At 45.6% G+C, this 115,343-nt stretch carries 108 protein-coding genes, 1 tRNA gene, 1 other RNA gene, 1 pseudogene and 1 other annotated feature (2 of these 112 cut by a window edge); of the genes and pseudogenes, 33 read left to right on the top strand and 78 right to left on the bottom strand.

The annotated features are described in order from the left end of the window. The 8 genes from NSQ58_RS23045 to NSQ58_RS23010 all read right to left on the bottom strand — a co-directional run. Positions 1–824: the 5' portion of a carbohydrate ABC transporter permease gene (locus NSQ58_RS23045; RefSeq protein WP_341058270.1), read on the bottom strand. 49 nt of this gene lie to the left of the window's left edge; 824 of the gene's 873 nt are visible here — the first part of the coding sequence; the start codon lies at positions 822–824; its stop codon lies beyond the left edge, outside the window. 21 nt (positions 825–845) lie between these two features. Beyond that, positions 846–1,748, bottom strand: coding sequence for an ABC transporter permease (locus tag NSQ58_RS23040; RefSeq protein WP_341058269.1), 903 nt, complete (start codon positions 1,746–1,748; stop codon positions 846–848). 30 nt (positions 1,749–1,778) lie between these two features. Next, the gene (locus NSQ58_RS23035) at positions 1,779–3,386 is read right to left on the bottom strand and encodes an extracellular solute-binding protein (protein ID WP_341058267.1); all 1,608 of its coding nucleotides are present in this window, start codon (positions 3,384–3,386) and stop codon (positions 1,779–1,781) included. 394 nt (positions 3,387–3,780) lie between these two features. Beyond that, the gene (locus NSQ58_RS23030; RefSeq protein WP_023988092.1) at positions 3,781–4,986 is read right to left on the bottom strand and encodes an MFS transporter; all 1,206 of its coding nucleotides are present in this window, start codon (positions 4,984–4,986) and stop codon (positions 3,781–3,783) included. Positions 4,987–5,005: 19 nt separating this feature from the next. After that, positions 5,006–6,067, bottom strand: coding sequence for an ROK family protein (locus tag NSQ58_RS23025; RefSeq protein WP_341058266.1), 1,062 nt, complete (start codon positions 6,065–6,067; stop codon positions 5,006–5,008). 187 nt (positions 6,068–6,254) lie between these two features. After that, a complete protein-coding gene (locus tag NSQ58_RS23020) occupies positions 6,255–8,561 on the bottom strand; it encodes a helix-turn-helix domain-containing protein (RefSeq protein WP_341058265.1) in 2,307 nt (768 codons plus the stop codon). A 299-nt stretch (positions 8,562–8,860) separates the two neighbouring features. Beyond that, entirely contained in the window at positions 8,861–11,413 is a 2,553-nt protein-coding gene (locus NSQ58_RS23015; protein WP_341058264.1) for a beta-mannosidase, read from the bottom strand. Between the two features lie 206 nt (positions 11,414–11,619). Further along, entirely contained in the window at positions 11,620–12,687 is a 1,068-nt protein-coding gene (locus NSQ58_RS23010) for a LacI family DNA-binding transcriptional regulator (RefSeq protein WP_250244598.1), read from the bottom strand. A 280-nt stretch (positions 12,688–12,967) separates the two neighbouring features. On the opposite strand from NSQ58_RS23010, the gene NSQ58_RS23005 reads away from it, so the two are divergent. Next, positions 12,968–14,659, top strand: coding sequence for an ABC transporter substrate-binding protein (locus NSQ58_RS23005; protein ID WP_160789687.1), 1,692 nt, complete (start codon positions 12,968–12,970; stop codon positions 14,657–14,659). 76 nt (positions 14,660–14,735) lie between these two features. Here the strand turns inward: NSQ58_RS23005 and NSQ58_RS23000 are convergent, their stop codons facing one another. Genes NSQ58_RS23000 through NSQ58_RS22990 form a run of 3 tightly spaced genes read right to left on the bottom strand, consistent with a single transcriptional unit; the run spans position 14,736 to position 16,945 of the window. Then, positions 14,736–15,959, bottom strand: a complete 1,224-nt coding sequence (locus tag NSQ58_RS23000; RefSeq protein ID WP_341058262.1) for an MFS transporter — start codon at positions 15,957–15,959, stop codon at positions 14,736–14,738. 2 nt (positions 15,960–15,961) lie between these two features. Further along, positions 15,962–16,522 carry a GNAT family N-acetyltransferase gene (locus NSQ58_RS22995; protein WP_341058261.1) on the bottom strand — a complete coding sequence of 187 codons (561 nt, stop codon included), beginning with the start codon at positions 16,520–16,522 and terminating at the stop codon, positions 15,962–15,964. A 60-nt stretch (positions 16,523–16,582) separates the two neighbouring features. Then, on the bottom strand, positions 16,583–16,945 hold the full coding sequence (locus NSQ58_RS22990; protein ID WP_341058568.1) for a DUF2500 domain-containing protein: 363 nt from the start codon (positions 16,943–16,945) through the stop codon (positions 16,583–16,585). Positions 16,946–17,350: 405 nt separating this feature from the next. Here NSQ58_RS22990 and nrdI point away from each other — a divergent pair, with 405 nt between their 5' ends. The 3 genes from nrdI (at position 17,351) to nrdF (ending at position 20,966) form a co-directional block, all read left to right on the top strand. Beyond that, positions 17,351–17,710 (top strand): class Ib ribonucleoside-diphosphate reductase assembly flavoprotein NrdI, encoded by a 360-nt coding sequence (gene nrdI, locus NSQ58_RS22985; protein ID WP_016819181.1) that lies wholly within the window; start codon positions 17,351–17,353, stop codon positions 17,708–17,710. After that, a complete protein-coding gene (nrdE, locus tag NSQ58_RS22980) occupies positions 17,697–19,781 on the top strand; it encodes a class 1b ribonucleoside-diphosphate reductase subunit alpha (RefSeq protein WP_341058258.1) in 2,085 nt (694 codons plus the stop codon). The genes nrdI and nrdE overlap by 14 nt, the downstream gene beginning before the upstream one ends. A gap of 219 nt (positions 19,782–20,000) precedes the next feature. Further along, positions 20,001–20,966, top strand: coding sequence for a class 1b ribonucleoside-diphosphate reductase subunit beta (gene nrdF, locus NSQ58_RS22975; RefSeq protein ID WP_029516760.1), 966 nt, complete (start codon positions 20,001–20,003; stop codon positions 20,964–20,966). A 193-nt stretch (positions 20,967–21,159) separates the two neighbouring features. On the opposite strand, the gene NSQ58_RS22970 is transcribed toward nrdF, so the two are convergent. From NSQ58_RS22970 to NSQ58_RS22910, 13 genes are all read right to left on the bottom strand, one after another. Next, positions 21,160–22,413 carry an MFS transporter gene (locus tag NSQ58_RS22970; protein WP_341058257.1) on the bottom strand — a complete coding sequence of 418 codons (1,254 nt, stop codon included), beginning with the start codon at positions 22,411–22,413 and terminating at the stop codon, positions 21,160–21,162. Positions 22,414–22,568: 155 nt separating this feature from the next. After that, the gene (locus tag NSQ58_RS22965) at positions 22,569–23,042 is read right to left on the bottom strand and encodes a MarR family transcriptional regulator (RefSeq protein WP_341058255.1); all 474 of its coding nucleotides are present in this window, start codon (positions 23,040–23,042) and stop codon (positions 22,569–22,571) included. Between the two features lie 160 nt (positions 23,043–23,202). Continuing rightward, positions 23,203–23,628 (bottom strand): VOC family protein, encoded by a 426-nt coding sequence (locus NSQ58_RS22960; protein ID WP_053325184.1) that lies wholly within the window; start codon positions 23,626–23,628, stop codon positions 23,203–23,205. A 91-nt stretch (positions 23,629–23,719) separates the two neighbouring features. Beyond that, complete coding sequence (locus NSQ58_RS22955; protein ID WP_341058254.1) at positions 23,720–24,373, bottom strand: hypothetical protein; 654 nt, start codon at positions 24,371–24,373, stop codon at positions 23,720–23,722. Between the two features lie 22 nt (positions 24,374–24,395). Beyond that, positions 24,396–24,935, bottom strand: a complete 540-nt coding sequence (locus NSQ58_RS22950; RefSeq protein WP_053325183.1) for a GrpB family protein — start codon at positions 24,933–24,935, stop codon at positions 24,396–24,398. A gap of 90 nt (positions 24,936–25,025) precedes the next feature. Continuing rightward, a complete protein-coding gene (locus tag NSQ58_RS22945) occupies positions 25,026–27,134 on the bottom strand; it encodes a class I SAM-dependent methyltransferase (RefSeq protein WP_028542794.1) in 2,109 nt (702 codons plus the stop codon). A 122-nt stretch (positions 27,135–27,256) separates the two neighbouring features. Beyond that, a complete protein-coding gene (locus NSQ58_RS22940) occupies positions 27,257–28,789 on the bottom strand; it encodes an NAD(P)H-binding protein (protein ID WP_341058252.1) in 1,533 nt (510 codons plus the stop codon). A gap of 237 nt (positions 28,790–29,026) precedes the next feature. Beyond that, complete coding sequence (locus NSQ58_RS22935; RefSeq protein WP_233903857.1) at positions 29,027–29,371, bottom strand: DUF3024 domain-containing protein; 345 nt, start codon at positions 29,369–29,371, stop codon at positions 29,027–29,029. A 235-nt stretch (positions 29,372–29,606) separates the two neighbouring features. Further along, positions 29,607–30,578: a glycoside hydrolase family 43 protein gene (locus NSQ58_RS22930; RefSeq protein ID WP_023988074.1), complete on the bottom strand. Its 972-nt coding sequence runs from the start codon at positions 30,576–30,578 to the stop codon at positions 29,607–29,609. 40 nt (positions 30,579–30,618) lie between these two features. Then, positions 30,619–32,004: an arabinan endo-1,5-alpha-L-arabinosidase gene (locus tag NSQ58_RS22925; RefSeq protein WP_023988073.1), complete on the bottom strand. Its 1,386-nt coding sequence runs from the start codon at positions 32,002–32,004 to the stop codon at positions 30,619–30,621. 80 nt (positions 32,005–32,084) lie between these two features. Continuing rightward, entirely contained in the window at positions 32,085–32,927 is an 843-nt protein-coding gene (locus NSQ58_RS22920) for a carbohydrate ABC transporter permease (protein WP_023988072.1), read from the bottom strand. Between the two features lie 27 nt (positions 32,928–32,954). After that, positions 32,955–33,845, bottom strand: a complete 891-nt coding sequence (locus NSQ58_RS22915) for a carbohydrate ABC transporter permease (RefSeq protein ID WP_023988071.1) — start codon at positions 33,843–33,845, stop codon at positions 32,955–32,957. 93 nt (positions 33,846–33,938) lie between these two features. Continuing rightward, a complete protein-coding gene (locus NSQ58_RS22910) occupies positions 33,939–35,282 on the bottom strand; it encodes an ABC transporter substrate-binding protein (protein ID WP_023988070.1) in 1,344 nt (447 codons plus the stop codon). 509 nt (positions 35,283–35,791) lie between these two features. On the opposite strand from NSQ58_RS22910, the gene NSQ58_RS22905 reads away from it, so the two are divergent. After that, positions 35,792–36,721, top strand: coding sequence for an ArsR/SmtB family transcription factor (locus NSQ58_RS22905; protein WP_023988069.1), 930 nt, complete (start codon positions 35,792–35,794; stop codon positions 36,719–36,721). A gap of 58 nt (positions 36,722–36,779) precedes the next feature. Here NSQ58_RS22905 and NSQ58_RS22900 read toward each other — a convergent pair whose 3' ends face one another. Both NSQ58_RS22900 and NSQ58_RS22895 read right to left on the bottom strand, forming a co-directional pair. Continuing rightward, positions 36,780–37,490 (bottom strand): DUF1361 domain-containing protein, encoded by a 711-nt coding sequence (locus NSQ58_RS22900; protein WP_339201844.1) that lies wholly within the window; start codon positions 37,488–37,490, stop codon positions 36,780–36,782. A 95-nt stretch (positions 37,491–37,585) separates the two neighbouring features. Beyond that, entirely contained in the window at positions 37,586–38,194 is a 609-nt protein-coding gene (locus NSQ58_RS22895; protein ID WP_075154043.1) for a DUF1349 domain-containing protein, read from the bottom strand. Between the two features lie 189 nt (positions 38,195–38,383). Continuing rightward, positions 38,384–38,622 (top strand) — a binding site (T-box leader). 43 nt (positions 38,623–38,665) lie between these two features. On the opposite strand from NSQ58_RS22895, the gene NSQ58_RS22890 reads away from it, so the two are divergent. Beyond that, positions 38,666–39,850, top strand: coding sequence for an aminotransferase class I/II-fold pyridoxal phosphate-dependent enzyme (locus NSQ58_RS22890; RefSeq protein ID WP_023988066.1), 1,185 nt, complete (start codon positions 38,666–38,668; stop codon positions 39,848–39,850). A gap of 176 nt (positions 39,851–40,026) precedes the next feature. Here the strand turns inward: NSQ58_RS22890 and NSQ58_RS22885 are convergent, their stop codons facing one another. The 4 genes and pseudogenes from NSQ58_RS22885 to NSQ58_RS22870 all read right to left on the bottom strand — a co-directional run bounded on the left by NSQ58_RS22885 (position 40,027) and on the right by NSQ58_RS22870 (position 41,844). After that, entirely contained in the window at positions 40,027–40,587 is a 561-nt protein-coding gene (locus NSQ58_RS22885; RefSeq protein ID WP_023988065.1) for a GrpB family protein, read from the bottom strand. A gap of 43 nt (positions 40,588–40,630) precedes the next feature. Beyond that, positions 40,631–40,780, bottom strand: a pseudogene (locus tag NSQ58_RS22880) (macro domain-containing protein); the annotation flags it as partial. A gap of 62 nt (positions 40,781–40,842) precedes the next feature. Beyond that, a complete protein-coding gene (locus NSQ58_RS22875; protein ID WP_023988064.1) occupies positions 40,843–41,235 on the bottom strand; it encodes a hypothetical protein in 393 nt (130 codons plus the stop codon). 21 nt (positions 41,236–41,256) lie between these two features. Then, positions 41,257–41,844 (bottom strand): TetR/AcrR family transcriptional regulator, encoded by a 588-nt coding sequence (locus NSQ58_RS22870; RefSeq protein ID WP_023988063.1) that lies wholly within the window; start codon positions 41,842–41,844, stop codon positions 41,257–41,259. 195 nt (positions 41,845–42,039) lie between these two features. Between NSQ58_RS22870 and NSQ58_RS22865 the strand changes: the two genes are divergently transcribed. Continuing rightward, entirely contained in the window at positions 42,040–43,275 is a 1,236-nt protein-coding gene (locus tag NSQ58_RS22865; protein WP_023988062.1) for an MFS transporter, read from the top strand. A gap of 86 nt (positions 43,276–43,361) precedes the next feature. Here the strand turns inward: NSQ58_RS22865 and NSQ58_RS22860 are convergent, their stop codons facing one another. The 4 genes from NSQ58_RS22860 to fabF all read right to left on the bottom strand — a co-directional run bounded on the left by NSQ58_RS22860 (position 43,362) and on the right by fabF (position 47,060). After that, on the bottom strand, positions 43,362–44,102 hold the full coding sequence (locus NSQ58_RS22860; protein ID WP_028542800.1) for a zinc ribbon domain-containing protein: 741 nt from the start codon (positions 44,100–44,102) through the stop codon (positions 43,362–43,364). A 94-nt stretch (positions 44,103–44,196) separates the two neighbouring features. Next, positions 44,197–45,153 carry a helix-turn-helix transcriptional regulator gene (locus tag NSQ58_RS22855; RefSeq protein ID WP_053326550.1) on the bottom strand — a complete coding sequence of 319 codons (957 nt, stop codon included), beginning with the start codon at positions 45,151–45,153 and terminating at the stop codon, positions 44,197–44,199. Between the two features lie 20 nt (positions 45,154–45,173). Next, entirely contained in the window at positions 45,174–45,698 is a 525-nt protein-coding gene (locus NSQ58_RS22850) for a GNAT family N-acetyltransferase (protein ID WP_237449170.1), read from the bottom strand. A gap of 123 nt (positions 45,699–45,821) precedes the next feature. After that, a complete protein-coding gene (gene fabF, locus NSQ58_RS22845) occupies positions 45,822–47,060 on the bottom strand; it encodes a beta-ketoacyl-ACP synthase II (RefSeq protein WP_023988058.1) in 1,239 nt (412 codons plus the stop codon). Positions 47,061–47,223: 163 nt separating this feature from the next. Here fabF and NSQ58_RS22840 point away from each other — a divergent pair, with 163 nt between their 5' ends. The 4 genes from NSQ58_RS22840 to NSQ58_RS22825 all read left to right on the top strand — a co-directional run bounded on the left by NSQ58_RS22840 (position 47,224) and on the right by NSQ58_RS22825 (position 52,280). Beyond that, complete coding sequence (locus NSQ58_RS22840; protein ID WP_023988057.1) at positions 47,224–48,063, top strand: helix-turn-helix transcriptional regulator; 840 nt, start codon at positions 47,224–47,226, stop codon at positions 48,061–48,063. Positions 48,064–48,198: 135 nt separating this feature from the next. Beyond that, complete coding sequence (locus tag NSQ58_RS22835) at positions 48,199–50,013, top strand: DEAD/DEAH box helicase (protein ID WP_053325175.1); 1,815 nt, start codon at positions 48,199–48,201, stop codon at positions 50,011–50,013. A gap of 1 nt (position 50,014) precedes the next feature. Next, the gene (locus tag NSQ58_RS22830; protein ID WP_341058247.1) at positions 50,015–50,965 is read left to right on the top strand and encodes a YqhG family protein; all 951 of its coding nucleotides are present in this window, start codon (positions 50,015–50,017) and stop codon (positions 50,963–50,965) included. A gap of 58 nt (positions 50,966–51,023) precedes the next feature. Next, on the top strand, positions 51,024–52,280 hold the full coding sequence (locus tag NSQ58_RS22825; protein ID WP_341058244.1) for a hypothetical protein: 1,257 nt from the start codon (positions 51,024–51,026) through the stop codon (positions 52,278–52,280). Positions 52,281–52,379: 99 nt separating this feature from the next. Here the strand turns inward: NSQ58_RS22825 and NSQ58_RS22820 are convergent, their stop codons facing one another. Next, entirely contained in the window at positions 52,380–52,571 is a 192-nt protein-coding gene (locus NSQ58_RS22820) for a YqzE family protein (protein ID WP_023988052.1), read from the bottom strand. 290 nt (positions 52,572–52,861) lie between these two features. Here NSQ58_RS22820 and NSQ58_RS22815 point away from each other — a divergent pair, with 290 nt between their 5' ends. Beyond that, a complete protein-coding gene (locus tag NSQ58_RS22815) occupies positions 52,862–53,623 on the top strand; it encodes an N-acetylmuramoyl-L-alanine amidase (protein ID WP_340958385.1) in 762 nt (253 codons plus the stop codon). On the opposite strand, the gene NSQ58_RS22810 is transcribed toward NSQ58_RS22815, so the two are convergent. From NSQ58_RS22810 to NSQ58_RS22800, 3 genes are all read right to left on the bottom strand, one after another. Beyond that, positions 53,598–54,533 carry a divergent polysaccharide deacetylase family protein gene (locus NSQ58_RS22810; RefSeq protein WP_341058242.1) on the bottom strand — a complete coding sequence of 312 codons (936 nt, stop codon included), beginning with the start codon at positions 54,531–54,533 and terminating at the stop codon, positions 53,598–53,600. The genes NSQ58_RS22815 and NSQ58_RS22810 overlap by 26 nt on opposite strands. A gap of 125 nt (positions 54,534–54,658) precedes the next feature. Next, positions 54,659–55,171, bottom strand: a complete 513-nt coding sequence (gene msrA, locus NSQ58_RS22805) for a peptide-methionine (S)-S-oxide reductase MsrA (protein ID WP_341058240.1) — start codon at positions 55,169–55,171, stop codon at positions 54,659–54,661. Positions 55,172–55,241: 70 nt separating this feature from the next. Further along, positions 55,242–56,081 (bottom strand): MerR family transcriptional regulator, encoded by an 840-nt coding sequence (locus NSQ58_RS22800; protein WP_341058238.1) that lies wholly within the window; start codon positions 56,079–56,081, stop codon positions 55,242–55,244. Positions 56,082–56,217: 136 nt separating this feature from the next. On the opposite strand from NSQ58_RS22800, the gene NSQ58_RS22795 reads away from it, so the two are divergent. Next, on the top strand, positions 56,218–57,717 hold the full coding sequence (locus NSQ58_RS22795) for an MFS transporter (protein ID WP_028542809.1): 1,500 nt from the start codon (positions 56,218–56,220) through the stop codon (positions 57,715–57,717). A 424-nt stretch (positions 57,718–58,141) separates the two neighbouring features. On the opposite strand, the gene NSQ58_RS22790 is transcribed toward NSQ58_RS22795, so the two are convergent. Beyond that, positions 58,142–58,225 (bottom strand) — tRNA-Leu (locus tag NSQ58_RS22790). Between the two features lie 220 nt (positions 58,226–58,445). Here NSQ58_RS22790 and NSQ58_RS22785 point away from each other — a divergent pair. Beyond that, positions 58,446–58,982: a hypothetical protein gene (locus tag NSQ58_RS22785; protein ID WP_023988046.1), complete on the top strand. Its 537-nt coding sequence runs from the start codon at positions 58,446–58,448 to the stop codon at positions 58,980–58,982. Positions 58,983–59,124: 142 nt separating this feature from the next. On the opposite strand, the gene NSQ58_RS22780 is transcribed toward NSQ58_RS22785, so the two are convergent. The 5 genes from NSQ58_RS22780 to NSQ58_RS22760 form a co-directional block, all read right to left on the bottom strand. Next, on the bottom strand, positions 59,125–59,454 hold the full coding sequence (locus NSQ58_RS22780; protein WP_013309744.1) for a carboxymuconolactone decarboxylase family protein: 330 nt from the start codon (positions 59,452–59,454) through the stop codon (positions 59,125–59,127). 117 nt (positions 59,455–59,571) lie between these two features. Further along, entirely contained in the window at positions 59,572–59,793 is a 222-nt protein-coding gene (locus NSQ58_RS22775) for a hypothetical protein (RefSeq protein WP_023988044.1), read from the bottom strand. Positions 59,794–59,932: 139 nt separating this feature from the next. Then, positions 59,933–60,277 (bottom strand): hypothetical protein, encoded by a 345-nt coding sequence (locus tag NSQ58_RS22770; protein ID WP_007429850.1) that lies wholly within the window; start codon positions 60,275–60,277, stop codon positions 59,933–59,935. 101 nt (positions 60,278–60,378) lie between these two features. Then, positions 60,379–60,951 carry a xanthine phosphoribosyltransferase gene (locus NSQ58_RS22765; RefSeq protein WP_023988043.1) on the bottom strand — a complete coding sequence of 191 codons (573 nt, stop codon included), beginning with the start codon at positions 60,949–60,951 and terminating at the stop codon, positions 60,379–60,381. An 84-nt stretch (positions 60,952–61,035) separates the two neighbouring features. Then, the gene (locus tag NSQ58_RS22760) at positions 61,036–61,641 is read right to left on the bottom strand and encodes a DedA family protein (RefSeq protein ID WP_023988042.1); all 606 of its coding nucleotides are present in this window, start codon (positions 61,639–61,641) and stop codon (positions 61,036–61,038) included. 141 nt (positions 61,642–61,782) lie between these two features. On the opposite strand from NSQ58_RS22760, the gene NSQ58_RS22755 reads away from it, so the two are divergent. Then, positions 61,783–62,889 carry a YkvI family membrane protein gene (locus NSQ58_RS22755; RefSeq protein WP_023988041.1) on the top strand — a complete coding sequence of 369 codons (1,107 nt, stop codon included), beginning with the start codon at positions 61,783–61,785 and terminating at the stop codon, positions 62,887–62,889. Here NSQ58_RS22755 and NSQ58_RS22750 read toward each other — a convergent pair. After that, positions 62,886–64,010 carry a glycosyltransferase family 4 protein gene (locus NSQ58_RS22750; protein ID WP_023988040.1) on the bottom strand — a complete coding sequence of 375 codons (1,125 nt, stop codon included), beginning with the start codon at positions 64,008–64,010 and terminating at the stop codon, positions 62,886–62,888. The genes NSQ58_RS22755 and NSQ58_RS22750 overlap by 4 nt on opposite strands. 206 nt (positions 64,011–64,216) lie before the next feature. On the opposite strand from NSQ58_RS22750, the gene NSQ58_RS22745 reads away from it, so the two are divergent. Then, on the top strand, positions 64,217–65,398 hold the full coding sequence (locus tag NSQ58_RS22745) for a GGDEF domain-containing protein (RefSeq protein WP_053325169.1): 1,182 nt from the start codon (positions 64,217–64,219) through the stop codon (positions 65,396–65,398). A gap of 125 nt (positions 65,399–65,523) precedes the next feature. Here NSQ58_RS22745 and NSQ58_RS22740 read toward each other — a convergent pair whose 3' ends face one another. Beyond that, positions 65,524–66,306 (bottom strand): pseudouridine synthase, encoded by a 783-nt coding sequence (locus NSQ58_RS22740; protein ID WP_023988038.1) that lies wholly within the window; start codon positions 66,304–66,306, stop codon positions 65,524–65,526. Continuing rightward, entirely contained in the window at positions 66,303–67,967 is a 1,665-nt protein-coding gene (locus tag NSQ58_RS22735; RefSeq protein WP_023988037.1) for an RsmB/NOP family class I SAM-dependent RNA methyltransferase, read from the bottom strand. The genes NSQ58_RS22740 and NSQ58_RS22735 overlap by 4 nt, the downstream gene beginning before the upstream one ends. 163 nt (positions 67,968–68,130) lie before the next feature. Here NSQ58_RS22735 and NSQ58_RS22730 point away from each other — a divergent pair, with 163 nt between their 5' ends. Next, positions 68,131–68,658, top strand: coding sequence for a thioredoxin family protein (locus NSQ58_RS22730; RefSeq protein WP_013309735.1), 528 nt, complete (start codon positions 68,131–68,133; stop codon positions 68,656–68,658). 90 nt (positions 68,659–68,748) lie between these two features. Here NSQ58_RS22730 and NSQ58_RS22725 read toward each other — a convergent pair whose 3' ends face one another. Genes NSQ58_RS22725 through NSQ58_RS22715 form a run of 3 tightly spaced genes read right to left on the bottom strand, consistent with a single transcriptional unit; the run spans position 68,749 to position 71,260 of the window. Continuing rightward, entirely contained in the window at positions 68,749–69,318 is a 570-nt protein-coding gene (locus tag NSQ58_RS22725; RefSeq protein ID WP_076294913.1) for a DUF309 domain-containing protein, read from the bottom strand. Beyond that, a complete protein-coding gene (locus tag NSQ58_RS22720) occupies positions 69,319–70,131 on the bottom strand; it encodes a GTP pyrophosphokinase (protein ID WP_023988035.1) in 813 nt (270 codons plus the stop codon). 34 nt (positions 70,132–70,165) lie between these two features. Next, positions 70,166–71,260 (bottom strand): quinone-dependent dihydroorotate dehydrogenase, encoded by a 1,095-nt coding sequence (locus NSQ58_RS22715; protein WP_025720086.1) that lies wholly within the window; start codon positions 71,258–71,260, stop codon positions 70,166–70,168. A 218-nt stretch (positions 71,261–71,478) separates the two neighbouring features. Here NSQ58_RS22715 and NSQ58_RS22710 point away from each other — a divergent pair, with 218 nt between their 5' ends. Continuing rightward, positions 71,479–71,625: a hypothetical protein gene (locus NSQ58_RS22710; RefSeq protein ID WP_023988033.1), complete on the top strand. Its 147-nt coding sequence runs from the start codon at positions 71,479–71,481 to the stop codon at positions 71,623–71,625. A 27-nt stretch (positions 71,626–71,652) separates the two neighbouring features. Here the strand turns inward: NSQ58_RS22710 and NSQ58_RS22705 are convergent, their stop codons facing one another. From NSQ58_RS22705 to NSQ58_RS22695, 3 genes are all read right to left on the bottom strand, one after another. Further along, positions 71,653–73,077 (bottom strand): L,D-transpeptidase, encoded by a 1,425-nt coding sequence (locus tag NSQ58_RS22705; RefSeq protein ID WP_028542816.1) that lies wholly within the window; start codon positions 73,075–73,077, stop codon positions 71,653–71,655. Between the two features lie 265 nt (positions 73,078–73,342). Then, the gene (locus tag NSQ58_RS22700) at positions 73,343–73,585 is read right to left on the bottom strand and encodes a ferredoxin (RefSeq protein WP_023988031.1); all 243 of its coding nucleotides are present in this window, start codon (positions 73,583–73,585) and stop codon (positions 73,343–73,345) included. A gap of 161 nt (positions 73,586–73,746) precedes the next feature. Then, positions 73,747–75,027 (bottom strand): DNA polymerase IV, encoded by a 1,281-nt coding sequence (locus NSQ58_RS22695; protein ID WP_023988030.1) that lies wholly within the window; start codon positions 75,025–75,027, stop codon positions 73,747–73,749. 292 nt (positions 75,028–75,319) lie between these two features. Between NSQ58_RS22695 and cimA the strand changes: the two genes are divergently transcribed. After that, complete coding sequence (gene cimA / locus NSQ58_RS22690; RefSeq protein WP_013309728.1) at positions 75,320–76,936, top strand: citramalate synthase; 1,617 nt, start codon at positions 75,320–75,322, stop codon at positions 76,934–76,936. A gap of 38 nt (positions 76,937–76,974) precedes the next feature. On the opposite strand, the gene NSQ58_RS22685 is transcribed toward cimA, so the two are convergent. The 4 genes from NSQ58_RS22685 to NSQ58_RS22670 form a co-directional block, all read right to left on the bottom strand. Beyond that, positions 76,975–77,619 carry a TlpA family protein disulfide reductase gene (locus NSQ58_RS22685; protein ID WP_068940265.1) on the bottom strand — a complete coding sequence of 215 codons (645 nt, stop codon included), beginning with the start codon at positions 77,617–77,619 and terminating at the stop codon, positions 76,975–76,977. A 171-nt stretch (positions 77,620–77,790) separates the two neighbouring features. After that, complete coding sequence (locus tag NSQ58_RS22680; protein ID WP_023988027.1) at positions 77,791–78,528, bottom strand: exonuclease domain-containing protein; 738 nt, start codon at positions 78,526–78,528, stop codon at positions 77,791–77,793. Then, positions 78,525–79,607 carry a DUF294 nucleotidyltransferase-like domain-containing protein gene (locus NSQ58_RS22675; protein ID WP_023988026.1) on the bottom strand — a complete coding sequence of 361 codons (1,083 nt, stop codon included), beginning with the start codon at positions 79,605–79,607 and terminating at the stop codon, positions 78,525–78,527. Before NSQ58_RS22675 ends, NSQ58_RS22680 begins: the two co-directional genes overlap by 4 nt. A gap of 48 nt (positions 79,608–79,655) precedes the next feature. Then, positions 79,656–81,059 carry an ammonium transporter gene (locus tag NSQ58_RS22670; RefSeq protein ID WP_013309724.1) on the bottom strand — a complete coding sequence of 468 codons (1,404 nt, stop codon included), beginning with the start codon at positions 81,057–81,059 and terminating at the stop codon, positions 79,656–79,658. A gap of 295 nt (positions 81,060–81,354) precedes the next feature. Between NSQ58_RS22670 and NSQ58_RS22665 the strand changes: the two genes are divergently transcribed. Both NSQ58_RS22665 and NSQ58_RS22660 read left to right on the top strand, forming a co-directional pair. Then, positions 81,355–81,786 (top strand): MerR family transcriptional regulator, encoded by a 432-nt coding sequence (locus NSQ58_RS22665; protein WP_339201817.1) that lies wholly within the window; start codon positions 81,355–81,357, stop codon positions 81,784–81,786. Positions 81,787–81,826: 40 nt separating this feature from the next. Further along, positions 81,827–82,498: a zinc metallopeptidase gene (locus tag NSQ58_RS22660; RefSeq protein ID WP_013309722.1), complete on the top strand. Its 672-nt coding sequence runs from the start codon at positions 81,827–81,829 to the stop codon at positions 82,496–82,498. Positions 82,499–82,577: 79 nt separating this feature from the next. Here the strand turns inward: NSQ58_RS22660 and NSQ58_RS22655 are convergent, their stop codons facing one another. Next, positions 82,578–83,516, bottom strand: coding sequence for a LysR family transcriptional regulator (locus NSQ58_RS22655; RefSeq protein ID WP_023988022.1), 939 nt, complete (start codon positions 83,514–83,516; stop codon positions 82,578–82,580). A gap of 98 nt (positions 83,517–83,614) precedes the next feature. Further along, positions 83,615–84,238 (bottom strand): rhomboid family intramembrane serine protease, encoded by a 624-nt coding sequence (locus NSQ58_RS22650; RefSeq protein WP_023988021.1) that lies wholly within the window; start codon positions 84,236–84,238, stop codon positions 83,615–83,617. A gap of 119 nt (positions 84,239–84,357) precedes the next feature. Between NSQ58_RS22650 and tpx the strand changes: the two genes are divergently transcribed. After that, on the top strand, positions 84,358–84,876 hold the full coding sequence (gene tpx, locus NSQ58_RS22645) for a thiol peroxidase (protein WP_023988020.1): 519 nt from the start codon (positions 84,358–84,360) through the stop codon (positions 84,874–84,876). A gap of 92 nt (positions 84,877–84,968) precedes the next feature. On the opposite strand, the gene NSQ58_RS22640 is transcribed toward tpx, so the two are convergent. The 4 genes from NSQ58_RS22640 to NSQ58_RS22625 form a co-directional block, all read right to left on the bottom strand. Next, positions 84,969–85,361 carry a DUF1499 domain-containing protein gene (locus NSQ58_RS22640; RefSeq protein ID WP_013309718.1) on the bottom strand — a complete coding sequence of 131 codons (393 nt, stop codon included), beginning with the start codon at positions 85,359–85,361 and terminating at the stop codon, positions 84,969–84,971. A gap of 211 nt (positions 85,362–85,572) precedes the next feature. Beyond that, positions 85,573–85,767, bottom strand: a non-coding RNA gene (gene ssrS, locus NSQ58_RS22635) — 6S RNA. Positions 85,768–85,825: 58 nt separating this feature from the next. Continuing rightward, the gene (locus NSQ58_RS22630; protein WP_023988019.1) at positions 85,826–86,587 is read right to left on the bottom strand and encodes a YesL family protein; all 762 of its coding nucleotides are present in this window, start codon (positions 86,585–86,587) and stop codon (positions 85,826–85,828) included. A gap of 222 nt (positions 86,588–86,809) precedes the next feature. Next, entirely contained in the window at positions 86,810–88,399 is a 1,590-nt protein-coding gene (locus NSQ58_RS22625) for a DEAD/DEAH box helicase (RefSeq protein ID WP_023988018.1), read from the bottom strand. A 325-nt stretch (positions 88,400–88,724) separates the two neighbouring features. Here NSQ58_RS22625 and NSQ58_RS22620 point away from each other — a divergent pair, with 325 nt between their 5' ends. From NSQ58_RS22620 to NSQ58_RS22605, 4 genes are all read left to right on the top strand, one after another. Further along, entirely contained in the window at positions 88,725–89,546 is an 822-nt protein-coding gene (locus tag NSQ58_RS22620) for a YitT family protein (protein ID WP_023988017.1), read from the top strand. A 172-nt stretch (positions 89,547–89,718) separates the two neighbouring features. Further along, positions 89,719–89,907 (top strand): hypothetical protein, encoded by a 189-nt coding sequence (locus NSQ58_RS22615; protein ID WP_080683009.1) that lies wholly within the window; start codon positions 89,719–89,721, stop codon positions 89,905–89,907. Between the two features lie 216 nt (positions 89,908–90,123). Continuing rightward, positions 90,124–91,302: a putative glycoside hydrolase gene (locus tag NSQ58_RS22610; RefSeq protein ID WP_341058235.1), complete on the top strand. Its 1,179-nt coding sequence runs from the start codon at positions 90,124–90,126 to the stop codon at positions 91,300–91,302. A 196-nt stretch (positions 91,303–91,498) separates the two neighbouring features. Then, positions 91,499–92,869, top strand: coding sequence for an MATE family efflux transporter (locus NSQ58_RS22605; RefSeq protein WP_341058234.1), 1,371 nt, complete (start codon positions 91,499–91,501; stop codon positions 92,867–92,869). Here the strand turns inward: NSQ58_RS22605 and NSQ58_RS22600 are convergent. The 5 genes from NSQ58_RS22600 to NSQ58_RS22580 all read right to left on the bottom strand — a co-directional run bounded on the left by NSQ58_RS22600 (position 92,866) and on the right by NSQ58_RS22580 (position 97,326). After that, positions 92,866–93,075: a DUF3906 family protein gene (locus NSQ58_RS22600; protein ID WP_023988014.1), complete on the bottom strand. Its 210-nt coding sequence runs from the start codon at positions 93,073–93,075 to the stop codon at positions 92,866–92,868. The genes NSQ58_RS22605 and NSQ58_RS22600 overlap by 4 nt on opposite strands. Before the next feature lie 117 nt (positions 93,076–93,192). Continuing rightward, positions 93,193–94,164, bottom strand: coding sequence for a 6-phosphofructokinase (pfkA, locus tag NSQ58_RS22595; protein ID WP_023988013.1), 972 nt, complete (start codon positions 94,162–94,164; stop codon positions 93,193–93,195). A 23-nt stretch (positions 94,165–94,187) separates the two neighbouring features. Then, complete coding sequence (locus NSQ58_RS22590) at positions 94,188–95,267, bottom strand: tetraprenyl-beta-curcumene synthase family protein (protein ID WP_013309708.1); 1,080 nt, start codon at positions 95,265–95,267, stop codon at positions 94,188–94,190. Between the two features lie 237 nt (positions 95,268–95,504). After that, positions 95,505–96,920, bottom strand: a complete 1,416-nt coding sequence (locus tag NSQ58_RS22585; protein ID WP_341058233.1) for an MATE family efflux transporter — start codon at positions 96,918–96,920, stop codon at positions 95,505–95,507. Positions 96,921–97,128: 208 nt separating this feature from the next. Next, positions 97,129–97,326, bottom strand: coding sequence for a cold shock domain-containing protein (locus NSQ58_RS22580; RefSeq protein ID WP_013309706.1), 198 nt, complete (start codon positions 97,324–97,326; stop codon positions 97,129–97,131). 173 nt (positions 97,327–97,499) lie between these two features. Here NSQ58_RS22580 and NSQ58_RS22575 point away from each other — a divergent pair, with 173 nt between their 5' ends. From NSQ58_RS22575 to NSQ58_RS22550, 6 genes are all read left to right on the top strand, one after another. Then, positions 97,500–97,733, top strand: a complete 234-nt coding sequence (locus NSQ58_RS22575; protein ID WP_013309704.1) for a hypothetical protein — start codon at positions 97,500–97,502, stop codon at positions 97,731–97,733. Between the two features lie 7 nt (positions 97,734–97,740). Next, positions 97,741–97,929, top strand: a complete 189-nt coding sequence (locus tag NSQ58_RS22570; RefSeq protein WP_025715827.1) for a hypothetical protein — start codon at positions 97,741–97,743, stop codon at positions 97,927–97,929. Between the two features lie 199 nt (positions 97,930–98,128). Beyond that, positions 98,129–99,925: an oligoendopeptidase F gene (gene pepF, locus NSQ58_RS22565; protein WP_069079864.1), complete on the top strand. Its 1,797-nt coding sequence runs from the start codon at positions 98,129–98,131 to the stop codon at positions 99,923–99,925. 56 nt (positions 99,926–99,981) lie between these two features. Continuing rightward, entirely contained in the window at positions 99,982–100,404 is a 423-nt protein-coding gene (locus NSQ58_RS22560; protein WP_034095010.1) for a LapA family protein, read from the top strand. Between the two features lie 13 nt (positions 100,405–100,417). Beyond that, on the top strand, positions 100,418–101,455 hold the full coding sequence (locus NSQ58_RS22555) for a M42 family metallopeptidase (protein ID WP_341058230.1): 1,038 nt from the start codon (positions 100,418–100,420) through the stop codon (positions 101,453–101,455). 73 nt (positions 101,456–101,528) lie between these two features. After that, complete coding sequence (locus NSQ58_RS22550; RefSeq protein ID WP_341058227.1) at positions 101,529–102,428, top strand: LysR substrate-binding domain-containing protein; 900 nt, start codon at positions 101,529–101,531, stop codon at positions 102,426–102,428. 19 nt (positions 102,429–102,447) lie between these two features. Here the strand turns inward: NSQ58_RS22550 and NSQ58_RS22545 are convergent, their stop codons facing one another. The 10 genes from NSQ58_RS22545 to hemE all read right to left on the bottom strand — a co-directional run bounded on the left by NSQ58_RS22545 (position 102,448) and on the right by hemE (position 113,948). Next, positions 102,448–103,437 (bottom strand): aldo/keto reductase family protein, encoded by a 990-nt coding sequence (locus NSQ58_RS22545; RefSeq protein ID WP_341058226.1) that lies wholly within the window; start codon positions 103,435–103,437, stop codon positions 102,448–102,450. Between the two features lie 153 nt (positions 103,438–103,590). Next, entirely contained in the window at positions 103,591–105,540 is a 1,950-nt protein-coding gene (locus NSQ58_RS22540; protein ID WP_341058225.1) for an ABC-F family ATP-binding cassette domain-containing protein, read from the bottom strand. Between the two features lie 123 nt (positions 105,541–105,663). Then, complete coding sequence (locus NSQ58_RS22535) at positions 105,664–106,242, bottom strand: TetR/AcrR family transcriptional regulator (RefSeq protein WP_341058224.1); 579 nt, start codon at positions 106,240–106,242, stop codon at positions 105,664–105,666. 82 nt (positions 106,243–106,324) lie between these two features. After that, positions 106,325–107,131: a DUF92 domain-containing protein gene (locus tag NSQ58_RS22530; protein WP_028542834.1), complete on the bottom strand. Its 807-nt coding sequence runs from the start codon at positions 107,129–107,131 to the stop codon at positions 106,325–106,327. A 212-nt stretch (positions 107,132–107,343) separates the two neighbouring features. Then, positions 107,344–107,967: a fumarylacetoacetate hydrolase family protein gene (locus tag NSQ58_RS22525; protein WP_028542835.1), complete on the bottom strand. Its 624-nt coding sequence runs from the start codon at positions 107,965–107,967 to the stop codon at positions 107,344–107,346. Positions 107,968–108,006: 39 nt separating this feature from the next. After that, on the bottom strand, positions 108,007–108,777 hold the full coding sequence (locus tag NSQ58_RS22520) for a glycerophosphodiester phosphodiesterase (RefSeq protein ID WP_075154025.1): 771 nt from the start codon (positions 108,775–108,777) through the stop codon (positions 108,007–108,009). Between the two features lie 82 nt (positions 108,778–108,859). Continuing rightward, on the bottom strand, positions 108,860–110,338 hold the full coding sequence (locus NSQ58_RS22515; RefSeq protein WP_069079869.1) for a CapA family protein: 1,479 nt from the start codon (positions 110,336–110,338) through the stop codon (positions 108,860–108,862). Positions 110,339–110,475: 137 nt separating this feature from the next. Further along, the gene (gene hemG / locus NSQ58_RS22510) at positions 110,476–111,921 is read right to left on the bottom strand and encodes a protoporphyrinogen oxidase (protein ID WP_023987999.1); all 1,446 of its coding nucleotides are present in this window, start codon (positions 111,919–111,921) and stop codon (positions 110,476–110,478) included. Positions 111,922–111,928: 7 nt separating this feature from the next. Continuing rightward, positions 111,929–112,870, bottom strand: coding sequence for a ferrochelatase (gene hemH, locus NSQ58_RS22505; RefSeq protein ID WP_316243530.1), 942 nt, complete (start codon positions 112,868–112,870; stop codon positions 111,929–111,931). A 7-nt stretch (positions 112,871–112,877) separates the two neighbouring features. Continuing rightward, a complete protein-coding gene (gene hemE / locus NSQ58_RS22500; RefSeq protein ID WP_023987997.1) occupies positions 112,878–113,948 on the bottom strand; it encodes a uroporphyrinogen decarboxylase in 1,071 nt (356 codons plus the stop codon). Positions 113,949–114,181: 233 nt separating this feature from the next. On the opposite strand from hemE, the gene NSQ58_RS22495 reads away from it, so the two are divergent. Beyond that, a protein-coding gene (locus tag NSQ58_RS22495; protein WP_023987996.1) for an MFS transporter crosses the window boundary here: on the top strand, positions 114,182–115,343 show its 5' portion. It continues 59 nt past the right edge of the window; only the first 1,162 of its 1,221 coding nucleotides appear in the window; the start codon lies at positions 114,182–114,184; its stop codon lies beyond the right edge, outside the window.

Genomic DNA, 115,343 nt, shown 5'->3' with positions numbered 1-115,343 from the left:
AGCCACGGATACACTAGCAGAATTGGAACCGTTGCAAAAATGACACTTGCTGCCTTCAACCCTTCGGGCGTAATTCTCGCGCCACTGGCTCCTTCCAGCCTGGTTAGCTCGGATACCATATTATTTTGAATCATTTGATACAGCTTGAGCTGTAACGGGAACAAATCGGGGTTTTGAATATACATCAGCGTATCCTGAAATCCGTTCCAACGGCCTACACCGTAAAACAGGCTTAATGTCGCCAGCACAGGCAAGGACAGCGGCAGTACAATCCGAAGCAAAGTGCCGAACTGGCTGCTGCCATCGATTTCTGCTGCTTCTTCCAAGCTTTCTGGAATCCCATTAAAAAAGGAAATCAAAATAATCAGATAAAACGGGCTGATCAGCCCTGGTAAAATAAGGGACCACATATTATTCAACAAATGTAAGTCGCGCACCAAAATGTATTCAGGAATGATGCCGCCGCTGAAAAACATCGTTACTACAATAATGAACATAATCGTTTTACGACCTCTTAGGTGTTTCTTTGTTAATGGATATGCTGCGATAATTGTCATTAACATACTCAGCACTGTCGTGATCAGCGTCAGCATAATCGTAAACCCAAGCGAACGGATCATGCTCATATCAGAAAAGACCTTTCCATATGCCTTCAAATTGAACTCAACTGGGAACAAAGTAACTTCCCCGGATGTAATGGCCCGGTTTGAGCTAAAGGAAATAGACAAAATGTGAATAAACGGGGCCAAGCACAGCAGTACAGCCACAGCCACCAGCACGGTGGTTACGATATCAAAGGTGCGATTTTCAGTACGTTCACTCATCAGATGTCAGCTCCTTTCCCCTTACATAATACTTTCATCTGTCAGTTTCTTGGAGGCATAGTTAGCTCCTAATACGAAGATGAGACCAACCACAGCCTGGAACAGGCCTACCACCGTTGCCAGCGTATATTGCCCGGATTCCATCCCGATGCGATACACGAACGTGCTAAGTACATCGGAATAATCTCGAACTGCCACATTTCCAATTACATAAGGACGATCAAAGCCAATGGTGATCATATTACCCAAATTAATGATAAGAAGCGTAGCAATAGTCGTTTTCATGCCAGGGATCGTAATGTACCAAATTCTTTTCATGCGTCCTGCACCATCTACCTCGGCAGCTTCGAACAATTCCCGGTTAATCCCGGTCAAGGCAGCGAGGTACAAAATCGTTCCCCAGCCTGCACTTTGCCACACCCCTGTCAGCAGGTAGGTGAGTACCCAGTCATTTTTATCTGTCAAAAATGGAATCGTCTGAAAGCCGAGCGAAGTAAGCACATTGTTGATCATGCCGGACTGCGTACCAAACACCTGGTACACAATCCCGCCAATAATCACCCACGAAATAAAATGAGGAACGTACAAAATCGTTTGTGACAGCTTTTTAAACCAGACTACTTTCATTTCATAGAGCAAAATCGCCAAGATTAAAGGTGCTGGAAAAGATACCAGCAAATCAAGCAGATTTAGCACGATGGTATTGCGCAGCGTTCGATAAAAATCGTCCATACGAAACACTTCTCTAAACGCATCGAACCCGATCCACTCACTCCCTGTAATTCCCTGAAAAAAGTTGAAATCCTTAAACGCGATCTGTACTCCCCACATCGGACCATATTTGAACACAATGAAGTAGGCCAGGGGCAGCACAAGCAACGCGTATAATTGCCAATATCTGCGGAAGTAAACGTTCCCTTTCATGCGCTGTCTCCTCCTTTACTTTCCGCCTTCTTACTTGCCTGTCATGGCCTTATAAGCTTCGGTACGCTCATCCAATATCGCTTGACCACCGCTCACCATATAATCCTTCAACGCCGCTTCGAATGTTGCATCAAACTGCGCCGGAGGCACCATCACGGATTTAACGACCATTTCGTCAAACTTATCCAGCAATGAGTTACTGTATTTGGACTCGGCTTTAATCGGATGGTCAAATTTCACTGGTGAAATTGTGTCCGTGTTGGAAATATCCATCGCCTTGCGAACATCCTCCTGGAATTGGGACGGCATGCCCAAAACAAAGGCTTCCTTGTTTTTGTTATCGTCTCCTGCAATCTTGCCATTCGCAATAATGACCACATCACCCTGATTATAGATACGATCCTGCGCTTCTTGTGTCGGTTTCTCCTTGGCAACTGGAATTCCGTCTTTCAAGGTATAGTTCTCGCCTTCCACACCATTTTGCATTTCAAGCAGCACCTTCTCGGAAGACATCCAGTCGAGATACTTGATCGCCTCAATCGCATGCTCACTGGATTTAGGTACCATAATGTAGAGTCCATTGGATGCAAATTCTGGCTTGGCGTGCTTACCCTCACTGTTGGTATAAGGGTCCATTGGAGTCAGCTTCGCTGCGGACTGGTTAGCCAACAGATTCGGATAGGCGGAGTCGTTATAATAGATGTTGTCGTAATCTTCACTGAAAAAACCGGTATTTCCGCTTTGAATATCCTGAGTCAGCTGTTTTTTGTCCTTATCCAGACCAAAGTCCTTGCTGATCAGATTCTCATTGTAAAGCTTGTTCATAAACTGAACTCCATCCTTGAATCCAGGTAGCAGGATTGGATAGTCACGGGAACCCAGCTCTTGGGTTAGCGTATATTTCTGCTCATCTGTCACTGGCTTAATAAAAGACCACAACAGCGGATCATATTGCCCCGGCTCCATCGTCATTCCCAGCGGAACGACCTTACCGCCGGTCTTGCCGGGGTCTTTTTCCTTGAACGCTTTTAGCGTGTTGTATAGTTCGTCTGTCGTTTTAGGAACAGGCATATTCAGCGTATCGAGCCAATCCTGACGAATAAAAGAGGAATATTTCCCTAAGATGGTACGTTTGCCGGGAATGGCGAACTGCTTGCCCCCCACCTGACCGTAGCTGAGCGTATCTTCACCGAGGAATTTTTTAAGATTTGGGCCGTACTCATTCAGCAGAGGGGTCAAGTCTGTCAGCCCCCCCTGCTCCGCATACCGTTCAAAGGTTCCGGAATCATAAGTGAACACGATATCAGGTACATCACCACCGCTAGCCATCAGAACATTCAGCTTGGTAACTTCTTCGGAGCGCTGAACGGGCACGTACGTCAGATCAATATCGTTGGGTTTGCCAAAGTTTTCTTTTGCATAACGGGTTAAATAGCTGTCAGTAATGGTATAGCCCTGAGGTGTATTGCCTCTGTCAAAAATTTCAACCTTCAATGAACCACCCTTGTTTCCGATAGCGGTCGAAGCCTTGTCCGCCTCACCCGACGAGCATCCACTCAATACAACCGACAGTGCAACCGTAGCTGCAAACAGCAGACGAAGCTTCTTCAATGTTCCTCCAGCCTTATTCCCACTCATTCCTGAACACCCCTTTGTCTGCTTTTCCCGTTCGTCGCCTCTTCTGAGGAGGAGGTTATGACATTTCATGCATCGGCATGAGTCTGTCCCTTTTGGTCCGGGATGTGCCTTAGTATGACATGACCGCAGGAAAACTGACAATAAACTAGTTTCCCAATCATAAACCGGTTGATTGAAAGCGATTACTGAACATGATGAAGCGCTTACTCTTATTAAAAATCACTATTTTCCTGTGAATAAACCATTTTCTTTGTTCGTTTTGTGTGAGCTATAGTTCCATATCACGTGATTTAAAAGTTTTTCGCACGAAAAAAAGAGCATCCTCACCCTCATCAGGGATTCGATGCTCACACTACATTTTGTTAATTTCAATGAAATACTAATGTCACTACTCCTACTGTGAAGTCTCTGAAGGGAGGCTCATGGATAGTTTGCGTACCTTCCCTGTTTTCCCATCCTTACGGCTACGTGATACATAAACCATCATTAATGCCCCCAAGGTTGCGCTGATCAGACACGCCAGGTTCATTAATTGCGGCCCTCCAGCGTGAAGAAGAAAGCCATTTAACAAATTACCTACAATCCCTGCCAGCCCGGCAAATACCATATTGAACACGCTTTGTCCGGTCGCTTGCATATCCTTTTCAGTTACATGTGAAACATACTCGACCGCTGCGATGTAGAAAAAACCAAATGACAATCCGTGCAGCACCTGCACAGCAATCATAACGGTAGGGTCGGGAAAAGCTAATTGAATTCCCCATCGAATCATATAAGCGACTGCCCCTAGCAAAAGAGTTCTCTCTAACCCAATCTTTCGAATCACTCGTGAAGCGAGTAGCATTGAGGGGACATTCGTAATGGACGCAATCAGCAGAGCAACCCCGACCAAACTCGTAAGTCCTCCCGACATCTTAAAGGCCAATACGAAATAGGTGTTGAATGCGGTTAACGTCTGATTTACTAAAAAACTGCCCCCCAAAAATATTAAAAATGTCCTGTTGCGTATCAATTGACCAATGCCGTCCGAAAACGATTTGCGCAGCACGAGATCTTCCTCCGTATTTTTCGGCAACGCCAGCGCCGTCAGGGCCGCAAGACTGTTCAGCACCAAAAAAGGTACCCACATCATAGTCACAGATAACAGCGATACAAATAGCCCCCCGGCGTAACCGCCCACCGCATTGCCTATACTCGCCATAAATCGTATACTGCCATAGGTCGTTCCTGCCTTCTTGGCCGCCACAATCGCATAGGAATCCGCAATCGGCGCCTGCGTTGCCGTAAATATTGCCATAGTGGAATACACAAGCGCCATCAGAACAAAACGCTCCGACTGATAACATACGGCCATAATTCCCGGAACCGCTACACTCAAAATGAGCACCAGCCGCATTTGACGATATTGATCCACAATAATTCCCCATATCGGCTGAACCAAAATGGATACCAGCGTACCAATCGCCATCAGAACACCGACACTGCTGCTCGTCAATCCATTCTGAACCAGCAGTAGTGTCAAATATGGATTAAACATGCCCCCTGCCAAGCCAATAAACAAATAGAAGCTTCGTAGCTTCAGCATTTGTGAGCCTACCATCTGGAAACCTCCCTGTTGTTTAGCGTACCGAGCTGCCCAGAATCGTAGCCAATGCTCCGATGGCCCCGGCTTCATTCCCCAGACCAGCAGGTACAATAGTACAAGGAATATCCGTCCATAAGGCTACTCTTTGCCGAATTTCATCCAAATAATACGTGTTACCTTCTGCTACACCGCCACCTACAACGATCATTTCCGGGTTCAGCAGGCTGATCACATTCGTCAAAGCCATCGCCATATGCACTAGTGCAGGCTCTAAAATCATCCGTGCTTCTACATCACCTTCGGACGCCGCTTGCAAAACATGTCTCGCCCCTACCTCGTCCCTGTTTCCTCCTGCCAGCTGGATCATGTGTGTTCCTGGTATGCCAGAGGCGAGTGCTGATTTTACACTGCGCGTTATCGCTGTACCCGATGTCAAAGATTCGAACACACCGAACTCGTCCGTCCCTTTCTGTTTTGCTGCTTGCCATGCCTGTTCCTCGCCTGCAATCCAGTAAGCCATCTCACCTGCTCCGCCTGCGGCTCCCTTATACATCTCTCCATTTAAAATAAGACCACAACCGATACCTGTTCCCACCGTTATCATCATCACATGCCGTAATCCCCGAGCTGCCCCTAACCATTGTTCTCCCAAAGCAGCCATATTCACATCATTATCCAGCACCAAGCGACCACTGTATCGGTGTGCAACGATAGATCGTATACTTTCATGCGCATTACCGCCATGCGTACTGTCGCCATGTATACGATCTTGAACACTCCATGGAATTGCCGGGGCGTGGGTAATCGTTCCGCTATCGTTATCTACCACACCGGGGAAACCGATACCTATGCCTTTTAACTGTGCCAGCGACAAGCCTTCCTGTTTTAGACAATGTTCCAGCTCCTCGAATAGACTCTCAAAGAAAAAATGGGCATCGTTCGTATGAACCGTCGGAAATTTATGCCTCACCACTACTTGCTGTTCCGCTGTGCCGATACAGATCAGCGTCTTCGTCCCGCCAACATCAATGCCTGCGGCCCAGCCGGAAGCCTTCGGCTCATTCCTGTGTTGCTTTTGTACATACATGTCCGCCATAGCCATCCTCCGTCATTCCGGTTCGCCATCATGCCTGCCAATACATCGGCTGTTGACGCCCTGTAGGTTCAAGATATGGACATAAGTATCGCATTTGAACACCTGTGCCGCAATAAACTAAATTCCGCCCCATAAACTGACGCGCTTTACTCCCCCTTTTAATGAAAAAAACAAAAAAGGCGAGCGCCTATAGCGCTCCCCCTGTTAATGAATCCTCCGGTTTTAATCTCAGCTTGCGATAATCTCCCGGCGTTACGCCGACTACCCGCTTAAATACCCGCCCAAAGGTAATCGAATTGGCATAACCAACCTGAGTCGCAATATGCTGAACCGTCTCGGTCGTGTTACACAGCATTTGCTGGGCATGATTCATACGGAGCCGGGTCAAAAAATCGACGAATTTCATATCAAATTCTGTTTTAAATAGATGACTAGCATATTTAGGTGACACATCAAAACGTTCACTCAAATGATTTAACGATAAATCCGGATTCGTATAGTGCTCTTCAATATATTGCTTCATTTCGCTAACCATAGCCCGGTAGCTTTTGGTTTCACTGGCGGCAACGTAAGTCCGATACACAGTGGTCATGTGCTCCAGCATTAGCGTATGCATCACAGCCAATGAAGAAGCAGACTCGACCTCAGATTTCCATCGTTCTACTTCCGGCCCGTTAAAATAACGATCCAGTGCCCCCGATACATCCTTCATCTCACGCATTTCTCGTTCCAATAGCTCTTGCAGCCACTGCATTACCGTTAAAATATCTCCATCCTTCAGCTTGTCTGTTTCCATTGCCCCAAATAGTCCTTCCAGCTGTACACGCCAATCGTGGCTCGCCAGCCGAAAAGAACGAATCGTCTCCGAAATCAGCGGCAAATAGGAGTATAATGGAATGTCATCAGCCTGCGGAACCTGTTCACTGGTTACAATATCACGCACTCCAAGCGTTAACCGGTACCGCAGAGCAGAAATGGCGGACCGATAGGAATCCTGAACATGCGCCAACTCATGAATCTGGCCGCCTATCCCAATCGTGAGCTGTACACCCAGATGCCCATGCAGCCACTCACAGCCTGTTTGTGCCATTTCTTGCAGCTTCACACCCAGTAAGCCTTCCCCATCATCTACCTCTTTCCGCAATAAAATGGAAATTCTTTTACGACTCATCCATTCTGCCCAGCCCTGCCATCCATAGGTAGCTGCTAGTTCCTCTACCACACCAAGCAACGACAGGCTTAAACGCTGATCTTCGCCCCCATGATCCTCTAAACGTCTGCTACCGTCTGCTGTCTGTGGCAGATCCAGATCGTGCAACTCTACCACCATGACAGCATAAACCAGAGTAACACCTCTCTTCCCGCCATCCGCAAAAGGAGAAAGATCATTCAGCCGAAGCTCTACCGTTTCGGTGCCTGTACCTTCCATAAGATCAAGGAACAGCTGCCGCCGCCGAATGAGTATATTCGCATGCTCCTGCTGTTCATAATCAATCGTTTGCCGAATCAGACTTTGCAACGCATGATCAATCATCCACAGCTCGTCCTTGTTGTTTTCCTCACCCGGACGGCTGGGCAGTTGTTGAATACGCTGCATCATCAGCTGAATTGGCCTGTAATTTCTGCGGGTCACATAAATAATGTAGATCACCGCTAATATAACAACAGCCAATCCAACTACAATCCAGACGTAAGAGATAACAGACACCCACTCGAACAACTGTCCGGCACGAATACCACTTTCAAAACTCCATCCCAGCCGGGGGGACATCAGATGAGTCAGTTGCTGCCCGTCCTCTGCTTTTACAGCATCTTTTGTACCGGATGCAGCTGGATAAATGGTTTGACCGCTAGCATCATTAATCACCAGATAGGAAACTGTCGGATTCGTCATTTGACCAATCATTTGCTGCAACGGATACACACCGATATTGATTACCAGCAGCCCTTGTCCTCCAAAAGGCAACGGGAGGCGCTTATGCATCGAAATCACACGTTCTGACGTATGTGTTCCCGGCTCCGTCCATTCCCGCACAGGTGACCACTGCCGATCCTCCGACCGAAGAGCCTGCTCAATATACGGATAATCACCGAATGTCGAAGCATCCTGAAGTCCACTTCTCGTTAACACCGTGTGATCCTTCGTTCGATAAATATAAACGGAATGTACCAGTTCATGATTATCCTTAAGCGCGCGTAGGCTTCCAACCAGCCCATACAGCATCGTGCTGCCACTTTGCGCCTGCCCATTCAGAAAAGAACTGTAGCTCTTGTTCGTCTCCGCCTCGCTTAATACGTCCATTTCTACCTTTGTCAGCGACTTCTCCACACTGTCCAGCACAAATCCGGTTGTAATCCGATTCGCCTTTCCAGTTTCATTGCGCGATATTTCGTTTACAATCAGGAAGGATAAAAAAATGAGGATCGACACCGTTAACATAAAAATCGGGAAATAGGAAAAAAGCAATCTCCTGTACCAGCTCTTTCGCATCATGTCCTCCCCCTGCCGCCTAATGCTTTCATGACCCTCTCTATAGGGCTTCGCTCAACACTAAGCATACTCGTGATGTCAGTTTTAATGCGGATTTGATTATACTTTGAACCTATTCTACCAAAATTAGATGCTAAATAGATAGATTTCTTACAAATGATCTGTTATCACTTAAGTCGAAAACCCTCTTTTGTTATGTATATTAACATTATGAAAACGCTCTACATATCATAAAATAAATTTATATTATAAAAAAAGCCTATCCATCATCTACTTAAAGACGGATAAGCTTTTACTGTTGTCTAACCTTGTATCCAATTGACCAATGAATGTACTGTCAATGTACCCGGCGCAGCTGTCACAAATGCTGATGAACCGTTGCGCAAGGCCAAGAATTCCACTGTTTTTGGAATACCGGGAGCCAGATCCAGATGGTTGTCACTGAAAATACCTTCCTGCTCTGCCGATAGCCACACATGTCTAGCAAGTACATCCGAACACAGCATGAATCTGCTGCCTCCACTTCCCTGAATCTCTGTCACTTCAATTTTTGCCTGCGGTAAATCCATCTCTTTTGTGTCTGCAAAATAAATTTCACCAGAGGCCACCTGTTCACCATTCTGCGTCAGACGCGCGACCAGCATATGCTCCGCCCGCTTCAGGCCACTCAGCCATTTGTCGATAGGCAGTATATGTACAATTCCTGCACCGCCTGCTGGTTGATTTACCTTAACGTTTTCTTCACGAATAGCCTGGCTGCTACGGATATGCAAAAGCGTCAGCCGCAGCGTTCCTGATATCGGCTCTAGTGTATCGTTGACCAGATGCAGGGCCTTATTCCCCTGTCCTGTATCTGTTACACTCAACAGCACATCGGCAAAGCTGCGCTTAGCCGTATATTGGAACGCCTTCCAACGACCAAAATAGTCCATACTCGACCAGGAGGCAACGGGCCAGCAGTCATTCATTTGCCAGTATAATGTTCCCATGCAATAGGGCTTGTGACGACGATGCGCCTCTATAGCTGCTTTCATTGCTTCTGCCTGTAAAATTTGGCTCATGGGAAGAAAACTTGTAAAATCCTTTGGCTCTCGCATGTATCGCTCCATATATTCTTTAATCAGACGATTGCCCGCATCGTTCTTCTGATGTGCCAGCATCACCGCAGATTCCAGCTCCAAATCCTTCTCTTCCGCATAAGTACGAACGGACTTGTATTCAGGAAAGGACTGAAAACCATATTCACTCATAAAACGGCCCACATGGACATGGTAATTCTCAAACGGCTCAGACGCGTGCCATACACCCCAATAATGAATATCACCTGCAGCTGAAGACCGATGGGCATGCTGGTTCCGATCTCTCGTCAGGTCAATCAGTGGGGAGGAGGGCCAATATGCCGTCTGCGCAGACCAGGTGTGTACCGCCTCCGGTAGAATCCGATGAAAGAGCGTTTCATAATCATCCCACAGGCGCTCCCGTTGCTCAGGTGTGTAGTCCTTTTTCCAGCCCCAGCCTCCATTCTCTTCATAATGCGCCCATGCAGAATCGATCTCATTGTTGCCGCACCATAAGGCAATGCAGGGGTGATGACGCAGCCGCTTGATATTGTCCTCGGCTTCCTGTGCCACATTGTCCATAAAATCCTCATCCCCTGGGTACATGCTGCAGGCGAACATAAAATCTTGCCACACGAGCAAACCGTATTCATCACAAAGCTCATAAAATACGTCTTGTTCATAAATACCGCCACCCCACACCCGCAACATATTCATATTCGAGGCTGCTGCACTGGCAATTTCATACCGATATCGTTCCATCGTAACTTCAGTGACAAAACTGTCATTCGGAATATGGTTAGCCCCTTTTGCAAACACTGGAATTCCGTTCAGCTCAAAATAAAAGCTCTCTCCTGCTGCATCCCGTTCACGTACAAGACGGATGGAACGCAGTCCCGTTTTTACTGATTTTTCCGCGATTACAGCTCCTTGTTCTTGTTCCACCAATTCGGCCACAAACGTATATAGATGCGGCTCCCCCAGCCCACGGCACCACCACAGCTTCGGCTTCTTCATCTCCAGCTCCAGCTCCACCGTCTGCTTCCCCTTCAGCAGCCGAACTGGCTTGGACCACACCTTCCCGTCAACGGAAATACGCAACTTGGCATCTCTAATCTCATCTGCATTTTCGATCTCTACCACTGCCATGAGTTTAGCCCCTACCGAATTCACCTCGTCCTGTCGAATAAACAAGTCTCTCACGATCAGACCGGACCACGCTTCGATCCGGACCTCTCTCCAGATACCGCTCGTCACCAGCCTCGGTCCCCAATCCCAACCATAGTGGTAGGGAGCCTTACGTGCGAAAACGCTTACCTTTTTGTCGGACAAACCACCTATCTCGGACTGATCATTGGGTGCAGGGAGTCCATAACCTAAGCTTTCCAGCTTGGGTACATCTTCAGCAATCGGAGAACGAAAACTGATTTCCAGCCGATTTTCCCCTTGCTGAACAAATGCCTTCACATCTTGTCTCCATACCCGAAACATATTATTGGCTGACAAGACAGATTGACCATTCACTTTTACATCCGCGTATGTGTCCAGACCTTCCAACACCAACTCTACACATTGACATTGAAGCTGATCTGCATTTATCTCAAAATGGGCTTCATATACCCAATCCTGCTTATCAATCCACTGTACCTCCATCTCGTTCATACCGATAAACGGATCAGGAATTTTGCCATGTCGTAAAAGATCGGTATGCACACAACCCGGCACTTTCGCGCTGAGCCACTCATCACTTTGTGCTTCCCTAAACCTCCAGCCATCCAACCCTATCACATTAACCATCGTCACAAGCCTCCCTATAAGCATGATTGGGAACATCTGGATTCTTCAGTAACATAACAAAAATAACATTAAGCAAACAAAGTAGTCAATTGTTTTTTAGAACAAATGACAAAATACAAAATAAAAGTCGCCCTCTGCCCCTAAACAGGCTAAAAGCGACCTCCTTCGTCTTCACGGTGTATGGTGTCATAACACGTATCTGGACATTAACTATATGTGATTGTGCTGATGGGACGCTCACGATCATCATTTTCCCGACTGATCCGGGGTGCATGAACTTCCCGTACGAATAGCTCAGCATGTAGCAACTTTTTCTCGACAGGCGAGTTCGGGTTCGTTATGCGCCATAACAACTGGTCCACTGCACGCATTCCCAGCAATTCCTTATCCACTCTTACCGTGGCATAAATCGGCATTTGTTCATTCGTATCGTCAAACCCGGTCACTCCGCAACGCCTCGGAACGTCAATCCCCTTTTCTTTCAGCACATCCACGACTTGCGCAGCAGTCACATCATTAGCACATACAAAAACCTCAGGCAGTTCGTCCTCGGACAACTTTTCCATTTCCTCAGCAAGCGCTTGCGCTCCCCTGTGAAGAAGAGCTTTAATCTGCCGCAATTCTACTCCGCTCATTTCCAGTGTGGAACGACATGCTTCCCAGCGTTCGTAGAAACTGTGAGCGTCATCAATATGACCTACAAACTGAAAGCGGGTATAGCCCCTGCACAGCAAGTCCTTCATTAATTCACTCATGCATGTGCGATTATCTGTAAACACCGTATCACTTAAAAATGCAGAATCCCAATGATCTACCATGACGACCGGAATACCCATCCGATAAATGTTCAGCAACAACGAAGTTGAAATCGTCCCTACTGTGATAATCCCTTTAATCGACTCTGGATTCAGTAAAGAAAACATGTCTTCAGTCGAGGGTTCCGTTAACGTGATCATATCCATACCCTTACGGTTCAGACGCTCGGAAATCCCTTCAAATACAGGCCCCCAGTATCTGGATTCCCTGTTCTGGTACCTAATATTCGGAAATAACACTAGCACGGTACCTGACCATTCTCTGGTATCTGTGTCCCGAGGCTCTACCCCTGTCATTTTGGGGTGACTGCGAAAATAGCCCATCTGGGCGGCAAGCTTGACCAGAACCGCCCTTGTCTCTTCACTTACACCGGGTTTGCCTGATAGTGCACGCGAAACAGCGAACTTTGAAACGCCCGCCGCATCCGCAATTTCTTGCAACGTTACTTTTCCACGCATCTTCTCACCCAACCCTATTCGGAGTCTTTTTCTATCTTAACCTTTCTAATACACGGGTGTACCTATAAACTGGTACCATCGTAGCATACTTTGTTTTAGATCATCAAATGATAGATTTGTACAAATCCACACCCTCCACCAAAATATGTTTGCTTAATAAAAAAACAAACCGCATAACAAGCAATTATAAATTACTTGACGTGAGGTTCTTTATTTCCTACAATTTACTATTGAAAGCACTTACATTGTGTAAATCATACTTATTAAGGGGGATTTGCAAATGTTCAAGAACAGGTTGGTACGACAGAGCTCCATTCTACTCCTGTCTTTGCTGCTGCTCGTTACAACGGGCTGCGCGAATGGAACAGACGGTAAGGCAGAAAAGGAAGATCCTAATGACACCAGTCCCATTACACTTACTTTCTTTGGCGGTGATTCCAGCTCTAACTGGAACAACATGAAGGATGCTGTCGGGCAGGAAATTATCAAGAAAACGGGCGTTACGCTAAATGCCGAACATGCTGTCAATGGTCGAGGCGAGGAAAAGTTTGCTTTAATGGCAGCGAGCGGAGAGTATCCAGATCTCGTGTACCCCAAATCAGACATTGGCAAGTTGGTCGATGCCGGAGCACTCATTGACTTAACAGATCTCATTGATAAATACGGCCCTAACATTAAGAAAGTGTATGGAGACTATTTTAATCGTATTAAATATAGTAGTGAAGATCCAGCCATTTACACGATCCCGACCAATTTGGGTGTGGATCACATCGCGTTTGATGCACAAGCTGGCTTCGAAATCCAGCATCAGGCACTTAAGAAGCTTGGATACCCTAAAATCCGCACCGTTCAAGATTTTGAAAAAGCACTTAAAGATTATGTCGCCAAATACCCTACCACCAATGGCCAGCCTACCATCCCCCTATCACTTGATGCCGAAGACTGGAAAATTCAAATTACAGTGACAAACCCGGCTGTTACTGCTACAGGTGGACCCGACGATGGCGAATATTATATTGATCCTAAAACACACAAAGCCATTCTTCACTACAAGCGCCCAGAAGAACGCGAATATTTCCGTTGGTTGAACCATATGTACAATGAAGGACTGTTGGATAAGGATACTTTTGTACAAAAAAGTGATCAGTACAAGTCCAAAATCGCCGCAGGCCGTGTCATCGGACTCATTGATCAGGAATGGAACTATCAAGATGCCGAAAATGCGCTCAAGGCAGCAGGTAAGGATGAATTCACTTACGCCCATTTTCCAGTCACTTTAAATGAGAAATACGAGGACCATTCCCTTCAGCCTATCGGCTTCGATACTGCATCCGGGATCGGAATTACAACCTCATGCGAAAATCCGGTGCGAGCTATCAAGTTTCTGGATTTTCTGGCCTCCGACGAAGGACAAATTTTACGCAATTGGGGAATTGAAGGCCAGCATTACAACGTAGAGAACGGCAAACGAGTCATTCCGGCGGATGTGCAACAACGTAAAAACACTGATAACGCTTCTTTTAGCAGAGAGTCAGGAATCGGTTTGTACTGGATATGGGGGCCACATTATGGCGATAGCGTGAAGGACCCTTCTGGCAACTATTACACAACCAATTATCCGGAGATGATTACCGAAAATTATAGTCAAGCCGAAAAAGAGTCCCTTCAGGCATACAAAGCCCAGACGTGGAAAGACCTGTTTCCGAACGAAAAGGATTTTCCGGTAAAAGAGTGGGGTGCTGCCTACAACATGCCTGTTCCGACCGATACGAATTACAATGTTATTTATCAAAAGTCGCAGGACATTGTACGCAAACGGATTCCTGAGGCTGTACTCGCCAAGCCAGATCAGTTCGACGCTGTGTATGACCGCATGCTCCAAGAGCTGGACCAGGCAGGTGTTCCAAAGGCTGAAGAAATCTATACTGGCCTAATCCAAAATCGGCTGAAACTGTGGTACGGTGAAAAATAAGGTTTGCTTGCTTTTTAATGAAATATTATAGGGCTGACAGACCATGCTGTTCAGCCCTTCTACATTAACTTTTACATTAAATATTCTGTTTGGTTTCTTTTTCTTTCCAATAATTACTTTTTCCTGAAACACGATGGACGTAAAACAATAAAATGATTGGAATCAACGCAATCCCGCCACACATCACCCAAGATATTTGAATAGGTGTTTGATCGGAAGACAAATCCGTAAAATTACGACTGATGATCCCTGTCACGATTAAACCTACGCACATGCCTAATTGTGAAATCGCAGAATCCAGAGATAGTAATGTGGAACGATACTCATTCGTGATTCTTTTGTTGAGAAAAATTTGTTTGGCAACCGGGTACATCCCGCGCCCAATCTCATAGATTAAAAAGGTAAGCAATACAGGATAAAATGTGTTGAACACACCGGCTAAAATGAGCCATATCCCAATCATCCCGCAAGCATACATGAGTATATGTACATCACTGTATCTGGCGCCTAGCTTTCGAACTAGATAACTTCCCAAAGTCATACATAGTGAATAGCCTGCCTTGATAAACCCCATAATCCAAATTCCTTGTTCGGAAAGGCCAACCAGACGTGGCTGTTGAAATGTATTCCCCGCTGAGTTCGAAAAGCTGATAAATAAACCAATCATAAACACAATCCAGATAGACTTATTTTCAAAACCAATACGCACACTTTCTCCGATAATCGTTTTAATGCGAGTAGTAGACGTCTTTCGATGAGCAACATTCTCCTCATCCATATAAAAGGAGCATAGAAAAATGCATACAATAATAGATAAAATGCTAGCCGCCCATGGAAGTGAATAGTTAAAAGTTGCGAGGAAGGCCCCCAACAGACCACAAATAAATCCCGAGATGTACTGTATACTGTTAGAGGTTGTAAAAAGAACTTCCACGGGCTTATCACTGTTTTCCACAACCCAGGATTCTAACGAACCTGATTGTAAACATATAGCCAGCCCCCCAAAGACTTGCGCAAACACAAGTACCCCGATATGATCTGTCCAAACGAACAATACACTGTAGACTAAAAAACAGCAAAGTCCCAAAATAACAGAAATTTTTCTTCCATACTTGTCTGCAATAGCCCCTGTGGGTATCTCAAACAAAAAAATACTTACAAAGAATACAACCAGTAAGAAGTTCGCACTCTGCAAAGAAAGTCCTTTAGCTAATAGAAATAGGATGAGCGTAGTCCCCGTGATTTCACTCATAAAAAATTGAAGGAAGCTGACGGAGTAAAATAGCTTATGAGGTTGCACTCTCAGGATTCCGTCGCTTGCTCTGCAGCCTCATATTCACTTCGCAAAATCCCCATCTGAATAATGTCATAGTATTGCCCTTCCCTGAATAGCTTTTCCCGTAGCCGCCCTTCTTCCTTGAAGCCGCAGGCCAGATAGCAACGGTGTGCACGTTCATTGAACGCATAGACCTCCAGCTCCAGCCGATGCAGGTTCAGTGAATGAAATGCAAATTTTTGTAACAGTCGGATCGCTTCCCGTCCATAACCTTTGCCCAGGTCACCGTCACGCCCGATCACAATACCAAGGGTAGCGTGCCGATTCACCCAGTTGATTTTAAATAAATCCAGTTGTCCGATATAGTCCAGTGTGTCTTTATGCGCAATGACAAAACCTTTGATCTCGGAGTTGCCGTCAATCATCATTTGTACAAAAGACTCACTATTAGTCTGTGAATGCGGATAGACAAACACGTCGCTTAACCCGTGTGTGATTTCCGGGTCATTGACCCATTTTCGGATATTCGGTATATCTTCTTGACGGTATTCTCTCAATACAATTCGTTTTCCAATGATATGTGGCATCGTCATTTTCCTCTCAGTATGTATTTTGTTCGGGTAGTACTCTAGTTTTCCGGTCAACCTTTATGCTTCCATTACTCTTACAAACTCCAGAAAACGTGTACCTTTATAATGAAGCTCCCCACGATCTCCGATCACAATCATACCAAAATCCGTATCCTTCACCTCCAGCTCCATACGCTCACCCCCGTCAAACTCAAAGGTGATATAATAATATGTCGAAGCTGAAAAATCGCCTGATCCCCCGCGCACTCTCGTCCGTTTATCCACAACCTTACATGAACGTTTTACCCGTTCGGCTGCTTGATTGGACAGGCCCGCTCCTATCGTTTTGACAATTCCCATAATGATTACAAAAACAATAAGTCCAAATACGATAAAAAAGATTGTATTAAACGATTGAAATTCCATAAAATCACTTCCCATTTGCTTCATCCTTTCTACAGTAAAATGTAAATTTTCCATTCTATTGCCCATTGACAAATCGTACATCTTCACCCTCAAAAACTCCAATACTTTTTTAACATACTTACGAAAAAAAAGTTCTTTCGCTCTTTTCCGCACCCCGCTTGGACTTATACCCGATCTGGGTCCTCTGATCCCTTCTAGACCGATTGACAAAACTATATATAGATATAAAATAGAGAATGTACTCTAAATATAGTGTAAAAAACGTATTTATGCCCGATATCTTGAAGATACAGGTATGAAAATACATGTAAATATAGAGTCAAAATCTTAAATGGCGCAGCCAGCAAGGGATTCCATCTATAATAGATCCTAGGCAATGCGTTTTCTTTTTTCGTTAATTGTTTAAGGAGGTTGCATACCATGCTGATTGCATATGATTCGAAGACCGGCAATGTAAAAAGATTTATAAACAAGCTCAAGCTTCCAGCGGTTCAGATCGAGGAGCAAATGACTATAGAAGAACCTTACGTACTTATTACATATACAACTGGGTTTGGGCAGATACCTGAGAGGGTGTCTTCCTTTTTAAAAAAGAATGCTCAAAACCTTGTTGGTGTAGCTGCAAGCGGCAACCGTAACTGGGGTGAGAAATTTGCCAAAAGTGCGGATTTGATTGCCGATCATTATAATGTCCCCGTGATTAGTAAATTTGAATTATCTGGAACGTTCGGAGATGTAGAGCGTTTTAAACAGGAGGTGAGCCGAGTTGCGGCATATTGAATTGAACAACATGTTGATGAAACGCGATACAGACGGCTTTTTCCAATTGGAAAAAGACCAAGAGGCTGTAGCAGAGTTTATGAAGGAAGTTCAGGAACGGAGTTTGAAGTTTGCTGACACAGCCGCTCAAGTGCTGTATATGATTGAGAATGATTATTACGAAAATTTCTATAACAGCTACACGGCTGACGAAATTAATGATATTTTCCATATCACTCATAGCTATAATTTTAAATTTCCTTCCTATATGGCAGCATCCAAGTTTTACACCGACTATGCAATGAAGAGTAACGACCGGAAAGTCTATCTGGAACATTACCCTGACCGGGTTGCTGCTGTCGCGCTGCATTTAGGACGCGGTAACGCCGATAAGGCACGCCTGTTGTCCCGCTCGATGATGGAGCAACGCCTCCAGCCAGCAACACCAACCTTCCTGAATGCAGGCAAAAGCCGCCGTGGGGAATTGGTATCCTGCTTCCTGCTCGAAATGGACGACTCCCTGAACTCAATCAACTATGTGCTGAACACCTGCATGCAGTTGTCCAAAATCGGGGGCGGTGTTGCGGTCAACCTGTCGAAGCTGCGAGCACGCGGCGAAGCGATTAAAGGCGTAGAAGGCGCAGCAAAAGGCATTATGCCTGTGCTGAAGCTGATGGAAGACGGCTTCTCCTATGCGGATCAAATGGGGCAACGTAAAGGCTCTGGCGCAGCCTATTACAACATTTTCGGATGGGACGTGCTTGAGTTCCTGGATAGCAAAAAAATCAATGCTGACGAAAGAGTACGTCTCAAGACACTTTCTATTGGATTACTGGTGCCAAACCGCTTTTACAAGCTGGCTCAAGATAATGAACCGCTGCATGTATTTGCTCCTTACAGTGTGTTCAAAGCCTATGGAACGCATCTGGACGACATGGATTTGGATGAAATGTACGACACGCTGCTCGCTGACGAGCGGGTGAAGAAAAAAATAGCGATGAGCGCACGTGACATGCTGACGAAAATTGCCATGATTCAGTTGGAGTCTGGTTATCCATATATCATGAACAAAAGTAACGCGAACCAGGCACATGCTCTTAAAAACGTGGGTCAAGTCAAGATGTCGAACCTATGCACGGAAATCTTCCAGTTGCAGGAAACCTCCGAAATTACAGATTACGGACAACAGGATACTATCCGCCGGGACGTGAGCTGTAATCTGGCTTCTCTGAACATTGTAAATGTGATGGAACATGGTAAAATTCGCGAATCCGTTCATGAGGGTATGATTGCGCTCACCTCAGTCAGCGATATGACCCAAGTAGCTAATGCACCAGGTGTTGCAAAAGCGAACCGGGAAATGCACTCCGTCGGTCTGGGTGTTATGAATCTGCACGGCTACTTTGCCAAAAACAAAATTGCGTATGAAAGCAATGAAGCAAAAGACTTTGTCCGTACCTTCTTCATGACGATGAACTATCATTCCATCGAAAAGAGTATGGAAATCGCAAAAGCAGCTGGACAAAGCTTTTATGGATTTGAGGAATCGGATTATGCGACAGGCGTATATTTTGACCGATACCTGAACACAGATTATCGTCCGACAACTGCACGTGTGCAAGAGTTGTTCAAAGGCATCTATGTTCCGACTTCAGCGGACTGGGACAAATTAAAAGCAGATGTGATGAAAAATGGTCTGTACCACGCCTATCGTATGGCGATTGCGCCGACTGCTAGCATTTCGTACATTCAAAATGCAACATCCAGCGTCATGCCGATTGTTGAGCAGATTGAAACCCGTACCTATGCCAATTCGACGACCTACTATCCAATGCCTTATTTGCAAAAGGATAACGTGTTCTTCTATAAATCCGCTTATCAAATGGATCAGTTCAAAGTGCTTGATCTGATTGCAGAAATCCAGCCACACGTGGACCAAGGAATTTCGACCGTGCTTCATGTGAACAGTGACGTGACTACGCGTCAGTTAGCACGCTGCTATCTGTACGCCGCACACAAAGGACTTAAATCGTTATACTACACACGCACCAAAAAGCTGTCTGTGGAAGAGTGCCTCACCTGCTCCATCTAAAGCATACATGGTAACAAGCTGTAGTATAAAAATTAGATTTTGAATAAATATGGATGCTTTGCATTAGAAGCTGTATCCAGCGTGTGGTTCAGACCTTTACGGGACTGGACAAGACCCTCGCGGATACAGCTTCCGTATGTCAAGCATACGATGATTCGCCTGCACTATTTCAATATGTGTTTCCAGGGAATCTCGCAAGCTGAAGGGAGAATGCTAACAATGACAGGTATACAAGCTGTAAACTGGAATCGCTCGGACGATGATTTCACACTGATGTTCTGGAACCAGAACATTATGCAATTTTGGACGGATGATGAAATCCCGTTGTCTGACGATAAAATGTCCTGGGTAACCCTCAGTGATATCGAAAAAGAAGCCTACATGAAGGTGCTGGGCGGATTGACGCTACTGGACACCATTCAAGGCGGCGTGGGTATGCCGCAAATTATGGAGCATGTGGACGGACTGCAGCGCAAAGCCGTACTAAGCTTTATGGCGATGATGGAACAAATTCATGCCAAGTCGTACAGTAGCATCTTTACAACGCTAGCTTCCACGGAAGAAATTGACGGCGTATTCCGCTGGGTGGAAGAAAATCCCCATCTCCAAACCAAGGCAGAAACCATTCGTCAGTATTATATGAATATCCACACACCGAAAGACCTGTATCTCGCGATGGCAGCGTCGGTGCTGTTAGAAAGCTATTTATTTTATAGCGGCTTCTTCTACCCTCTTTATCTGGCGGGCCAGGGCAAGTTAACATGCAGTGGAGAAATTATCGATTTGATCCTACGGGACGAAAGTATTCACGGTGTGTACGTAGGTGTACTGGCACAGGAGATTTATGCAGAATTGGATGAGGAAGAACAACGTGATCTTTACCAGACGCTGGTAGGCTTGTTGCGCTACTTGCATAATAACGAGGAACAATACACCGAGCAAATTTACACTCCTATTGGACTCGTAGACGATGTGAAAGTCTTTTTGCGCTACAACGCCAACAAGGCCATGATGAACTTGGGCTTTGATCCACTGTTTGAAGAAGAGGAAGTTAATCCCATTGTATTCAACGGCATCAGCACTCACACTAAGCAGCATGATTTCTTTTCTAAAAAAGGAAACGGCTATGTGCGGGCGATGAATGTAGAGCCGCTGACAGATGATGATTTTAATTTTGGCGTATAAGTACAAATACGTGAAATTAGTTTAGCAAGGTGATACTATGAAGAGCCATCCGCATACGGATGGCTCAGACTGTAAACAAAGTAGATAGTTTACATATTTCAGGATTTTGCAAAATTCGATTCCAGTCGCTCCGAAGTGCAAGATATAGACGAACTAAACCATTTCGATCTATATCTTGTTCATTGGAAGTCGCTTATGGGATTTTTGCAAAATCCTCATTTACTTGCGTTCGCTTATATAAAACTGGTATTGCCGCTGCTATAAGGATCATACCCATAAAAGCGGGTGCGGCATGACCAAGTGACACATAGATTTGACCTCCAATGATAGGCCCAATCATTCTTGCTAAAGCCTGAATAGATTGACTACCTCCTTGAATCCTTCCTTGTTCACTAGAATCGACAGACTTGGAGAGCATCCCATTGAATGAAGGCCCAAAGATCGAATCACCAAAACCAAATATAAACATTCCAGCGATAAAAAGAGGATAGAATGAGAACAAAGTAGATAGCGCAATAAGACTATAGCCTATAATCTCCGAAACCATTCCAAGAATGGCTATCTGTTTATCACTAAGTTTTCTCAAAAGCTTTGGCATGATGAAACCTTGTGAGATAATGTCTTGGACACCCATAATTGAGAACATAAGTCCGATTAGTGTAGGCTTCCAACTAAAAGTATCCATTGTAAATTGTGAAAAAACGGCCTGTAAAGATCCGTTGGGTATCCAAAGTAAGAACGCTGAGATAAGTAGCCTGTTTAAGTTTTTCATGGAAAGCAGGTTTGCAAGCTGTATGAATGGATTAAGTCTTACAAAAGTAATTTCTTTCAGTCTATGTTTCTTGTCAAGGCTCTCAGGCATAAAAAAGAATCCATATATAACATTCACTAAAGTTATAATTGCTCCAAAATACATGGGTACAGAATAACCAAACTTGGCAAGTAATCCGCCTACAGTTGGGCCAATGACGGTACCTACACCTACAACCGCACTCACCCATCCAAAGTATTTAGTTCTCTGTTCTGGAGGAATGATGTCTGCAAAATAGGCGAAGATCGTGCTTATGCTCCCACCTGTTATACCCTCTATTATGCGTCCCGCAAATAGTACCCATAGAGCTCCTCCTATGCCAAAAACCAAGTACCCGATTGCGGAACCCAAAAGGCATACTAAGAGCAATGGACGACGGCCATATTTGTCACTCAGAGCTCCAAGCACGGGGGCCGCAAAAAACACGCAGAAGGCATAAACAGAAGTCAGCAGCGTGACAACGATAGCTTGTTGTCCCGGATTGCTTATATAAGGCTGTACTAAGAATGGGACGACAGGTGCTATGATACTGAAGCCTATTCCGCAAAGAAACACAGAGATAAGACCGAATATTAAAGCGTGTTTATCTACGGTTTGTTCTGTGTTCTGTTCATGGTGTGATCTAAATTTGAACATTAAATTCTCCCCTTAAAAATTGTTATTTTGCTTCCTCGGAAGCAAAAATATCGTATCACAGTTTTGCTTCCTCGGCAACAAAACAGTAGCAAAAAAAATGCAGCCCGTTCTCAATAGAACCCAGCTGCCTGTGGTTTGATTTTCATTATTCAAATTTATTCCGACTTAATATCTACACCCTGTTTCTTTATTTCTGCATCCAAATGCCTACTATACTTTTCCAGGAAGCTAATCATACTGTCAAATTGCTCCTCAGTTACCTGCTCAAATACAGCTTTATCCCGCTCTTGAAACTCTTTGTGCAGTTCCTCATGGATTTTATAGATTACTTTCCCTTGCTCCGTAAGCCTAAAATAGATTTCTTTCTTGTTATCCGGCTTCTGGTAGCTTTCGATAATGCCTCTTTTTATGAGCTTCTTAGTTATTTTACTTATGGCACCGCTAGTCATATAAAGGGACTCCGCAAGTTTTGTCACGTTGGAATCTACATTTCTTTCAATGTATTCGATGCAATGTACTTCAGAAGACTTATAACCCTTAAGACTGTCTTCCATCTTATCCTTATTAAGCCAAACTATCTTGTTATATAAGTCCCTGAAGCCCATTATGACCTGTTCTTCTTTGTTCATGGCCTGTCCTCCCACCCGTTGGTGCATTAACAACATAATATAATATATTTTTGTTTCTATTTCAACAATATTAAAATCATTATTTATTCTAGGAATTGAACTATACGTAAAAAAAACGGCCAGATCGCTAAAGTAGCGGAATCGAGCCGTTTTCCATTTCTTAAGACCGAGCCTCTGTGAACATTTGAAAGGTGACACCAAACTTGTCTGTTACATTCCCATAAGCGGGACTAAAATGGGTTTCCTGCAAAGGCATTCCCACCTGTCCTCCTTGCTGTAGAGCATCAAACATTTTTTGAGCTTGCTCCACACTATCGGTTGTAATACAGATACTCACCTGATTCCCGCTGCTAAACGGTGATCCGGGAAAGGTATCAGAAAACATGAGCTCTGTCTCACCCACTTTAAGGGTAGCATGTCCCACACGTTCCTTGACCTCTGCGGGAATGGGAAAATCGGGGTTTTCCGGCATTTCCCCAAAGGTTTGAATAAAAAGCAGTTGAGCATCCAATGCCTCTTCATAAAATTCGATTGCTTCTTTTGCATTTCCATCCATCGTGATGTAAGGAATCAAACGTTTGGACATCTTCAACACAGCTCCTTTAATTCGAGGTGATTACCCAGCCATTTCTCCTGTATTATATACAAAACTTGTCAAGAAAAACAAATCTGTATTCTTAGCTTTCATGCACCTGAACGCCAAGCTGCTTTAGCTCCTTTATCGCTTCCGTAACGTTACGCTGTGGATGAAGCGCAGAGATCATCTGTGCAGTGATCGGAACGCCGTTGAAAATCTGGCTTACCACCCCTAGAGAAATCGGCAACTCATAGTAACTTTCAGCCCAATCCTGATATTCCTCCGGTGTAACTATAATTTTCCCCAGCAAAAAGGATGAGCCATCGTCATACGCCTCGGGAATGTTCGCATTGCCCATACGCCACTCCTTATCTTCCGCTTCCCTCCACATACAAAAGGTAACGTCCTCCTTCTCCAGCGCTTCGTCTTCCAAGAGCTCCATCATATCATCAGGCACACCGTCGTACATGCCCGGCCAGACCTCATATTCGTCTCTCGCATGAGGACTTACAGGGGATTCGTGGTCAAAACCCTTCAACAGCACACCTCCACGCGTCCATAGCATATGAATCGTATCTCCAGCGCCGTTGTTCACCTCACCCAGGCATACATCACCAGACCATTCAGATTGCATACGATACGTGCGTAACCAATCTTCTGGGGACAATATAATGTCCAGCGCTGACAGCAGCATCATTCTGTCTTTTAAACCATTCGGCGTTACCTGTGCATCAAGCATCATATTCTTCATCATTCCTCCACCTTGTCCATGCGTACTAAGAATTCATCTGTCCCTGCCTATATCTTTCAAGCTTCGCCCGCTCAATCACCTTCCGAATGAATGGTCCTTTGGCTTCGGTATACGCTGCACGGTCATATTTGAATTGGTACGCCAAATCTTTTTTTAAAGTATCATACGCTCGCAGGCTATCAGGATGCGCTTTTAAGTAATCTCTGAACAATAGATGGTTTTCCCAATGCTCACCTTTATACTTGTAAATATGCAAGTGATGAGTCCCAGCTCCCCATTCTCCACGGCGAAAGAAAGCTCTCTCTGGAAAATCAGGCTTATGTACATATTCATATTGAAACCCTTGTAGACGCTCTCGATGTTCGGATTGAAGACTTGCCAACTCTTCTACTCCAACCATAATATCAATAATAGGCTTGGCTCCCAGATTAGGAACGGACGTACTACCGATATGCTCTATGCCGACACATACATCTTTGAGAGCCTCTACAATTTTCCTTTGCTCTCGCATATACTCTTCAGCCCACTGCGGGTCATACCCGGATATTTCCACCTGCGAGGACATACATGAACACACCTCCACTAGCTTTCTAAAAAATGCCTTCCAATCGTGCTTGGCACAAATCAGAAGGCATTCTCTTGTTCAAATTAAAAATCATTCAGCAATTCCAGCCCTATTATTCGGCTTCTCAATCACGATCAGACAGGTACTGTCTGGCAAAGGAACCCGCTGGCCCTGCTCATCCATGAACTCAACACGGCTGGACAGCGCCTCGGCATAGCCCTCCTGTAAATAATGGCGGCTCACCCGGATAATCGCTTGTGATCCAAGTGTGTTATGGATACACTCTTCATACTGTGACGGGGTAAAATAACCAAACTGCTCCTGCACTTCATGCACATAGGCTTCCGCCCCCCATGTATAGGTATATAGAAATTCCATCGCATCGTTCACTGGCAAAACAGCCTCATGCTCACCCACACGCTCTATTTCAATGTGGCGGCCTGCAAAATCTTGCGCATACCGCATCAGCCATTCCATTCCGTCCGGCTCCAAGAATCGAATTCGTCTGCGCTGCTCTACTGGTTCGGTCATAATACCGTCACGAATGATGATACGCCCGCCGGGTGCAAGCACACGATAGGCACTCTGCAAAGCAGCCTCCACCGTTTGTGGATTGAACCGAATTCCATCTCGTTCGATGTAGGAATAGAGCTCGTGAAGAATCGAAGAGAAGATGACCGTGTCCATGCTCCCCGTTTCCACATATTCCTCCAACCGAAGCGCATCTCCTTTGATGACATCCCAACGATGGCGCTCCAATTGCTTTTTACGTTTAAGTGCCTCAATGACATTCACAGAAATATCAAGACCTAATGGCTTCGCATCTGGTCTTTCCTGTTCGATCAGATCCAGCAGCACGCCCCCGCCGGGTCCAATATCCAGTATGCGGGTTCCCGTCACGTAATCCAAAATGACCCTTTTGTAATCTACGGTCTGGTTCATATCTGTAAGATACGTTTCCTCATTGTGAAAGCGATCATAAGCATCACGCCGTAATCCGAACAGATCGAACAGCAGCAGGACTGCTTTGTCATACAGAGGCGTTTTTTCTGCTTCAATACAAAAATCGATTAGTTTCTCAGCCGCAGATGAAAATACAAAATTAAAAAATACAGTACTCGGCAGCTCCTCTTTATGCTCCACGATCACACTCAAATGAGGATTATGCTTCCGTTTCCCTTTTGAGATGTCCTGCCAGGACAGTGCACTTAAATATTTTTCTATCATTCGTTTTTTATATACGTTAATTTTCTTGACACCACGATAGTCATAATACATCGTATTCATAAGCGATTCGAAGCTGATATGGCGAACGGTCGCAGGCTGTTCCTGCCCCGTCCCATCCCTTAATGTGAGTAAGAATACCTTTACCAGTTCTTGAAGTGAAAAATCCTGCAAAGCTGATTCTACATACCAAAGTGTCCGATTCTCCAACGGAGCCAGCGCCTTCTCTACATTCAACTCCTGCTCTAGTTCTGTGTAAGCCTGCTCGAACGGCTCTCCTTCATGAATCGAAACCGACCGTAATCTCTCCAGTCGCTCCTTTACACTCCAGACTACAGGAGCGTTATCCCATGCAATCCAGCCGATCAGCTGCTCTACTTCACTGCGTACTTGGTCCCATAATGCAGGTTCTACCCCGGCGATAATACACTCGTTCAGGGCCCGTAAAACAAGCTCCAGTTCCTCAGAGCTCAGCCAGCCCTTACGAGTAATTTCAAGCAGCAGTCGATTTTCCGCAAAAGGAATTTCTCCCCGTATATATTGCCCGATCAATCCATGCGTCTCAATCAGAATTCGGGTCATGCTATTGCGCGGGTACGCAGGGGACTCCGCTTGGGCCTGTCTGACATACAGTTGGGAGGAGCCGATGTTATGTACAAATAAATTAATGCCCTCATGCTGCCAGCGTAGCCGTTCGCGGACTGTACCTCCTTTGGCTGTCTCAGACCACACCAATACATCCTCCAGCAGCTCTTTAACCCAGAATGACAATGGAAGTCCGTCCAAAATAAGCAACGTACGCTCCACGTAATCCAGTACAGGATTGGCATCCTTTAACTCACCTATAGATCGAATGCGTTCCAAATTTACAATACGCTCCTCAGCCGAAACAAGCAGCTTTAACCAAGTCGGTGTATCCCAGGCCAGATCATTTTCTTTCCTGTAATTAGCAATGGCTTTTAACGATTGCAGCATTTTTCTCACCTCGTGTGATTCGGATTCGGTATGCACAGGAGACTTTGGATAGGACATTTGGATAAAACCTTGTATATATTACACTTTACCATACATTTGTAGCTTCCATCTCGTGGAAAATATTAAACATTTGTATCAATCAACCGCTTGACATACTTGCCAAACGCATACATAACCCCCAAATGTACTTTGGCCTGTGTATATTTATAAATAAACCAAGGCAGCGATGGCACATAATCATGAATGGCTACGACACAAATATTTGTACCGGGAATTTGCAGGAACTCAAGCCTGCCGCGATGGTCTTCCTTTACAGTGGCAAAAGTACCTCCTGTGATTCGATAGAGTGCAAACTCAGAGGTGCTCTGCGCACGGTCATAAATCATTTCTAACAACGGCTTTCGACTACCCAAGAGATACAACTGATAGGTATCCGGGCCCCGTGTCTCGACACGCACCCAAGGTTTTGCAAAGACCGGAAGCCAGGCCAAATAGCGTTCCCCGGCCCATGTTGCATCCTTACCAGGCGGGAGTTTGATCCGTTGCACCGAGCGTACATCAGATTTTAATGATCGAATTGCTGACTTTAACGGCTTTTTGGACTTGCTATGGGAATTCTTCTTATGCCGATATTCTTCTTCCTGCTCGAGTGAGGTTCGAGCTGCTTTGTCAAAGGAAATCTTCCCATCGCTGATGCCTTGAACCTTATGTTTCCGTTGCGCCACCATCGGATGAGCCAAGCTTTCAATCAGCGGATAAGCCATCTCTTTGGAGGCTCCAGTCACTAGGGTAACCCAAAGGCGGGACAGTTTGATCGTCAGCAACGGCACATTAAAAAAGCGACGCTTTTTATCCATTATTTCCGCTGTTCTTTGCATCATTTCTCTATATGTCATAACCTCCGGCCCGCCTACGTCTATAATTTGTTCATCAAGAGTACGGTTGCCGATGCTCCGATCCAGCGCATTCAAAATATCCTCCAATGCAATCGGGTGGGTCTTGGTTCGGGTCCAACGAGGCAGAATCATGACTGGTAATCTGCGAACGAGCTTGACCAAAATTGGAAACGATGAACCCTGTGGGCCGACGATCAAGCCTGCACGAATTGTGGTTACAGGTACTCCAAAAGACTTCAATACACGCTCAACCTCCAGACGGCTGCGTAAATGTCGGGATAGTTCATCCTCACTTGTATGCTCGGGAAGGATACCGCTCAAGTATACAATCTGCTTCACCCCGTTATTACGCGCTGCCCGGGCAAAATGCTCTGCCAAAATCACATCCATATCCTCAAATGTTCCTTGTGTCAGCTTCGCTGAGGGCAGCATGGAATGAATGAGATATACGGCATAATCCGCTCCATGTAATCCTTGATTTGCATCCTCCATGGAAAAAAAATCACACGAGCGCCATTCCACGTGCTCTGTATTTTTACGCTGATCTCCACTGCGGGATAAGGCAATGACATCTGCATGCTCAGTCAGCCTCTGCAGCAGATTATGCCCGATATAACCACTGGCGCCTGTCAGTGCAATTCGGGATCTGCCTTTTGGATACAATGCTTCACACTCCCGCTCTACTTGTCTTATCTCAGGTTCCGGTCGATACTGCTCATCTATACGCCTTTGTCTGTCATTACGTTGCTGCTCATTCACTACACACCGCTCCCCACTCGTTATCACGCTCTGTGTTTCACATACCCTGATTTACAGTACCCGTAACAAGCCCCATGACAAGACATGGAAACGTAAACTAGACAGTGCCACCCCAGACAAAACAAATGACCGTAACTTCCATATAAGGAGTTACGGTCAGCCTGTTTACTTCCATATATAGTTTAACGGGACGACTCCCACTACCTCCATCTTCCGAACTTATCATTCTGCACTTCGTTAACCTGTCCAAAAAATACCTGCTGGATCTATTTCTACCTGTTCGAGCTGTTCTTCAAAGCACGGATTAGGTGCAATCTCTTTTACGCGCTGCCAGCTTTCAGCCTCTTGCCGGGCATATACATGCCAATGATTTTCCTCCCAGCGAAATTGGACAATGTCCGTGCGATCCCACGACTCAGTTTCATTAGAAGGCCTTTCCTCCGTCAAGATCAAACAGTTATCCTCTATTTGATAAATGAGCCGCACGTCAGAACGCACGTAGCCTGGCACCTTTAGCGCAATATAGCCATTCAGCAGGTATTCAACCTTTTTAACGGTAAACGGATCAATCCGCTCGTTCACGAGATTTCCACCCCTTGATCAATTCGTAAATATTACGATTTAAATATAGCAGAAATCGAAGTTTTTGAAAAGAGTCCTCATTGCCGTCCCAAAAGCAAAAAGATATCCTCCAGCCTGAAGGCTCAGAAGATATCTTATTACTCTTGTTATACGCAGTCTAATCATAATTCCCTATGATTTCTAGAAAGTTACAGTACCGCTGTGCAACACGTCAACCATCTATAATAGATTTCGCTTATTTATCAACAGAAACGCCATCTGGTACTGGAATACCAAAATCAGGTGTTCCATCTTCCTTCCAGTTGAACGGCTGAACACGTGTATGACGATTCGGATCATACAGCGGGTCTCCAGTAATTTCCTTGTAGTTTCGGGCGTGATATACGATTACATCGCTACCGTCAGAAGCAACCGTAAAACTGTTATGACCTGGCCCGAATTGTCCTGTTTCCTCATTGGTGCAGAATACTGGCTCAGGTGATTTCGTCCATGATTTCGGATCAAGTAAATCCGCATTCTCATCTGCTGTCAACAGGCCCATGCAATAATTGTGGTCTGTGGCGCTAGCTGAATAACTGATAAAGATCCGCCCGTTCCGTTTCAGAACCGCTGCTCCTTCATTCACCTTAAAACCGATGATTTCCCAATCATATTCAGGAGTAGAGATCATGATCTGCTCACCGCGCAGCGTCCACGGATTGCTCATTTCAGAAATATACAGATTGGAATTACCGACGATGTCCGGGTCCTTCTGAGCCCACACATAATACAGAACTCCATTATGCTGGAAGGTTGTCGCATCGAGAGCGAACGTCTCCCAACGGGTTTTGATCTGTCCTTTTTCCACCCATTCCCCTTCTAGAGGATTAGCTGAATCATTTTCCAGCACGAACATCCGGTGGTCGAACAGGCCTTCCTTCGTTTCCGTTGTACGAGCTGCTGCAAAATAAATGTACCATTTGTCGTTAATATAATGAATTTCCGGTGCCCAAATGTTCGCACTTAACGGGCCCGTTTCATATTTGTGCCATACTGCGACAGGCTCTGCTGTACTCAAGCCTTGAATAGTACTTGCTCGTCGAACCTCAATGCGGTCATACTCTGGCACAGATCCGGTGAAATAATAGTATCCGTCACTATGCTTGTAAATCCAAGGGTCTGCCCGTTGCTCAATGACCGGATTATTAAAGGGTACAGATTGATTCATGGTTTTTCTCTCCTCTATGTGTAGTATGTAGTTCATACAATTAATCGCTGATACGTTTTCCCCAGATGGAAATTCCCTTTTCATTCATACCTGTGAAAATTAGAGTATGGCGACCGAGCTCCCAGTCCCATGAAGGAAGCAATAACAGTTCTTCCTTTGTTCCTTCGGATGTATTGCTCCAATCCATTGTTAGAGTACGCTTGCCATCAAAGCTCCAGTGACCTTCAAGAGAACCACTGGTTGCCCGCCCTCCATCTTCAAGACGGAGCGGTTCAGCTTCCACCTGACCATCTACTTCCTGCCTTATCACGATGCGCTCCCAGTTGCCGGATAATAGCCTTTTGGGTATATCCTGCTCCTTTTCCCCCGCATAGCGCTCCGGAGAGACGACCGGCCAGCCCTCTGCCGTCCATAATATTTTGCGTACATGCAGGTACGGCCAGCTCTTGTCCGTTTCTCCCCGCGCATGATGTACAATATAATAATCCGCACCGTCCTTCAGGACAGAATTGTGACCTGGCGCAACCCAGCCTTCTCCTTCGCTGAACCGATAACCGCCCAATACCTTGTTTCCAATCTCGTATTGAGGCAAATAGCTGGTATCTGCCATGTCATGTCCATTCATGTCCACATAAGGCCCTGTGATAGAATCTGAGCGAGCAACGCGAACATTGTAGTCCTCGAACAAAGAATCATACGAGACGAACAAGTAGTATTTACGGAACATTGGATTGTACACAATGTAAGGCCCTTCTACAGCACCGTCCTCAGTTGCCCGATCTCTGGCAGCGATATTTTTGCCATAGCCGGACTCTTTAAGCTTTCCAGTCAGGGGATCAAGCGGCGTAATGTAAATACCGCCGAAAAAAGAGCCGTATACCATCCATGGATTTCCCTCTGCATCCAGCACCGGATTGGCATCAATCGCATTCAGCTTGTCATGCTCTCTCGTTTTAACGACCAGCCCCTCATCCTTCCAAGGGCCTTCCGGGGAGCTGGATGTCTGCAATCCGATCGCAGACCGTGTGCTGCCAAAGGTAGAAGCGGAGTAATACATCCGATAGGTATCACCCATCTTGATGATGTCCGGTGCCCACAGATTGGTTGCTGATGACCACGCCTCCGCTTCCTTTGGAATGCCGGGGAGTGCATACTGAACCCAGTTCCAGTGAATCAGATCAGTCGATTTGCGTACCATAACACCAGGTCTCAATTCTCCACCTGTCTTTACATCCGTTGAGTAGACATAATAGCCTTGATCTGTTTTGATAATCGCCGGGTCATGTGCATTGTTAATGGTCCAGCGCTGTTCATCGTTAATCGTACTTTGATCATACAAGTGATCGGGAGGCGGAGCCTGCGGATACACAGGGTCCGGAGTGTTATCCCCACAGCCGGATAGACCCAGCATGAGCAGCATAACCATAACTGTTATTCTCCTCCTTCCTTTACCCATTACATATTGTGACTGCCTTACATCATTCATCCATACCCTCCAAGTGTCAATTAGCCTTTGACACCCGAAATGGCAACCGATTCAATAATTTGTTTCTGGAAGATCAAGAATATAATCAGTACAGGTAACAAGGCTATAATTGATGCTGCCATGATAAGCGGATAGTCCGTCTGAATGGCGTAAGTCGCATTAAAATTCGCGATAACCAGCTGCAGTGTCTGCGTTTCTGGTGAGTTCAAGTAAATAATCGGTGCCAAATAATCGTTCCAAATCCCCATGAACCATAAAATAAGCTGTGCTGCAACTGCTGGCTTAATGAGCGGGAACGTAATCGACGAATAGAGTCGGAAATAAGAACTTCCGTCAATTTTAGCAGCTTCGATAATGGCATCTGGTACACTAAGCAAGTACTGCCGCAGGAAAAAGATCATAACTACATTTCCGAACAAACCTGGAACAATCAGAGGCAGCAGTGTATCCACCCAGCCCAGTTTGGAAAACATCATAAACTGTGGAATCATAACCGTTGGGTATGGAATCATCATAGATGCGATGAGTGCCAGAAACAGTTTATTTTTATGAGGGAATCTCAGCTTTGCAAATGCAAAAGCGGCTACACTGGATGTAAAGGTACCTATAACGGTAACACTTACAGCCACAATCACACTGTTCTTGATCCCGCTTAACAAAGGTCCTGCTTCCCAAATTTCCTTATACTTGCCAAACTGGAACACCTCTGGTATCCATACTGGCGGAAGAGCAAAGACATCCTGCTTTTCTTTCACCGAAGTGGACAGCATCCAAAGCAGCGGCGCGATCATCACAATCGCTCCAATCGCTAGTACAATAAAGATAATGGTATTGGTAACTTTCGTTTTTTGACTATGGGACATAATCAGACTCACTCCTTTCCGCGAAAATCAATCCCCATCAAAGGACGATTTTTCATTCATTTTGAATTGAATCAAAGTTACGATAAAAATGAAGATGCCGAGAATCATAGCCATCGCGGAGGCATATCCCATTTGCAGGTTTTTAAATGCCTTATCCCAAATATAAAAGACGATTGAGGCGGACGAGTATTCCGGACCCCCTGTAGGTGTCATAATGTTCATTTCAGTAAAGATTTGCGAACCACCAATGATATTAGTTACGACCAGGAAGAAGGTTACTGGTTTCACCATTGGCCATGTAATATTGCGGAACATCTGGAATCCGCTAGCTCCATCTAGCTCTGCTGCTTCATAATAAGAGCGAGACACGCTTTGCAGGGCTGCCAAATATAGCAGCATCGTATAGCCGAGACCCTTCCAGACGGTCATGAGAATCAAGGCCGGTTTGACCGTATCCTTATCCATCAGCCAGTTAGGACCCTTAATACCGAATATTTCGAGGAATTGGTTCACCAAACCATAGTCTCCGTTGTATGCCCAGTTCCACATAATAGAAACGGCAGCCAACGAAGAAATAACCGGGATATAGTAAATCACACGAAATGTTGTCGTACCTGGAATCTTGCGATTCAAACCTAGTGCCAGCAGTAAAGCTAGTACAAGACCGATTGGAATACCCAGCATTAAGAAAAGAGTATTGTACATCGATTTATAAAAGAGCTCATCGCTAAATAAATCTTTAAAATTGTCGAAACCAATAAAATTCATTTGTCCCAATCCGTCCCAGTCTGTAAAAGAGCCGTATAACGAATAGACAAACGGGAATAACGTAAAGATTAGCAGACCGAGAATAGGTGGAAGAATAAATAAGTATCCATATATCTTCTCTTTGCGGTAGAGATTAGATTTGGTTATCACAGGGCTCACCTCTGTTTCTAATTTGGAATGAAGATGATGTTAGCAGCATGATATTTAGCCACTAACATCATCCTTTTTTCCTCTATTTACGCATTATTTCTGTGATTTTTTCTCTTGCTCCACCGCTTTATCCAGCAGTTTCTGCATTTTCGGTTGTTCTTGCTTCAGATAATCTGCCGCCGTAATTTTGCCGTCCAGTACAGGCTGAATATCCGTGAAGAAAATATCATACCATTCTGCATTATACGTATAGTTGCCTGGTAATGAGCGTCCATAGTCATTTACGATATCAATAAATTCCTGTTTATTGTTAGGCTTGGTTTTCGTATCTTTGGACCATTCATCAGCCATGTCCAGCAGATTCGGAATTTGTACCTTGGCATCTACCAGCTGCTTCATTCCTTCTTTGGAAGTGGTCAGGTAATTAACCAGTTCTACAGCTTCATCTGGATATTTTGTTTTAGAGGAAACACCGATACCCAGGGAACCAATCCATGTTGCCGATTTTCCAGTCGATCCGGCTGGGAACGGCAGCAAATCATATTCGAATGGCAGTTTTTCAAATGTACTCATATCCCAAGGACCTACCGGGAAGAATGCCATTTCGCCCTTCATCCAACGTTGGTATGTGTCCAATGTTTGCGATTGTTCAATACCAGGTGTGATTTTATATTTGTTTTGCATGTCAGCAAAGTACTGAAGCGCTTCCGCAAATTTCGGATCATCAACCGTTACTTTGGTTTTGCTCTCATCCAGCCAATCCGCCCCATTGCTCCATACAAAGGCTTGTAATGCCCACTGAACGTTAAAGCCTGTACCGTACTGATCTGGCTTGCCGTCACCATTCGTATCTTTGGTTAACTCTTGGTTGACCTTGATGAACTCATCCCATGTATACGGTTTGTCTTTATCAGGCAAAGGCACGCCCGCTTTTTCGAACATCGTTTTGTTGTAGCCAAGTGCGAATGGACCCAAGTCCTTCGGCATACCGTAAATATCTCCTTGACCGGCCATTTTACCGTCATAGCGATATAAATCCACACCGTATTTCCAAATGTTATCTAGGTTTATATCCTTATTCTTCTCAATGTAAGGGGTGAGGTTCTTCAGTACCCCACTGTTTACATAAGCTTTCACATCTCCAGGGTTAAAATAAAAAACATCTGGAAGATTATTTCCTGTGATCGCAGCTCTAAGCTTTGTAGCATATTGGTCCGCTGCTGTCACGACCATTTTAACCTTTACGCCAGGATGTTCCGCTTCAAATTTCTTAATTACTTCCTTATAAGCCTTTTGCTCATCTGTTCCACCACGGAACATGAATGTCAGTTCCTTGCTTCCATCACTACTGGAACTTCCCCCGCCACAACCAGTCAATGCAGCCATCATTAACAACAGAACAACCATTGCTATTGCAAAACCTTTTTTCTTTATCAACGCGACCCCTCCTAAATTTAAATGAAACCGCATACATTTGGTGTTAAAATAACTTCATACCACTCGGCCTAATCTTTAACTGTGCGGTACACAACCCGTTGTTGATTGCCGCTGTGATTATCATCCCTCTCATGTACCATATAATTAACATTTTACTTTATCAATAATGAATTCGTTTACAAACAAAATATAGCATGCCCTTCCTCAGTTCGTCAATGTATTTTTCAATCTTTTTAAATAATTATAAAACATAGATTAGAGTAATATGAAAAGCAAAATTAAATCGTATTTAAGTTAATTTTTATCTAAAAAACTAGAAATAAAACTTAAATACGATTCATTTATGAAATAATCTCTAATTTGGAGTCTAATTCACTCCCCTCTTTATTTAGTAAAAAAAATTTACAAAAAAGCAGTTTACTTCTTTTTGATTTTATTTTAACATAAATCAAAGTAAAAAATATAAGCGCTTACATCACAATTTTTATAGATAAGGATGGTCTATAGATATGATTTATATTAAGGACTTAATGTCAGGGTTAGATATTTTTAAAGCACTGGGGTCAGAAATCCGCATTCAAATTCTCGAGCTACTTGCTTATCAGGGCCAAAGTATGAATGACATTGCCAACAAACTTAATTTGAGCAACGGTACCATTACAATGCATATTCGAAAGTTGGAAGAATGCGGCCTTGTGGAGATCAATACCGTGAGCGGCAAGCACGGTACCCGAAAAATGTGTTATTTGAACAAGGATAAGCTGATGGTAGATTTGCGCAGCAGAGAACAAAAAAATGTGTATGAGGTTGAGATTCGCGTAGGTCATTATAGTAACTACCAAGCGTCCCCCACTTGTGGATTGGTGACCCGAGACAGCATAATCGGTGATTTTGATGATCCACGCTATTTTGCAGATCCCGGGCGGCTGGAGTCGGAAATGATCTGGATGGCCGAAGGTTTTTTGGAATACCGCATCCCCAACTATCTGAAAGCGAATCAATCCTTTAAGGAAATTCAATTCTCCGCAGAACTGGGCTCAGAAGCACCCTGCTATTGTGAGGAATATCCCTCTGACATTTGTTTTCATATTAACGGTATCCCTATTGGGCACTGGACCAGCGCCGGAGATTTTGGAGAAGTGCCGGGGGTTCTGAATCCAGATTGGTGGCCACCGCATTTGAATCAATATGGTATGCTCAAATTAATTCGCATCAATCAGCATGGCAGCTTCATTGACGGGTGCCGCATATCCGAAGTCACAATAGACGATATTAACCTTAACTATAAAAGCGACATTACACTCCGTTTATCCGTAACCGATCAATCGGAAAACAAAGGTGGGCTCACTATTTTTGGCAAAAGATTCGGGAATTTCAGTCAGGATCTGCTTGTACGCGTACTTTACGATGTGCACGGGGAGGACAACACTAACTCCTGACACTCTACATGTAAAAAAATAGGCCGAAGCCTGTATTCATTGAATACATGTCCTCGGCCTAAACATCCTGATTCTCACTTAAAGAGATATAGATCAATAAATAAAAAATGACTGCTATCCCAAACACCAGCCAGCAAAAGGACAGCAAATGAAGCCTTGGTCCTGCATGTACTCCCCATCTCCAAATATCCGCAAGGAGCACCAGTGGCTGCAATAATACATCCCAGCTATTCCAGCGAGCAAATCTGCCAATATATACGCCTATGCTGGCCAGCCACAACAACACAAAAACTACAGCCCATGCGAGTCCACCTGAACAAACCCTCCTCAGCATATGGTGGATCACCAATACACAAAGGGATGTAAGAAAAAGGCCCAGCCCTGCTGCTGAAAAAGACGTAAATAAGATAAACCAAAATTGTGTGTTCAACCAAAAACGTGTATCAGGATTCATATCGTAAAAACGAAACGCATGAAGTAACTCAGTCACCAAATAAAGAGCATTCGGCAGAAAAAACAACCATACAATTGAAGAAAAAAATAAAAGAATACTTCTCACTTTTGTACTTTGCAGTCTGGATAAAGCCATCATTCCCAGAGTGATAAAGACCGGAACCCAGGCCAGGAATATATCCCAGTACAGAAATTGATACATCCTCGTTCCGCTTGTGGACTGTAAATACATAATGAGTCCGAAACAGCCCAACGTAGCTACAAGCAGCACTCCCAACAAACTGGGCAGCTTGTAGCCCTTCCTTCTTAACAGCAAGTTTCCATCTACCTCCTGCCTGAGTATGCGTATATACGTCTTTTTAAGTCCTATTTTATAGCGCTTTCATACTTAGAGAGAAAGCCTTTGTCTATTTACTCCACATTTCGTATGTCCTCGGATACATGGTTTGTTATCGTCAAGGCATCAAAGGTAACAGCACAGCCCTCCCCCACCGGGGATTGAGCAACAACTCCAACTTTTAGCTGGTTAGGAACATTCATACCAAAATATCTCGCCAGCTTCCAATGCTGACCGTCTGATGAATAATGGAATGCAAAGCAATTTCCAGCTCGTGCCACTCGTAAATATGGATTGGACACGTCCATCGCCCCAGAGATACAATCATCGGATGTATCCCGAGTGACCACACTAAGAATAGATGGAGTGCTTTCAAAATATTCAAAACACAGCTTAGCCCAGTGGGTATCATCCGCCATCATCATCAAGCATCCTGAATCATAAGGCTGCTTCATATCAACACGGACCCTCGTCCATATTGTAAAATCACCTTGAAGCGTTGTATGCAAAAAGGGTGCGGACGATTTAGTCACTGCGCCAGACGGATCCCTAAAGAAATCTGCCTGTGAAGGTGCAGAAATTTGCAAAGACTTGGAATCATCGAATCTCCACTCAGCCGGCTCATTGATCCAGCTCCAATCCGCCGGCAAAACTTCACTGCTAAAGCGTTCAAATACGTTCATATGGATACCATTCCTCTCTGGCAATATAGTCATATAACACATTGAAATCTGGGGCACAATCCCCTTGATACCACTATATACGTTATTTTCCAGTCGTCAATGATGATGATGTGTCTTTAAAGTTTATAAAAAAAAGACTTGCCATCCTGAAATGTTGTGCTTATAATTACACCTAACTTGATACGGTAACAAATTTCAATGACGAGAACGAGTAAGCTATACAGCGGATTTGCAGAGAGTTGGGGCAGGTGAAAGCCAACATTCCGAGGGTAGCCGAACGCCATCTCTGAGAAGCGGGCTGAACCTGAAGTAAGCTCTGCCGCCTTTCCAGCGTTAACCGGAACACGTATTGATGGATACGTGAACAGAGTGTCATTTCCTATGGAATGAAACTAGGGTGGTAACACGGGTATAAACTCGTCCCTTTTACAGGGGCGGGTTTTTTTGTTTTTTAAAAAGGAGGAAATCATCATGACAAATGTATCGACAGCAGTATCAATAACCGATTTTTTGACTCCAGCTGTACGGGAAATGCCACCTTCAGGCATCCGTAAGTTTTTCGAATATAGTACAGGCAGAAAAGATATTGTATCGCTTGGTGTCGGTGAACCTGACTTTGTAACCCCTCAACATGTCAGAAAGGCCTGTATCACAGCACTGGAAAATGGTAAAACATCATACACACCGAATGCTGGTCTTCCCGAGCTTCGTGAGGAGATTGCCGGATATCTGGAGAGCAGCTTCAGCACATCCTACAACCCGACAGATGAAATCATGGTTACCATTGGCAGCAGTGAAGCACTGGATTTGGCACTACGCGCCCTGATCACCGCACACGATGAAATACTCATTCCGGCTCCATGTTATATTTCGTATTCACCCATCACGTTTCTGAACGGAGGACATACCGTAACGGTTGAAACCTCTGCGGATCAGCAGTTCAAGCTGACAGCTGAGGCACTCCAAGCCAAGCTGACTCCACGATCCAAAGTGCTTATTCTCTGTTATCCGAATAATCCGACGGGTGGGGTGATGACCTATGAGGATTGGCTACCGATTGCCCGCCTGGTTGAGGAGCATAATCTTGTCGTCATATCAGACGAAATTTATGCTGAACTGACCTATGGACAGAAGCATGTAAGCTTCGCTGCTCTGCCGGGAATGAAAGAGCGCACCCTGCTCATCAGCGGCTTTTCCAAAGCATTTGCGATGACAGGCTGGAGGGTCGGCTACGTGTGCGGCCCAAGAGAGTTGATTTCAGCTATGCTGAAGATTCATCAATATACCGCCATGTGCGCTCCTATTATCGGGCAAATTGCCGCAATTGAATCCCTGCGTAACGGGCTGGAGGAAAAAGATCGTATGATGGAATCCTACAATCTGCGTAGAAAATGGTTCGTTGAAGGCCTATGTCAGACAGGACTGCCATGTCACGAACCAAACGGTGCCTTCTATGCTTTTCCCTCCATTATGCACACAGGGTTAAGCTCAGAGCAGTTTGCCAAGCGGTTGCTGGAAGAAGAAGGAGTCATTACTGTACCTGGTTCCGCATTTGGCCCAGGCGGCGAGGGCTTTATCCGCTGCTCGTATGCATCATCACGAGAACAGTTGGAAATGGCTTTGGAACGCATCAGCGTATTCTTGAAACGTCTATAAATACGATTTTTCCTATCATGAAATAAACATGAGTACTGGATGAAAGTTACTTTAGCAGCTTCTGAATAAGCTTTTTCTGGTGTGCTGGCAAGCCTTCCGGCCATTCCCCTACACGGCAATCACAAATGTCGGAGATTTCGGCGCTTGGTCGGAAAGTATCCAGGAGTCCGGTCGTCCTAATCTTTAGGATGTCCGGTATTCAGAACATTTTGCACAAAATCAGTCTTGGCCTCCGTGTATGCTTCACGATCATGCTGATTTTCCATCGCCAGCCGTCTTTTTAATACATCATATTGCTGAATCAGCTCAGGCTGTTCACGAAGTCGATTCCGAAACAATAGCTGCTGATCCCAATGCTCATCAGATTTAAGCATGAGATGCAGATGTCCCTTTCTTTGATCCTGTTCCACTTTAACCAAAAATCTTCTCCATTCCCGACCGTCCAATTCAGGTGGAACATAGTTCCAGCCTGCTGGTTGTAAAGCAGATACGACCTGTTCCAGTTGATCCCAAGATTCTAATTTTGCCATAATATCAATAATGGGCTTAGCGGAAAGATTGGGAATTGCCGTGCTTCCTATATGTTCGATTTCCGTCACCTTAAACGGCAGTAATAACTCCCGCAACTGGTGAATGACCTTTAAGCCCTGCTCTGACCAGGCAGGATCAGCATTCACTATTTTTACAGGCTCCGTAGCCCACACCGGCCAATGTTCCTGGTTTTGCTCCTCATGCATTCATGATCCCCCCCTAATTTCCACGCATGTATTCTCTCATTCAGCTGATATTCGGAAAGGCAATGCTTCGTGCATTCAGTTCTAAAGCTAATTGGAGTGCATTATGGTAGCATTTCGCCAATAGCTCCTCTTCCCGATGGTCGCCACCATTCCACACAGGACCGACAGTATGAATAACATATTCAGCATACAGTCACGTTTAATAGTTCAATTTGGGTATCCATTGATCCTGCTCCTCTTCTAAAAATCAACCGTTTATATAGTCATCTTATAGTCTCCACAGGCAATTTCTACTATATCGTCATAGGTTTTCAGCATAAGGTGCTTTAGATTTTTCCCCCGTGCACTTGCTATTGTAGCCAATAACGGCGTATCTGTAAGCTCATCAAAGCTGCTGCCCTGCGTATATTCCCGATCAGACAGGTGCAAAGCAACGTCCAGTTCAATCATGTTGAAGTAGTAGACTTCTGTGAATATCAGTTCGTAGGGCACAAAACCATCTGTTGCTTCCGCTGCCAGCCCCCCATTAATCTCTCCCTTCAAAACTAGCTCCTTCTTCGAATAATTCATATGCACATGGTCCAAATAGATCGCATCTCGTCCATACAATGCTCCAATCGGGGTTTGAACAGCCTTTATCTGTGGCATCCCTGCTTCTTCCCTTCATCTCTATTTCCCATCCAGTAATATAAGTAAAGTCGCAACCGCCTGATCTACAAAAGAGCGCGCTGGACGTGATTTCATCATCACGGTAATCCCGATTAACAAAGAGACCATCGTATGGGCCAGAGCTCGTGCGTCCATGCTAGCCTCCAGCTCTCCTGATCGTATACCGCGCTCAAGGGTTTCCTGAAAGACGGCAGAAAGATACATCTGATGTTCTCTGGTTAAAATTTCAAATCTTTCATCATGAGGGGCTAATTCTACCATCGTATTGATACAAAAGCATCCCCTATTAGGCCCATCCTCGTACTCTTCTGCCACAATTCCTCCAAAAAAATTGTAAAACGCTTCTTTTACAGAAGAATTGCTTTGTAGTCTAGAGCGTACATAAGCAGCGTGGGATTGCGTATATTTGCGCAGCGCGGCTTCGAATAATTGCTTCTTGTCTCCAAAAGCAGCGTAAATGCTAGGGCGCTGAATTCCCATTTTGGAGGTTAAATCGCTTAAAGATGTAGCCTCGAATCCTTTTTCCCAAAAAATTTGCATCGCTGCATTCAACGCTTGATCTTCATCAAATTCCCGTGGTCGAACCATAAGCAGCTCCTTCTTTTCATATCGTTCAGTATATTAAGATTGTATGATCAGGAAAAGAAACTGTCAAATATGTACATGATAAACTCTTGACATTTTATATTTGCACGAGTTATATTGACCTAAATTCATTACATACCAATCGGTATATTATACTCAACGGTATGTAAATTACAGAAAGCGACGTGGTATGTGAAAATGAAGACGTCAGAAGAAAAAGCGGTACTCCTCCCTCATCAAAAGGTAGCAAATGCTGCCGAAACAGCCCCCATTCCCTCCTTGTCCCGATCTGTGGCACTCTTGTTTGCCATAGCCTGCGGGCTGGCTGTCGCTAACATTTACTATGCACAGCCATTGCTGGATGCGCTGGCAAACGAATTTGGCATTACGCACTCATCGGTAGGCATGGTCATTACCATCACGCAAATTTGTTATGCGTTGGGATTATTGCTGCTCGTCCCGCTTGGCGATCTTTTGAATCGACGACGACTGATTACAGGGCAAATGCTGCTATCCGTGCTGGCACTAATCGTGGTTAGCTTTGCTCCTACCCGTACAATACTGCTTATGGGAATGGCAATGATTGGACTGCTGGCTGTAGTCACTCAAACACTCGTGGCTTTCGCCTCTACCTTGGCTAATCCGACTGAACGTGGGCGTATCGTAGGTCTGGTGACCAGTGGAGTCGTTATCGGCATTCTGCTGGCACGAACCGTGGCCGGTGTATTAACTGATCTGGCAGGCTGGCGTTCAGTTTACCTTGTTTCTGCTATACTTACGCTGTTTATGGCTGTAGCTCTGTTGCGGGTGTTGCCAAAGAACGAACCCACAAGTGTGACACTTTCCTATCCGCAACTGCTCCGCTCGGTTATCGTACTGTTCGTGCAAGAACGAATTCTGCGTATTCGTGCTGTCCTTGCGCTGCTCATTTTTACGGCGTTCAGCATATTGTGGACTTCGCTTGTGTTACCTCTCAGTGCCCCGCCTCTATCTCTTTCACATACAGCCATCGGAGCCTTTGGCCTGGCTGGAGTCGCCGGGGCATTAGCAGCAGCACGAGCAGGGCGTCTTGCCGATCAGGGCTTGGGACAACGGACGACGGGTATCGCACTAGTTGTATTGCTGCTATCCTGGTTACCTATCCGCTACACCGAGCATTCTCTGTTCGCTTTAGTTCTTGGCGTAATACTTTTGGATTTGGCCGTACAGGCTGTACATGTCACCAACCAAAGCCTGATTTTCAATGTTCGCCCTGAGGCACGGAGCCGACTTACTGCAGGCTACATGATATTTTATTCCATCGGTAGCGCCACCGGGGCCATTGCTTCCACTCATATGTACATCTATGCCGGATGGAACGGGGTGTGTCTATTAGGAGCTGGTGTCAGTGCTCTGGCTCTCATCTTTTGGGCTGTAACTCGACGTTCAACTTGATGGGGAGACTGCTATTGATTGAATCAGAAAAAACCGCTTGGTCCACAATAATGGCCAGGCGGTTCTCTTCTGTCACGACAAAATCATCACTTGATTGCAATATAAATCAAAACAGGTTCATCTGGACTGCCATACACTTCAAAATCACCTGTGTATGTCCGCTCCCCTTGTCCCATGGCAGCCCACTCCCAAATCGTCTGCCATACACGGAAGACAGAAGAAGGTTCCTGAGTTGCCTGAAAAATAGCATAGCGTGCAGCCGGAATGACAAGTTCTTCAAGATCGTCAGGAGTCTGGAAATCAACAGCCACTTCCTTCCCGATAAAAAATGTATACTCGCCCAAAGCTCCATTTTCATAGTCAGTATAGCAACCATAGACAGAAGCATGTCCTGCTTTTTCCTTTATCCGACCAGGCACGTCCTCACTCCAAAAACGTTCCCACATGTTTGGAATGATCCCGTGAGATGTTTGTTCATTCTGATTACTTGTACGTGCTTTCAACCCAATCAAACGGATCTCACCTCGATATTCTTCCCGAATGGGTCCATCCAGTGTAAGCCCCGTATCCTCTGAGGACCGCCATCGTTTCAAAAACGGCAGGTAATTACGCAGCATCGAAGTCGCTTCTTCTTCCTGCATCCCCTTCTCTACCAGGAAAGGCACAGACTGCTGAATCATTCCCTCCATAGTCAATTCAGGCTGTACAAATTCGCCTTCCTTGTAACAATACTTGCAATACTCATCCGTTTTATGATGTTGTGCATCCGTTCCATATTGGTCCTCATGCTCCAACGGCATCCCGCAACTTTGACAAGCTTTATCCATCCTCGTAAATCCCCTTTCGCTAACTGATATCAGGTATGCCACCAGTATAACGAAACAAACCTGACAACTATGGGTCAGGTTTGTTTTACTTAATCTAAGATGATTCCCGAACTTCTTCATAATTAGACGCAATACTCAGCGCCATCTTATGAATCTTGTCTCGCAAATGGGCTGGTTCCTTGACAACCACATCCGGTCCCAGGCTTAAAATAAATCCGTACGCCCATGCATCCTCGGGAAACGGGACCGAAACCGTGTAGATCCCTTCCTCCTGCTCGGTCAATGCTTCTACGCCAAACCAGTCCTCCGCCAAATGCCTTGAATTACGGTTAAATTGTAGCGTAAATGGTTGTACGGCTCTGGATGCCTCCATCCGTCCCTCATTCCACGGCAGCACTTCATAAGAAAGGTCCCTGCGAGCAAAAACTGTCTCTGTAACCACAGGGTCACTCATGCGGGAGAGTTTGAATAGACGAAACTGCTCCCTATCGGGACAATACGCATATACAAACCATTGTTGTCCTTTCAGAACGAGCGTATGCGGTTCAACATTTCGTTCCGTTATGGCTCCTTCCGCATTTCGATAGGTAAAAGCGACAGTACGCGCTTGGCTCATTGCTTCTTTCACCTTTTTCAATTTGCCTTCCTGTGCAGCTTGATTTCCCCATCCCGAATGATCGACGATAAACTGTGTGGTACGGACACTAAATCGCTCTTTCCCGGACTCCGGCATAATACTTTCAAATTTATGAAGTAACCGCGACACATTTGGGCTGCCCAACGTCGAGGACAAACTCTGCAGCCCCATCACAATGTCCTTGACATCGTTATCCGTCAGCATACTGCGATCCAAACGGTATCCTTCCATCAGACCGATTCCCCCATTGGCTCCCTGATAAGTCACCACCGGAATACCTGCCATACTAATCGCTTCAATATCTCTATAGATCGTCCGGATCGAAACCTCATATAAATCAGCCAGTTCCTTCGCTTGTACTCTATTTTTCTTTAGCAGCAAAATGACGATAGAAAGCAATCGGTCAATTTTCATTTTTTCAAAACCTTTCACCCTTAGTAAAAATAAGCCATGAGTTCCTCATTATATTCCTGTCCGTGATATTCTAAAGCATTCTTTTCTATACCATAGGTTTCAAATCCCAACTTCCTATACAGCTTAACAGCAGCTTGATTGGTAGTTACCACACTCAGGTTAATTTGCTTCAAACCTTCCAATTTTCTACCTTGGCTGATGACTTCCAATAAAAGTTTTTTAGCGATCCCCTGACCTCGGTAGGTCGATGGTACATAAACTCCCCAAATCGTTCCTTTATGCTGCGTTTTTATTTTTTGTTCTCTTCTAAACCCAGTCATACCAGCTAGCTGATGATCCTTTGTAAATGCACCAAGTATGTAATGATCTCGTTTATTTTGTATCTGCTTCACCACATCAGATAATGGAACTCTTGCAGCTTCCTCATAGGAGGTTCCAAAAGCTTCAGGGTTCATTTGCAGGGCTTCCAGTCTCAAATTCCAATACGCTTCAGCGTCTGCTGATTGTATGTTCCTGATTAAAATCATGGTTTCACGTCCCTCCAAATGTTTTCCTTCATCTTACTCTATCTTTTATCTAAAATGAATCTGTTATTCTTCGATTAAAATAACCTCAGGTGCTCTATCCAGCCGGATAGAATGCCTGAGGTTTCAATAACTCCTTACAAATTATGACTCGTAGCGCTTCAGCACAATAACCGCATTATGACCACCGAAGCCGAAAGAATTAGATAGCCCAATATTTAGTGGAACCTTGCGCGCTTCGTGAGGCACATAATCCAGATCGCAAGCAGGGTCTGGATTATCCAGATGCATCGTTGGCGGAATGATACCTTCCCGCAGGGATTGTACAAGCGCAATCGCTTCGACACCGCCCGCAGCCCCCAGCATATGACCCAGCATGGACTTATTCGCAGTAACCGGAATCTGATAGGCATAATCACCAAAAAGCTTGTGGATTGCAAGGGTCTCAGCGACATCCCCGACAGACGTACTCGTCGCGTGGGCGCTAATCACGTCCACTTCCTCAGGGGAGATGTGAGCCGAACGAAGGGCCGCTTTCATCGCCAAGTAAGCTCCGGTTCCTTCGGGATGCGGTGCAACCATGTGATAAGCATCCGAACTGGCTCCATAACCGATGACCTCACCATAGATTTCCGCACCACGTCGGATAGCGTGTTCCAGTGACTCCAGTACCAGAATACCTGCACCTTCGCTCATGACAAAGCCGTCCCGATTCTGATCAAAAGGTCGACTTGCTATAGAAGGCTCCTCGTTACGTGTGGACAAGGCAGTCGCATTAGCGAAACTCGCCAAGGCCAATCTAGTCACCGCCGCTTCAGCCCCACCGGCAAAAATGACATCCGCATCTCCTGTACGAATCGTCCGAAACGCCTCTCCAATTGCTGTATTCCCAATAGAGCAAGCCGTCACGGGTGAAAGCGTAGGTCCCATCGCTCCAAACGCGATACTAATTTGAGCAGCAGCCATATTCGAGATCATCATAGGTACCAGCGTTGGGCTAACTCTACCCGGCCCACGATGTAGCAGCACATCTACATTGTCCACCAACGTATCCAAACCGCCGACTCCCGATCCCACATAAACACCGACACGCTCCAAATCGGTGTGATCCAGTTCCAGACCGGAATCCTTGAGTGCTTGCTCTGCCGCATATAATGCAAACTGAGTAAACCGATCCATTCGTCTAGCATCTTTACGTCCCCATTGCTTTTCTGCATCAAAATCCTGTACCAGTCCAGCAATTTGTGCTTTCAAATCGGACACATCGAATGTATCAATTTTACGTATACCTGAATTGCCTTCCAGCAAATTCTTCCACAACGTGTCCACTTCATTACCCAGTGGGGAAACGACACCCATACCTGTTATCACTACTCTTTGCATAAGCTATTCATTCCTCCTGCTCGGTGACTTACTTATAATCCTCATTTTAACCTCGTCTTATCCTATTACAAGTGTTTGTTTATCCTGGTATAATGAACACTACTATAGTAAACGCCTTATTTGCTCACTTCGGATATACCCATTGAATGGAGAGAAAATACCTATGAAAACGGAAGCACGTCTGGAAGCACTGTCTGTTTTTCTAAAAACAAAAAGAGCCCGCCTACACCCACATATGGTCGGTCTCCCCCAAGGATCACGTCGCAGAACACCAGGCTTGCGCAGAGAAGAAGTCGCTCAGCTGGCAGGTGTCAGTACGACTTGGTATACCTGGCTGGAGCAAGGACGAGATATTAAGGTGTCCGCCTCTGTGTTGGATGCTATTGCTGCCGCATTGCAGTTGAACACAGACGAGCGCAAATATTTGTATGATTTGGCGATCGAAGCCGGGTCTCACAGCCTTCCTGCTCCTGCAGAGCAAGCCGTCATTTCCCCCTCTCTGCAAAAGATCGTACAAGAGCTCCACTACTGCCCTGCTATTATTTCAGATCGGCGCTGTCATATTGTCGGCTGGAACGCCGCTGCTGCTCATGTTTTTATGGATTTTGCCGAGCTACCCCATGAGCAACGCAATATGATTGAACTGCTATTCACCAAAAAGGAGTTTAAAAGTCTAGCCGTGAACTGGGAACACTTTGTAAAGGGGTTCCTTGCTATTTTCCGCGCTTATTACGGGCAATACGTGACAGACCCCTGGTATGCACAATTTATACAAAATATGAGCCAGGCCTACCCAGAGTTTAACGAGCTTTGGAATCAGAGTGAAGTAAGCTCCGCACCGGAGGTGCTCATTGAATTTCGTCATGCCAAGGCTGGCAAAATGCTATTTGACCTGACTTCTCTTCAGGTACAAGGCAGTGTTGATCTCCGTTGTAGCATTTACACCCCCAATGCGCAAACCTCTACGGAAAGTAAACTCCAAAAGTTAATGGAAGGCAGCTAAAGGATTTCATCCCTCCTGTTATGAAGATATCTTTTTCCGTCCATACTACATCTACGATCTGTGCTAAATAGATGCCACATATGTGACAGAACCAAGAGCTTCAACTGTGCTACTACCAGGAGGGAGGGAATCATCATGAAAGCCAAATCGACAAGTTCCCCGCATATACACAATCAAGCGCCACTGCCTGTTCCGGTGCAATTTGATCGAAGCTGGCAGGATGAGCTGGACCAACGCCTACGCAAAGGTGGCCCTTGGGGAGATTGGAATCTGTATCAGCTGGCCATTGAGGCTGAAAAAGCCAAGCTGGTGCCGAGCTTCGATGAGCTTCAATGTCTACAGCATTTGCAAGACCTCACTCCACTACCCCATCAGCTGGATACCGCTCGGAAGGTACTGTTTCAAATGTCCGGACGTGCCATTCTTGCCGATGAAGTCGGCCTAGGCAAAACGATCGAAGCTGGAATGATCCTAAAAGAATATCTGGTTCGCGGGCTGGCTTCCAAAGTGCTTATTCTTGTACCCGCATCCCTGGTCCTACAATGGGTGCGTGAGCTGAACAGCAAATTCGGTATTCCCGCTGTCGCCCAGAAGAAAGCGTATTCTTGGTCTTCCGAGGTCGTCGTGGCCTCTATGGATACCGCCAAGCGGGAGCCCCATAGTAACATCCTGCTAGATACCGATTATGACCTGCTCATTATAGACGAGGCTCACAAGCTGAAAAATAAAAAGACATCCAACTACCAGTTTATTATGAAGCTGCGTAAAAAATATTGTTTGCTCCTGACAGCAACACCTGTACAAAACGATCTGTCTGAGCTGTTTAACCTGATTACACTGCTCAAGCCCGGTCAATTGGGAAGACATGGCGATTTTTCAGCCAACTTTGTTGTAGATAAGCGTCTGCCTAAAAATGAAGATCAGCTCAAGGATGAGCTGTCTAAAGTTATGATCCGCAATCGTCGCGGAGAAGGCCCGGTTCAATTCACCAAACGAAATGTTTCTAACATTCACTTGGAACTTTCGCCGGAAGAGCAAGCGCTGTACGATGGGGTGACCTCTTTTGTCAAAGAGCAATACCAGGCGAATGGCGGAAATTTAAGTAGCATGCTGTCTCTCGTCACCCTTCAACGGGAAGTGTGCAGCAGCCGGGACGCTGTGTTCGTGACGCTGGTCAATTTATCCAAAAAGATGGCCCCAGACTCTCCTCTACGCGATCGTGTCTGGGATTTGGTTGCACACATTAAAGCGATCAAGGCCAATTCCAAAGCAGAAAAAGCGCTTGAGCTTATCCGTCAGATGAACGAAAAAGTGATCATTTTTACAGAATACCGAGCCACACAGGAGTATTTGCTGAACTATTTCCGTGACCGTGGCCTATCTGCTGTTCCTTACCGAGGCGGCATGAACCGTGGACGCAAGGATTGGATGATGGATCTGTTCCGTGGGCGCATTCAGGTCATGATTGCCACCGAAGCGGGTGGTGAAGGCATTAACCTGCAATTTTGTCACCATATGATTAACTTCGATTTACCGTGGAATCCCATGCGCGTGGAGCAGCGGATCGGACGGGTACATCGACTTGGACAGACGCATGATGTTAATATTTTTAACTTGTCCACAACTGGAACGATTGAGGAGCATATCCTGCATCTGCTGCATGAAAAGATAAATATGTTTGAGATGGTCATTGGCGGATTGGACGTTATTCTGGAGAAGTTTGAGAAGAAAGAATCCATTGAAAAAAGTTTGTATAAAATTATGCTTGAATCCAGTAGCGATGATGAAATTCGCAAAAAAATGCAAAATCTGGGTCACTCGCTGGATTCCATCAAACAGGAAATGGAACAACTGCGCACAGACCAGCCAAACACCGAGGATTTATTAGGCTTAGCAGGCAATACGGTTCCTCCGGGCAAAGCTCGACGCAGTGTGAAGGGAGGTCGCTAGTTTGACCATGAATGCACAGCAAGTCCAGCGCTTTGTCCACACCTATCTGGAAGCTACCGGATGTAGTGTCATCGAGAGGTCGCCCCACCATGTAACCGTCAAGCTTTCTCCAGAAGCGGATAAAGCCCTAACAAACCGCCCCTACTATTGGGGATACGTAGAGCGTACTGGCGTTCCAGCGCAGACGATGTCCTTCACTTTCATCTTTGATGGGGAAGCCTATCGCACAGAACAGGAACGTTTAGCGGATCATACGCCACCAACTCCAGCATCAGGCAACGCAGCACAGGATCAGGTCATGGGGCGTTACTTCGGTCATGTACCGACGTTACCACAATTGGGACCTGGACGTATTTTGCAGGAGGAGCTTCGATATGGAAGCCGTCGGCTGCATCAAATTTTTGAAGCCGCACGGGATGGAGGGAAATATGTTTATTTGTTTGAGCAGCCTGATGCCCGTCAGCTGTCTGCCCGCTCTCCCGTAGTCTATGAAGCTTGGCTCAGCATTTGCTATAAGATTGAATTCGCCTGCGATTTGAAGCGTGAGGAACTTCAGTGGCTAGGTATTTCGCTCAAAAACGGCACCATTGTAACCGATTTTGGCGCCATGCTCGAAACCCGGCAGCTCAGCCCGCTGCTGGCGGGCAATATGCATGTACAGCCTGCCAAGCTGTCTGTCCCTGAAGCTTCCACCTCGCTTGAAAGCTATCTTACCGAACAGCTCCGTCAGCAAGATTATGATTGGGCTGAGCAGGCGAGGGAACGATTGCGTGAGGAATTGGAGGTTATTGACCATTACTACGATGATCTAATCAAGGAGCAGAAAGAGGAAGAGGATAAAAAAGAGGCCATTTCAGAGCAGTATCAAGCCCGCCGTAAAGAAATGGTATGGCAATATGAGCCAAAGGTACTCGTATCCGCCATTAACTGCGGGATATTTCATCTGCGGTAACCGATATCTCTCGCTCCTTCGCAGGAAAGTTGCAGAGGTATCGTCAGCTTGTAACATCTTGCTTCAGCCTACATCAGTTTCCGCTGCTGTAACCACAAGTTTGGTTAAACATGTCTCCTATGTATCGACAGCAAAAAACGAACCTGGATACGACATTTATGCCGACAAGGTGCAGCAGTCTTTTTATCGGACAGGCTGTATGCTGGATAAAAAAGAATGCCTCCGTCGGGCAATCAAGCCGACAGAAAGGTGGATTACATTGAATAAGAGTCATTCCGGGCACTATAGCATAGGTATGATCGCAGCTGTTCTGATCGGCCTGTCCGCAGTCTGTCCGTTCACTTCCATTCATGCGGCTCCCTCAGCCGCACAAGGCAACAATTTAAACTCGGTGTCTCTCTACAACGAAAGCTCGTGGGTTCCTCCATTGAATTCCACGAGTCCTATTCCCCCTTCCCCAGGTGACGTTTCAGCAAGTTTTCCTACTGAGGAGCAAGGCGTGCCCGCAGACGTAAAACAGACTGCGGACAACACGGTACAATCCCTATCATCGCAGCCCCCTTTTGCCTCGTGGAAAGATGCTGAGCTTAGCTATCATCCGCTCGGACCTGGAACCCATAGTTGGCTTGTTCAAGTAAACCGTGCGGGAGAATACATCGGCTACCTGATTATCGGCTCAGACTCCAATGGCGCATATCAACTCAACGAATACGGGAATGGTCCGGGCGGGCCTTATAGTATGGCTGTACTTCGTCAATCCCTGGTGTCGCTCACAGATACTGATCTTTCATCTATCGACAAGCTGCAAATCACACCTATGTATGAGGAACCGCTACTAGCCTACTGGCTGGTGCGTTCCTCTACAGGCAGCGAAATATGTATTGATGCTGTGACTGGCGATCCGTTACCTGTAGAAGTGGCAGATGGGAGTTGGAAACATAAGCTCCAGAACAACGCATTCTCTTCATCTGTACCCTTTTTGAAAACAAAGGCGCAAGCGGTTACGGTCTCGTCTGCTCCTTTTGATCCCTATGACGATCTGGGTTGGCTTCAACCCAAGCAAAAACTTTCTGTCCGTAACACAGCCCAATTTATGGATACACTGAGTATTTCACCGCGTATTATATTTTCTGCCACAGGTATCAATTTTGCCTTTGGAGGTCCCTTATCCATTAGTGGGTATCAGTCCTGGATATCCCCAGACCATCCGTCCCAACCCAATTTATATGCGTTAACCTACCATCATGGACTGTCCCGATTTGTACCCTTAAAACAGTTATTGTCAGCTGGTGAATTTTATCGTTTGGACTCTTAGTTATTAAGAAACACGCAAAATGATTCGGAATGATCCCTACAACACAAAAAGAGACCTCAAATGGCATCCCCTATGCCTCTTGTGGTCTCTTTGGCGAGTTTAATGTCGCTCTCTTCGTTCTCTGCGTGTGGATTTCATCCACATTTTCAGAGCCAGAGGCAACATACCAAACCATTTGCTCACCCACGGCTCTCTGGCTTGTTTTTGACTGCGTCGAACATCACGCGGCGTTTCCATATAGCGAACAATTCGCTGCGTAATATACGTCACCAGTTCGTCACTCTTCGCCATCCTCCATGACCTCCTCAATTCTGCCCCTATCATGTCCATTCACATTGCCTGAAAATATCGGATTTACACGTTAGGTGAAGATACAACTAGCTTGCTCATTTTCCAAAATGTCTAACCCCTGCGAGAATAACTATGCATGGTTTCCCTTAAATGGAACATACTATCTTCAACATAACAGTTGCCTCAAGGCTAATTGTTATGTTTGAAGGCAGCTAAGCTGCTTTAGGTTTGATGTCTGTTATGCATGGTTTTTCAGTAAACAATCAATTCGTCCACTGGAGGAATAGAACGTGCGGAATAAAAAGTTAAACAAGATATGGCTGACAGGGCTGGGGTTGAGTCTATGCATCCTTTGCAGTGCTGTATTTGCCCCATTTACCTATACAGCTGCTCAGCCCGACGAGAAAAGTAACGAACCGAACAAGTATAGAGAGGGTCCATCCAACGTACATTCGTCCTATCACGCTTTTGCCAAGCCCGTTGTCCTGATTGATGTAGGCCATGGCGGTGTGGATGGTGGAACAAGTCACAAAGGGCTTTTGGAAAAAGATATCAATCTCGCCATTGCTCAAAAGCTGTACTTGATCTTACGCTCCCAGGGTTACCCTGCTGTCCTAAACCGGGACAAGGACTACGCACTGAGTGACGATAACCGTTGGTTGCAGTCCAAATCCCGGCACCTTAAAGACCTGGCTCAACGTAAAAGTCTAACAGAACAACTGCCCACCGCTTTGGTTGTAAGCCTGCATGTCAATTGGACCAAACGTACCGAAAAACGTGGACCCATTGTGCTGTATCAGGATGAAGGCAGCAGCTATCTGTTGGCTGAACGGATTCAGCATTCATTAAACCGCTTATTTTGCATGAATAGAGAAACAGTGTACGGAAAACCCTTTTATCTTCTGAATAAAATCCAGCATCCCGCTGTAATTGTGGAAACCGGATTTATCAGTAACGAACAGGACAGAGCCATGCTTTCCGGGGATCGCGGTCAAAAAAGCATTGCTGAAGCTGTTGCCGAAGGCATTATTGCGCATCTGACGGCATGGTAGTGTTGGTGGCTGGGTCTCCAGTCCATCCCCATACAGCACGCACCAAATCGCTAATACCCACAAATTTGGCGTGCTCCTTTAGCTTGGGAACCGATGAATGAAGAGCCGAGGATGTATACATGCCAGACACGCCAACGTGCCCAATCGTTACGCATGTATCGTGCTCGTCCAGCCACTCAACCACTTTTGTAAGTTGCCGATTCACATGAGCGAGTGTATGGACATCATCCAGGAAAATATCATTGCGTACCGGTGGCATTCCCTTTTTAGCGGCAAGTTCAGGTACCACTGACCAATAATTAGTACGGCTGTCGACAAAAAATAGTCCATGCTCCTTACAAACATCAAGAACAATAGACATAATGCGTTTATCCGAAGTGACCTTGGAACCCATGTGGTTGTTCATTCCTATCGCATAAGGAACATCCTTTATGGCTGCTGTCACCTTAGCGCGTACTTCTTCATCCGTCATATTTGCCTTAATTGCTCCGGGTCCAAGCCATTCGGGCTTTCCCTGCTTTGGTTCCATTGGAAGATGGACGATGACATCATGACCACGCTTATGCGCTTCCATAGCGTCCTGCTTGGTTGTAGGCAGGAAAGGCATCACAGCAACGGTAATCTTAACGGGTAAATTTAAAATTTGCTCAGTCCCTTTCATATTATTTCCCAGATCGTCGATAATGACGGCAACCATCTTTTGCGGCACGTCCTGTTTGTCTAATGCTTTTGCAACACCAGTACTACAGACCATGAATAACATGCATACCGAAATACAGAGTACTACGGTTCTCCGTATTTTAGAGCTTGAATGGAATACAGGTACATAAGCTGGCTCTTTCCGGCCGCGAGATGCCTTTAAAGCCTTTTTTATTATGTTTCTGATGTGTAGCTTCCGTCGTGTACTCATTGCGGGTCAGCCTCCTTCTCTGTCCCTTCATTGTGTGAGTAACCTCGTCTAAATATGTATAAGGCAGATCCATGGAATACTCCCTGATCTGCCTTATCGTGCGTAGAAACGTATATTAAAGCCGCTTACCAGTTCTTATCAATAAATTCATCACGGCCTGATTGGGCCCGATCTTCCTTATAGTGCTTCACGTTTTTCTTGTGGTAATCCTGATGATAATCCTCTGCCGGATAAAAAATAGAAGAAGGAAGAATCTCCGTTACAATTGGCTTATCAAAACGTCCACTTTGTACCAACTGCTCCTTGGACTGTTGCGCAAGCTCACGTTGCTGCTCTGTATGATAAAAAATTGCGGGTCTATACTGTGTACCCCGGTCCTGGAATTGACCTTCCCCGTCGGTAGGATCTGTTTGCGGCCAATATAATTCGAGCAGCTTTTCATAAGGAAACAGCTCAGGCTCAAAAGTAATCTGCACCACCTCGTAGTGACCTGTAGTTCCTGTTTTAACCTGCTCGTAGGTCGGATCAGGAATCGTTCCTCCAGTGTATCCTGACACAATGCCATGAATGCCCGGCTGCTCCTCAAACGGAGTCACCATACACCAGAAGCATCCACCTGCAAAAGTTGCTTTCTCCATATTTCATCCAACCTTTCAATAGCTTCAATCATAAAGTGCGTTATTTTTTATCATATCTTAAAAGATAACCTTATAAAAGAAATTTTCTCCCTTTACAAACCTCAACCGATATCCGTATTACATAGTCGTCTGGATTTTTTTCTGCGAAATAGTTGAGCAAATCCACTGCGTACGCACTCCCGCACACAGTCATCCCTTTACTCGCTATATACTCTTTTATAACGGAGTACGCTTCAGACATTGTTTCATATGATCCTCTGTGATTTAAGACAGCATAGAGGCCTTTGGGTTTGGTAACTATTCTCTCTCCCACAGTCGGAGCCTTTAGCTTATTGGCAATATAATCGGAATAATAATCCCCTGACTCAAACCGATCCTTGGATAAAATGGTCCAGATCGGAAACTCATAATCAGTAAAGTGATTTTCGCAATAATCTCGATGTTCACTTAATTTGTGAGCAAATTCCTTATCACCATCACCCTGTTCCAGTTGAGTGGCAATGAAATATTCCTCTTCACATTCTTCTATCGACGGTCCATCGTGTAACTCTCCCTTGGCTTGCTCCGTCATTTCAATGGCACCTTTCAATAGGCTTTGCATCCGTTTTATTCTAATCCGTTCCACTTCAAGGTCATGCAGTTTCTGTTTGAATAGCTCTATGAGCAGAGGAGTATTCTGATTCTCAATAAATTCCTTGATTTCCTGTAGTGAGCTACCCGCCTTCTTTAGCACATTAATAATATCAAGCGCGTAGCATTGCTGAATGGAGTAAAAACGATAGCCTTTTGAGTTTGTGAATTCTGGTTTCAAGAGCCCGATCTCATCATAATGGAACAGGGTATGTTTGGTGACTCCGCAAGTCTTGGCCAGCTCACTGGTAGTAAAGTATAGGCTGTGACTTTTTGACATAACTCATTCCTCCGTTATGTTTTAGAAGTTTTGTATGTCTATTTTATCCCGAGAATCAACACTTGACTATAGGGTAACCCTATAGATTAAGGTTTTAAATTGTAATAACTTAAATTTGTATTCACGGAGGAACAACATGTCTAAATTCAAACGCTGGTTGGTTCTAGCTATCGTATCAAGCGCTCTTTTGCTTATTGTGATGGATATGACCATCCTGTATACCGCATTGCCGAGCTTAACCCATGACCTCGGTGCATCAGCGTCAGAAAAATTATGGATTCTCAATGGCTACTCGCTCGTTATGGCCGGTCTGCTGCCAGCAATGGGAACGCTTGGGGACCGCTTGGGTTATAAAAAAATCTTTACCCTCGGGTTGCTTGTATTTGCTGCTGCTTCGCTTACTGCCGCCTTTTCCCCCGTGCCCTTTGTATTGGTGGCGTCTCGAGTTCTTCTTGCAGTCGGAGCGTCTATGATGATGCCCGCTACCTTGTCAATCATTAGGGTTACATTTACAGATGAACGCGAGCGTGGATTCGCGATCGGTATTTGGGGCTCCGTTTCTGCAGGAGGAGCAGGACTAGGTCCTATCGTCGGCGGGCTTCTTTTAGAGCATTTTTGGTGGGGTTCTGTATTTTTGATTAATTTGCCGATTGCGATCATTGCTTTTGCATTAACTCTGATTTATGTTCCAAAACATGCGGGCAATACAGAGAAAAAATGGGATCTTACCGGCTCCATCCAAATCATGATCGCCATGGTGGGACTCATCTATTCCATCAAAGAGTTTACCCGTCGTGACGGGTCTCCAATATTAGCCGTAATAGGTGCGGTTATCGGCGTCTTGGCACTTATCATCTTTATCCGTCGTCAAAATAAAAGCGCTAGCCCTCTTATTGATCTTACTTTATTTAAAATTACAAGGTTCAGCACCGGATTTATAACAGCCTTGGTGGGTGCATTTACACAGATGGGGATTCAATATATTGTAACCCAGCGTCTTCAACTGGTGGAAGGTCTGTCGCCTCTCCAAGCAGGACTGTACACGATTAGCATACCAATTGCATCTCTCATTGCCGGCCCCTTAACCGGGTCCATATTGCATCGCTATGACGTTATCCATATTAAAAGCTTCTCTCTTCTGATTGCCGGTCTGGGAATGGGCATCTATCTCACGCAATTTAATTCAGGCATGGCCGGGCAGATTCTTGGATTGGCTTTACTTGGTGTGGGTTTGGGAGCAGGTATGACAGCAGCATCTCACTCCATTATGAACTATGCCCCGGCACACAAAGCAGGCATGGCTGCATCGATTGAAGAAGTTGCCTATGAAATGGGGGGAGCATCAGGGATTGCTATCATCGGAAGCATGTCAACTCTTGCGTATTCCCTAGCTATGAAAGTCCCTACGGGACTCCACGTTCCAGCGAATGTGAAAGACAGCCTGGATGAAGCGCTCATAGCTGCAGAGGGTTTGCCTGCCCAGGCTGCAGAAGCACTGAAAGATGCGGGCCGTTCTGCTTTTGATCAATCCTTTTTTGTTATCCTTGTGGGAGTAACTGCAATTTTGGTGGTAGCTTCGCTAGTTGTCCGTTTGGCAGGGGCGCGCTCCAAGAAAAAAAGAGATGTTGAGTTTTGATACAGTTAATTCCATGTAGTTAATTCTAAACAACTGCCGCTACATCTTACGAGCGGCAGCTGTTTTATTTGTTATTTTTGAGTGCCTCCAAAAGTCTCGTATTTAGTAGATTCAATTAGGAAAATTTCGACAGCCATTGGTAAGCATATTGAGTAGATTGAACTGAAATAAGATCAAGCATGGCAAGGCTGGAAAGAAAGAGATAGAAGAGGTGAAAATATCGACTTCATAATAGAAATGGGAAAAAATCCACCGGAATGCGCTTATAAGGTCATTCCAACAGTAGACTTATTATCCTGTTCTCATAGCTTCGGAGAGATTTCTTCGACACAGGTCTTGGGTAACAACTTAAATTTTTTAAGCATACAAAAAGGTCCGCAAACTGCTATAAAAGCAATTCACAAACCTGTATATTATAAGATGATGCGGTCGAGAGGACTCGAACCTCCACGGGGGTTAGCCCACACGGACCTGAACCGTGCGCGTCTGCCAATTCCGCCACGACCGCATATATGTTGTCATATACCTCGAAAGATCTATCTTTCTTAGCGACAAGATAGATCATACCATGCTCATATCAAGATGTCAAACCTTTTATGTTTGTTAATTTCCCCTTGATAAAAAAGGAATAATAAGCTAAAATAAGAACATAAGTTCTCAGGAACGAAGGTTCTTTTTTTCAATCGGTTATGAATTATCATCACATTTTCCTAAGGCGGTGAATGGTAATGACTTCTTTAGATACTACTCAGCATGAATGGTCTCTTGTGAAAAGTTATCTGCTCCTTACCTTTATTCAAAAAGTATTTGAGCGGGACAGCCTAATTCTTGAAGAAAGCGGTATGCTGAAAACCCCTGATCTTTATGTCGAAATGGTTAACGCAGGTGTAGATCGTACCGGAATCCTGCTATCTGAAATAAAACATGAATTTAATAAATATCACATTCATGTTCTAGACATACAACAAAACCACTCCGGCGTTCACGCCACCTATATAAGTAAAGGAAATAAAGAGCAGTTCAATATGGCTATGCCAGCATTCCGTAAAGAAATGTATGAGCGGATGCGAGCATATCTGGGGCTCTCGACCTCCATGCCTCATACAGCCGCCCTTCCTTTACTAGAGAAACATCGCCCCGAATTACCAAACAATTCAACTTCCAAACCCCTACGCATCGTTGAACGAAGTTTGGTTACATCCTCTTTGGCCTATAAGCGTAAAACGTCTCGCCCTGCTGCTTTTGCCGCAAGCAGAAGAGCATAATCCCCGCACAACAAACACGCAAAAGAAAGAAGCTTCCGCAGACACCAACTGTGCTCGGAAGCTCCTTTCCATAACCATCATATATCAAAATCGATCTATATTCGCTATCACGAAGTATAAGCATATCTATTAATGATTTGCTTTATTGCAACGCCTTCTGTACACGCGTAACCCCTTGACTTAGAGCATGTCCTCCACCTACTGCTGCGGCCACAGCAATGGTCTCCATAATTTCCTGATCACTGGCTCCTTTGGACCGCGCCTCGTCCACGTGATAAAACGTGCATACTTCATTGTTGGCAAATAAGCCAATGCCTAGCGCAATCAGTTGCTTGGTTTTCTCATCTAAGCTGCCGGCTTGAAAGCACTCTCCGGTAAAGCGATGATATGCATGAACTACCTCGGGCAACTGATCTTCCAAATGGCTGATTTGATCCTTGTATGCATGTACTTTTTCGTCCATAACCGTCATTGACACAGCACGTCCTCTCTGTTGGATTTCCCTTCATTACTGTGTCCGATTTAGAGTTTCTGTATGCCTAATGAATCGCTCAGTTATTTTTATCCAACACCCATTTGGAACCCCTTCCTAACCCAGATCTATCGGATTGTGACGCGGCTCGCCGAACGGCTGGTATGTATAACTGCGATCCAACTTGACCACACGTCGATTCTGGCGGCGAATAAGCACCTGTTCATCATCCCATGCCAGTACAATGCCAACAACATCGTTGGACTCCAATCCATCGCGTACGACACGCACCTTTTCACCGGAGAGTCGATAAGCATCCAATTCTTCGTCCATAATCATCCTTGTCCCCTCCTTATTCACTTTTTTAACACAGCAACCATGATTCTATATACATGAAAAAAGTTTAAAAAGAGACCTAAACAATCATTTAGGTCTCTTCTCTCTTACTACTTATATGGATTGCCAACAGAGCGACAAATTATCCCGACTGGTTTACACTGTGATCATGTTCTTTTGTATCGTTCTTCTCGTACCAGAAGTCCAGCACTTGTGCAGACAACACTCGCTGATCTACATACTCCACTTGGTGAGCAGTAAATTCTTCTTTCCAAGAGAAGGACAATTCTTCGCATAGGTTAACCAACGTCAACAACTCAGACCAGGCCACATAGCGTTTATACCAAAAAAACTGAGGATGTTCAATCATATAGGGATACAAATCGTCGAATTCCGTATGCTTACAATCCAAGGCACGCTCAAAGTGTACTTTAGCCGCTGCCAGTTTTTCCAGAAAAAACTGTTCGGTCAATTGTTCTTTCCCCATGTTGCTGCCTCCTCTCCAAAACCTTATCTATATTATAAGCGAAATTGAAGCTCATGCAAAGGTTATTATTAGAAATAAGGATCAGGAGTTTTGAATTGTTACTATTCAGCAAACTCAATCTTGCCGTCAGCTAACGACGAAATTTTGACCAATGACTCTACACGAATACCCTGCTCACGGATGGTTCTCGCTCCGGCCTGAAAGCTTTTTTCCACCGCGACACCGAATCCAATCAACTCCGCTCCGGAGCGTTGAATGATTTTAACCATGCCTCGTGCCGCATCACCATTAGCAATAATATCATCAATGAACAGAACACGATCATCTTCGTGAATAAATTGACGAGACAGCATAATATCCGTCACAATACCTTTAGTAAACGAAGGTACGCGTTCACATAGCGCGTCTGGATCAGCTAATAGGGTCTTTTTACGACGAGCAAATACCAACGGTACACCCAATTCCAATGCTGTCGCAAACCCGATGGCAATGCCTGAGGACTCCACGGTCACTACTCTGGTGATCTTCTCTTCCCGGAAACGTGCTGCGAACTCTCGTCCCATTGCCATTGTCAGCTCTGGATCAACCTGGTGATTAAGCAAACCATCCAGCTTCAGCACCTGATCTGATGCAATCACGCCTTCATTTAAAATTCGTTTCTTTAATACTTCCATTACATGACCTCCCACGACATTCCTATGCGGTAAAAGTACCATACTTCACCCGCCGCTTTCAAGCTGTAGCTGCTTTCCATGCGGTCATGTGACATTTTTTTTACGCTTGTTCCAGAACCATGCGGTGATTCCTCCCACAACGATTAAAAGAATAACGACCAGCCCTATCCGATGCGTCACCTTCTCCATTAGCTTCGCCACCTGCTCCCAATGCATGCCCACCGCATGTCCAATCCCCAAAAATGTACCGCACCACAGCAAAGCTCCTGCTGATGCATAACTGATATAGCGAAAAACGCCTAGACGGGTTGTACCTGCCAGATATGAGGATACATGTCTCAAGCCGGGGACAAAATATCCGAACAGGATTCCCCAGGTACCATAGCGCCCAAACCAATTTTCAGAAGAGGCAATTCTAGAAGGCGTAAGCCTCACCCATTTTCCGTATCGATGCAAAAGTGGTTTGCCCAGCAGACGCCCCAGGGTGTAGCTAAGCATCATACCCGTCATACTACCGAAAAATGTGACTGCCAGTGCAGCAATGAAGTTGTAGTGCCCTTGAGACACGAGCCCGCCGAAGGCGATCATTAGCACTTCGTCGGGTATCGGCATACCCGCTACTCCAAGTGCAAGCAAACCGAACATTGCCAAATATCCGTATTCCAGTATCCATGCAAGGATTTGACCCATAAATTACGCTCCCGTCAAGCTATTCATTAAATTCACTTTAATTATTTTCAGTCTCATCCAGTCATGTCCTATTTCAGTTGAACATAGTTTGTATTATATGCTCGCTGCAGCGTTATTCAAGCAGGCAAGGAGGGACTGGGGATGAAACGTAATATTCATGTTTTTCAGATTGCTTTTACATACATTGGTACAATCGTCGGTGCCGGATTTGCTACCGGACAAGAAATTCTGCAATTTTTTACGCAGTATGGTCGTTGGGCTACACTCACTATTATGCTATCCACAATCATATTTGTATGGTTGGGTACGAAAATGATGCTGATCGCTCATGATATTTCAGCCAAATCCTACGAGGACCTGAACAAACATCTTTTTGGCGCCAATGCCGGGAAATGGATTAGCTGGTTCACACTCATCGTGCTGATTGGCGTAAACAGCGTCATGCTGGCAGGAGCCGGCTCTGTTTTTGTAGAGCACCTTCACCTGCATTACCAAACCGGACTGCTTATTACACTGATTGGAACTTATTTGCTGCTAAGTAAAGGCATTAAAGCCATCTTGCATATGAACACCGTGGTTGTCCCTTTGATGATCATCATGTCTCTTCTGCTCGTTCACAGCACGCTCTCCATGCCTAATCCTCAGAGTTTTATTACGAATACGACAGATCACAGTACATTTCGAACCTTGCTCTCTCCACTGCTGTACACGTCCTTCAACCTGACTATGGCCCAAGCCGTGCTTGTACCCCTTGGCAGCCAAACCTTTTCCCGAAGAACCATCCGCTGGGGCGGAGTTTTGGGAGGAATTGGTGTCGGATTTATGCTGATGGCTGCGCACTTTGCCATGTCAGCACATATGCCGGGTATTCAGCAATTTGAAATCCCTATGGGAAGCATTGCTTACCGTCTGGGTGCCTTTGTCGAAATCATATACATTCTACTCATTTTCATGGAAATCTTCAGTACCTTTGTAGCCGACATTTATGGAGTCAGTCTGCAAATTCGTCAGCATGTCCAAATTTCGCCCAAGCTCATCACACTATTCATTATGCTCACCTGTTTTTTAATCAGTCAGTTCGGCTTCAGTTCACTGTTATCTGTCCTTTATCCTATTTTCGGAATGCTCAGTCTGATGTGGGTTAGTAAACTGATCATAGCAGGACGCGGGAGACCTTTCCGTTCCTCACGTCCTCGCTCCAGCTTTCGGCATTCCGATTCCAAACCAGGTGATACTCGTCATGGTTAATGTGGAAATTTCAAATACATTTTCTTCAACTCGTTAACCGCTCGACTTAAAGAATAGCTTGATTTAGCCTTATCACAGGCAGATCTAGCCAGCTCATAACGATAGGCAGGGTCAGCAATGACCTTCTCTAAAGCGTCTGCCAGTGCCCTCGGATTGTCGGGTGGCACGAGCAGGCCATTTACCCCATCCTCAATCTGCTCCGGTATTCCTCCCACTTCTGTACCTACCAATGCCAGACAACTCAACGCTGCTTCCGCAAATACCGAACCAAAGGCCTCCGCCCGAGAAGGCAAAACAAATACATCAAAGAAAGGCATAAACTCTTCTGGATGAAGGGTATATCCATAAAAAATCGTCTCATGGTATATATCGAGCTGTCGTGCCATCTCTTCCAGCTCAGGGCGAACCGGACCGTCTCCAATAATATGAAGCACAAATTCCAGATTTCTTTTTTTAAGTTCAGCACAGGCCCGCAATAAAATATCCAGTCCTTTCGCCGGAACAAGGCGGCAAACGGTTATGAGCTGTGTCACTTCATTTTCGTGTGGAATGGGCTTGAAGCGCTTCTCATCATATCCGTTCGGAATGACTGCAATGTCTTGCGGATTCTGAACGTAAGGAGTTAAGTAATGCTGAAAAGAATGAGATACCGCTATCAAGCGATCCGCCTTCTGCTCCATTTCCCCATACAGTGACACCAAGAATTGGTGTTCAGGCCCGTTCTCCTCTATTTTCCCGTTTAGAATTAACTCCTTCTCATAGGAAGAGTGAATCGTCTGTACGAGCGGAATGTCAGGAAAAACAGTTTTCATGGCGATTCCGGCAATAGGATGATGGGCATGAATGAGGTCATAGGGCTTCTGAATACGAAGCCGTGTCCACCACAAATAGTCACGGTACGTCTGAATATATTTTTGGACGATTGGATATTGTTCATATCTCGTCCAGTCAAAGGTATCAAAAGTTACTTCGTCCCTACCCTTGTTGCGAATCCGTTTAGGGATTGAAAATAGCTCCATTTCCCAACGGGGGGATGTAAATCGCTCTTGCAGATATGGAATCATGGATGAAACGCCTCCCGGTTGCTCGGGTGGGAAAAAGAGAGCCTGTAGCAATTTCATGACGTGCTTCCCCTTTCAAGCATTAAACTGCCCGGATCACAGATTGTATGTATAGGTTTCCGGATTTTCTGAAAGATGATATATTGAGAATAAATGTTAGTCACAAAAGAAAATTATAACATTTTAAATGGGATAAATCCTGTCTATTGTATCGGAACGGTATCATCCGTTCAATAGATTGACTACTTTTGCAAATGGAGTCGGTGATGTTGACGTTGTTGTCCTTATCGGGAACCTTGGGTTTCCCATCTCTGGCCGGGGCCGTAAGTGCAGCCTGCGGTTTGTATATTATACTCATGATGGCACTGATGTGCGTGATCATATATAGCAGACAACGAAAAAGAGCCTATATCCTTTTTTCGGTTGCCGCTATTATTATTATGACATATGAAGCCATGAATCTCTATTCAGCAGGCGGAGGCAAGATGCAACTTCAAGGAATCGTGTGGAAAAATGCGCTGGAGGCGTCTGCCTTCGTGCTCATCAATGCCGCCGTATTTCAACTCTACCGGAAGCTGAAACGTGTGCAGACATGGACCTTGATGCTGCTGGGTGCGTTATTGATTTTGCCGGTTATTGCCTGGACTGCAGGTTTGTTACCCGCTTGGATCAGCACAGCGAAACTAGTTGGATTCACTCTGTTTTATCGAGTACTGGTACTTATACTGAGCCTTGTGTTCATAACCCCACGAATCGGACAGCCAAAGAAGTATGTAGCGGGCTTATTCATGTATTTGCTCTGGCTCGGCTATTTGTGGCTGCGAAATGACATCCCTGAAGAAGCAGGCAGGTCAAACGCAGTCCTATATATGTCATTTTTACCATTGCTGTACTACACTACGTTATTCATTATCCTATTTGAACGGATTGTGGAGCTGCTCCAAAGGATTTACCGTTCTTCCATCACCGATGGCCTGACAGGGCTATATAACCGTAAATATTTTTCGGGACGACTACGGCGATATATGGATCAAGGAATCCGCGTGTCGGTCATTTTTTGCGATATTGACAATTTCAAAAAGCTGAATGATACGCAGGGCCATGCTCGTGCGGATGAAGTACTCAAACAGGTCGCACAGATTATGGAGGATGAACTGGATGAAATCGGACTGACCGGACGATACGGTGGCGAGGAACTGGTCGCAATGGTTGTGGATCGACGTGCCAAGGTTGGACATGTCGCAGAACGTATCCGCGAGCGGGTCGCGGAAGAAAGCATTGTCACGATCAGTGTCGGATACAGTACAGTGAAGAAAGAAATGAACCCGGATGAACTGGTCAAGCAGGCCGATCAAGCAATGTACATATCCAAAACGACAGGTAAAAACAAGGTTACAGCTTATAAAGCAGCCGAAGTGAAAAAAAGCCGGGCAGCACGCGCACAATAATTCGTAAACTGCGATTCAGTGTTGAACGTTGAGTTTGAATAATTCTCTGTCAGGTTGTCTATATCATAAAATGACGCACAGGAATCTCATAAGAGCCTGTGCGTCATTTATATTTAATCTGCCTATCAAACTTCTGACGTTGCAGATGCTATATCCCGGCCGATCCATGCCAATTCTTCGCTAGTCAGCTCTCGATAGCTGCCCAGTGGAAGCTGTTCATCCAGCTTCAATGGCCCCATGGCCGTTCTTTTCAAATAGGTCACCTTTTTACCAACCGCCTCGAACATACGCTTCACTTGATGAAACTTACCCTCATGGATTACAAGCGAAATATAGGAAATAACTTCTCCATCTGCCTGGTACGGATGTTCGTGACGAAGAATGGTCAACTGCGCGGGAAGGGTAACATACCCATCATCCAGTTCCACTCCTGCTGTAAATTGATGAATATCCTCCTCCGTGACATGACCCGACACGGTAGCCTCATACGTTTTAGGGACATGCCGCCGTGGAGAAAGTAGTTCGTGCGCTAGCTTACCGTCGTTGGTCAACAACAATAGTCCTTCTGTATCTTTATCTAAGCGTCCTACTGGAAAGGGCTCAAAATGTCGTTCTTCCGCACTCAGCAAATCCAGCACCGTCCGCTCCCTTGTATCTTCAGTTGCAGATATGACGCCCGGTGGCTTGTGCAGCATGATGTAAATATACTCCCGAAAAACAACAAGTTCCCCGTTCACTTCAATCTGATCCTGGTAGGGATGAACCTGTAAGCCGCTATCCTTGGTGGTTCTCCCGTTTACCGTGATCATCCCTTGCTTCACCTGTCTCTTGATATCACTACGGGAGCCATATCCCATATGGGTTAAAACTTTATCCAAACGTTGCGTTTGTCTCCCTTTTCCACTCATACCGATGTCCACCTCCAGCCTGTAGGGTATTCATTTTTGAGCATGCCGTCCTGCCATTTGCCCCACCCAGCCGAATAACCATCAATGCACACGAGAGTATAGCCTTTGGGCTGGACTTCGTTCCGCAGTGCCATTCTCTCAACGGGGATGGACAAGGTCTCACCTTTTAAATACCGGATGGCCTCAGCATCTGAACTGGAGAGATTGATGCTTCTAACCGCCTCTGAAGGGCGTAATGCCACCGCCAGCGGATGTGAAGGCACAAAGCGACCATTCTTGTCGGTACCCATAAACCAGCCTGGTCGCACCACCTTCAGGCCGTCCAAACGATGTGATGCCAGTGGCGACTGATAAATGCGATCTCCGTAAACCACCGTATAGCCTGTTAAGCACACCTCCAGCTGCTCCTTCACAAATTGGTGATAGGACTCCAGCACATCCTGTGGGGAGCGTGCAGCGGATTTTACATTTTCCTTGCCAGAACGGGACTTATTGCCACCCAAGCCGCGCGCGGACTTTCCTTTACCGGACTTCCCGTCCATTCCTTTACCACTTCGTTTAGGCTCACCAGTCGCATGTCTTCCTTGACCGCTTGGCGTCAGCGCTTCCTTGACGGACAAAAACTGCTTCTTCCGTGGATACACTGCATCTATGTTCAATGCCCTGTCATTCTTGTCCTCACGTTGAGTCAAATCCCCGGATTCAGTGTGATCTTCCATCGCAGCAGCATTGCCACCCCGATGTTGCAACACAGCGATAAAATGGCCTTCTCCCTCTACGAGATGCGGCCAAAGGCGTGCTGTTCCCCGCAGTTCAGGGTGTGCTGCCGCGACCTCTTCACTCATCCATTCCGGATGACCTGGTGCAAAGCCTGCTTCCGATGGAACAGGGACTACGTCAAAATCGGGATGAGCTCCCAGAAATTCTGCGATCATTCCTTCGTTTTCTTCTGGCGCAAAGGTGCAGGTCGAATAGACAATTCTCCCTCCTGCGCTCAGCATTGAGGCCGCTACACGCAAAATGTCCCGTTGCATGACTACACATTTATCCACCGAATGCGTCTCCCATTGTTTTGCCATATCCTCATCCTTGCGGAACATACCTTCTCCCGAGCAAGGTGCGTCAATTAGTATCTTGTCAAAAAAATGTGGAAAGGCAGCGGCGATTCGATCCGGGCTTTCATTCAGTACCACGGCATTACGCACACCGTACAATTCCACATTTTTAGCCAACGCTTTGGTTCGGTCCGCGCTAATATCATTTGTCACCAATACGCCGCTTCCTTGTAGTTTGGCAGCTATTTGGGTCGATTTCCCGCCCGGTGCAGCGCACAAGTCCAATACAGCTTCGTCCTGAGCTACATTGAGTAGCTCAACTGGAGACATTGCACTCGGTTCCTGTACATAGTACAGCCCCGCATGGTAGTAAGGATGTAACCCCGGCTTTGTACCGTGCGGAATGTAGAAACCCGTGGCACACCACGGAATCGGCCGCAGTTCGAACGGAGAACGTTCCTTAAAGTCCTCCATCGGAATTTTTAACGTATTGACGCGAATCCCGGCATGGGGCGTGTGGTCATAGGCGGTCATAAATGCTTCAAATTCGTCGCCGAGCAATTGCTCCATGCGCTTTACAAATGCTGTGGGGAGCTGTACACCCATAATCGTAATCATCCTGTCCTTTTAAAATAAATTTTATTGTACCATATTCAACCTGTTATCCTGCAATATCGGTGTGATTTACAAACTTTCACTACAAGCTGTAATGTTGTATAATAATGAGATTCATAGCTACATATTTTGAATTTTGATAGGAGAGATTGCATTGAACGCACAAAAATCCAACAAAAAAAAGCTTATACCTGTCATCGGCTTTTTTGTTGTGCTGGTCATTTTGCTTGGAGTGCTACTCGCTTTAAATTCAGGCACTAAGAACAAGCTGTATGGCGTTTCCACAGCCTCGTTAAATCCTGCTACTCAAGAGTTGCTGAATGACCCGAACTATCAGCAAATTATTAAGCCGGAAGATCTACAGAGCAAAATTGATAAAAAGGAAAACTTTTTCGTCTATCATTTCGCGTCCGACTGTGTGCATTGCCGCGCCACTACTCCCAAGCTCTTGCCTTTGAGCAAGCAGGAGAACATCACGATGCACGAATTTAACCTGCGTGAGTATGAGGATGGCTGGGACAAGTATAAGATTGAGTATACCCCTACGCTCATTTATTACGAAAAAGGCGTGGAAAAGGAACGTATGGTAGGCGGGTTGAAGGAAAGTCCTTCGGACAATGGGTACACACTCGACGATTTCAAAGCCTTCTTTGAGAAATATAAAAAGAACGTAACCTCCTAGTCAAACGTTCACACACCTGAAACGATAAAGCAGCCCGATCCCCATGAAACGGATCGGGCTGCTTGCTTACCATGTGCATGTGCTTCAAACTCAAGGCGCATCCTTCGTTTCCACCGAGACAAAGCCCGATCCGCCAGCGGCCTGTCTTCGCCTAATTGAAGCTTCCAGCGCCTGCTGACGCTGCTCATGCTTTTCCCCACGCCGAGGACCTCTCTGCTGCGGGATGTTGACTGGAATGGACGACGATGCCTTCTCCACGGCACGGCGCAACCCGGGCTCGACGATTTCAATCGTCAAATCCCGATAAACCGGCGGTTGGTGCTGAAGCTCCTCCGTGCAGGTCATAACAGCTTCAGCAAGCTGACGGGCGCAAACGCGCGCCTCGTCCACCAGTTTCGCCATATTAATGCCCAGCGCCTGCGAAGGAGCATATTCCAGCCGGTGGACCGCACTATCCAGCATCATATGTCCACCACGATAGTTACCATTCCGAAAATGATACAGTCCTACAGCAACTTGCAGCAAACCTTTATATACAGGGTCACGGTCCAGCTTAAGCCACAGCTCTTCCAGTACCTCATGACATTCAAAGTAATCCCGATCCCGATTGAAGTATACCAAATAAGTCACGTACAGCGGTTCGTAGGAAAGGTTTTCCATTTAATATTCATCCCTGTCTTCTTCCTTGGTAGAGGCTTCTAGCATCTCTTTAACTTCATCGTGAAGCAGCTTGATTCCTTCCATGTCGTGCCGTTCCCACAGTTCATTAAATCTGCGCTGCGCATCAATCGTTTCACTGATCTTATGGTAGAAATACAGCCGATGCATACCTGTTAGCACTTTGGATACGATATTGGCTTCATCCTCGAACTTTTTCTGCGCTTCCAATATTTCAAGACGCATGGAAGACATCTCATTATCCAATACAAAGGCTGCCTCAGCTGCCTTTTTCAACCGTGTGCGCATATTATCAGGCAAGCTTTCACGATACTTATAGCTAAGAGAATGCTCAATAGTTGCCCAAAAATTCATAGCCAACGTACGGATTTGAATCTCTGCCAGCACGATTTTCAACCCCACTGCTGTCTGAACCGGATACTCCACAATCATATGAAAGCTGCGATAGCCGCTGTCTTTATAATTGGTGATATAGTCCTTTTCATACAGTACGGTCAAATCCTTACGTCTTCTGATGTATTCGGCCACCCGCCGAATATCCTCTACAAATTGACACATAATGCGAATGCCTGCAATATCCTCGATTCCCGTCTCCAGCTGATCAGAAGGAACTTGTAATCTCTTCGCCTTATCGAGGATGCTTGATATTTTTTTAACCCGTCCGGTTACGAATTCGATAGGAGCGTATTCCTCGCGCTTTTTCAGCTCCGCACGCATTGTTTTGAACTTGACCTTAAGCTCTTCCACCGCCTGATCGTATGGCAGTAAAAATGTTCCCCAGTCTCTTCCGTCCATCCCCGTACCTCCTGTCTCTTCCGACAACACTTTTTTATCTGTGATCTGCACCAACAGCCTCGTTAATGTGTCTAAAGCCGTCCTTTCGAAGCAGCTCACGCAGGCCAGCATGTATAGCCCTATTTACTTCCGGCCCTTCGTAGATCAATGCTGTATAAATTTCAATCAGGCTTGCGCCTGCTTTAATTTTGTCATAGGCATCACGACTCGTGAAGATGCCGCCTGATCCGATAATAGGCAGCTTACCTTCCGTCTGGCGGTACACCCGTCCGATGACCTCTGTGGAACGGTCACGCAGCGGCTTACCACTCAGCCCTCCTGTTTCACTCGCATTTCGGTGCGTCAGACCAGCTCTGGATATCGTTGTATTGGTCGCAATAATGCCGTCTACTCCACTGGCAGCAATCGCATCTGTCATATATTCCAATTCCTCATCCGATACATCCGGCGCAATTTTAACTAGTACAGACTTGGCATTGCCGTACTTTTTCGCCTGGACTCCCATCTCTGCCCGAACCGCTTCCAATAGCGACTTCAGTTCATGACCATGCTGGAGCTTTCGTAAATCCGGCGTATTCGGCGAGCTAATATTCACTACAAAGAAGTCCGCATACGGATACAGTGCGGAAATACACTTTTCATAGTCCTTATGAGCATCCTCATTGGGCGTGATTTTATTTTTACCGATATTAACTGCGACCGGAACAGGTCGATGTTTGAGTGCAGCCAGACGTTTGGCCATGCTCTCAGCACCCAGATTGTTAAAGCCCATCCGATTGACTAACGCCTCATCGGGAGGCAGTCGGAACAAACGAGGTCGATCATTGCCGGGCTGTCCCACAGGTGTCACCGTTCCCACTTCCATAAATCCAAACCCGATAGAAGAAAAACCAGTAACCGCTTCTGCATTTTTATCCAGTCCTGCAGCCAGTCCAATCGGGTTGGGAAAATGAATGCCAAACAGATCAACGGCAAGATCCTCCGTTTCCTTGACTCCGTACATCCCTCGCAGTGTCGCTGCTCCACCAGGGAGTGAACCCGCATGTTTTAAGCCGTCAATGACTACATGATGGGCCGTCTCTGGACTCATTTTAAAAAAAACAGGTTTCGCAATCCTTCGATACAACACGATTCATCCACTCCGTTCTATGCCCTTGCACAATCCTAAAAAAACATCTCTACAAAATAGTTTAGCTTTTTCCATACCAAAAAGAAAGTAATTTGCGAGGTGTAGTATCAGAACAATTCAGTTGTCATGGAGATGTCATTGAAAATGTATAATCAAACCATTTACAATGGACATAGTAAGACAAGACCTTAGCCCGTTAGAAAAGAGGGATTGCTGATATGAAGACCAAGCGCAAGCCGCCCAGTCTGCAAAAGAAAAAGGATGAGGTGAACAAGAAAGCGATTGTATGGACCGCCGTCAGCTTTGTTCTCCTCATCATTGTGATTATTCTGGTCATTGTTTTAGCACAAGCAGGAAATCGTTAAACACCAAGTAGCAATAGCATCAAAACGTTAATTTAGCCAGTGATAGGTTTTGCGGGGATTCGTCTGGTCATGCTGCGGCTCACTTGTAAATCGAGAACCAGGCACAAGCACTTGATCAGGCAATCCCCCGTTACCAATGACCACCTCCGTACCCGAAGGTACGAGTGCAAACAATTCCTCCACATCCTCTTTACCCATTCGGACGCAACCCAACGACTCATTTTTGCCAATGCTGTCCGGCTCGTTCGTGCCATGAATGGCATAATTCGTTGCAGACAGTTGCATTCCACGACTACCAAACTCACCGTTGGATTTACCGTTCGGATTTACTACTTTATCGGTAATCACAAATTTCCCTTCTGGTGTTCTTTCTCCACCCAAACCGATAGGATAATTTCGAATAAGTACATTGCCACTTACCAGGGCGAGCCTGTGCTTAGATTTGTCCACCACAATTCGCAGCGGTTGCCCCAGAAAAGGTCGTCCGTGCAATGACGATGCCAGTAATGGACTGCTTTCGGCCGACGAGTCAGCGTCTAAATCTACTGCCTTCCCTGTTCCCTGTCCAGGTGAAGCAAGTAAATTACGCATAGGTGTAAAAGCCTTCTTCATCCCGTCTGTCGTACCGTACATCGTGTTAGCGGGAAAGTCTCGAGTCAGTTCATCAAGACTCTGGGGAAGACGTTGATGCTGTGAGCGAAAAGCACGCATGGAGCTATTCAACACAGCTAATTCCTCCTGTCCAGCAGCCCATTTTAGACCTGCTTTGCGAAGATTTTCACTGTCTGACGGCTTGCAAGCACACGCAGCGGCGTCGTAAGACTGAACAGCTAATCCGCCGTTTCCTTTGTTCTGTACACTAAGTAATGGCTTCATGCCCTCTCTCCAGAGCAGCCACGAGCCCCCTTGCTCCATGCCCAACACCGTAGTCTTGGACGGCAATCGGCTAGTCTTAGCCAACATATCAGTAAGCCCCGTTCCAGCTCCACTCCCTTTTCGAGCTTGAGCCGTAAACACACCACCAACCACACCGATCTGGGCCATCTCCTTCGGATCAGCAGCGGCCACTTTCGTAACTTCAATATTATCAATTGCTGCCTGCTCAGTTCCGGATGGAACAGATGTATTTTCATTTGAGGGTCTCGGTGAATTGGCTGAAGGAACCCATATGAGCAGTAGTACCATTAACGCAGTTAACAGGTGGCGTGTTCGAGCCGTCCTTCGCTCCTTCTCCTTGGACATCTGAACCAGTTTATCCTGATATTCCATCCATACGTCTGCCGGAATCTGTTTATGCTCGAAGGCTTCGAACACTTCTCCTGCGCGATTGAAGCAATAATTTGCTTTGCCCTCCTGACCGCTGCTCTCATACTCTTTGCCGAGTAAATACCAGGCCATTTTATTATCAGGGTGTTTTTTTACATACGATTTAAGATGAGGCGAATGGTTCATCGGATCCTCCTGATCGTGTAATCTTGCATACTTCCTATTATGTATATCGGTAAAAATAGACTCGATGGACAGCACATAAAAAAAACGTCTATCGATGGACTTTCACGGAAGCCAGACCGCGTTTGGCAGAAGTTTTTTTAGATTATAGAATGGCTCAGCTCCGCTGAACTATTCTATAATCTAAAAAAACAGCACCGACAGCTTACTTTCACCGTTATACGGCGAAGGGAGCTGTCGGTGCTGTGCCTATCAAAGAAGCCTACGCTTAACCTTCTTTATTGAACGGCTCGTCTGCTACTTTAATGGAATCTGTAGGGCAACCGTCACAAGCATCCTGCATATCATCAAACAAATCATCCGAGATTGCCTTGATGCCTTGGTTTGCATCCCCTTCAAAGATCACTTCAGCCAAACCTTCATCATCATAATCATAAATGTCAGGTGCTGTAGCGCCACAGGCTCCGCAAGCAATGCATGTATCTTTTTCTACCCAAGTGTATTTAGCCATAACTTTTCTCTTCCTCCTATACAATCAAACAAACCAGCTTTTACATTCTATTCACATATTAATACAAACCCAATATTATTACAAATTATTTTCCTTTATCCTTCGTGTAAAAAATGCTTATAACGTAAGCTTCTGATGCTTGCAATAATCTATCCAAAAGTTCACTCCGGAGTTGGTAGATTGTCTTTTTGCAGCGAAGTTCCGCGCAGCTTGGAGTTGCGAAGAAGTACCGAAGGATCATCTCCCAGCATCCCAGCGGTCAAAATTGCATTTTCACCAAACTTATCGCGCAGTGCATCCATCGTCTTCAATAAGCTTTCTTTCTTAGGCTGATCCTGGTATTCAAATAGATCCATTTGAACGGCCGCTTCCTCCTTTGGAATGAGCTGCTGTAACGTAATCCCCAGTAAGCGTACAGGCTTATCTTCTCCCCAATGGCGACGATACAACGCACAAGCTTCCTTATATATGTCCTCTGCACTTTCCGTAGGAGTGCTCCTGACTTGAGAACGCGTAAAGGTCTTCATATCCGGCGTCCGAATCGTCAATTGTATACCTCCTGCCAGCATACCGTGTCGTCGAAGCCGCCGGGCCACCTGATCACTAATGTTAAGAAGTACCCGTTGGGCTTCTTCCAGCTTTACCACATCCATAGGCAGGGTAGTCGTGTGACCAATGGACTTGTTTGGCTCCCGTTCAGTGCTGACTGGTGAATGGTTAATTCCGTTAGCGGCCAATTTTAACCACGAACCCGTCACACCAAATACGCCAACCAGCATATGCTCATCGGCCTTAGCTAGTTGCCCAATGGTACGAATATTCATTTGTAGAAGCTTATCTGCCGTTTTGCGGCCCACACCAAACAATTGACCACAAGGAAGGTTCCACAAAATATTGGGTACATCACGCAAACGTAGAATAGATATCCCGCGTGGTTTTTTCAGATCAGAAGCCATTTTGGCCAGCAACTTGTTAGGAGCAACTCCAATTGAACAGGGCAGGCCCAGCTCGTCTTCTACTCTGCGCTGGATTTCCTCAGCAATTTCCATAGGTGTTCCAAACTGTTTGGAGCCAGAAATATCCAGATAGCACTCATCAATTGAAGTCGCTTCAAGCATAGGCGTATACGAATATGCAATGCTCATAAATGCTTTGGAATAACGACGATACAAGTGAAAATCAGGCTGTATTACAATGAGCTGTGGACAGATCCGGCGAGCCTGCTGAACGACCATCCCTGTTGAAATACCCAATCGTCGGGCTTCATAAGAGCAGGTTACAATTACACCTTTGCGCAGCTCACTACTGCCTGCCACCGCGGTAGGCAGTCCCTTATATTTCTCCGGCTCCTCCGCTGCATGAACGGAACAATAAAATGCATTCATATCCACATGCAGAATAACTCGCCCACCAGCCGGATAATAAGCACTGACATCTTTCATGCTCAACCCTTCTTTTTAACTGTAAATTCACCCATCATCGCGGGAATATGTGTTTTGATTTTATACTTGAGACACTTTTAAATGCTATTTCTATTTTACATAAAAATAATGGTTTTGCGGCTAAAAATGATAATTATATATTACAATTGAAGTCATAAGTTGATATAATCGACTAACATACGAACACGACAAACTAACGCTTTCCTGTTTTTAAGCGTTAAACAACTAAATTAATGTGCTTAAAAAAGCAGAGCATCACCAATCTGAGCAATCCGCAAAGGAGGAGTCCCTCATGTCCACCGCTATTTCTATCTTTGACACAACGCTGCGAGACGGCACTCAAGGAGAAGGAATTAGCTTGTCTGCTGATGACAAATTGAAAATCGCCAAAAAACTCGATGATCTCGGTGTTCATTATATTGAAGGCGGGATTCCCGGAAGCAACAGCAAGGATATCGAATTTTTCAAACGGGTACAAGAGCTGGGCCTTCAGGCAAAGATTGTCGCCTTTGGCAGCACGCGCCGCAAAGATAGCATCGCAGCACAGGATGTCAATCTGCAACGAATTCTGGAATCCGGCGCTCAGGCTGCTACACTTGTGGGTAAATCATGGGATTTTCATGTACACACCGCCTTACAGACGACACTGGAGGAAAATCTGTCTATGATTTACGACTCCATCGCCTTTTTAAAGCAAGGGGGCATGGAGGTTATTTTTGATGCCGAACATTTTTTCGACGGATATAAAAACAATCCCGAGTATGCAATGGCCGTTATGAAAAAAGCTGAGGAAGCAGGCGCGGATTGGCTCGTGATGTGCGATACAAACGGCGGTACCCTACCACATGAGATTCAGGAAATTGTCACTATGCTGCAAAGCCAGATAACGAGGTCACAGTTGGGTATTCATACACACAATGACTGCGAATTGGCAGTAGCGAACTCTCTAAGTGCTGTACAAGCAGGCGCAAGGCAGGTTCAGGGTACCATCAACGGCTACGGTGAACGGTGTGGTAACGCTAACCTGTGCTCCGTCATTCCTAATTTGCAGCTCAAGCTGGGCTACGACTGTCTAGATATTGAAAAGTTAAATCAACTCCACAATACAGCCCGCTTTGTGAGCGAAGTCGCCAACGTCAATATGCCTGTGAACCAGCCTTATGTTGGCAATGCAGCTTTTGCCCATAAGGGGGGCATCCACGTGTCAGCCATTCTACGCGACTCGCGAACTTATGAGCACATCGCTCCTGAACTCGTGGGGAACAAGCAGCGGGTTTTGGTCTCCGAACTGGCCGGGCAAAGCAACGTGGTATCCAAAGCGCAAGAGCTGGGCATCACCCTTGACCCATCCAGTGATGAGGCACGTGGCGTAATTAGCCGCATCAAGGAACTGGAGCATCAGGGATACCAGTTTGAAGGCGCGGATGCTTCGCTGGAACTGCTCATTCGTGAAGCAGGCGGTGAAGTGAAGGAAATGTTCTCTTTTGAGTCCTTTAAAGTGCTGGTAGAGAAAACAGCCGGCCGCCCGGTCGTATCCGAGGCATTCTTGAAGCTGAATGTCGCAGGGACGAGTGTCTATACCGCAGCTGAAGGCAACGGTCCTGTCAACGCGCTCGATAACGCACTCCGCAAGGCTCTTTCTCAATATTTCCCTGCCTTGCGGGACATGCATTTGGCTGACTACAAGGTACGTGTGCTTGACGAAAAGGATGCCACCGCCGCCAAGGTACGTGTGCTCATTGAGTCTAAAAATTACGAGGACGTCTGGAGTAATGTAGGTGTATCCGAAAATGTAATTGAAGCCAGCTGGGAAGCTCTCTTGGACAGTTTCCGTTACGCATTGTTGGAAGCACCAACTCCAAAAAACGATCAGGCAGAGCTTACTCATCATGGATTAGTTAATCACTAATCAGGTGCTCGCATGAGCTATAAGGTGCCTTTGGCGGTCTACTCGGCTCCCAAAGACACCTTCTTTTTTTGAAGAGTTTTTATTTTGCGTTCCAACTCCTGCTCACTGAGCATGCCGATTATGATTTCGCGGACCTGTCCATGATGATCAACCAGTACATGGGTCGGAAAAGCCACCCCTCCAAATCGTTCAAACAATGCTCCTTGCTCATCAAGTAAAATGGGAAATTGGAGATCCAAAGAGCGGGAAAACTTCTGTACATCCTCCAATCGATCATAGCGAGTTACATTGATACCATAAACATCCACATCATCTTTGTACTTACTATACAACTCATTCAACATAGGCGCTTCTAATCGGCACGGGTCGCACCACGAAGCCCAAAAGCTAATAACCAAAGCTTTATTGCGCGTGGCCCCTACATCGTAGGACTTGCCATTTAACCCCTTTAAAATCAAAGAAGGAAGCCGTTGACCAGGCTTTATCTTTTTCATTACCTCTACCGCATGTGCTTCAGCCTCTACCTCTTTCTCAGCTTCAACTCTTTCTCTACCATATTCCTCTTTTAATGGTACATTTTTTTTGGACAGGCTTGCTGCATAAGTTGTGTTTGCAATAACTCCCCATGAAGCCCCAACCACAACCAGCATAACCATCGCTCTGATGAAAAGAAATCTTTTCACGTCTTATCACCTGTCTTTCATCTAAATGACCCTTACCTTCTCCATAGGATGCCCATACTGTTCCCACCTCTAACCTTCTAAATCTGAACAGGACGCAAAAAAAACAGCAAACCCACGAAATCGCGAACTTGCTGTTTTTATGTGTATATGAATGCTATGCCTTGTACTGAATCAGGCATGACTTAAATGCGCGTAGACATCTGCCAAATTGGTCACGTTACGCTTCAGCATTTCCTGAACATACGCAACCCACAGCTTAGCCGTCATTTTCGCATCCTCTAACGCATGGTGCCGCCCTTCAATCGGAATAGATTGGTAGGCCAACAATTCATCCAAACTGTAGGTTTGATGTTGCTGTGGCTCGAGCCATTTGGCAAGCATCATCGTATCCAGAACACGATGAGTCAATTGGACTTTAGATGTTTTCCATAATGCAGCATTCAAAAAGGCCTTATCATGAGCGCTAGCATGTGCTACAAGTACTCGCCCACCTACAAAGGACATAAAGTCGTGCAGTCCATTCATAAGTGGTGGAGCTTGATCCGTCATTTCCCGGGTAATCCCAGTTAGCTCGGTAATGTGCTCAGGAATCACAGTCCGTGGATTAACAAGCGTATAAAACTGCTCTTTTTCCATAATCATGTCCCCGACAACCCGAATCGCCCCGAACGATAAAATCTCATCACCATGCTGTGCTGAAAATCCCGTTGTCTCCAGATCAAAAACTACCGTCTCCAAACGATCCAGCGGGGTCCGCAATACTTCAGAGCGCCGTTGCTCCCGGGTTAAGGAGCGAATAAACGCCATCTGCTGAGCCGTAGGAGCCCCCATTACAGATGCGATCGCAGACGGTACTCCTCCTCTGCGGAGAGCGCTCCAGAAGCCACTTCCCTGCGCCGGTTCCTTCATGACCTTCTCCCTTCCATAAATCGCAACTGCCTTTGCAACGCACGATGCAGCCGTCGTACCGTCGAAAGCGCCTCGCGCAACTCATGCCAGCCTTTACCTTGTTTCAGCGGCTTTACAGCCAGGTAGCCATTGCTGACCAGCAATCCATCATTCTCTTTCACTGGCGTAGCCATTCGTAGCTGAAGCGCAATCCGAAAGGCTCGCTCGCAAGCATCGAGTAAAGGCAACGGTGCCGCTTCCAGTGATGCGAGACGACTGAGCCTTTTGAAGGTGGAGGTTTCCTCTACACCATGTTGCAACGCCAAAAAACGGACTGCGTTCACCAGTGGAATGTACAATCCGTATTTCACATCAAAATCGCCCGCATGCTCACCGAAGCGCTCGGTAACGATCTGACCTAAAATATTAAGTGTCGCTTTATGCCTCACTGTGTTCCTAAGTACCGCCGAGGGTAAATCAGGATGTTTTCGGAACAACTCATAAAAACTTCGTTTCCAGTTTGCAGATAGTCGCTCATCTCCAGCGATATGCCTCATATCAGACGAGATAATCAGATAACGGATCGGCTCCCAAGCAAAATCATCCGACCATTTCGTTAGCTGTTTTTGCCATCCAGACAATGTTTGACGCCACAACGGCTCCGAGCACATTACTTTCCCTTCACATTTGGGATATCCCAAATACTCTAACATCGCAGACACTCTGCGACCAAACTCTCTAAAATACAATTCTTTGTCAGCAGATATTGTGTCACTGATAATCATACCGTTATCCTGGTCACTCCACAGCGTCGATTCCGAGCGCCCCATGCTTCCGAAGGCTATAAATGCGTAAGGGACGGGAGGAGGGCCGAAGCCATCCTCAACCATCCCTTTTTCGCACATTTGTACAGCTCTGGCCGCGATGCGGTCATGCATTTCATTCGCCGTTCGTAACCAGTCTGATAACGGAGCGGAGGCTTGGGAAGCCAGCAGCCATTTTTGAGAGTCGACCCTGGCCTGCCTTAGCGATTCAGGTGTATCTGCATGATCAATCGCTTCGGCGGAACTCACCCAAGGGGCCATATTTTGCAGTTCCATACTTCCATCTCCTCCGCTCATCCATACTGGTTCTTTATATTTTACATATTAGTTCACAATTCCAGAACGCTTTTCAGCCTCAGCAACCAACTTCATTTGCTCAGGATAGCCGTACGTACCGTGTTCACTGATATCCAGTCCCATTGTTTCTTCCTCTTCCGTAACGCGAATACCCATAATTGCTTTCATCGCACCCAGAATAATGAAGGAAATGACGAACACGAAAGCCAAGGTGCCAATCAGTCCAAGCAGCTGTACTCCTAATTGGGTAAATCCACCACCATAGAACAGACCCGCTTGACCTACACCTGTTATTTTTACAAGCTCAGGAGTAGCGAACAACCCTGTGGACACTGCGCCCCACATCCCTGCAACACCATGCACGGAGAAAGCATATACCGGGTCATCTACTCTTGCACGCTCAAACCATTGCGCTGTGAAGAAAGTGACGATCCCTGCAACTGCACCAATGACCAGTGCCGCCCAAGGTGCTACAAAGGCACAAGAACCAGTAATGGCAACCAAAGCCGCCAGCACACCGTTTAACATAGCAGGAATATCTGCCTTTCCGTATACCATCCAGGATACGAGCAAAGCGAAAACTCCACCTGCCGCAGCAGCAATATTGGTAGTCAAGGCCACATATCCAAAGAATCCGTCGTTCATAGCCGATACAGCACTACCTGGGTTAAATCCAAACCAACCAAACCAGAGAATAATAACACCCAAGATAGAGTACACCTGATTATGACCAGGGATAATGTTCGGCTTGCCATCTTTATTGAACTTGCCCAGACGCGGTTTGAGCAGCAGTGTAGCGACGAGTGCCGCCGTAGCGCCTGTCAAATGGACTACCGTCGAACCGGCATAATCCTGCATTCCCAACTTACCAAGCCATCCGCCGCCCCACACCCAGTGAGCTACAACCGGATAGATTACGATGGAGAATAAAATACCGAAGATAATGTATACACTTAATTTTGCACGCTCTGCCATCCCCCCGCATGCGATAGAAAGTGATACCGCAGCGAAAGCAAAGTGGAACAAAAACATAATTGTAATCGGAACATCCAGACCTGAAAGAGCATCAAACGATACTGCAGCATCCGTACCACTCATGAAGAAACCCGTCAGTCCCATAAATCCGTTGCCGCCATCATTACCAAAGCCGAATCCAAATCCAAGTGCCCAGAAGGACAAAGCCGCAACACCCGTGGTGAGAATCGTTTTACCAGCGACATGGCCCGCATTCTTCATTCGTGTCGAGCCTGCCTCCAGCAATGCAAATCCCGCTTGCATAAAAAATACAAGTATAAATGCCAAGAACGTAAAGGCCGTGTTTAGCCCAGCTTGAAGTTGAATATTTGTCGGACCGTCAGCAGCAAACGCACCTACCGGAAAAGCTAATACTGTCAGCATGGCCAATAATACAACTAACCACTTTTTTCTCATGAAGCCCACTCCCTCTAATGTTAAGTTTCTTTACATTTCGTGAAATCCTTATTGTCATTATAATCAGAATACATGAAAGTTGACAAGATTTTTTTTATTATGTTAAAAAAATATGTTCCCAAACAATCCATGTCACATTTACTAACTATAAAAGTAGCTTGTTTCTGTCCGAAAAAAAGCATGACGTTTGACTGTATGGTTGGGAATCATGTAAAATATTCTTTATAAACACTCCGTTTGCAAATGCTAATATTGAAGGTTGAACGAAGAGCGCGAGGTGAAGACAGATGGGGATATGAAGCTGTATCGAATTGGTGAGCTAGCCAAGGCGGCTGGTGTCAGCGAACGAACTATTGATTATTACACAAAGCTTGGTTTAATCACACCTGAAGAACGATCATTGAAAAATTATCGGCTTTATAATGATGAAACCTTAAACAGGCTTGAACGTATTAACCAAATGAAACAAGAGAAATATAGCCTCGAGGAAATCAGACAGACACTGATTAAATGGAACTCGGTCGCGGGGGAAGAGCACGTCACGGACAAACTAACGAGTCTAGAGATGCACATGCAGCGTCTGGAACGTGAAGTCAATGAACTACAGCCTCTTCTGGGGCAGCTCAAGCCCGTTCAAGTGCGCAAGTTGCTTACTGGTCTACTACCACAAAGCGCCGCTTGTATCGAAGCTCTGAAGTATCTGCTGGAGCATAGTTCTATGATGTAGATGCCCGGGCTAGTGATGAACAATAATGGAGGGTTGCTTTATGATGGGTATGTATATATTGATTATTCTTGCGTTCGGATTATCCTTATGGGCGCAATTCCGTGTAAAAGGTACTTTTAATAAATGGTCTGATGTCCCAAACGAAAATGGGTTGACCGGTTATGATGCAGCTCGGCACATGCTGGATCGCAATGGTTTGCATGATGTGCCTATTGAACCAGTACCTGGTGCTTTATCTGACCATTATGATCCAATACAAAGAGTCGTACGGCTGTCCGAGCCCGTTTATTATGAAAAATCCATTTCTGCAGTTGCCGTAGCTTGTCACGAGGTTGGTCATGCCATTCAGCATAAAGAGCATTATCCCATGCTGGCACTCCGTCACCGGATCTTTCCGATCGTAAACTTCGCTTCCGGGATTGCACCGTTTCTGCTGATTGCCGGTTTCTTATTCAGCTACACGAACCTGATTGGCTTGGGTATCATCTTTTTCTCGGCTACTGTCGCTTTTCAATTAATTACATTACCGGTTGAATTCAATGCTTCCAACCGCGCCCGAGAAATTATGGTTTCCGAAGGGTTTATCCGTAGTGATGAAGAACGGGGTATAGCCAAAGTATTAAATGCTGCTGCATTAACTTATGTGGCTGCAGCTCTCGTTTCCTTGCTGGAACTAATCCGCTTAATCGGTATCTTTAACAGCCGGGATTAATTGCTTGTATTACAAAAAAGGTTGTTCCTCCACCAAGAGGAACAACCTTTTTCCTTTATCTAAAACCAATCAGCTATACTCACTGCCCTAAATCCGCTTTAGCACTTCCATTCGGAGTAGCAGCACTACCTTTAAGGCCAAAATATTGCAACAAAAAAGTTCGGAATGACTTTGCAACTAATGGTAGTTTGTCATCTCTGCGATGAATCAAGCCAATAGTTCGCGTGACCTCTGGATCAACAATCGACACTCTTGCAGGTTGAAGCGGGTTGGTCTGAAACAACGCCATTTCAGGCAAAAGACTGACTCCCATACCAGCCGCAACTAATCCGCGAATCGTATCTGTCTCTTCACCTTCAAAAGCGATATCCGGCGTAAACCCTGCCTCCAGACAAGCCTGCCAGACAATCGGACGTAACGAATATCCATCTCTGAACAGGATGAATTTTTCTCCTTTAAGCTGACTCAGCGTAATGTGTTTGGCCGTAGCTAAAGGATGATTGGGCGGGAGAACAGCAAACAACTCCTCGGTCAGCACCACATCCCCCTCTACATGATCATGACGATCCGGAAAAGGAGATACAAAAGCCAAATCCACCTCACCCGCTAACACATCACGAATTAAACTCGGGTACATCCCCTGTTTAAATCTGAATTTAACATTGGGATACCGCTTTCGGAATTCAGCCACCACCGTAGGAATAAGATGAATCCCCAAACTGTGCGGAAAACCGATGCGGATTTCGCCCCCCTCAGGATCCAAAAACTCATGAACTTCTAAAACAGCTCGCTCTAGATCTTTTATAATCGTCTCAACCCGTTTGCAAAATAGTTGTCCCACTGGCGTAAGTTGCAAATTGCGACCCTTTTGCATAAAAAGATTGACTCCCAGCTCCTCTTCAAGCTGATGAATTTGCCGACTTACCGCAGATTGCGCCACATGTAGCTCCTCGGCTGCCTGAGTGACATGTTCTTTTTGCGCTACCTTCATGAAGTATTGCAACTGTCGTAATTCCACTCCGATATTCGCTCCAATCTGTTTTTCAACATCCGGAAGAAGACGTCAATCGAACATCATCCTCTTTCTTCCCCTGCTAACTTACCGTAAAACTATCTTTAGTGACGTTTGCGTTGGCCAGTCAATCTGATCATTAATCCATAAAGGAAAAACCCACTGAGCAATCCCCCGAAGTGAGCGGTCCAGTTAATGTTCGCTACAGCGAAAGAAAACAGGATACCAAACCCAAGCAGCGTGTACAGCGTTTTACGCGAGGCGTCATCCATCAGTGACCGCTGGAACAGGGCAACGTATAGGAATGCTCCATAGATGCCATAAATCGCTCCTGAAGCCCCTACAGAGACTGTCGTTTCCGTCATCATATTGTAATGCGCGATGGACAGTATGTTCCCTACAATGCCCGTGACCAGATACAATAACACATAGCGGAAGGACCCCAGCAAACGCTCCAGCGGAGGAGCGAAGACGAGTATGGCGAAGGAATTGAACAGAAGATGATCAAACCCTGCATGTAAAAACATAGCTGATACATATCGCCACAGTTGATCAGTGAATGGCGCTTCATTAATCAAAGCTCCATATCGGATCAACGTCAAACTATTTTCCGATCCACCCTGTACGGTGAGTACAATAAACATCACAATATTAATGAGCAAAATCAGACAGGTTACTGGGTAAAACCGCAAATAACTTTTCCAGTTCTCATAACGTAAAAAAATCAAGGCAATCCTTCCTTCATGGGTGTCTCCACCTTATTCAAATTGGACAATGTCTTTTATAAAAGATTATAATAGATTTCGGCAACGATAACCAATGCTAAAAACCAAGGAGGCTATTACATATGGCACAAGAACGTACAGGAGCTGCTACTTTTAAAGGCAATCCTTTGACACTCTTAGGTCCTGAACTGAAGGTTGGAGATCAGGCACCTGATTTCAAATTACAGAAAAACCTGCTAGAAGCAGCTACGCTCCAAGACTTTGCAGGCAAAGTCAAATTGATCAGTGTTGTTCCTTCTTTGGATACAGGCGTGTGTGACGCACAGACTCGACGTTTTAACCAGGAAGCTGATTCCCTTGGGGATCAAGTCGTAGTGCTGACTGTCAGCGTCGATCTGCCTTTCGCTCAAGCTCGTTGGTGCGGTGCTGCCGGTATCGACCGCGTATTGACACTGTCCGACTATAAGGATCATTCCTTCGGCGAAGCTTATGGTGTGTTCATCAAGGAATTCCATTTGGATCATAGAGCTATTTTTGTGATTGATCAAAATGACAAAATCGCTTACGTAGAATACTTGAGCGAAATGTCCGAACATCCTGACTACGACCAAGCGATTGCAGCAGTGAAAAAACTCGTCTAAATCAAGACTGAATATTAAAAAAGCGAGTGAAGGGTTGCCTTCCTCGCTTTTTTTGACGTTTGGCTGCCACAACACTGCTCACACATCTACAATCACTGCACGACCTTATGAGCGGACAGCTTCTTGTCAATCACAGCGAACAATTGCAAAATGATGCGGTAATTCGCGCCTAAGTCCCCTAGCGATCCGCGTGAAGCAGAATAAATATCCACCGCACTCCGAACTGGCGAGACAGACAATATAGAAACGGTAATGTCGACGGTTCTACCGAACGCCGTTCGCTTCTCTAACGTAATCTCACCTACAGATGCTACCTCATGGAGTACCTTGTAGCCAGGAATTTTTTTCAAAATAGATGATACTTCTTCCCAAGCCTTGTCTCTCGATAAGTTATAATAGCGTGTCTTCATTTGGGGGTCCTTGACCCGGTCGCTTGTACCTTCTTGGCTGCGCACAATCCCTACCAGAGTCCTCTTCAACGACAAGACATTTCCTCCTTCACGATAATCGTTGCCATAATGCAGCACATCGGTTTTTTTGCTGCAAGCGCTTTATAAAAACGTTAAACAACAAAAATTTAACCGACCATACCTGTGGTATGCGACCTTAGTACCTCATGTCTTAGTTTAACATTGTTACATACAAAAAACACCCTGTTTCTGCACGAAGCATGAACAGAGTGTATTCATTATCTTTGGAGTACCCGCCGATGCCGTCCGACCATAGCGTCTTCTGAACCTGCTTTAGCAGGTGGGTGACCGCAGAATAAACTTTTGAAGTCCCCTTGTCAGGAATTGACAGGGCTTTTCAGCTGTTCATCCGTATAGATCTCCCTAGACATTGTCATTGGTTCAAAACAACAAATGACCGTAACGTGCATCGCAGGATGTGACCTTATTATAGCGCTTCTCACTCAGAAAGTAAATGCTAGGAGAAATATGTTTTATTTTTAGAGGTTATCACTTTTCTTGTCTTCAATGGTTGCCGTATCTTCATCTTTCTGCTTCATCTTTTCCATTTGATCTTGCATTTTGAGGAATGTTCCATAAAAATTAAAGAAAGCGAACCAGGCAACCACGCTGCCGATGAAGAATAGGAAAAGCACAGGATATTTGACTCCAATAAATATAACAACGGCGCTGCCGAGCATGGTGGAAAATACACGGAATGGTCGAATCAGCGTCAATAAAACCGCATTTTTAATAATTTGTCCGGTAGACATATGATAATGAGCCACCATCGAAAAGAAGTTAAACATAGACACAAGCAAAATAATGATAAGAATAAGCATAATTACGCCCACGATTTGCAAGTTGCTGAGTTGTGTCATATATACGGTATAATCCACATACATGATGACAAACAGCAATGTGTAAAAGATACCCCCGATCAGACTCTGCTTATAATTCTCTTTATACCCTTTAAAAAAGGTACGAAACACGCCCGTATCGGTATCACCCATTACCCATTTGCGAACCACTGTGAACATAGCCGATGTGGCTGGAAATAAAGTAAGCGGTGCCAAAATAGCCATCGCCCAGTTCATTTGTAAAGACTCATTAGCCAAATTCTGATTCATTACAAGTAGTTTCAGTATGAGGCAGAATACAAAAGGCGACGAACATAACACCCATAACAAATTTGTAGCCGCCAGTCGGGTAATCCACTCGGTCAGGCGGTAAATACCACCCATAGCTCCTTTAAACTCCAATGTCAGTCTCTCCCTCCGCAAGCCTTGGCAGTTCCAAGACTCATGTTGCTATGCCTATAAATTCCGGCTCTTGACTATATCATACCGTATTTCAGCCCTAATACGCCAGAGAAATCAATACATGACCCATTAAAGCAGATCGCTAAAAGGTTCATTCATACTGATCAATCATAACAAAAAAGCCGAAGCTTCATCTGCTTCGACTTTTCATTATTTCATTTCTTATTCGGAAGAGGAATCTTCACGTCTTGCAGGACGACGAGTTTCTCCATTGCTGCTCGGGCGTGGTTTACGATCTCCACTGTAGCGGCTTCCTGAATCACGGTTGTAGCCACCGCCTTCTTTGCCACGGTTGTAACCGCCATATCCACCTTTACTTCCACTACCGCCGGTACCGCCAGAACGGTTGGAATTGTAACCACCATTGCTGCGACCGCTATAGTTGGAAGGCTTGCGACCGCCAGAACGCACGTCTGGTTTACGACGTTTTGCACGGATCGGATCTTCTGGAGTCAACTCAATCGATGCTTCTCTTTTCTCACCAGTCATCAGTTTCAGAGCTGCGGAGAGAAGTTGTACAGAATCATATTGCTCCAGCATTTGAATAGCCAAACCTTTGTACTCGTTCAGCTCACCGCTTTCTACAGCCTCTAGGAGACGTTCAGCAATGATACGTTGTTTGCCTTCCAGAGCTTCAGCCAACGTTGGAAGCGGCTTGCGTGGAATGCGGTGACGAGTTACACGTTCGATAAAGTGCAAATGGTCAATTTCACGAGGCGTTACGAAAGACCAAGCTTCCCCTTCTTTACCTGCACGTCCAGTACGTCCAATACGGTGAACATAGCTTTCTGGATCTTGCGGAAGGTCAAAGTTCACAACGTGAGTTACGCCGGAAACGTCCAAACCACGGGCAGCTACGTCAGTCGCTACGAGCACATCGATGCTTCCGTCACGGAATTTACGCATTACAGCATCACGTTGGTTTTGAGACAAGTCACCATGCAAACCGTCTGCAGAATATCCGCGTTTTTGCAGAGCTTCAGCCAGCTCGTCTACCCGACGCTTGGTACGACCAAATACGATAGCAAGTTCTGGGGATTCCATGTCGATCAAACGGCTCAATGCTTCGAATTTTTGACGCTCAGGAACTTCGATATAAGCCTGATCAATCAGTGGAGCACTAACTTGTTTAGGAATAACTGAAACATGCTCAGGATTTTTGAGGAATTGCTCAGCCAATCTTTTAATATTAGGAGGCATTGTAGCCGAGAAAAGCATCGTTTGGCGCTCGTCTGGAACTTGCTTCAGAATGGATTGAATATCTTCCATGAAACCCATATCCAACATTTCATCTGCTTCATCCAAAACAACTGTGTTTACATCTTCCAGCTTGATGGTTTTGCGATTAATATGGTCAAGCAAGCGTCCTGGCGTACCAATAATAATTTGAGGTTTCTTTTTCAAAGCACGAATCTGGCGTACGATATCTTGTCCACCATAGATTGGCAAAGTACGAAGACCTTTGAAACGGGAGAGTTTTTCGATTTCTTCAGCTACCTGGATAGCAAGCTCACGTGTTGGTGCCATGATCAGGGCTCTGATTTTTTCGTCGCTTCTAGAAATTTTGTTGATCAGCGGAATACCAAACGCAGCAGTTTTACCAGTACCTGTTTGGGCTTGGCCAATCATGTCTCTGCCTTGCAGTGCAATCGGGATGGATTGGGATTGAATTGGTGTTGCTTCTTCAAAACCCAGTTCTGTAATCGCCTGAATTACTTTCGGTTCAAGATCAAATTCTGCAAATGTCGTCAAATTTATTCAAACTCCTTCATAATGGTGGATGTGGTGGACAATCCACAATGTTGTCTGTATTCTTAAGTAGCGATATTATTGTATAAGTTTTCCCCAATACAGTGACAGTTTATTTAGACCTATAACTGCATCTTTCTGTAATGAATTTGGGGAACCTATCCGATACATCTTAAACGAATTTATCCTTTTTAAAACAGTTTAAATTTTAAGTGTTTCTCTGGACATAGGTCCCTACTCAAGAATATCCACATCGCATTATAGCACAGAACAATTCATGAATACCAGCAAGTTGCTTCCCGTATAATTTAAATGAGGTGAAATTAAGTTGTTAAAAATAGTGTTAAACTGCTTAACTGTCATTTTTGGAGCCGCTGCCATTGCATGCGGTTTTAATCTGTTTCTCGTGCCACACCACTTGCTGAGCGGAGGAGTAGCCGGGCTTTCCATGTTAATCGGCTACTTCACAAAATTTGATATCAGCGCGATGTATTTTATTATCAATATCCCGATGCTTATTGCAGGCTGGTTTATTTTAGGCAAGCGTTTTATTAGCCTGAGCATTTTATCCGTTGTCGTTACAACGTGGATTTTGGCGTGGGTGCCGGTGCAATCTGTCGTGTCGGACCCCCTGCTGGCCTCCGTTTTTGGTGGGGTAATGATCGGCGTTGGAGCAGGAATTTCCTTTCGGGTAGGAGGGTCCACGGGCGGTTTTGACATTATCGGTTCCATCGTCACTCGTTATCGTGACTTCCCCGTAGGAACTGTACTTGTTGGCATGAATGGACTGGTCATTCTTGCAGCAGGATATTTGAACGATGATTGGAATATTGCACTTGCGTCGATGCTATCTATTTTTGTGACTGGCAAGGTATTGGATCAAATCTATGTCAGTCACACGAAGATTACCGTCTACATTATTACAGAGCACACCGACAAGCTACTGGAGCGGATGTTGACCACACCACGCGGTGTTAGCAAAATAAAAATTGAAGGCGCATTTTCACATACCGAAAAGGACATGCTGATGACTGTCACGACACGCTACGAGCTAGTTGAATTAAAACGCATCATTAAAGAAGTGGACCCTTCTGCTTTTGTCAATATTGTGGAAACAGTTGGGGTGATGGGTTCATTTCGCCGAAGATAAGCACAAACCCAAGTGTCAAAATACAGTTTCTGTGGTACACTATACATGCGCTGTTCCCATAGTATATAAAGACCAGCTTTACCTGCTATTTCACAGGCACTTTGCTTTTCCGAATCGTATTGAATGATTCTTTTGGAATGATTCCGAGCAGGAAAGGGTGATTTTTGTGGAAATGGAAACGGTAAAACTGTCCGACATTGTCTTAAGGTGGTACCCGGAAATGCTCCCTTCTCTCAAAAAGGATGAGCTGAACTCGATGATTGTGCTTCGGGACGGGATGGCCATACTCAAGCCAACGGATGCGCTAGAAATTATTCAGTACAGTATTTGCGAGCATCAAGACAATAATTATCTTCAATAAATTTCTTTACCAAGTGCCGCTTCTTCCGGTTGCATCTACGACCGCGAAGAGAGCGGCATTATTTATGCATTTTTATGGATTCAATGAACACCGGTTGGGTTAATCATGTAAGACTGTGCCTGATGATTCCAGTATTGGTTACAAGCGTGTTGTTTTTCGATACATAACTTTACGTATAATCAGGTAAGCGACATACATAAGGGAGAGAGTTAGGAAATGAATATGATTTGGGCAATTATGCTATTGGCGATGGGGATAGGCGGAAACGGGGATCAGTCAGCCAACGCTCCAAATGTAAAAGATACGGTGGCAACAACAATTAGCAGCGCCATGATTCAGGCTCAGCACAATAATATGAAGGTGGATGCCTCCAATCCTCCGGTTAAAATTGACCCACAACCGACGACTCCTGCTATCAAGGGCATCTATGTCACGGCGTATAGCGCAGGCGGTTCGCGTATGACCCAGTTGCTTGAACTGCTTGACAAGACAGAGCTCAATTCCATGGTTATTGATATTAAAGACGATGCAGGTTACATCACTTATCCAACGACCACTCCCGAGCTGCTCAAATTGGGCAAGCCGCAAAAATTCATTCGGAATATTTCCGGTTTGATGGACCGATTGAAAAAGCATAATGTTTACCCGATTGCTCGTATTGTCGTATTTAAAGATACGGTACTGGCCAACAAAAATCCCGAGATGTCTTTCCGTAACCCTGACGGCTCTGTCTGGAAAAACGGCAAAGGAGACGGGTTCGTTAATCCCTATAATAAAGAAGTATGGGATTATAATATCGCCATCGCTAAGGAAGCAGCCAAACTTGGTTTTAAGGAAATTCAATTTGACTATGTACGTTTCCCCGAAGGCTTTGAGAAAAGAGCAGACAAGCTGAAATATACCAAATCAGATCAATCCCGCTCGGATGCAGTCGCTGAATTCGTACAATATGCCCGCAAAGAGCTAGCTCCATTAGGTGTACGAGTATCGGTAGATATTTTCGGATATGCCGCATCCGTTCCTGCTGCGGAGGGGATCGGACAGGATTTCACTAAAATCTCCGAAAATGTGGATGTCATTTCGCCCATGGTTTATCCAAGTCACTACACCACAGGCTGGTTCGGTGTAAAGGATCCCGATAAGAATCCTTACCAGACGATTAAAGGCTCCATGGCCGATACCCACAAAAAGCTCGATCCGACGGGCAAGCTAAAGCCAATTATTCGTCCTTGGATCCAGGACTTTACCGCAAGTTGGTTGGGGAGCGGACATTATGCCAAGTATGGGAAAACTCAAGTAGAGGATCAAATTCGTGCGCTTAAGGATATGAAAGTGGATGAATATTTACTCTGGAATGCCACAAACCGCTATACAAGTGGAGTAACTTACAAATAATTTATCCCTCCGGACTTCTCGTTCTCTTATACAAAATTTAGAAATTATATAATTATTTCAAAGGCTGTCCCGTTGTTTGGCGAACGGGTGCAGTCTTTTTTATTACTGTTCAAATGTAGCGGTATCCCTTACAATAAATACTTACATGTTATGATATATACAAATAATCAATCCCTAGTAAATGAGGAAAACAAAAATGCAATTGACACTAACAACGGGGCAGAAATGGAAGCAGCTTTTCTACATTTTGCTCCCTATCCTGGTTACCCAGCTTGCACTATCTGCCATGACTTTTTTCGATACGAATATGTCAGGGCACTTTTCCCCTGCCGATCTGGCTGGAGTAGCCATTGGAGTAAGCCTATGGGTTCCTGTACAAACAGGCCTTAATGGAATACTTATGGCTATCACGCCCATTGTATCTCAATTGGTAGGAGCACAGCGCAAAGATAAAGTCTCCTACTATGTCATTCAAGCACTTTGGCTCTCTCTCGCCCTGTCTATGGTCGTTTTGATTGCTGGCATTATTTTGGTCAAACCTATTTTGAACGGTATGAATTTGGAACTGAGAGTTCATAATGTGGCCCTATATTACCTTTGTGCCATGGCCTTCGGGATTGTTCCTCTATTTGCCTACACTGTGCTCCGAAGCTTTATGGATGCATTGGGACAAACCCGCTTTACGATGTTAATCACGCTCATGTCATTACCCATCAATGTATTGTTAAATTATCTACTTATTTATGGAAACTGGGGTTTTCCGCGTCTGGGGGGTGTGGGTTCCGGGGTAGCGACGGCGACCACCTACTGGATCATCATGCTGGTTGCCGGTATCACTGCGCATCGTGGAAAAATATTTGCCGAATACCGAATCTTTAACAAAATATACGGGATTGCTGCTGGTGCTTTGAAAGAGCTCATCAAGATTGGAGTACCGATTGGATTTGCTATATTTTTTGAGACTGCCGTCTTTTCAGCCGTCACCCTCTTCATGAGCAGTTATAATACAGCTACCATAGCCGCACATCAGGCCGCCATGAACTTTGCATCTACGCTGTATATGATTCCACTCAGCATTTGCATGGCACTTACGATTCTGGTTGGCTATGAAACAGGGGCTACTCGCCCGCGGGATGCCAAAGCTTATAGTGTAATGGGTATCAGCAGCGCAGTAGGTCTATCACTGATTACAGCTATTGTACTGCTTATCTGGGGTGAACAGGTTGCTCGACTTTACTCCACCGATCCGCAGGTCATTCAATTGGCACAGCATTTTCTAATCTATGCGATTTTCTTTCAGATATCTGATGCTGTCGCTACACCTACACAAGGAGCGCTGCGCGGGTATAAAGACGTCAATCCAGCCTTTTTGCTCACATTCCTCTCCTATTGGGTCATTGGGCTTCCTGTAGGATATATACTGGCACGCTGGACTTCATTGGGGCCCTACGGCTATTGGATCGGTTTGATTACAGGATTGGCAGTAGGCGCTATTTTACTTCTCTGGCGTCTGGTGAAAGTACAACGTCGTTTCTCCGAAAAAAAACAACACGCAGAGGCTATTTAGCCTTTGCGTGTCTCGATTACATATGCTGCGCCTAAAGTTATTCGTTTTTTTTCCACAATCGCCACTTCGTTCAGCTTGGGAGGAAATAGAAAGTGTCTCTCCACATGTTGTTCAATCTCCTCAAATGCCTGTTCTTCATTTTCAGCAGCGAGAATGACGGTCAGCGCTCCTTCCGAACTGTCCACTTCGATTTTGAATAGGTACATGTATGACTACCTCCTGATAGGACTCAAAGCTAAAAAAATAGCGGATGACTCGGGTCATCCGCATAATTTTGATCTTTTCCAATATCAGAGCCGATCTATTTTACATAAAGGCTCTTATTATTGGGACAAACGCAAGGCCAGCTCATAAAGCTCCATATTGAAATCTTTTTTGGTATTTACAACCTTGTCAATATCTGTAGCTACCAACTTACCGTCGATCGTTCCGCAAGCCTTGTCAGATATGCCCTCAATCAATTGGCGAACAGCAAAGTCACCCAAACGGCTCGCCAGGTTGCGGTCAAACGCTGTTGGTGTGCCTCCACGTTGGATGTGTCCAAGCACTGTAACACGAGGCTCATAATCCGGACAGTTTTCTTGGATAACCTGTGCTACTGTTTCGCCTTTGCCTACACCCTCAGCAACAATAATGATACTGTGGCGTTTGCCATGCTTAAAGTTTTGTTTCATCCGATCGGATACTTCATTCAGATCAAATTCTACCTCAGGCACCAAAATCGTTTCTGCGCCAGAAGCCAGACCTGCATGGAGAGCAATATCGCCACAATGACGTCCCATAACTTCCACGATGGAAGAACGTTCATGGGATGACATCGTATCACGCAGCTTGTTGATTGCGTCCACTACGATACTAACCGCTGTATCAAAACCAATAGTGTAGTCCGTGAAAGAAATGTCATTGTCAATCGTTCCCGGAAGACACATGGTTTTAATGCCTTGCTTGGTCAGTTTGTTAGCTCCTTGGTAAGAACCGTCGCCACCAATCACGACTACGCCGTCAATTCCACGGTTACGCAAAATTTGAGCGCCTTTTTTCTGCCCTTCTTCAGTCGTAAATTCCAGGCATCTTGCAGATTGAAGTACAGTACCCCCACGTTGGATAATATCTCCGACGCTTCTCAGATCCATTGGAAAAATATCATCGTTCAAAAGGCCTTGATAACCGCGTTGAATCCCGAATACTTCCAGTCCAAAATACAATCCGCTACGTACGACGGCGCGAACTGCCGCGTTCATCCCTTGTGAATCTCCACCACTTGTTAATACTGCAATTTTCTTAACTGCTGTCATGATTTATGACCTCCTCAAAATAATCATATAAGCCTTCTTATCCATCGACTGTTTAATAAGAAAAACAAACGCATGAGCGGACTATTTTTCATTAAACGTCTCGAAACAGCGCGAACGTCCTGCTGCTCGCTAACTTTAGGGTCGGATAAATATAAAGCCAGCAATCCCTCGATAATCATCCGGTGAAAGGAGCTGGCAGGGACATCTGCAATATCAGCCCGCGCCCGATTCACAACGTAGGCGATCCGGTCTAGCATCATGTCGGTATCTTCATAATAATTGCAAAAGTTAAGATCTCCGCCCTTCCGGTCTTCGTCTTGATCGATTAGATAATCCAGCAAAATATGAAGACTGCACACATGTGGAAAATACGATGCATGTATTGAGGCAGCCCCTGCATCTGTCAGATGCTGGTCGCTGGCAGCAAGAAACAGCATAAAGACCCCCAGAGTTGAACCGGTAGCCGCAGCAAACTCATTCCAGCGCAACTCTGGTGTACGGTCTTTATGAAGCGACCACCAGTCCAAAAGCGCTTGTTCCCGCAGCTCGGGTTTAATATGCTTGTATACTTGCAAATCCGTGTATAATCGCGCCAAATCCTGAACGTAAGGCATTGCCGCCTCATAGCCCGGAAGCCTGCTTACACAAGACTGACAGGTTGTCACCAGCCCGGTCAAATAACCGCCATCCTCCTGCTCACGACGCAACTCATAATAATTCACTGGCCTAGCCGTCGGATTAACCGCATCCAGCATAGCCTGATGCAACAGCCTGAAATCATCCGGGTCCATGGACGTACTGCGATCACACAGGTTGTCCAGATAATCACTAATGGTCTGATACGCTACGATCAGCGGAATTAGCGTCTGCCGGGCAGACATATTGGCTGCGGCATAAACCGCCCCACCCACGCAGTGAAACGTCTTATCCGCTATGCTCGCAAGCGCCTGGCTTCGCAGCTCAGGGTCCGGAATTTGTTCGGCCTTGCTCTTCCAGTTACTCAATTCTAGTTTCGTTTCAGGGAGAATGTGCTTGTACATTCGGCTCATTAGACCTATGGGGCCTCTCGGTACTTGATAACGTCCTTGCTCAACATAACTCAAATGACGGTGCCTCCACATTGTTGTCTACGTAATTATACCTATCCAAACCATATCCATTATAATATGTTCGTCCTTTTAGCACAAATGAACAACCTCACTTTTTTCTTTAAAATTCAAGAAAAATGAGCTATTCTCACAAAAAGACTTTATACCTGTAATGTTTTATTAGTCAAAAATAGGAGTTACACAAAATCTATCCTTATAAGACTTTAATCGCAAATAGTATAAATGGCCTACCTATCCCTTGTCCTCTGCTGGCTTCACCCCTTGGATTCCCTCTCCCATGCTTGCCTGCTTCCATTTCCCGAAAGCATAATAGAAAATGACTGCTACGGCAGAGATAGCAAAACCAACAGGAAAACTCCACCATACAGCATCTAGACCATACTCATCAACAAATACATAGGCCAAAGGTATACGAATGCCCCATAATGAAATAATGGTAATTAAAAGCGGTATCATTACGGAACCCGTTGATCGAACAACACCTGTAATGACATTAGTAACACCGAATATAACAAAAGACCACAAAGTGATCAGATTAATCCGCATACCCAATTCCAATGCACCCCCCGTAGAAGGAAGGAACATGAGCAAGGCCTGACGGTTAAACACGTAAATTAATACCACAGCTCCACCAGTCAACACAAAATTATACACAATCCCAATCCAGGTTGTCATGCGCACTCGATCCCAACGTCCGGCTCCGATATTTTGAGCGGCAAAGGAAGATACGGCTGCACCTAACGCCATTGCCGGCATCTGCACATAGCTGGACAAATTATTGGCTGCTGTATAAGCTGCTGCTGCCACTGTTCCGTAGCCATTAATCAGATTCATTAAAGCAATCGCGCTGGTGGAGACAGCAATCATTTGCAACCCCATCGGCACTCCCTTACGGATTAGGGTCCAAATAATCTTCCAATCAAATCTGAGTAAATGAAGCTCTGAAGAAGCAATGCGCAAAAAATATTTTACTCGATATAGGTAAATGAGGATCAACACAAAGCTGATCCCTTGAGCGATCAGGGTAGCAGTAGCGGAACCTCCAATGCCCATAGCAGGAATCGGTCCCCATCCGAATATTAACAGCGGGTTGAGTAGTACATCCAGTACGACGGAAACGATTAGAAAATAAAATGGTGTTTTGGAATCCCCAGCCCCTCTCATTACAGTCATTATATAGTTATAGCCGTACAAAAAGGGCATGCCTGCGAAAATAATACGTGTATACGTGATCGCCATATCCACCGATTCGGCAGGTGTATTGAGTACATGAAGAATCCAAGGCGCACTCAAAAATCCGATAATACCTATAGCAAAAGCGAGCACCAGAAAAAAGACTGCACTTGTACCTACTACACGCTTGGTTTCAGCTACGTCTCCTGCTCCGATATTTTGTCCGATCATAATAGTGGCAGCCATGGTGACGCCAAAAATCGAACTGATAAGAAAAAACATTATAATATTTCCATTGGAAGCGGCAGTCAATGCGGCTTCTCCCAGAAACTTTCCAACCCAGATCGAGTTGATCGTTCCATTCAGGGATTGCAGAATGTTTCCGAACAGCATCGGCAAAGAGAACATAAACAGCGTTTTGGCAATAGGACCTTCAATCAGGGAAGGCTTACGACTAGCCTCTGCTGCACTCATTTTCTCAACTCCTTCAATTTAAGATGTCTTCTGCTTAGTTTTATTACGTATAATACCCTATTCCTGCTCAATCTTCTCATATCATAAACGTATTTACGCAAAAAAGCGCAGTCCCTTAAATTTAAGGAACTGCGCTCTCAATTCATAGTTTAACCGTAATATATAAGACATCCGTAGAAACGGAACCATTCTTACAATTCAGTTACACTTACAGTTTGATTACGTTAGCTGCTTGGGGTCCACGGTTACCTTCAGTAATTTCGAATTCAACCGCTTGACCTTCTTCCAAAGTTTTAAAGCCGTCGCCTTGGATTGCGGAGAAATGTACGAATACGTCCTCGCCACCATCCATTTGAATGAAGCCATAACCTTTTTCTGCGTTAAACCATTTAACTGTACCTTTCAAGTGAACAACCTCCTAAAAATACCGCCATCTATGGCGAATATCCATATTATACTTCATGCTTTTTCACAATGCAATTGATGTTTTTCCTGGTTTTTCGGGCTGGAATGATTTGCTTTTGCGGCGGAAACTGCGGTATCATGAACCAAAACATCTATAAAATCGGAGACATGCATATGATGAAAAAACACGAAATATACAAAAAAGACAATTGGAACATGATGACTGTCGAGGTGCAGGGCCGTTACATCGTTCTACGGGAAATATCCGATGATTGGGGCGAGGAAGCCCACACGTTTTTAAGCCGTCCGGCGCTGATGCATTGGGCTCAAAATCGGTTTCCCAAGCAGTCCTTTCAAGATAATGAGGAAGAGTGGCAGCGGATCATGAACGCTTTCAAACAGGTCTAGCCTATTCATGGTGTCCAACAGCTATCTCATCTTCATTATTCTGGCCTTCACGCTGGGCGGAGTGCTGATCATGAAGCGTGATACGATACCGACTCCTCTCAAAAAGTGGATGGCCCTCACTGCTGTAATCATGGTTTGCCTTGCCTTTTATCTTATTGTATACAGCTTATTAAATATAGGTTCCAACCCACAGTAAGGAAAATTATACTTTCGGGCGTAAGAGGTCATACTATGGCATAACAAGCCATGGTATAAGGAGGATCTGCCGTTACATGCATCCTGTAAAACCTCTTGCCCTGCTGCTTACGGTAAGCGTGGCGGTTTCTTCGTTTTGGCATCCGTCCCTTACTGCCGCAGCCCTACCCCACATTACGTTCGATCAGAGGAGGCTCTCCATGAGTGAAATTGTAAAACGCGCTGATGCGCCAGTGGAAAATACATGGAAACTGGAAGATTTGTTTCCCAACCGCAAAGCATGGGATCAAGAATACGAAGAAGTCAAACAACTAGCCAAAAAGGCTGAACATTTCCAAGGCAAGCTCAATTCAGCAGAGTCGATTGGCAGCTGCTTTAAATTGGAAGATGAATTGTCGCTTAAAACCGAGCGTGTATATGTGTACGCACATCTGCATCATGATGAGGATACAGCTGAACCTACATACCAGGGTCTTTCGCAAAAAGCCAAAAAATTAGGCGTTGAGGTTAGCGAGTCTCTTTCTTTTGTGACGCCTGAAATTTTGGCACTGCCGGATCAACAGCTTGATGCCTTCATTGAAGATCCGAAGCTTGCAGATTATCGGTTTACACTTCAAGAAATGAAGCGGGAAAAAGCACATATTTTGGGCAAGACAGAAGAAGCACTGCTCGCTCAGGTTGGCAATCTGGCTCAAGCCCCGCAAACGATTTTTGGCATGCTCAACAATGCTGATCTGAAGTTTCCAAAAATTAAGGATGAGAACGGCAAAGAGGTTGAGCTGACTCATGGCAGCTACATTCAATTCCTCGAAAGTCCGCACCGCGAAGTACGCGAACGTGCTTTTAAAGCGGTATATGACACATATGCCAAAAATAAAAATACAATTGCTTCTACACTAAGTGCCAATGTAAACAAAAATATTTTTTATTCTCGTGTTCGCAAATACCCTTCTGTACTGGAAATGTCACTGTACGGTGACAATATTCCGAAGGAAGTATATACGAATCTCATTGATACCATTCATGAAAGCTTGCCCCTGCTCCATCGTTACATCAAGCTGCGTAAAAAGTTGTTAGGTGTGGACGAGCTCCATATGTATGATTTGTTCGCTCCACTTGTGGACGAATACAAGATGGACATTACGTATGAAGACGCCAAAAAGCAAACAAAGGAAGGCCTTAAGCCACTTGGCGCGGACTATCTGGCTTCGTTGCAAAAAGGCTATGATGAGCGCTGGATTGATGTATACGAAAATGAAAACAAACGCACTGGTGCATACAGTTGGGGAGCTTATGGTACCCACCCATATGTGCTGCTGAATCATAAAGACAACCTGAACAGCATGTTCACACTTGCTCATGAAATGGGGCATGCGTTGCATTCGTACTATTCAGACAACGCATTGAAGTATAGAGATGCACAGTACACCATTTTCCTGGCTGAAGTGGCATCCACAACCAATGAAGCGTTGCTAATGGACTACTTGCTGAACAAATCAACCGATCCGAAAGAGAAAATGTACCTTCTCACCTACTATGCAGATCAATTCCGCACAACGGTATTCCGTCAAACCATGTTTGCGGAATTTGAGAAAATTGTACATGAACGCGCTGAACAGGGGGAATCCCTTACACCGCAGCTTTTATCGGAGATTTACTATGATCTGAATGTGAAATATCACGGGCCTGGCATGAAGGTAGACAAAGACATTGAAATGGAATGGGCACGGATCCCTCATTTTTATAACAGTTTTTATGTCTACAAATATGCTACTGGCTTCTCGGCAGCAACTAGTTTCTCGAAACAGATTCTGGAAGAAGGCCAACCAGCCGTTGACCGTTACTTGGGCTTCTTAAAGAGCGGTGGCAGTGATTATTCAATTAATATTTTGAAAAAAGCTGGCGTTGACATGTCCTCTCCGCAGCCGATCCGCGAAGCGATGAGCGTATTCGAAGAAGTCATTACAGAAATGGAAAAGCTAACTGAAGGAAAGTAAAACCGTGCGCCCTTAAAATCCAGCATTGAAATGATGCACGGATAAATCCCTTGTCCATGGCGGGCAAGGGATTTTATAATGTAACGGGAGGAGGTGGCATTTTGAAAACACAATGGTCTTTGATCGCAGCTCTTGTTATTGCTCTGTTAACAGCTGTATTTGCTGTTATTAATGTGAATTCGGTTCAAGTGAACCTTCTATTCAGTATGGTTAGCATTCCTTTGATTCTGCTTATTCTTGGTTGCACTCTTCTAGGTGGACTTATTGTCGGTTCTTTCGGTATTTTCCGCCAATATAGGCTTCAGAGAGAGATTAAACGTCTGACTACTCAGCTTCATACATTACAAGAAGAGCACACATCCACGGTGGAAGCAAACGCGGATGTGACCTATGACACGACTGGGTCTTCCAGCACAGGGTCTACTTTCGACCAAGATATAGAGCAACCGTCCTCTAAACCTGATCGGTTGTCCAAATGAGGAGGAGCAACAAATGACGATTCAATTAAATGAAGATTATATGATGAACTTTTTAAATCAGCTACTGAACACGCCCAGTCCCAGTGGGTACACACACCATGTGATGGAGCTGATTCGTAAGGAAGCTGAGAGCCTCGGGGTACCCATCGAATGGAATGCAAAAGGCGGTGCCATCTTGAATCTGGAAGGTCAGGAAACGGACCGTACGGTGGCGCTGAGCGCACATGTGGATACATTGGGCGCGATGGTACGTTCGATTACAGCACAAGGCACCCTACGTCTGACATCCGTCGGCGGTTTCATGATGAACAGCATTGAGAACGAATACTGCCTTATTCATACCCGAAGCGGACAAACGTATACGGGCACTATTCTGTCCAGCCATCCATCCGTGCACGTCTATGATGATGCACGAAGCTTTGAGCGCAAGGAGAGCCACATGGAGGTTCGGATTGACGAGCTTGTTGAGTCAAAAGAAGACGTGCTTCAGCTCGGTATTGCGGTGGGCGATTTTATTTCGTTCGATGCGCGTCCAGTCGTAACACCGAGTGGATTTATCAAGTCACGGCATCTGGATGATAAAGCTAGTGTAGCTGCACTGTTTGGTCTACTGGAATCTGCTGTACATGGAAACTGGAAGCCTCGACATACCGTTAAATTGCTCATTTCTAACTATGAGGAAGTGGGGCACGGAGCGGCTTACATACCTGAAGGAATCAGTGAGATGATAGCTGTCGATATGGGCTGTATGGGTGAAGATCTGAGCTGCAAGGAAACGGATGTTTCTATCTGTGCCAAAGATTCCTCCGGGCCTTACGACTATAATATGACGACCCGTCTGATTGAGCTGGCCAAAGAGCTGAATATTCCGTATGCTGTAGATATTTATCCGCACTACGGTTCGGACGCTTCGGCTGCACTAAGAGCAGGTAATAACATCCGGGCTGCGTTGATCGGCCCTGGCGTACACGCCTCCCATGCAATGGAGCGCACGCACCAGCAGGCCGTGGTGAACACTGCACGTCTGCTTGCAGCTTATGTGACAGTTTAATTCGAACGATAAAAACCGACCTGTTCCGCTGGAGAATAGGTCGGTGAAGGCTTAGTGAAAGGAAATCACAGCTATGGATCTGAAAAAACTACGTTACTTTATCGCAGTAGCAGAAGAACTGCATTTTAACCGTGCTGCGAAAAAACTGAATATCACCCAACCTCCCTTGAGCCAACAAATTCAAAGCCTTGAAGAAGAGCTTGGTGTGAAGCTTTTGGAACGAACCAAAAGACAAGTTCGACTTACGTCAGCAGGAGCGATATTTTTAGAAGAATCCAGAAACATGGTTGCTCAATTGGAAAGATCTATTAAGATCACACAGCTTGCAAGTCAGGGGAAGTTCGGACATTTATCCATCGCTTTTGTAGATTCAGCCTCTGGCAGTCTGATGGTTAATGCCTTGAAGAAATTCCGAGAGCGCTTCCCAGATGTGAAGCTTACGTTATTTGAAATGACATCTGTCCAACAACTAAAAGCCATACACGATGGCAAAGTTCATGTGGGCTTCCTACGCAGTGCAGATCCATCTATACATATCACTTCTCGTCTTTACACCAACGAATCACTCATGGCCGTTCTTCCTCAGACACATCCGTTAGCCCACCATTCAACCTTGTCTTTACGTTCTTTAGCGGACGAATCTTTTATCCTGTCTCCGCCTCATATGGGAGCTTCTTTTCATAATCTCATACTCGACTTTTGCGGACAACACGGATTTCAGCCTCAAATCGTACAGGAAGCCGTTCAAATGTATACGATCGTTAACTTGGTAGCGGCGGGTATAGGTATCTCCATTGTCCCCTCTTCCGTATCTGTCTTTCAACGCAGTGATGTCGTATTTCGTTCATTTCAAGAAGAGTCTCCGTCCATCCCACTTTATGCTGCATGGAAAACAGATGCACATGAAACTGTTCTGACTCATTTTCTGGAAGTGGTTGAAGAAACAGCTTGTAACGAAGAGTTAGACATGTAAATCTCCTTCATTGTATATCTTAACCTGTTTTTCTCGGATCACGTTCAACAATACCATTTAAAATGCTATCCAATTGTCTCATGACCTGCCCATCTAGACGGACACCCGCAGCTTTTACGTTCTCTTTAACCTGCCCGGGCTTGGAAGCACCGATAATAGCTGAGGACACTTGCGGGTTTTGTAAAACCCATGCAACTGCAAGCTGGGGTAGCGTCAGTCCGCATTCTTCTGCAATCGGCTGAATTTTCTTTACTGCCAAAAGGACTTCTTTACGTAACCATTGTCCAGCCAAACGTTCAAAAAATGGTGACCCTGCTGTCGTAGAAGCTCGTGAACCCTCGGGTAACGGCTTGTCTGCTGCATATTTACCAGAAAGGATACCTTGTGCCAGAGGTGACCAAACCACCTGCCCAATCCCTTCCTGCTCACAAGCGGGAATCACTTCAGCTTCAATGACACGCCATAGCATGGAATATTGGGGCTGACTTGCCACGAAAGGGACCCTTAATTCCCTAGCCAGAGCAGCTCCTTGCTTTATCTGCTCTGCTGTCCACTCGCTTACTCCTACATACAAAACCTTCCCTTGCCGCACCAAGTCGGATAAGGCCAAAAAAGTTTCTTCAAGCGATACGGTTGGATCAAAACGGTGTGCATAATATACATCAATATAATCCGTTTGTAGGCGTCGAAGAGAAGCATGGCAGGCCTCCATGATATGTTTACGAGACAGCCCTTTATCATTCTGTCCGGTACCTGTGGGATGAAAAACCTTAGTACATAATTCAATACTTTCACGGCGTATTCCCTTTAAAGAATGACCCAAAACCGTTTCCGCCAGGGTATCCGAATACACATCAGCGGTATCAAACGTGGTAATCCCTGAGTCTAGTGCAGCCTTTACACAGGCTTGCGCTATGGTATCATCCACTTGGGCACCGTGGGTGATCCAGTTCCCCAATGCAATCTCACTTACCATCAAACCACTTTTTCCAAGTTTACGATATTCCATTTTCAATTCCTCCCCTCCATCTGCAATCCATTATACCCACTGTAATTTAATATTAGAAATATATAATTCACTCGCTTTTAATATGAAAAACGTATTAATAATTCGATAAAAAAAGCAAGCCCCCACTCTGAATGGTGACTTGCTTCTGTATTTTTAAGATTTACTTTGTTCAATCTGCTCGGCTAGCTCATTCAGGTAGGTCCAGCGTTCCATTTGGTGCTCCAGATGCTGTTCGGCCTTTGCTTGCTCAGCCATGAGCTCCTGTAGTCGTGCTGAATCACTGAAAGACTCTTCCATCTGCCGCTGAATGTCGGCCAACTTCTGTTCGGCTTGTTCAATCAGCTCATCAATTTGCTCATATTCCCGCTGTTCCTTGAAGGTGAATTTAAGCTTGGTTTTACTTGTCTCCTTGACTGAATCGGAAGGACCCGCAGACTTAGGCGCGGAAGAGCGATTCGAGGAAACCGTACTCGTCGAGACAGACGTATTCACAGAAGATTGAGCATTTTTACTGATCCATTCTGCATACTCGCTATAGTCGCCTACATGTACACGTACCTGTCCATCCCCTTCAAACGCCAGTATTTTGTCCACTGTCCGATCCAGGAAATAGCGATCATGAGAAACAATAAACACCACGCCCGGGAATTCATCCAGATAGTCTTCCAAAACGGAAAGGGTTTGGATATCCAGATCATTTGTTGGTTCATCCAGTAATAGCACATTCGGTGCCGACATCAGAACACGAAGCAGATACAAGCGCCGTTTTTCGCCCCCGGACAGCCTGGAAATAACCGTCCATTGCGCGCTTGGTGCAAACAGGAAACGCTCCAGCATTTGTGCTGCTGTAATCGTCGAACCGTCTGCTGTACGAATCACTTCGGCTTCTTCCTTAATATATTCAATAACACGTAATGATTCGTTCATTTCCTGATGTTCCTGAGTAAAATAGCCAAGCTTCACCGTCGGTCCCAGCACAACGTTGCCGGAATCCGGTTCTATGTGCTGGGCAATCATTTGGAGCAGAGTGGATTTCCCACTACCGTTAGGACCTAGGATACCAACACGATCACCAGGAACCGCAATGTAGCTCAAATCCTGTATCAGCTTACGAGAATCTACCGATTTGGACAGATGCTCAATCTCCAATATCTTTTTACCCAGACGTGTGGAGGCAACGGACATATCTACAGATCCAGAACGAGCTTCCGGTTGCTGATCCCTAAGCTGCTCATATCGGTCAATACGCGCTTTCTGCTTGGTGGAACGAGCCTTTGCTCCACGACGAATCCAGGCCAGCTCATTACGCAGCAGGTTCTTCCTTTTTTGTTCCGTAGACGCTTCCCGCTCCTCGCGTTCTGCCTTCAGTTCCAGAAAACGGGTATAGTTAGCCTCATAACGGAAAAGGCGGCCATGATCCAGCTCCAGCATGACATTTGCAACTCTATCCAGAAAATAGCGATCATGCGTGATCATCAACAACGCACCACGTCTTTTTTGCAAATACTGCTCCAACCATTCAACGGACTCATTATCAATATGGTTTGTAGGCTCGTCCAGAATGAGCAACTCGCAGGGTTGGATCAAAGCCGCCGCCAAAGCCACCCGCTTACGCTGCCCGCCGGATAGAACGCCCATACGAGACTCAAACTGGGTAATCCCCAGTCGGGTAAGTATATTTTTGGCCTCACTCTCCAGCTGCCATGCCTGGAACGTATCCATTTGCTGACTCGCTCGCAATAGACGGTTTTGAAGCTCATTGCTACCCGGATTTAACTCCAACAACTCCATGATTTCCGTATATTCACGCACCGCTTTCATCTCAGGCTGGTTGCCATGAAAAATATGCTGGAGTACCTTCATCTCGGGATCAAACTCCGGATTTTGTGCTAGATACTGAATTCGCACATCGTTGTTCACTGCAATATAGCCATCATCTGGCGGCTCTAAGCCGGAAATTACCCGTAAAAACGTTGATTTGCCGGTACCATTTACACCGACGACCCCTATTTTGTCACGTTCATCCATACCAAAGGAAGCATCCTCAAACAACATTTTCTCGCCATAGCTTTTCGTTATATGTTCAACGGTCATAATATTCATACGGATTCCCTACTCTTCCCCAATTTTGTGATGCATCCTGTTTATTTTAACACAGACACAGCCAATGATTAAAAAAACCGTTACCCGAACGAAGTCAGTACGGTTTTTTAGCAACAAGATGTGTTAGGATTTTTGTACCCCGGCTTTACAGCCATGCATAAATAAGTTCGCCGCTAATTCAGCCGTCTGGTCCACGTCACATTCGCGGAAATCTTTATTCAATAAAATATCCATTTTTAGGCGTTCCAACATACCAATGAATGCCTTCGCATGAAACTCGGACTGCTGTACACCCTCTGACGCCAGTTTATTTTTGACCAAATCAGTATAGTCCTGAATAAATCCCCACATAAACTCCATTAGGTCGGGGTCACTGTTGGGGGTCATAAAAAATAATTTAGTATGCTGCTTGCGCTTGAAATAGTAGTGCAGATGCAAATTTGCCATCCGCAGCAGTCCTTCTCCCAAAGTACGATTGATTAATGCGCCTTGCATTTCGGCTAGGTATTGCTCGCAATCTCTACGTGTGACTGCTGTAAATAGCTGCTCTTTGCCTTTAAAGTACAAGTATACTGTGCCTTTGGCAACTCCCGCTTGTTCTGCAATCTCGGAAATTTTGCTTTCATAAAAGCCTTTGGTGCCAAAGACGGTGTAAGCGGCGTCCAAAATAGCTTCATATTTATCTCCTTGTATATCGCCCATCTTAGCACCTCCTTATACAAGGATTGAAACACGGTCAATTCTTATAACAATTTTTTCCTTGTAATGATCTCCAGCTCTGTGTTCAAAGTATAAAAAAAATACCTGCAAGAGCGACCAATCCTCCGAAAATAGAACTAATGCTATTCACCCGATCATTGCTCATCCAACGCCAGCCTCGTACATAGACCGTCGTTTGTCCACAATGTGAGTCTACTTCTACTTCCCGTCCGCAAACCGTGCAGGAACGCATCATTTGCACTGTAGCACCTAGATAGGAATCAGCAAAGGCCCCGGCGCTACCGGATATACCTCCAACCAGTGCCCACAACCATAACGGCAAGCTCGGCGTTCCTATGGCGTGTCCAAAGCCCCATGCACCTATGCCGATCAGTACACCCCCAGCCAAGGCCGCAGCCGTTCCCAATACAGATACTCCACCTGAGGTTCCGGGTGCCAGCACCTTCCCGTTAAGCACCGAACGGGGTGGCCTACGACTCAGGCTGCCAAATTCCGTTGCCCACGTATCGGATGTTACCGTAGCCATGACACCGACAAAAGCCAGCTGCCACGTAACATGAGGCCATATCGCATAGCCCAGGCATAACAGCATACCTAATCCCCCATTGGCCCATACTTGGCCTGCATCCCGGTTTCCGGTTTTGGCATACGATTTTTCCAGCTCAGCCTTGCGCTCCTTTTTGAACCTCGACAGGAGGGTCGACGTGATAAAGAACAAGAGCAATGTGCCGAACCAGAACAGGTTACCCGCCCCATAATATACGGTTCCCATCAGTACAGCCGTGGCAAAGCCAGATAAGGTTAAGGATTTTTTATAAAATGCAGCTCCCGCCACCACAGCAGCACAAAGCAATCCGATGATCCAGTCCATGATATACCCCCGCTTTTGAAATGAATCTCCGTTTTTCTTTTTTCGTTCTGTATATTATTGTACAATGCTCTACACTTATATAAAAGCCGTGTCCCATGCTTTGGCACAGGACACGGCCTTCACAATGCTTTTCTAAGGGAATCGCTCTTTATTTCCCAACTACCAAGAACATTCCCTTTTTTAATCCTCATCCATGAATGCCGTTCACAAGTTTATGCGATGGTGAAGCTCCCCTGACGATCACTCCCCCAGAAAAGCTCAAAGCGATCCCCGCTTGCTGTAGGCCCTACTCCTGCTGGAGTACCTGTAAAAATAATATCTCCTTCACCCAGCCCATAATGAGTCGCTATATATTCGACGATGTGCTGGATAGAAAAAATCATATCTTTAACATGTCCACGCTGGACTTCCTGTCCATTTTTGAGCAAGGAAAAATCCTGCTGCTCCAGCATGTCCAATTTTTCTAAAGGCAGGAATGGTGTCACGGGAGCAGACGATTTAAAGCCTTTGGCGGCGGTCCATGGATGGCCTTTTTTCTTGAGAACACTTTGTACATCACGCAGGGTAAAATCAATGCCGAATGCAAATGCGTTCAGACACGTATCTGCAGACATGCCTGGTTCGTATTTACGTCCTACAGCCACGACCAGCTCAGTCTCAAAATGAATATCTCCCTGCCCCTGAGGAAGCTCCAGCGTGGCGCCATCCAGCGGCACAACCGCATGAGACGGCTTCAAAAAAATCATCGGTTCTGCGGGAACCTCATTACCCAGCTCCTCCGCATGCAGCTTATAATTGCGCCCAACACAGTAAACATTACGAATTTCCACGTTCATTACGATCCGTCACCCTTCCCGCGTATGTAGTCCAATTGATTAACGAATAAGTTTACGTATATAGTGCCACATCCGGTGCTTGGAAAGCAAAAAAACCTGTTCCCAGCGATCCGGCCAATTAGTGCAAATCATCAATTCAGGATGTAATGAGGACAATTTCCGCATTATACGGCGGTCATCCACCGTCCACGCCATGACAGTAATACCGCGGCCAGTGAGATCTTTCATCAGGTTTCGATCCAAACGCGGATAGCCCATGGATAAAAAAGTGCATTGTAGCTGCTCCAGTTGCTTTGCCAAATCATCTGGACGCGCGTCGATAATCAATCCGGTACGGATCTCAGGAGACAGCTCCTTAGCCCGGCGTAATGCGGCACGCTCAAAAGAGGTTAATACCACCTCTCCCTCCATCCCCCTCATCACAATTTCACGGAGTACGGCTTTCTCCAGTCCCGGATACATATCTCCCGCTGTTTTAAGCTCAATATTGAGTGATGCGCGGCCACGACATAAATCCAGTACCTGTGCGAGGGAAGGGATCATTTCTTCACGGTATTCTGCACTTTTCCAGCTACCAGCATCAAGTTGTTGCAATGCTTTCCAGTCTGAATCCTTTACTTTCCCTGTACCATTCGTCGTTCGCTCCAGCGTAAAATCATGAATTACCACCGGAACACCGTCCTTTGACAGCTGTACATCCAGCTCAACCCAGTGTACAAACGGCTGCTCCAACGCAAGCTTAAAGGCTGCCATCGTGTTCTCGGGAGCAATACCCGAAAAACCGCGGTGAGCCACGCACAAATGATTCATCTTGTTATGACCTCCATCCACAAAGGAGTCCCTCATACGATCATTCCGTCAATTTCCATATAAAAAATTTCTTTTCGAACTTCTATTGAGTGCTTACTGTACCATCCGTCCCTATCGAGACATTTCCCGGTGACAGTGCCGCCACTCTCTGCAAAATTTTGCTGGCCTCCGTATCCTTCAATGGGATCGGTTGACCCAGCTCCGCCCGATAAGGGGTCAGCTTCATTTCGCAAGCCCCTTTTCGGGTGCAGGTTGCCTGAAATATCGCTGTATCCCAAGTGGCTGGCACCGTTGATTTAGAAAAAATGAAATTGCCTGTGCTGTATGCGATCCATTTACCTTTATATTGCTCCATCCCTTGAAGCACATGTGGATGACCGCCAATGACAAGATCAGCTCCAGCATCAATAAAAGCATGCGATAACTCGGTCTGATGGGGCTCAAGTGCAGTAGCGCGCTCCTTCCCCCAATGGGCAATGACAATCACCAGATCGGCCTGCATTCGTGCCTCACGGATGGACTTTACGATAGCGGACGAATCATAGGCTCCTGCTACACCGGGCAGTTTGGCGCCTGCATTCCAGTTGGCTTCAGGCATGACACGTGTAGTCCCTAATAACGCAATTTTGATCCCTTTACGTTCAAAATAATGCGGCGCATACGCTTCTTTTGCATTACGTCCGGCTCCAGCATGGGAAATACCTTTTTCATCCAGATATTTCAGTGTATCCAATAATCCGTCTGTGCCCTGATCCAAAATGTGATTATTGGCCAAATTGACAGCATCTATCCCTGCCGCAGCCAACGCAGTTAACGCCTTGGGCGAAGATTTATACACATACGTTTTATTTAACGCACCCACACCATTCGTTGTCACGGGCGTTTCCAGATTGGCAATCGTCAGATCGTCTTTATGAAACAAGTTTCCGAGATATTGATAAGGAAAATCAAACCCATTCTGTTCCAATCGCTGCTCAACTTTACCGGAAAATTGCACATCCCCTACAAAGTGAAGCGTGACTGTCGGAGAATCTGCACCGTCTGTTTTGGATTTTTTCACATCCTCCGTTCCTCCCTTATCGGCGGATGGATTACCGTCGTATACATCCTTAGACGTATCGTTCCCTGCCTGCCCGTCTTTCCCCGAGGATAATTTTGCTCCTGAAGAGCTGCCTTGGGGAGCATTTGTGTCAGACGTTGTCGCGGGACGATGGCTTGTGTCTGAAGCAGCAGATTGCTTCGTTTCATCGTCAGCAAATTGTTTATCTGCATGGGGGCCTTCGTCCAGCTGTTTATTTGACAAGGCTGTAACATTTTCACTGACCGAGGGAGTAGACCGCTCTTCACTAGCAGATTCCGATTGGATTTTCTTCTCCGTTTGCGAATACCCGGCATTTTCCGCAAGAGAGCCACTGTTGTCGTGTTCAAATATGTAATAATAACCGAAAAGACCTACGATCATAAGCAGCAGGACCAGATTCGTAATAATCCAAGCCTTGCCTATTTTTGGTTTTCTCGCTTTCTTGCGACCTTCATTTCTCTGTGATCTGGGAGGGTACATTCTTCACTCCTTCTATGCTATTGCATATGCATAACTTCATTATTAGCTAGCGAATTTTACACCTTCTCCATTATATATCAAATTTCAATATAAATAGAACCCCTCGCCTGCATCGCGAAGGGTTCATCATTGAACATTTACACCTGTACCTTGACCGCTTCCTGCTGTGTCGTTTGTACGGAATGGGAGGCCCATTCCTTAGCCTGACGGATACAATCCGGTAAACCAATCGCATCATAGCCAGCACCCAACACATACACTCCTGGCATGGCAGTTTGTAACTCTTCCCGCAAATCAGCTATAGCCTGCGGATGCCCTACCGGATATTGCGGCATGGAATTGCGAAGACGTGTAATTTCCGTGAACAACGGAGTTGCTGTAACCCCCATCATCTCTTTCAAATCCTTACGTACCAGTGCAATCAGCTCATCATTAGGTAACTCTACAGTGTCTTCAGCTCCTGCTCGCCCTACATAACAGCGCAACAGCACCTTATCATCCGGGCTAGTATGTAGCCACTTGGCAGACGTCCATGTGCAAGCGGTCACGCTGCGTCCTTCTTTGCGAGGGACCAGAAAACCAGAACCGTCAAAGACATTCTCAATATCTTTTTTATCGAAGGCCATGACCACGTTTGCTACGGAGACATAATTAACGGCTTCCAGTGCAGCCACATTGACATGATCTCGCAATAGCGGCGCAGCAGCAAAGTTGGGAGTCGTTACAAAAATATCATCCGCCTCCAGCGTCTCTCCATTATCCAGCATAACGCGATATGGGCTGTCTCCACTTTCCGTGGTCTTTGTGAATTCTGTAACAGCAATTCCGGTGCGTAAATCACAGTCATACAAATCATTCAGCAACGCATGCACCAAACTTTGCAAGCCTTGACGGAAGGTCAAAAAGGCGCTTTTTTTCGTACCTGTATGTGTTTCAGCTGGTTTTCGGCCTGTCATCATCCCGTGAATGAGGCTTCCGTATTGTTGCTCTACCTCAGCAAATTGTGGGAAGGTCGCCTGCAAACTTAGCGTCTTCATGTTGGCAGCATAAATCCCCGCCAGCAGTGGCTCAGTTACATTTTCCAGCACTTCTTTGCCCAGTCGGCGTTCAATAAAATCACCCAACGCCTCATCTCCCGGTACACGGCGAGGCGGAATGACAAAATCCATCATAGCCCGCATTTTCCCGCCTAGAGAGATCAAGCCGCTGCGCAAAAAGGGTTTCAGCTCTGTTGGAATCCCCAGCACCAGCCCAGGAGGCATCGGATGAAGCTGTCCTTCATGCAAAATGTATGTCTTTTTAGCCTCAGGATTTGTGCTCACCAGTTCATGATCCAACTCCAGCTCTTTTGCCAGGTCTATCATGGCCGTTTTACGGGCCAGAAAGGAATCTGGCCCCTTTTCAATTACAAAACCATCTTTATGCAGCGTTTCAATTTTCCCGCCCAGCACGGAAGCTTTCTCCACCAACGTAATTCGAGGTGTATAGCCAGCTTCTTTGTACATTTTTCGTGTATAAAAAGCAGTGCTAAGCCCGGTCAAGCCTCCGCCTACAATTACAATATTACGTAACTTTTGCTCCATTATGTCCTCATCCCTTTTTCCATTGGTCTATGATGACATCACTAAGCGTCTCCATATACAGTGGATCACTGTTGAGTGAATCAATACGCTGAAAACGCATATCCAATTCCTTCGCTAACGCCTGTGCTTCAATATCCAGATCGTATAACACCTCTAAGTGATCAGAAACAAAGCCAACTGGCGCAGCCAGCACATACTCCACTTGCTCCTCTTTAAGACTGTGCATGGTATCCAAAATGTCTGGCCCCAGCCATGGCTCTGCTGTACGACCGGCGCTTTGCCACGTAAACTGCCAGTTGGTAATTCCCGCCTTGTCCGCAACAGCCTGCGATGTAGCCATTAATTGCTCAACATAAGGATCACCCATAGCCAAAATCCGTTCAGGCAAGCTGTGCGCACTAAACAGAACACGAACCTCATCCCGCTTGGCTCCAGCTTCTTCAAAAAGCGCCAGTTTGGCGTTTACACGCTCAGTCAGCGTCTTAATCAGCTTTGGATGAAGATAATAGCTCTCCACAAATGATATGGCTAGATCCAGTTCCTGTGCCTTAGCCTGTGCGCGCTTAATATAAGTGCCTACACTCATAACGGAATAGTGAGGAGCCAGCACGACACCCACCGCTGTACGAATGCCATCATGCACCATAGCTTCCACACCGTCTTCAATAAACGGTTTGGCATGTTTGAGTCCCTGATAACAGACAAATTCAATGTCCGGGTTGCGATTTTCCCGATTTAAGGTTTCCTGCAAGTTTTGAACCTGCCGATCCGTGTTCTGCCGCAGCGGAAACACACCGCCTACAATAGTTTCATAACGATCCTTTAATTCTTTTAACTGCTCCGGCGAGGGAGCATTGCCGCGACGAATATGTGTATAATAGGCTTCCACCTGATCCAGACTCTCCGGCGTCCCGTAGGACATGACCAGTACACCCACTTTTGTTTTCATTAACAGATCACCTCTTAACATTTCTAATGTATTCATTTTTTGACAAAACCGAGCGGGAATACTCATGTACATAATTAGTAAGCTCTCTTAGCTTATCTAGCGAGGCCTCAGGAAATAAACCATGACCGAGATTGAAAATGTAACCCGGCTCCAAAATGCCTTCATCTACAATGGTTTTCGCATACTGCTTGATAACATCGATTGGCGCAGTAAGCACATAAGGATCCAGGTTTCCCTGTACACCAAAACCGTTCCCCAAGCGACGACGTCCTTCAGGTATACTTACCCGCCAGTCCAGTCCAATCACATCGGCTTTTAACCCATTCAAGTGTGGGAGCAATTCACCAGAGCTTACGCCCGGAAAATAAATTTTAGGTACATCCAGATCAGATAGTTCATGGAAAATACGTGTGATAGTCGGCAGCACAAAAGTTTGAAAATCATAAGGCGAGAGCGCACCTACCCAGCTATCAAACAATTGAAAAGCCTTACCGCCATTAGCGATATGGGCTCGCACGTATGTAATAACCATGTCTCCTAGCTTATCCATCAGGCGATGCCACAGCTCAGGCTCTCCATACATCATCGCTTTGGTGCGAATATATCCTTTCGAAGGCCTTCCTTCTATTAAATAGCTTGCAATGGTAAAAGGCGCTCCAGCGAACGTAATCAATGGCACGTTTAGTTCACGGTCCAAAATACGAATCGTTTCCAAAATATGACCCAAATCGCGTTCCACATCAATTGGACGCAACTTATCTACGTCTGCGGCTGACCGGATCGGATTATCAATAACCGGGCCAATATTTTTGACAATATCAAAATCAACCCCTAGCGAGGCTACCGGATTCATAATATCAGAATATAAAATTGCAGCGTCCACCCCAAGCTTGCGCACGGGCATCAAAGTCACTTCTGCGGCCAACTCGGGCTGGCGGCATATTTCAAGCAACGTGTATTTTTCTTTAATCTTGCGATACTCAGGGTCATACCTTCCGGCCTGCCGCATGTACCATACGGGAATATGATCCACAGCTTGCTTGCGGCAAGCGCGGATAAAAGTATCATTGTAGGTCATGACTTCAGCCTCCAGTTCGAATCATAAATACTATATTTTATTATGCCCTTTTTCAAGAGTCGTAACAACCGCAGCTCTCGAACAAACCATGACAAACCCATGACATTTGGATAAAGTTTCAATGAAGTGTGCTATACTAGAGAAATGGCTTTTTTAAAGCTCCGGAGAAGTTATGCTTGGATAAGTAGGATTTACAACAGGATGAGAATGGGCAGAAAGGAAGTGAAAGCACATTGAAAACGTGGGAGACGTGGAAAATCAATCTCATTGTGCTTTGGTTCGGTCAGTTTCTGGTCAATGCGGGTATTACGATGATTACTCCGTTCCTCGCCCTGTATCTGGCTCAGGACCTTCATGTGAAGGGAGAGCACGATATTGGTCTATGGGCCGGAGTTATTTTTGCCGCTAACTTTTTGACCTCATTTATGTTCCAGCCTTTGTGGGGCAAGCTGGCTGACCGATATGGACGTAAAGTCATGCTGCTTCGCTCTGGCTTTGGTATGGCTTTGGTCATCGGATGTATGGGTTTGGTCACCCACCCGTGGCAACTGCTAGCGCTTCGCCTGCTGAACGGTACGATTTCGGGTTTCAATCCGGCATCGATTTCCCTAGTGTCGGGTACCACTCCCAAAGAGCGAACCGGATTCGCTATGGGGATTATGCAATCCGGTCAGATGGCTGGCACGATTCTCGGCCCTCTGCTAGGCGGATTTTTGGCTGATTGGGTCGGATTCAGACCGATCTTTTATATTACAGGCGCTCTAATTCTTATAGCCTCGCTCATCGCAATGTTTCTGGTTAAAGAAAATTTCAGCAAAACGGAAGCTGCACGCATACCGCAAATTTCGGTTCTTGCCGGATTAAAGGAGCTAAGCCATACGCCCCAGCTTCCGGCTTTGTTCACCGTAACGTTTCTGCTCCAGTTTGCCATGATCAGTACGGTATCTCTGCTGCCGTTATATGTGCAAAAACTGTACGGGTCGGCAGAAGGAATTGCGCTGATTGCCGGATTCGTTACGGCTATTACAGGCGTATCCAATATGGTTGCTGCACCGCTCCTTGGAAGATTGAGTGACAAGATAGGGGCGCACAAGATCTTGACCATTGCACTGCTCGGAACGGCGGTTATGCTCATTCCGCAGGCTTTTGTCAATGAAGTATGGCAACTTGTCATTATCCGTTTTTTCATGGGTGTATTTATGGGCGGTCTGCTACCAAGCGTAAATGCGTTGATTCGCACGTATACACCGGAAGGAATGGAAAGCCGTTCTTTCGGCTTCAATACCAGTTCGCTAGCGCTCGGAAATATGCTGGGTGCTGTCATTGGCGGGGTGCTATCCGGGTTTATTGGCATCGAAGGACTGTTTATCATGTCAGGTGTCCTGTTAATCGTCA

Source organism: Paenibacillus sp. FSL M7-0134 (assembly GCF_038007865.1).
GTDB classification, from domain to species: Bacteria; Bacillota; Bacilli; order Paenibacillales; family Paenibacillaceae; genus Paenibacillus; species Paenibacillus polymyxa_B.
This window is presented reverse-complemented; position numbering and strand designations above follow the sequence as displayed.

Bases quoted from the DNA above. Each gene is read 5' to 3' on its own strand.
- NSQ58_RS22550 (WP_341058227.1), top strand. From the start codon at position 101,529: ATGGATCTGAAAAAACTACGTTACTTTATCGCAGTAGCAGAAGAACTG.
- NSQ58_RS23030 (WP_023988092.1), bottom strand. From the start codon at position 4,986: ATGGTAGGCTCACAAATGCTGAAGCTACGAAGCTTCTATTTGTTTATT.
- nrdF (WP_029516760.1), top strand. From the start codon at position 20,001: ATGACAGGTATACAAGCTGTAAACTGGAATCGCTCGGACGATGATTTC.
- cimA (WP_013309728.1), top strand. From the start codon at position 75,320: ATGTCCACCGCTATTTCTATCTTTGACACAACGCTGCGAGACGGCACT.
- tpx (WP_023988020.1), top strand. From the start codon at position 84,358: ATGGCACAAGAACGTACAGGAGCTGCTACTTTTAAAGGCAATCCTTTG.
- NSQ58_RS22520 (WP_075154025.1), bottom strand. From the start codon at position 108,777: ATGAATCATTTGTGCGTGGCTCACCGCGGTTTTTCGGGTATTGCTCCC.
- NSQ58_RS22535 (WP_341058224.1), bottom strand. From the start codon at position 106,242: ATGGGCGATATACAAGGAGATAAATATGAAGCTATTTTGGACGCCGCT.
- NSQ58_RS22560 (WP_034095010.1), top strand. From the start codon at position 99,982: ATGGCGGGCAAGGGATTTTATAATGTAACGGGAGGAGGTGGCATTTTG.
- NSQ58_RS22745 (WP_053325169.1), top strand. From the start codon at position 64,217: ATGTTGACGTTGTTGTCCTTATCGGGAACCTTGGGTTTCCCATCTCTG.
- NSQ58_RS22920 (WP_023988072.1), bottom strand. From the start codon at position 32,927: ATGTCCCATAGTCAAAAAACGAAAGTTACCAATACCATTATCTTTATT.
- NSQ58_RS23040 (WP_341058269.1), bottom strand. From the start codon at position 1,748: ATGAAAGGGAACGTTTACTTCCGCAGATATTGGCAATTATACGCGTTG.
- NSQ58_RS22605 (WP_341058234.1), top strand. From the start codon at position 91,499: ATGCAATTGACACTAACAACGGGGCAGAAATGGAAGCAGCTTTTCTAC.
- NSQ58_RS22610 (WP_341058235.1), top strand. From the start codon at position 90,124: ATGAATATGATTTGGGCAATTATGCTATTGGCGATGGGGATAGGCGGA.
- NSQ58_RS22875 (WP_023988064.1), bottom strand. From the start codon at position 41,235: ATGCCACAGATAAAGGCTGTTCAAACCCCGATTGGAGCATTGTATGGA.
- NSQ58_RS22540 (WP_341058225.1), bottom strand. From the start codon at position 105,540: ATGAATATTATGACCGTTGAACATATAACGAAAAGCTATGGCGAGAAA.
- NSQ58_RS22675 (WP_023988026.1), bottom strand. From the start codon at position 79,607: ATGGAACTGCAAAATATGGCCCCTTGGGTGAGTTCCGCCGAAGCGATT.
- NSQ58_RS22930 (WP_023988074.1), bottom strand. From the start codon at position 30,578: ATGAATCAATCTGTACCCTTTAATAATCCGGTCATTGAGCAACGGGCA.
- NSQ58_RS22750 (WP_023988040.1), bottom strand. From the start codon at position 64,010: ATGAAATTGCTACAGGCTCTCTTTTTCCCACCCGAGCAACCGGGAGGC.
- pepF (WP_069079864.1), top strand. From the start codon at position 98,129: ATGAGTGAAATTGTAAAACGCGCTGATGCGCCAGTGGAAAATACATGG.
- NSQ58_RS23005 (WP_160789687.1), top strand. From the start codon at position 12,968: ATGTTCAAGAACAGGTTGGTACGACAGAGCTCCATTCTACTCCTGTCT.
- NSQ58_RS22865 (WP_023988062.1), top strand. From the start codon at position 42,040: ATGAAGACGTCAGAAGAAAAAGCGGTACTCCTCCCTCATCAAAAGGTA.
- NSQ58_RS22600 (WP_023988014.1), bottom strand. From the start codon at position 93,075: ATGTACCTATTCAAAATCGAAGTGGACAGTTCGGAAGGAGCGCTGACC.
- NSQ58_RS22995 (WP_341058261.1), bottom strand. From the start codon at position 16,522: ATGCCACATATCATTGGAAAACGAATTGTATTGAGAGAATACCGTCAA.
- NSQ58_RS22895 (WP_075154043.1), bottom strand. From the start codon at position 38,194: ATGAACGTATTTGAACGCTTTAGCAGTGAAGTTTTGCCGGCGGATTGG.
- NSQ58_RS23035 (WP_341058267.1), bottom strand. From the start codon at position 3,386: ATGAGTGGGAATAAGGCTGGAGGAACATTGAAGAAGCTTCGTCTGCTG.
- NSQ58_RS22720 (WP_023988035.1), bottom strand. From the start codon at position 70,131: ATGGACGGAAGAGACTGGGGAACATTTTTACTGCCATACGATCAGGCG.
- NSQ58_RS22885 (WP_023988065.1), bottom strand. From the start codon at position 40,587: ATGCATGAGGAGCAAAACCAGGAACATTGGCCGGTGTGGGCTACGGAG.
- NSQ58_RS22955 (WP_341058254.1), bottom strand. From the start codon at position 24,373: ATGATGAAGAATATGATGCTTGATGCACAGGTAACGCCGAATGGTTTA.
- NSQ58_RS22770 (WP_007429850.1), bottom strand. From the start codon at position 60,277: ATGGGGAAAGAACAATTGACCGAACAGTTTTTTCTGGAAAAACTGGCA.
- NSQ58_RS22870 (WP_023988063.1), bottom strand. From the start codon at position 41,844: ATGGTTCGACCACGGGAATTTGATGAAGATCAAGCGTTGAATGCAGCG.
- NSQ58_RS22735 (WP_023988037.1), bottom strand. From the start codon at position 67,967: ATGGGTGTACAGCTCCCCACAGCATTTGTAAAGCGCATGGAGCAATTG.
- NSQ58_RS22705 (WP_028542816.1), bottom strand. From the start codon at position 73,077: ATGAACCATTCGCCTCATCTTAAATCGTATGTAAAAAAACACCCTGAT.
- NSQ58_RS22795 (WP_028542809.1), top strand. From the start codon at position 56,218: ATGTCTAAATTCAAACGCTGGTTGGTTCTAGCTATCGTATCAAGCGCT.
- NSQ58_RS22860 (WP_028542800.1), bottom strand. From the start codon at position 44,102: ATGGATAAAGCTTGTCAAAGTTGCGGGATGCCGTTGGAGCATGAGGAC.
- NSQ58_RS22960 (WP_053325184.1), bottom strand. From the start codon at position 23,628: ATGTCCAAACGTTTGATTCCTTACATCACGATGGATGGAAATGCAAAA.
- msrA (WP_341058240.1), bottom strand. From the start codon at position 55,171: ATGGAGAAAGCAACTTTTGCAGGTGGATGCTTCTGGTGTATGGTGACT.
- NSQ58_RS22945 (WP_028542794.1), bottom strand. From the start codon at position 27,134: ATGCTGCAATCGTTAAAAGCCATTGCTAATTACAGGAAAGAAAATGAT.
- NSQ58_RS22660 (WP_013309722.1), top strand. From the start codon at position 81,827: ATGATGGGTATGTATATATTGATTATTCTTGCGTTCGGATTATCCTTA.
- pfkA (WP_023988013.1), bottom strand. From the start codon at position 94,164: ATGACAGCAGTTAAGAAAATTGCAGTATTAACAAGTGGTGGAGATTCA.
- NSQ58_RS22890 (WP_023988066.1), top strand. From the start codon at position 38,666: ATGACAAATGTATCGACAGCAGTATCAATAACCGATTTTTTGACTCCA.
- NSQ58_RS22525 (WP_028542835.1), bottom strand. From the start codon at position 107,967: ATGAACGTGGAAATTCGTAATGTTTACTGTGTTGGGCGCAATTATAAG.
- NSQ58_RS22855 (WP_053326550.1), bottom strand. From the start codon at position 45,153: ATGAAAATTGACCGATTGCTTTCTATCGTCATTTTGCTGCTAAAGAAA.
- NSQ58_RS22785 (WP_023988046.1), top strand. From the start codon at position 58,446: ATGACTTCTTTAGATACTACTCAGCATGAATGGTCTCTTGTGAAAAGT.
- NSQ58_RS23010 (WP_250244598.1), bottom strand. From the start codon at position 12,687: ATGCGTGGAAAAGTAACGTTGCAAGAAATTGCGGATGCGGCGGGCGTT.
- NSQ58_RS22575 (WP_013309704.1), top strand. From the start codon at position 97,500: ATGATGAAAAAACACGAAATATACAAAAAAGACAATTGGAACATGATG.
- NSQ58_RS22925 (WP_023988073.1), bottom strand. From the start codon at position 32,004: ATGGTTATGCTGCTCATGCTGGGTCTATCCGGCTGTGGGGATAACACT.
- NSQ58_RS22700 (WP_023988031.1), bottom strand. From the start codon at position 73,585: ATGGCTAAATACACTTGGGTAGAAAAAGATACATGCATTGCTTGCGGA.
- NSQ58_RS22665 (WP_339201817.1), top strand. From the start codon at position 81,355: ATGAAGCTGTATCGAATTGGTGAGCTAGCCAAGGCGGCTGGTGTCAGC.
- NSQ58_RS23015 (WP_341058264.1), bottom strand. From the start codon at position 11,413: ATGGTTAATGTGATAGGGTTGGATGGCTGGAGGTTTAGGGAAGCACAA.
- NSQ58_RS22780 (WP_013309744.1), bottom strand. From the start codon at position 59,454: ATGACGGTTATGGACGAAAAAGTACATGCATACAAGGATCAAATCAGC.
- NSQ58_RS22990 (WP_341058568.1), bottom strand. From the start codon at position 16,945: ATGGGAAGTGATTTTATGGAATTTCAATCGTTTAATACAATCTTTTTT.
- NSQ58_RS22740 (WP_023988038.1), bottom strand. From the start codon at position 66,306: ATGAGTGGAAAAGGGAGACAAACGCAACGTTTGGATAAAGTTTTAACC.
- NSQ58_RS22765 (WP_023988043.1), bottom strand. From the start codon at position 60,951: ATGGAAGTATTAAAGAAACGAATTTTAAATGAAGGCGTGATTGCATCA.
- NSQ58_RS23025 (WP_341058266.1), bottom strand. From the start codon at position 6,067: ATGGCGGACATGTATGTACAAAAGCAACACAGGAATGAGCCGAAGGCT.
- NSQ58_RS22800 (WP_341058238.1), bottom strand. From the start codon at position 56,081: ATGTCAAAAAGTCACAGCCTATACTTTACTACCAGTGAGCTGGCCAAG.
- NSQ58_RS22760 (WP_023988042.1), bottom strand. From the start codon at position 61,641: ATGGGTCAAATCCTTGCATGGATACTGGAATACGGATATTTGGCAATG.
- NSQ58_RS22680 (WP_023988027.1), bottom strand. From the start codon at position 78,528: ATGAAGGAACCGGCGCAGGGAAGTGGCTTCTGGAGCGCTCTCCGCAGA.
- NSQ58_RS22515 (WP_069079869.1), bottom strand. From the start codon at position 110,338: ATGTACCCTCCCAGATCACAGAGAAATGAAGGTCGCAAGAAAGCGAGA.
- NSQ58_RS22965 (WP_341058255.1), bottom strand. From the start codon at position 23,042: ATGAACAAAGAAGAACAGGTCATAATGGGCTTCAGGGACTTATATAAC.
- hemH (WP_316243530.1), bottom strand. From the start codon at position 112,870: ATGAAAACAAAAGTGGGTGTACTGGTCATGTCCTACGGGACGCCGGAG.
- NSQ58_RS22695 (WP_023988030.1), bottom strand. From the start codon at position 75,027: ATGAAAGATGTCAGTGCTTATTATCCGGCTGGTGGGCGAGTTATTCTG.
- NSQ58_RS22810 (WP_341058242.1), bottom strand. From the start codon at position 54,533: ATGAGTACACGACGGAAGCTACACATCAGAAACATAATAAAAAAGGCT.
- NSQ58_RS22775 (WP_023988044.1), bottom strand. From the start codon at position 59,793: ATGATTATGGACGAAGAATTGGATGCTTATCGACTCTCCGGTGAAAAG.
- nrdI (WP_016819181.1), top strand. From the start codon at position 17,351: ATGCTGATTGCATATGATTCGAAGACCGGCAATGTAAAAAGATTTATA.
- NSQ58_RS22710 (WP_023988033.1), top strand. From the start codon at position 71,479: ATGAAGACCAAGCGCAAGCCGCCCAGTCTGCAAAAGAAAAAGGATGAG.
- NSQ58_RS22725 (WP_076294913.1), bottom strand. From the start codon at position 69,318: ATGGAAAACCTTTCCTACGAACCGCTGTACGTGACTTATTTGGTATAC.
- NSQ58_RS22670 (WP_013309724.1), bottom strand. From the start codon at position 81,059: ATGAGAAAAAAGTGGTTAGTTGTATTATTGGCCATGCTGACAGTATTA.
- NSQ58_RS22585 (WP_341058233.1), bottom strand. From the start codon at position 96,920: ATGAGTGCAGCAGAGGCTAGTCGTAAGCCTTCCCTGATTGAAGGTCCT.
- NSQ58_RS23020 (WP_341058265.1), bottom strand. From the start codon at position 8,561: ATGATGCGAAAGAGCTGGTACAGGAGATTGCTTTTTTCCTATTTCCCG.
- fabF (WP_023988058.1), bottom strand. From the start codon at position 47,060: ATGCAAAGAGTAGTGATAACAGGTATGGGTGTCGTTTCCCCACTGGGT.
- NSQ58_RS22840 (WP_023988057.1), top strand. From the start codon at position 47,224: ATGAAAACGGAAGCACGTCTGGAAGCACTGTCTGTTTTTCTAAAAACA.
- NSQ58_RS22970 (WP_341058257.1), bottom strand. From the start codon at position 22,413: ATGTTCAAATTTAGATCACACCATGAACAGAACACAGAACAAACCGTA.
- NSQ58_RS22615 (WP_080683009.1), top strand. From the start codon at position 89,719: ATGGAAACGGTAAAACTGTCCGACATTGTCTTAAGGTGGTACCCGGAA.
- NSQ58_RS22755 (WP_023988041.1), top strand. From the start codon at position 61,783: ATGAAACGTAATATTCATGTTTTTCAGATTGCTTTTACATACATTGGT.
- NSQ58_RS22545 (WP_341058226.1), bottom strand. From the start codon at position 103,437: ATGGAATATCGTAAACTTGGAAAAAGTGGTTTGATGGTAAGTGAGATT.
- hemG (WP_023987999.1), bottom strand. From the start codon at position 111,921: ATGGAGCAAAAGTTACGTAATATTGTAATTGTAGGCGGAGGCTTGACC.
- NSQ58_RS22570 (WP_025715827.1), top strand. From the start codon at position 97,741: ATGGTGTCCAACAGCTATCTCATCTTCATTATTCTGGCCTTCACGCTG.
- NSQ58_RS22530 (WP_028542834.1), bottom strand. From the start codon at position 107,131: ATGGACTGGATCATCGGATTGCTTTGTGCTGCTGTGGTGGCGGGAGCT.
- hemE (WP_023987997.1), bottom strand. From the start codon at position 113,948: ATGACCTACAATGATACTTTTATCCGCGCTTGCCGCAAGCAAGCTGTG.
- NSQ58_RS22835 (WP_053325175.1), top strand. From the start codon at position 48,199: ATGAAAGCCAAATCGACAAGTTCCCCGCATATACACAATCAAGCGCCA.
- NSQ58_RS22905 (WP_023988069.1), top strand. From the start codon at position 35,792: ATGATTTATATTAAGGACTTAATGTCAGGGTTAGATATTTTTAAAGCA.
- NSQ58_RS22555 (WP_341058230.1), top strand. From the start codon at position 100,418: ATGACGATTCAATTAAATGAAGATTATATGATGAACTTTTTAAATCAG.
- NSQ58_RS22950 (WP_053325183.1), bottom strand. From the start codon at position 24,935: ATGTCCTCGCAGGTGGAAATATCCGGGTATGACCCGCAGTGGGCTGAA.
- NSQ58_RS22820 (WP_023988052.1), bottom strand. From the start codon at position 52,571: ATGGCGAAGAGTGACGAACTGGTGACGTATATTACGCAGCGAATTGTT.